Below are 96,478 nucleotides of genomic sequence, written 5' to 3' on the forward strand. Positions count from 1 at the left end.
GACTAGCTCTACAACGTGTCGAGCTGGCATTTGGGTGCGCTGACTCTCTACGGTTGTCAAGGTGTCACGATTCGTGCACGGGAGGGGAGCCGCGTGGTCGACGACTCGCTCCAGCGCGCCGTCCTGGCCAAGCTCACCGGCGCCTGGATCACCCAGGCCGTGGCCGCCATGGCCGAGCTCGGCGTGGCCGACCGGCTGCACGAGCGGCGGCTGACCTGCGAGGAGCTGGCGCCGCCGTGCTCTCCCGCGTCGAGGGCCTGCGCGGCACGTTGTTCGACGGCCAGGGGGCCGTGGAGCGCGCCCGTACGACGATGCGGGAGGCCGGCAGGTGCACGTTCGAGGCGGGCGACTTCTTCGAGTGGGTTCCCGCGGGCGGCGACGTCTACCTGCTGTCGCGGGTCCTGCACGACTGGGACGACGAGGCGGCCGCGCGGGTGCTGGCCAACTGCCGCGCCGCCGCCGCCGGCGACGACGGCCGCCTGCTGGTGATCGAGCGGCTCGTCCCCGACGCGCTGGCCGTCGCCTTCGACGTGCACATGCTGGTCGTCAACGGCGCGGGCAGGGAGCGCACGCGTGCGGAGTACGCGCGGTTGCTGGGGGAGGCCGGGTTCGAGCTGACGGACGTACGCGGCCTTGCGCTGGGCGTGAACATGCTCGTCGCGGACGCCCGCCCGCTGACACCCTCGTTGCCATGAACGTCACGCTGGTCCAGGGCGACATCACCGAGCAGGAGGTGGACGCCGTGGTCAACGCCGCCAACTCCTCGCTCATGGGCGGCGGAGGCGTCGACGGCGCCATCCACCGCCGCGGCGGGCCCGAGATCCTGGCGGAGTGCAGGCGACTGCGTGCCTCCCACTACGGCAAGGGCCTGCCGACCGGCCAGGCGGTGGCCACGACGGCCGGTCGGCTGCCCGCCCGCTGGGTCATCCACACGGTCGGGCCTGTCTACTCCAGGTCGGAGGATCGCTCCGAGTCGCTGGCCTCCTGCTATCGGGAGTCCCTGCGCGTGGCCGACACGCTGAAGGCCAGGTCGGTGGCCTTGCCCGCGATCTCGACCGGCATCTACGGCTGGCCCATGGACGACGCGGCCAGGATCGCCCTCGAGGCGGTGCGGCAGGCCGGCACCGCCGTCGAGGACGTCCGGTTCGTGCTGTTCGACGCTGCCGCGTACGCCGTGTTCGAGGCGCGGCTGCCGGGTTAGGGCGCCCAGGGCGGCGCGACGGCCCAGGTCACGTCCTGGTCATAACCGGCAGAGGCGTCGAAGGCGTGCGTGCCGCCTGGCGTGGCGATGTAGACGGCCTCGGCGTAGTGGCGGACGGCGTGGTTGGAGATGTTGTACGACGCCAGCGTGACCCCCGGGCCCCCGGACCTGGGCGGCTGGGCGCAGAACGTGGCGTCCTGGTCGAACAGCGCCGTCCCGTCACGCGCGTCCTTGCGCAGCCGGAAGTCGGCATGGCGCAGGTAGTGACCGGCGAAGTCGCGCGACTCGAAGGAGTAGCAGGTCCCGTCCGCCAGCCCCCGCCGCACGTAGAACGTGGCGTCCGCCTTGAGCACGGCGGCACTGGCCGCGGTCACCACGTCGGTGCGGGCGAGCGAGTCCTGGTGCCGCAGATACCGGTCGGTGAAGCCGGGCGTGGTCACGCGCAGCGACTGGGCCGCCCCCACGGTCAGGTCGGCGCCACTGCGCCACCACGGCGTCGCGGGCAGCCAGGTGACGTCGGCGGCGAACGACGTGGCGGTGTCCCAGGCGTTGGGTCCGCCGCTGCGGGCCACGTAGACGGCGTCGTTGTAGTGGCGCAGGAAGTGGCCGGACAGGTTGAGCGACTCCAGCGACACACCGGTGCCCGCCTGCGCGGCGCGGGCGCAGAACGTGGCGTCCTGGTCGAACAGGGCCGAGCCGTCGCGGGCGTCCTTGCGCACCCGGAAGTTCGAGTGGCGCAGGTACTGGCCGGGGTTGTTGCGGGACTCGAAGGAGAAGCAGGTGGTGTTGGCCAGGCCGGAGCGGACCCAGAACGTGGCGTCCAGCTTGAGGCCGTCCGCGCTGGAGGCGTTGACCACGTCGGTGCGGGCCAGGCTGTCCTGGTGGCGCAGGAATCGGTCGGTGTGTCCGGAGGTGGTGACGCGGAGCGAGGTGAGGCTGCCCGCCGCCAGGCCGGTGGCGGACTGGATCACGGAGCGGTTGACGGTTCGCACGCGGTCGGCGTTGACCTTGAGCACCCGGCGGTCATACGTCCATAGGCCGTTGACCTCGTTCTCGACGTCCGTGGGCTGGGTGTAGATGGAGGCGGACAGGCCGTTGTTCACGATCAGCGGCTTGAGCTGCTCGTTGATCGAGACGTAGCGGTTGGTCAGCGCCGTGGTGTCGGCGGTCATCTCGTACGCGAAGCCGTTGCCGGGCCACTGGTGCCCCGGGCTGAGCAGGCCGAGGCCGCCGAACTCGCCGAGCACGGCCACCCTGCTCGCGCTGGGCCGCTGCGGGGTGCCCGGGCCGACGTAGATGTGGTCGTCGGCCACGTCGCCGTTGCCGCCGTCGAAGCCGCAGCAGTTGGAGCCGGAGTTGTTGTTCACCAGGCGGCTCGGGTCCCAGCTCTTGACCAGGTCGGCGATGCGCGCGGGGTCGTACTCGCCCCATCCCTCGTTGAACGGGACCCACTGCACGATCGAGGTGATTCCGCGCAGGTGGTCCACCACGCGGCGCAACTCGCTCTCGAAGTTGGCGCGGTCGGCGGTGGAGGGGCTCGCGCCGGTGCGCATCGAGGGCATGTCCTGCCAGACCAGCAGGCCGAGGCGGTCGGCCCAGTAGTACCAGCGGGCGGGCTCGATCTTGACGTGCTTGCGCACGGTGTTGAAGCCGAGGGCCTTCTGCTGCTCCAGGTCGAAGCGCAGGGCCGCGTCGGTGGGGGCGGTGGAGATGCCGTCGGGCCAGTAGCCCTGGTCAAGGGTGCCGAGCTGGTAGAGGAACCGGCCGTTCAGCGTGGGCCGCAGCACGCCGCCGACGACGGCCTTCCCCACCGACCTCATCCCGAAATATCCGGATACGGCGTCGCCGCCGCCGGTGCCGGTCAGCGTGACCCTGAGGTCGTACAGGAAGGGGTCGTCAGGTGTCCACAACCGGGCGTTCGGCACCGGCACGCGCAGGTGCGCCCCGATCGCGCCGGTCGCCGTGCCGACCACGGTCCCGCCCGTCATGACCTCGGCCCGCACCTGCTGCCCTGAGGCCCCGGCCGCCTGCACGACGAGGTCGAGCTGCCCGGCGGCCACGTCGGGCGTGGTGTCCAGGCGGGTGACGCTCGCGGCGTTGACCGGCTCCATCCACACCGTCTGCCAGATGCCGGAGCTGGCGGTGTAGAAGATGCCGCCGGGGGAGCGGCGCTGCTTGCCGATGGGCGCTCCCGCGGCGTCCACGGGGGCGTACACGCCGACGATGAGCTCGTTCGAGCCGGAGCGCAGGGCTCCGGTGATGTCCAGGCTGAACGGGTCGTAGCCGCCGGTGTGGGTGCCGACCGAGGTGCCGTTCACCCACACCCGGGTCTCCCAACTGACCGCGCCGAAGTTGAGCCGCACCCGGCGGCCCGACCAGGTGCTCGGGACGGTGAAGGTCCTGCGGTACCACATGCGGTCCTCGTGCCGCTGGATCCGCGACAGTCCCGATTCGATCGGGTACGGCACCAGCACCTGCTCCGCGAGGTTCTGCCCCGTCGGCGGGGTGGTGATGGAACCGGTCCCGGCGAACTGCCACAGGCCGTTGAGGTTCTGCCATTCCGCGCGGACGAGCTGGGGCCGCGGATAGTCAGGCAACGCGTTGTCCGGCGTCACCTCGGCGGTCCATGGGGTGGTGAGCGGGGGCGCGGCCAGCGCCTCCTGCACGGGTAAGGCGACGACTGCTCCCGAGAGGACCAGCACCGCGGTGAGGCGGCTGGCCCAGCCTGAGAATCTGCTCATCTCGGCTCCTTGACGAGGACCGGTTCTGACTCCCCCCGACAGCTTGCGACCGAACTTGAACGAGTTAGATCGCACCGTGACCATATACCGGAGATCACGTGTGCGAAATAGACCATTTACCGCGGATCTACGGCCACCCACGGCAGCGTCAGCTCTCCGAGCCGCCACCGCGCGGGACCACCCAGCGGCGGCCGTCCCGGCACCGGCCAGGACCTGGACAGAGTGTCGACGGCGGCCAGCCACCGCTGCCGCCGCCCATGGGCCCCGTAGGGTGCGTTGACCGCCCAGGCGCGGTCAAAGTCGCTCAGAAACGCATGAATTCGCTCGCCCGGCACGTTCCGGTGGATGAGCGTCTTCGGCAACCGGTCGGCGAGGTCGGAAGGGCGCTCGAAGGCGTCGAAACGGGCCGAGAACGTGATCGTCTCGGGCCCGTCCGGCGAAAGCCCTGCCCAGATCGCTCGCCGCCCGTTCTCGGACGAGGTGCCCTCGACCAGGACACCGCCGGGCGCCAGCCTCTTCGCGAGCAGGTCCCAGTAGCGCCACGCGTCGTCCTCCCCGTACTGCCGTAGCACGTTGAAGGCCCGCACCAGCGTCGGCGGGCGCGGGACGGGCAGCTCGAAGCCGCCCAGCCGGAAGCTCAGCCCCTCCTGCTCGTACGGCTTCGCCACCGCCACCCTGGCCGGGTCGATCTCGATCCCCACCACCTCCACGTCAGGGGCCACCCGGCGCAACCGGGTGAACAACTCCAGCGTCGTGGTGTGGGAGGCGCCGTAGCCGAGGTCCACCACGAGCGGCCGAACGGCCGAGCGCAGCAGCGGGCCGTGCACGGCGGCGATCCAGCGGTCGCAGCGCCGCAGCCGGTTGTGCCCGGTCGTCCCCCGCGTGACCGCCCCGACCGGCTTAGCCACTGACGCTCCCGGCCGGCTCAGCCATGGACGCTCCAGGCCGGCTCAGTCACGCACGCTCCCGGCCGGCTCAGTCACGGACGCGGTGCACCTTGTGCTGGGCGGCCTGGGCGCGGGGGCGGATGACCATGCGGTCGACGTTCACGTGGGCGGGCCTGGTCACGCACCAGGCGATCGCGTCGGCCACGTCGTCGGAGGTCAGGGGGCCAGGCACGCCCTCGTACACGCGGGCCGCGGCCGCCTCGTCGCCCCCGAACCGGGTCAGCGCGAAGCCCTCGCTCTGCACCATGCCGGGCGCGATCTCCACGATCCGCACCGGCTGCCCGACCAGTTCGAGGCGCAGCGTCTCGGCCATCGAGCGCTGGGCGTGCTTGGCCGCCACATAGCCGCCACCACCCTCGTACGCGCCCAGACCGGCCGTCGAGGTGAGCATCACCAGCACACCGTCGCCCGACTCGACGAGTTTGGGGAGCAATGCCTGGGTCATCCGAAGAGAACCGAGCACATTCACGTCGTACATCCGCTGCCAGTCATCCAGCTGCCCGTCCGCCACCGAATCCAGACCGTACGCGCCTCCGGCGTTGTTGACCAGCACGTCGCAGCGCTCCAGTGAGGCGGCCAGCGCCCGCACCGACTCCTGTGAGGTCACATCCAACGTCGCCGGCCTGATCGAGGGCGTCTCCGCGGCCAGCTTGTCCAGCCGGTCCCTGCGTCGCGCGCCCGCCACGACCTCGTACCCCTCGGCGGCGAGCCGACGCGCGGTCGCCTCACCGATGCCACTGCTCGCACCCGTCACCACAGCCGTTTTCCGCATGGCCCCCATCCTAGAGACGCCGTCTTGTACCCCAGTTGTGACCGTCTGTCGGGAATGTCAAAAAATTCACGATGGTTGTAAACCGCTTGGAGGTGGTGTCGAGTGAGGCGACGACGGGTCAACCGGGTCGCGACCATCAGCATGCACACATCGCCACTGGACCAGCCCGGTACGGGCGACGCCGGCGGCATGAATGTGTACATCGTCGAGTCCGCCAAGCGGCTGGCCCAACTCGGTGTGGAAGTGGAGATCTTCACCCGGGCCACAGCCCGCGACCTGCCCCCCGTGACCGAACTCGCCCCGGGGGTCCTCGTCCGGCACCTCACCGCGGGTCCGTACGAGGAGCTGGACCGCGGCGACCTGCCCGGCCAGCTCTGCGCGTTCCTGTCCGAGGTGCTGCGCACGGAGGCCATGTACGACCCGGGCCGCTACGACGTCATCCACTCCCACTACTGGCTGTCCGGCCAGGTCGGCTGGCTGGCCAAGGAACGCTGGGGCGTGCCCCTCGTCCACACCATGCACACCATGGCCAAGGTCAAGAATCTGCTGCTCGCCCAGGGCGACAGGCCCGAGCCCAAGGCCCGCGTGCTCGGGGAGCAGCAGGTCGTCGAGATCGCCGACCGCCTCGTCGCCAACACGGCGGACGAGGCCCACGAGCTCATCGAGCTGTACGGCGCCGCCCGCCAACGCGTCGCCGTCGTGAATCCGGGTGTCAACCTCACCGTCTTCCAGCCCGCTTCACAGGGCGCCGCCCGCCGCCGCCTCGGTCTCCCGCAGGACGCCCACGTGCTGCTGTTCGTCGGCCGCATCCAGCCGCTCAAGGCCCCGGACGTGCTGCTGCGGGCCGCCTCCAGAATGCTCATCGACGACCCGTCCCTGCGCTCCCGCCTCGTGGTCGCCTGCGTGGGCGGCCCGTCGGGCAACGGCCTGGCCCGCCCTTCCCTGCTGACCGACCTGGCCGCCGAACTGGGCATCGCGGACGTCGTCCGCCTCGTGCCGCCCGCCCCCCAGGAGGAACTCGCCGACTGGTACCGCGCCGCCTCCGTCACCGTCGTCCCCTCCTACAGCGAGTCGTTCGGCCTGGTGGCGCTGGAGTCACAGGCCTGCGGCACCCCGGTGGCCGCCGCCGCGGTCGGGGGCCTGCGCACCGCCGTACGCGACGGGGTCTCGGGCCTCCTCGTCGACGGCCACGACCCCGCCGCGTGGGCACAGGCACTGCGCCGCTTCGTCACCGAACCCCACTGGCGCGACGAACTCTCGTCGGGCGCGCGGGCGCACGCCGCCGCGTTCGGCTGGCAGGCCACGGCCTCACACCTCCGGGAGGTGTACGCCGCCGCCCTCGCGAACCTCCACAAGGTCCCCGTACCGGTGAATTTCTGACCCGTACTTTGTTCTGGCGGGCCTTCTATGCTGGTCGGCATGCGCGATGTCGTCGAAGCAGCGCTCAAGGCCGCGGACGTCTCCTATGACGAGCCGCGGCCGGGGGCGTTCCTGGTCAAACTGCCCGGACAGCACAAGCTCGCCACCATGACCTGGCTGATCGTCGGGGAGCGGGTGCTGCACATCGAGGCGTTCTTCTGCCGCCAGCCCGACGAGAACCACACGGAGTTCTACCGCTGGCTGCTGGGCAAGAACGGCGCGATGTACGGGGTGCACTTCTCGCTCGACCCCGTCGGGGACGTCTATCTGGTGGGGCGGATGCCGCTGGCGGCGGTCACGGAACCGGAGATCGACCGGCTGCTGGGGTGCGTGCTGACGTACTCGGACGAATGGTTCGACCGGGCCCTGGAACTGGGCTTCGCCTCCTCCATCAGGCGCGAGTGGGAGTGGCGCGCGAAGCGCGGCGAATCCCTGGCCAACCTCCAGGCCTTCGCCCGCTTCGCCGACCCGGACCGGTGACCGCGTGGGCTTACGCGGGATCGCCGCCGCGGCTCTGACCCTGACATCTCTCACTTCCTCGTGCACCGTCGGGGACCCCAGCCCGCCGCCTCTCCCGGAGCGGCCCGACGTGCCCGAGTACGAGGATGCGACGGGCATCTGGCGCGAAGCCCTCATCAAGCTGCCCGTACGGCTCAAGGGCAGGCCGGCCATGGAGCCGGTGGCCATGGCGAGCACGAACGAGGCCGTGATGATCACTGATCGGCACGCGCGGCCCACCTTCCACTCCTACGACCTGCGCACCCGTCGATCACGCGCTCTCGGCACGGCGCCGAAGTGGGCGCAGTGCAATGACTGCTTCGAGATCAAGAGCGTGGCCGTGAGCCGGACCCGCATCGTGTGGACCGCGGCGATCTACCGCTCAGAACCGTGGAACGCGGGTCATCGGCACGTGGAGTTGTGGACCATGCCGCGCGCGGGCGGCGCGATGAGGCTCGTGACCTGGCTGACCGGGCACGGAGACGTCCCCTTCGAGGATGAGTTGTCCCTGTCCGGCGACGACGCCCTCTGGCGCGGACGTGAGCATGCCTATCGTGTGCCGCTGGGAGGAGGCCCCGCCCAGGCGCTCCCACAGGTCGCGCCGCCACCGGCGGCCCTGCGGGATCTGGACGGGACGCGGTGCGGGCGTGAATGGTGCGCCGGCCTGCTGCCGCCTCGTCTTCACGAGCTGACCAAGGTCGTCGTGGTACGCAGGGACGGGACGGGACGCAGGGAAGTCGTGGCGTCGGACGGATGGCCCCTGATGAACGATCGCTTCGGCCTGTTCGCGGCCCCGGACGTGAATGATCACAGCGAGAGGTCCTACACGGCGGCGCATCCTCTCCCACAACCCCTTCTGTACGACCGATGCACCGGCAAATCAGGGCGGGTCGGTGGGCTGCCGAAGGGAAGCGCCACTTACCAGGTGCTCAGGGGAGGTCAGAGCGCCACCAGCCCAGAGGAGCCGCTTCTGTACTGGAAGTCGCGCGACGGCAGATCCTGGACAGTCCTGGACCTGTCCCGCATTCCAGACTCGGCATGCACCTGACCGGGCCGGTCTTCGACTCCCACCCAAACCATAGGATTGCCGCATGGCGACTTTGGTGCTGCTAAGGCACGGCGAGAGTGACTGGAACGCGAAGGGCCTGTTCACCGGATGGGTGGACGTGAGCCTCTCGGCCAAGGGCGAGGACGAGGCCCGCCGCGGCGGCAAGCTCCTCCAGGAAACCGGACTGCGCCCCGACGTCGTCCACACCAGCCTTCTGACCAGGGCCATCCAGACGGCCCAGCTGGCGCTGGCCGAGGCGGACCTGCTCTGGCTCCCGGTGAAGCGCAGCTGGCGGCTCAACGAGCGCCACTACGGCGCCCTGCAGGGCAAGAACAAGGCCCAGACCAGGGACGAGTTCGGCGACGAGCAGTTCATGCTCTGGCGCCGCTCCTACGACGTCCCCCCGCCCCCCATCGCCGACGACGACGAATACTCCCAGGCCGGCGACCCCCGCTACGCCCTCCTCCCCTCGGAGCTCATGCCCCGCACGGAGTGCCTGAAGGACGTGGTCGACCGTATGCTCCCCTACTGGTACGACGAGATCGTCCCCGACCTCGCCGCCGGCCGCACGGTCCTGGTGGCCGCCCACGGCAACTCCCTGCGCGCCCTCGTCAAGCACCTCGACGGCGTCAGCGACGAGGAGATCGCCGGCCTGAACATCCCGACGGGCATCCCCCTGCTGTACGAACTCGACGCGGACTACAACCCCACGGTCCGCGGCGGCCGATACCTGGACCCGGACGCCGCCAAGTCCGCCATCGAAGCCGTCGCCAACCAGGGCCGCTGACGCGGCACGCCGGCCCCCACCTCAGTCCTGCGTCGCGGCAGGGGAGGTGGGGCGGCGTTTGCGGGGCGCGGCGGAGCGGGGTGGCTGGGCGCGCATGTGGTCGCGTACCCGGGTCATGATGTCGCCGAGATGGCGTACGTCGTCGTCGCTCAGGGGATCGAACAGCAGCCGCCGGGAGAGCTCGACGTGGCCGGGCAGGACGCGTTCGACCAGGGCCCGGCCCTTGCCGGTGATGGTGACCTGGGTGGCGCGCTCGTCCTCGGGAGTGGGGCCGCGGGCGATGAGACCGGCCTTCTCCAGCAGACCGGCCTGGTAGGTCAGGCCGCTGCGGCTGTAGACGACGCCGTCGGCCAGTTGCGTCATGGTCAGGGGGCCGGGCGCGTTCGTGAGGCTGGCGAGGAGCTGGAACTGCACGTAGCTGATGTCGCCGTCGGCGCGTAGCTGCTGTTCCACCTGATGTTCGAGCAGGCTGACGGCCTCTCTGAGCACGAAGTAAGCCCCGAGTTGCCGGGGATCGAGCGGCTGGACGCCGGCGTGCGTGTCGGTCACCTCTTCACCGTACCTGTTTCGAATTCTCACCATTGAGGTGTTGCTTTGAAGTTGAAGCAGGTTATAGTTCTCCCATGCTTCAACTTCGAAGCATTGAGTGGAGGAGAGAACCATGAAGGCAGTGCGTTACCACGCCTACGGTGACAGCGACGTCCTGGTCCACGAGGACGCCGACCGTCCGGTGGCGGGGGCGGGGCAGGTGGTGGTGAAGGTGGCCGGCACCTCGTTCAACCCGGTGGACGTCGCGATCCGCGCCGGGTTTCTGCGGCAGGTGTTCCCGCTGGCCTTCCCGCATGTGCCGAACTTCGACCTGGCCGGTGTCATCACCGAGGTCGGCGAGGGGGTGACCGGCTGGAAGAGCGGGGACGCGGTGGTGGCGTTCCTGCCGATGACCGCGCCCGGCGCGGCCGCCGAATACGTCGCCGCCCCCGCCGACACACTGGCCGCCGCCCCCCGCACCGGCGACCTGGCCGACTCCGCGCCCGGCACCGGCGACCTGACGAACGCCGCGCCCCGTATCGGCGACCTGGCCGATGCCGCGGCGCTGCCCGCGGCCGGACTGACGGCCTGGCAGTCGTTGTTCGACCACGCCGGGCTTCAGCCGGGCCAGACGATTCTGATCAACGGAGCGGGCGGCGCTGTCGGCGGCTACGCCGTCCAGCTCGCCAAGCAGGCCGGCGCCATCGTCACGGCCACCGCGGGCGCGCGCAGTGCCGACCGGATCCGCCGGTACGGAGCCGACCGGATCATCGACTACACCGCCACGTCCGTCACCCAGGCCGCGGGCGGGCGCTTCGACGTCGTGCTCAACCTGGTGACCACCTCACCGGAGGAGACCGCCTCCCTGGTCGGCCTGGTCACCGACGGTGGAGCCTTCGTCAGCACCACCACTCCGGGTCCTGAGGACGCGGGGCGCGGGGTGCGTACGGTCCGGGTGTTCCTCCGCAGCGACGCCACCCAGCTCGCCGAGCTCGTCACCCGCGTCGACTCCGGCGAACTGCGGATCGACGTCGCCGACCGCCGCCCCCTGGCAGACCTCCGCGCCATCCACGACCAGGCCGCCGCCGGACGGCTGGCCGGCAAGACCATCCTGATCCCCGCCTGAGCCCATCACCCCTACACCATCGACTCCCGAGGCCGTCGTACGAGCAGCACGCTCGCACCCACCAGCGCCGCTACCGAACAGGCCAGGATCGTACGGACCGCCGGCACGTACCAGACAGGCCCTTCAACGACCACCCGATGCACGAACTCGTCGGAGTCACCGATGGCGAAGGGCGTGTAAGAGACCGCGAACGCCATGAGGACGAGGTACAACAAGCCCCAGACGACCACCGCGGCCTGCGTCCCGGGCGTGCCGCCCTGGCTCCGCACCCTGCGTGCCAGCACGGTCATGACCACGACGGCGACGGCGAACAGCACGGCGTAGGCCCGAACGCCACCCGCCGCGGCGTCGAGGAAGGTATCGCCGACGAGCGGATCGCCGACGTTGTCGCCCCCCTTGAGCCGGGCTTCCTCGTACGCGATGCGCCGAGCGTCTCCGATGCCCACGACGCCGAGCAGGATGACGACCGGCCCGGCCCAGACCGAGGCGGTGACCAGCGCGGCAGGCGCCCGGCCGTCGGCGCGTACCGTTCCGGCCGGCTCGGCCACCAAGCGCACCAGTCCCACCAGCAGCGGCACCACGAAGAAAGGGCCGACGATGAGCGGCAGCAGCACCGAGTCCGTGACCACACCGGCCAAGACGATCACCGGCATGACGTAGGGAAGGACGACGACCAGCACGCCTTTCGACCCGCCCCGCCGTGCCGCCACCCTGGCGAGCGCCGCGAGTGCTGCGGCGACCACCGCCGCGAAGATCACCGCGATGAGGGACGGCTCCGGCACGTAGAAGTCCAACACATACTCCGCCACCAGGTACCACGCGTAGGACACCGCCTCGAGCACCGCGACACCGATGGCGCTCGTCCCGATGGCCCGCCGGGCGACGTCGCCGCGCCGAACAGTGAGAAGCCGATCAGCAAGCCGCCGAGCACGGTCGCCAGCAACGTGCCCAGCGGCTTGCCCCGACTGACCAGCACGGTGGCGGCCGCCATCAACGCCGCCGCGGCACCGCAGGACAGAGCGCCGACGAACACCAGCGCCGAGGACGGACCACCGGCCGTGAACAGCGCGGTCTTGAGAACCGGGATCACGGTGAACAAGCTCTTCAGCACCGCTGCCGGGGCCATCTCATCAAGGTCGTACCGGGTCGGCTGCGACAGTACGGCGAGATCGAGTCCGGCGATCAGGACGCAGCATATGGCTACAGACCCGAACAGGACGGTTGCCACCGCACGATTTCTCATGGCCGGTTAGACGCCGTCAGACGTTGCCCCGGTTCTGATGGCTTGTCGGCATTCGTATCGATTCAGACAACACGGCTCGGAGTCGGCCGCCAGCCGGTCTCGGCCGCCCAGCGTTCGGCCGCCGTCATCAGAACCACCGTGGCCGGGGCCTTGATCTGCCCGTAGTCGAGCAGATCCGGCACGCTGAGGGACAGGCGCTTCTTGAACGCCCCCCACGCCAGGCGAGCGTCTTCATCGGCGCGCAGGTAATCGCGGAACAGCAGGGCGAAGCGGACGTTCGGCCCGCCCACCTCCCGCAGATGGACGTTGCTCCGCCGAGCACCGGCCGGCGGTGCGAACACCAGCTTGCGGCACTCCTGCCCGCCCGAGACCTCAGCACGGTTCCAGGCTTCCGGCCGGCACCGGAACCCCATCGCGGCGAGCAGCGAGATGTGCCGGTCCTCGTCGATCGCGTCGACGAGAACCTGCATGTCCACACAGTCCTTGGCGGCCAGCCCCGGCACCGCCGTGGATCCGACGTGGTCGATCGCCCGGGCATGATCACCCATCGCGCTGCGCAGCTTCCCGGCCAACCGCTCGAAATCCACCGCCCACTGCGGCTGATAGTCCACCACGGCAACAGCGGCCAACTCATCGGGGAAAGGCATCCCCCCAGTCTGGGCCTTCGCGCATCACATGGATCACGACCGGACTGTGGGTCCCTGCGGAAGAGCTGCGCCTTATTTCGGCGGCTCATGATGGCCGGGGTAGGGGAGGCCGGTGTTGATCAGGGCGAGGAGGCGGTCGAGGAGGCCGGTGTCGGCGGGGGTCTGCTCGCTCGCCCAGGCGATGGCGTTGGTGAGCATGAGGAGGTCAGCTATGTCGAGCTGCGCGGGGGCGTTGCCGTGTTGCCGGGCGCGGCCGAGCAGGGCGGTTCCGGTGGCGTGGATCGCCTGGTGGCAGGCGGCCAGGGTGGTGCTGGTCTCCGGGGTGGGCTGGGCGATCATCTGGGTGGCGACCAGGCCCCGCATGGCGGTCGCGTGGCGGGCGACGGCGCCCAGCCAGGTGCGCAGTGCCTCGTCGGGAGACGGATGTTCCAGCAGGTCACGGCCTTGGGCGCAGAGGGCTTCGACGTCGCCGCCGATGATCGCGACCAGGAGGGCCTGGAGATTGGGGAAGTGGCGGTAGAGCGTGCCGGGTCCGACGCCCGCCCGTTGGGCGATCTGGTTGAGCGAGGCGTGGGGGCCTTGTTCGGTGAACACGGCCCGTGCGGTCTGGAGGAGCCGCTCACGGTTGTCGCGGGCGTCGGCGCGCTGTGGGCGGCGATCGTCTCCGGGACTGCTGTTCATGGGTGCCTCCGTGTTGCTAAGCGGAGAAGTTCTCCGTACTCTAGCCGAACCTAAGCGGAGAAGCTCTCCGCAGGTGAGGAGCGGCAGGATGAGAATCGGACTGGCAGTTGGCGATCTGCGGGGACCGGCGACGGCTGAGGAGCTCGCCCGGCAGGTTCGCAGTGCCGCCGAACGCGGGTTGAGCAGCGTGTGGGCATCTCAGGCGTTCGGCTGGGACGCCCTGACCGCCTTGGCGGTGGCTGGCGTCCAGGTGCCGCAGATCGAGCTGGGGACGGCGGTCGTGCCCGTTCCGCAGCGCCACCCCCTCGTCCTGGCCGGCCAGGCGCTGAGCGTCCAGGCGGCCACGGGCAACCGTCTCACCCTGGGCATCGGGGCGGGGATCTCGATGATGGTCACCGACATGTACGGCCTGCCCGCCGACCGCCCCGCCGCCCGGATGCGTGAATACCTGTCGATCCTGCGTCCGCTGCTGCGGGGCGAGGCGGTCTCCCACCAAGGCGAGACCCTGACGGCCGTGGGCCAGGTGGGCGTGGCGACTGCGACGCCGCCGCCGGTGCTGCTGGCCGCCCTGGCTCCCGCGATGCTGCGCCTGGCCGGAGAGCTCGCCGACGGGACCGTCACCTGGATGACCGGCCCCCGGACCCTGGCCGACCACATCGTGCCCTCGATCACCAAGGCCGCCGAGGCCGCGGGCCGCCCGTCGCCGCGCCTGGTCGCCGGGCTGCTGGTCAGCGTGACCGACGACGAACACGGTGTACGCGGACGGATCGCCGAACAGTTCGGCCTGGCCGGCCAGGTCCCTGAGTATCGGGCGGTCCTGGACCGGGAACGCGCCGCCGGCCCCCAGGATGTCGTCATCGCCGGGGACGAAACCCAGGTCGAACGCCAACTGCGACGGCTTCGGGACGCAGGCGTGACCGACTTCTTCGCCGCCCCCTTCGGCAGCCCGGCTGAGCAGGACCGCACTATCGAAGTGATCGCGGCCCTGGCGCGAACCACGCGGTCGCGTCACGGACGACGGGGGACGTATGGGGCACGCTGAGCCACCAGAGCGGACCGGCTCGGAGGCGGGCTTGAGCTGAGCGAAGGTCCCCCTCCGCCCAGCTCGTTAACCGGTCTGTCCGCAGTAGATGTTAGGCCACGACCAGAGCCCGCTCAGAGCTTCACCGAATCCAGAACCGCTATGCGCCCTTTTAATCCTTGGTTGGCGGCCAGCTTTCCCACTGGGGAGGCGTGTTGCCGGGATCCGCGAATCGCTTCGCCTTGTCCACACAATCCGGGCAGACCGGCTCATCGACGGATCTGGCCACGGCATCGGGCTTGGCCGGACGAAGAGACCCAAAGAAAGTGATCCCCGGCGGAAAGCCGGTTTCTGGATCGATCAGGAAGGTCATGACCTCTTTCGGGTCGAAGCTGAAGGTGCGCTTACACGCGAAACACCGGCCTGTCGTCGTGCCCTGCTCCTCTGGCATGAGCCCTCCCTGTCGGCACCATATAACCTGCGGGCTCGCAGAAGCGGCATACCCGTACCCACACCGCCATCCCGACATGGCCGGCCGCGACTCCTCTCACACACAACCCCAGAGCACTCCCGCGTCAGCCGAGGTCAGCCCGGCCTTCCATCCGCCGACTGGGATCGCCAGGATGATCAAGCACATGCGCATGCGATGCACTGGGGGGCCTAGCGATTGCGGTCCTCTCGGAGGCGCTGATCAGGAGCCAGTTGCGGCGCGGCTCGGTCCGTCACGGCCGAACCGAGCCCGCGATCCGGATCAGAGGCAGCGCTCGCGGCCCGCGGCCGGTACGGGGCGTTCTGCGACCGGCTCGGGCACGAAGTCCCGTGCGTAGGCCTGCCTTTTGATGTGCTTTCCTGCTGTCGCCCAGATCTCGGCCGCCCGGTAATCGGCCCACCTGATGACACCCGTCTTCAGATTGACGACGTAGAACTCCTCCCAGTCGCACGGTCCAGGCGGATAGCCGTGGTCGGGCCAGGTCCGGCTCCGCTCGGCGCGGAGCAGCACGCTGTCGCGGCCCAGGGGACGAACGGCATTGACGGTCTCCAGGTCGTACGGCAGCGCGAGATCGGTGAACGTCGCCCGGTGGCCGGGGGGCCGGAGATCCACTCTCTTCAGCTGGTAACGCAGGTTTTCCACATCACCCAGCCGGACAACGCTAACCGCCTCGTCGCCAAGCACCACGGGATGCGTGCCGTCCTCGGCATCACCTTCATGGTGGACCACCGCGAACGGAGACTTCCAATTCTCGCGGACCCGTAGTTCCTCGCCGCCCAACACGGTGACACGGCCACCGTCCGCGCGCGCCTCCAGAAGGTCACGGTCGAACTCGGCGTCGACCCGCAGACGCGCCTTCGACGACAGGTCGATCAGTTCGCTCCCGTGGCCGGCGTTCCACACGTGCAGCAGCTCGCCGTCCCCGTGGAAGGCGAGTTCGACGTTCCACGAGTCGTCGCCGGGCCGGTACACCCCGGTGGAGACCCGCGTGCTCTTCCCATCGGCGAGGTCTCTGACAACCAGGACACGGTCCGAACGCCGGAGATAGGCAAGGCGCCGCCTGCCGCAACGGCCGCCTCGAACACCTACGCGGCTCTGCGCTGGGCTTCCGTGACCTCGCCAACTCCATCGCAAGATCACTACTCGAGGCCGGCGGGTTCACACATTCAGATCGGATGAGCCCGGAAAGTTTTGAAAGAAGTCCGGGAGGCGTGTCGGATCGGGGCGGGGGTGTTCGTAGCAGGGGTGAGGCCGCCACAAGGCGCGCGACCAACGTCCCGCAAGGAGACACCATGACTGCCACCTACACCTTCGACATCTTCTCCACGCTCGACGGCTTCGCCAACCACGACGGCGACTGGGGCGGCTACTGGGGCAAGCAGGGCCCCGAATTCCTCGCCTATCGCGCCGCCGCCTACCGCGACCCGCTGCGCATGGTGCTCGGGGCCAAGACCTACTCCTCGAACGCGCCGTTCCTTGACGCGGGCTTCGACCGCAGCCTGTTCGACGGGTGGATCACGCGCATGTTCGACTCCCCGGTCACGGTGCTCTCCAGCCGGCTGACCGAGCCGCTCGCGTGGCCGGACACGACCATCGAGCCTGGCGATCCCGTCGAGGTGGTCACGCGCCTCAAGGCCGAATCCGATGTGCCGCTGCGCTCCCACGGCAGCCTGACGCTCAACCGGGCGCTGCTGAACGCCGGCCTGATCGACGCCATCGAGGTGACGGTCTTCCCAGTGATCTCCGGGACGACGGGCGTGGACCGGATCTTCGACGGTGCGGACGACTTCGACCTCGAACTGCTGGAGGCCCGGACCTTCGACGGCCACACGCAGGTGCTGACTTATCGGCCGACCCGACACAGCTGATCGACGACAGGGCGGCGTTGAGCCATGCCGGGATCGTCATCCTCGCCGGCGGACTCGGATCCCGGTTACACCCTCGATCATGAAGAGCCAGGAATGCGCATGCCTCAGAATGCGGCACGTACGACGCGTCAACGACGACCACGAGACGGTCCCGTCCTGCGGCGACATGGCCCGTTCAGCGCGATAAGTCTGGGCTGCCTCTGGAGCTTGACGTTGGTGGCTGATTACTGACTGATATTTCTGAGAGACAGCATGAGAAAGGGCTGGACCTCACATGCTTGAGACCGGGCAGCGCCTGTGGATAACGCCCTCGTCGCGGGCGTGCACGCCCATGGCAAGAACGCCGGCGGCGGGGATCGACGATTCTCCAGCAGGGAGCGCCGCTCGGACGGAGGCTTCGCGCGGTCCCACCTCGCGCGAGGTCGCCGCTTTCCGGACCACGGCCAGCCGCTTGGATACAGGCCGCCACCGCATCCCACAATCCGGTTAGGGCCGTGACATCGGCCTGCGCCCTACCAATCGTCGCAGGGGCTTACCCGCCTCCCTCACCTCGCGCTGAACCGCCCCACCGGCGTCCGCTCCCGCTCCGCCCACGCCGTCTCACAGTTCCACGCATGCCGGTCGATCTCGAACCGGCGCTCGGCAGCGACCGCGTGCAACAGAACATTGCCTGGCCGTATGGCAGATGTGCTTTGCAGATCAGCGGGCCGCTCGCGTCCGTCACGGTCTGGAAGAGGAGCTGATGGCCGTTCGGCGCGGCGGGCAGTGATCCGTTCTACTTCAGCCACGTAACTTCAGACAGGGTTGCCGTAAAAGTCGCGTTATTCCAAATATTTACGGCATGCGGCGCAACGGCGTTCAGATTGACAACTATATGGGCGTCCCTAAGCTGCCTCGTAAAGCTGCCTTCGCTGGAGGGCGGGCCGCACAAATCCGGTTTTGCCAGCTCCTCGATACACACGTCAACCAGGGAGGCGCCGCCTTCTGCTGTGTAAGAACTAAAGTAGACTTGGCGGACGGTGACGCGGTTGCCCCTTTGCAGATCTCTCACGATGGCTTCCGCTGAAATTATCTTATAGCCGGAAGGCAAGGTTCTTGGGAGTGCGAGTGGGACGCCTGGATTCTTTTGAAGCTCGGTGAGTAGTCCGGCCTTGGTAAAACGATTGTCGTCGTCGCTACTGCATCCTGAGGCCAGAAGTGCGGCGAGCAGAAACAGTGAACCGGTTGATCTGTAGGGCGCAATTCTGATTCCGCGAAGTCCTTCTCGTGCCTGCTTCTTCTTCGCGTCTTTGGAGCTTCTCTTATTTCGATGCACAGTCGAAGCCTCAGCTTATTTTCGCCCTTCGCAAACGCGTATCCACGCGCTGCGGAATCCCCGAGCTTTAACGTCTTACCTTCGCTCGAATGCGTGTATGAAGGACGGTAAACCATCGGCTAGGCCATCGCAAGACTAGCTCGATCTCAGCACTCGTACGACTTCACCTCGCCGTGCCCTGTATGGACCGACGCGATTCTCTTTCACGTGGAGAGATGGGCCGGGCGTACGACCGTCAGGCGTGTCACCGGCAGAAGATGAAGGCCCTCCGTGCTCTGGAGGGCCTGGGGGCTAGGTTGCGTGCGGATCAGAAGTCGAATTCGCCGTTCTTGGCGCCGGCCACAAAGGCGCGAAAGACACCACCCCGTATCACCCACGGGGTCAGGTCGGGGCGCTCGGTGTCCCGAATGCCGACGTGGTCCCCGCTCAGGGGCGCTACCTCGATGCAGTCTCCGCCGTTGGCGCCGCTGAAGGACGCTTTGCGCCAGGCCGCCGTCTCCAACTCGGTGACCAGGTCGGGAGGGAGCTCGTCATGAACCTTCATACATCACCATCTTCTCGCGTATCGCGTCTGCGGTCTCATTGACCGGTCGGGCATATGACCGGATGGCGTCGAATCTGAGACTAACCGTGCGTACGCGGTCCTCGCGATCGGTGACTTCGCCGTCCGCTGCCGAGTCCAGATAGACGGTGTCCGGTCCTTGCGGTTGCTGGGCGATCACGAAGCCGCCCAGTAGTCCAATCGTGGGTACGACGGCCATGGGCACGATCTGCAGCGTGATGCAGGGGTGGGCCAGCAGCTTGGAGAGGTGGCCGAGTTGTTCGCGCATCACTTCCGCTCCGCCGATGGGACGCTGCAGGACACCTTCATCGATGACGGCCGCGTACATCGGTGGCTCGGGCCGGTCGAAGACGACCTGCCGCGCGAGCCGGGCCTCGGCCGCTTCATCAACCCGTTCCTGGCTGATGCCCGGCTGTCCCCGCAGGATCGCGCGGGCGTAGTCGCGCGTCTGAAGCAGTCCGGGAACGACCAGCGGTTGCCATGTACGCAGGTTGTGCGCGACGGCCTCGATCTTGGGCCACTGCTGGAACCAGGTCGGTCCCGACTTGATCACCAGCGGCAGTAGACGCAGTAGCTCGCCGTTGAGACGGAGCAGCCTCTCCGCCTGTTCGGTGAAGTCCCACTGCGGGGTGCGCTTGGCGTTCTCAATCTGGCTGACCAGGCTCTTGCTGACATGGGTGTAGTCGGCGATCGCCTTTTGGGTAACGCCCCTTTCCTCTCTCAACCTGCGCAATTCGGCCCCGAAGAGAGCAAGTGGGCTCGTCGCTGGGTCGAGTTCACTTGTGGCCATCCACGCACCACCCTCGAGTTCACAAGTTCACACACACGGGTGAACAGGATCCGTGAAGTAAGTGTGTTACCGGTCAACTACTAAAAGTAGCGGGTGGCGTCCATTCTGGGGGAGTCCTCAGACGAGCAGGCGAGCTTGGAGTTCACAACAGATGCCGATCTTGTGGACTCGTGCGCCCGATCCCCTTAGACGGTGGTGATACTTGTGCCAACGGAAACCACGTCAGCGCCAGTGAAACCCGTGCAATTGCAGGAAACCCGCCCGCCGATCACGGCGCGGTTGATTTCGGCGGTCACGTTTCATCGCAACGCCAGGGCACCGTATCTGGGACGGCATGCTCTGGCGGAATGGATCGGGACAGATGACCCGCTGCTGCCAGATGTCCTGCAGGTGGCCAGCGAACTGCTCACCAACGCCTACGTGCATCCGGCCGACGGCCTGGGCCGTGAGTCGCTGCTGCTGCGCCTCAGCAGGGGCGAGACGTTCTTCTTGCTGGAGGTCATCGATCCCGGGACCCAGCCGCCCTGCGCGCTTCCGCAGCCTGAGCCGCAGAGCCCCTCCATGCGGGAGACTGGTCGAGGCCTGGGCATCGTGGCCGAGTGCACTGCCACCTGGGGCACCTACACCACCGAATCCGGACGTCGTAACGTGTGGGCTGTGCTGGGCGATGCTCCGGCCGATGGTGCTTGCTGAGCCTTCCGTACCAGGTCTTCGCCTCGGAACCGACGGTCACCATGCACCGCCATCGTGTCACCGTCGGCCTTGTGAGCTCTGGAAGCGCTGTCCGGCCTCGGCCGGTCGTAGGTCAATGGGTGGCGCCTTATGGCTCCGCCAAGGCCATTTCCGTTACGTGGCCCAGGGCCGGGGAGCGGGAGGGGCCGGCAGGCCCCTCGCCGGGGGTGTGGGGGGCTGTGCCCCCCACTGGGCGCTGCCTGAGCCCGTCGCGCGTAGCGCGCCTTATTGGGAAGTCCTTGCAGTTGAAGCCGGGGGTGTGGGGGGCTGTGCCCCCCACAGGGCGCTGTCTGGAGCCCCTGTCGCGCGTAGCGCGCCTCTGCGCGGAAGTCCGAGCAGTTCGCGCCGGCGCCCCACGGGCTTGTCAGCTTGGGCGAGCCCCGGTGACCAGGTAGACGACATCCTGCGCCACCCGTACCGCATGATCGGCGTATCGCTCGTAGTACCGCCCCACCAACGTGATGTCGATGGCCGGCTCCACCCCATGCTGCCAATCCTTGGCCAGGATGTTCCTGAACAGCCTCCGATGCAGCCGATCCATCGCATCGTCGTCCGCTTCGAGCTCCATCGCCGAGTCCACGTCCCGTGAAGCCACGCAACTCCCGGCCTTGGTGACCAGGTTCTCGGCGATCTGCCCCATCTCGAGGATCGTGGAGCGCAACGCGGGCGGGATGGCCGAGTCGGGGTGGCGGAGGCGGGCGACCTTGGCGACGTGGACGGCGAGGTCGCCCATACGCTCAAGGTCGGTGCCCATGCGCAGCGCCCCGATGACCATTCGCAGGTCCACCGCGACCGGCTGCTGCCTGGCCATCAGCTCGAAGATCGACGTCTCGATGTCGGCGAACGTCGCGTTCACTTCCTCGTCCCGGGAAATGACACTCTCGGCGAGCTGCAGGTCGGCGTCGAGGAGGGCAGTGGTGGCTCGGGAGATGGCCGAGCGGACAAGGCGGGTCATCTCAACCAGCTTGTCGGTCAGCGTATCTAGTTCTTCATGGAACGCGTCGCGCATGCCGTCACCGTACGTGCCTGTCGATGAACGAACCCCAACAGCAAGATGAACTTTCCAGGAAAGGGTCGTTCATCCCCTGATGAGAGGGTCTGTCCCTGCAGAAACGCCACCTACCATCGGAGGCATGAGTGAGATGGCCATGAGCTTCGCGGCCCTGGCCGGGTTCGTGGTGGGCGCCCTGGCGGTCCTGTTCTATCGGAACCAGATCGAGGCACCGCCCCGTACCGCCGCGACCGATGGCGTGGAGACCGGTGCGGCACTGCCACAGGGGGTCGCCTCCGTGCTGGCCGTGCTGCCTTCGTCCGCCGTGGTCCTTGACGCCCACGACCGCGTCCTGCGCGCCAGTTCGGCCGCACGGGCGTTCGGGCTGGTCAAGGGCGACCGCCTGATGGCCGCGGAACTGCTCGCCCTGGCGAGGCAGGTACGCCGCGACGGCGAGATCCGTGAGAGCGAGATCGACGTCGCCGGGCACAAGTTCGGCCAGGAGACCACGAACTTCGCCGTCCGCGTGGCGCCCCTCGGCTCCTACGGCCAGGTGCTCGTACTCGCGGAGGACCAGACCGAGCGGCGCCGGGTCGAGGCGGTACGCCGAGACTTCGTCGCCAACGTCAGCCACGAGCTGAAAACCCCGGTGGGCGCCATGAGCCTGCTGGCCGAGACCATCCAGGACGCCGCCGACGACCCCGAGGCGGTCAGCCGCTTCTCCGGGCGCATGCAGCACGAGGCGGCCCGGCTCAACTACCTCATCCAAGATCTGATCACGCTCAGCAGGATCCAGGGCGCCGAGCCCATTCCCACGCCTGGCCAGGTCTCGATCGACGAGTCCATCAACGACGCCATTGACCACTGCAACACCAGGGCCGTCGCCAAGGACATCACACTGGTGTCCGGCGGCACCGAGGGCCTGCGTATCTGGGGCGACGACGAACTGCTCGTCACCGCCCTGCGCAACCTGATCGACAACGCGGTCGCCTACAGCCCCGAGCACACGAGGGTCGTCGTCAGCGTGCGGCCCGCGGGCGACTCCGTCGAGATCAGCGTCAGCGACCAGGGCATCGGCATCCCAGAGGAGGCGCTGGAGCGCATCTTCGAGCGCTTCTTCCGCGTCGACGCGGCCCGATCGCGCGCCACCGGCGGCACCGGGCTCGGCCTCGCCATCGTCAAGCACGTCGCCGCCGCGCACGCGGGCGAGGTGTCCGTCTGGAGCAAGGAAGGGTCCGGCTCCACCTTCACGCTCCGCCTGCCCGCGTTCGGCGGGACGGCGGTGGCAGTACCACCCTCGACTCCCCTGGAGGCAGTTCGTGACTGAGCGAAGCGAAGCAACCATCGGATACAGCACCCTCAGGGGCATGAAGGAGAACTCATGACCCGGGTACTCGTGGTGGAGGACGAGGAGTCCTTCTCCGACGCCCTTTCCTACATGCTGCGCAAGGAAGGCTTCGAGGTGTCCGTCGCGGCGACCGGGCCCGAGGCGCTCGACACGTTCGACCGCAACGGTGCCGATCTGGTGCTGCTCGACCTGATGTTGCCGGGCCTGCCCGGTACGGAGGTGTGCCGCTCCCTCAGGCAGCGCTCCAAGGTGCCGGTCATCATGCTGACGGCCAAGGACAGCGAGATCGACAAGGTCGTGGGCCTCGAACTGGGCGCCGACGACTACGTCACCAAGCCGTTCTCCTCCCGCGAACTCGTCGCCCGCATCCGCGCGGTGCTGCGCCGCCAGGGCGACCTCATCGAGGAGCTGGAGACGGCCGTGCTGGCCGTAGGCCCGGTGCGCATGGACGTCGACCGCCACGTCGTCGCCGTGCGGGGCGAGGCGGTGCAGTTGCCGCTGAAGGAGTTCGAGCTGCTGGAGGTGCTGCTGCGCAACGCGGGGCGGGTCCTCACCAGGGGCCAGCTCATCGACCGCGTCTGGGGCGCCGACTACGTGGGCGACACCAAGACGCTGGACGTGCACGTCAAGCGCCTGCGCGCCAAGATCGAGGCCGACCCGTCCAACCCGCGCTGCATCCTCACGGTGCGCGGCCTGGGCTACAAGTTCGACGCCACGGAGGAATGAGAAGCCCCGGTACCGAATCGGTACCGGGGTCGCTCATGTCGTCAGTGAGCCTCTTCCGCGGGAGCGGACGGCGTCGGGGTGGGCGTGGGGGCCGCGGTGGCGTTGGGAGCCGGGGGGTATGCCTGGAACTCGCGGCTGCGCGTGACCACAGGGACGTTCATGGACACGATCCCGGCGTTGGCGAACTGGAGGTCCAGTTTGATGCTCTCGCCGCCCCTGAGGCTCTTGGGGATCGCCTCCAGGATGATCTGCGGCGTCGGCTTGCCGGTGCTGACGAGCTGGTTGCTCGGGAGCTGGATGGGGGCCGTGACCTTGACGGTGCCCATGTTGCCGGCGGAGACGGCCTGGAGGGTGTCGGGCGCGCCCGCGGTGTTGAGGATGTTCAGGTAGATCGGTACGGAGCCGCGCCAGGCGATCTGTGCTCCGGAGTCGGGGCCGAGGATGAACGCCTGCGGGATCTGAATGCCGCTGCTGTTCCCGTACTTACCGTTGAGGATCAGCGCCTGCGCCTCGTTCGGTGCGTACGGCTTGTTGGTGGTGGCGTCGAATCCTGCCCCGCAGCCCGCGAGCACGGGGGCTGCCAAGAACGCGGCGGCTACGACAATCCAGCGACGGCTGGTCACGGGCGGGTTCTCCTTGGTCTTGCGCAGGTGTCGCGCGTGCGTGATGGGCAGCGCCCACCATATCCACCCCAATGCAAGGTCATATCCGCACCCCCGCAGGTCATTCGCTATGTCCGGAAATGCGATTCATACAGTTGCGCGCTTGTCAAGCCCCAATATGCGGCCTTGACCTGCAGTTATGATGATTTCACTGTTCCGGGAGGCTGTGGATGCGTGGTACCCTGGAGTACAGCGGAAGGGGTACTTGTCACATGACTTTCCAGGTCGGCGACACTGTCGTCTACCCCCACCATGGGGCTGCTCGGATCGAAGCAATCACGAAGCGATCCATCAAGGGTGAGGAAAAGACCTACCTGGTGCTCAAGGTCGACAAGGGCGACCTTACCGTCCAGGTGCCAGCCGAAAACGCAGAACTCGTCGGTGTGCGCGATGTTGTCGGCCAGGAAGGCCTTGAACGGGTTTTCGATGTCCTTCGGATGCCGCACACGGAAGAGCCGACCAACTGGTCTCGTCGCTACAAGGCCAATCTGGAGAAGCTCGCCTCCGGCGATGTGAACAAGGTCGCCGAGGTGGTTCGCGACCTGTGGCGGAGGGACCGCGAGCGCGGCCTGTCCGCGGGCGAGAAGCGCATGCTCGCCAAGGCGCGCCAGATCCTGGTCAGTGAGTTGGCCCTGGCTGAGAAGACCAATGAGGACAAGGCTGAGGCCCTGCTCGACGAGGTTCTCAACTCCTGAACACGAATCTTCCACGGGTGGGCGTCGGAGTCGACGTCCACCCGTTCGCTTCTGCGGACTCGGGGCGCGACCTCAATCTCGCCGGCCTGCACTGGCCGGGCGAGATCGGGCTCGAAGGCCACTCCGACGGCGACGCCGTCGCGCACGCGGCCTGTGACGCGCTGCTGTCCGCCTCCGGCCTGGGCGATCTGGGCCTGCTGTTCGGCACCGCCGACCCGCGCTGGGCCGGCGCTTCCGGCACGGCCCTGCTTGAGGAGACCGCGCGCCAGGTGCGCGCCGCGGGCTTCGAGATCGGCAACGTGGCCGTACAGGTGGTGGGCAACCGGCCCAAGCTGGCGCCACGCCGTACAGAGGCCGAGAAGGCGCTCAGCGCGGCGCTCGGAGCGCCTGTGAGCGTCTCCGCCACCACCACCGACGGGCTCGGCCTGACCGGGCGTGGAGAGGGTCTGGCGGCCATCGCGACCGCGCTGGTGGTCAACCTTTCCTGACCGCCGGACGTCTTACGGAGGGATACGTGAGGGTGTCCCGGCGGGGCGTCGTCTGGCCCGCCGAAACCGGAGGCGGCGGTTCGTCACTGGCGCGGTACGGGCCGCCGCCTTCCCATGGGTAGTTTGCCTGTTCAGGGGGTATGTGTCCCGAAGACATGTGAACGTCTCGGGGGGAGCTACACATGATCGGCGCGATTGTTTCCGCGGTAGTCATCGGCGCGATCGTCGGTGCGCTGGCCCGGCTGCTGGTGCCCGGCAGGCAGAACATGTCCATCGGCCTGACCCTCATCGTCGGCATCGTGGCCGCCCTGATCGGCACGTTGATCGCGCAGGCGTTCGGCTGGGCCGACACGAGAGGCATCGACTGGATCGAGCACATACTCCAGCTCGTGCTCGCCGTCATCGGCGTGCTCCTTGTGACGCGGATGGGCATGGGGCGCGGTGGCCGATCCGGTAGAACCACGACCTGACCTGCCCGTACACCAAGACGGCGCATAATCGCCGTAGATCGGGTAGCCGACTCCTCGTGGGAGTGAACCGCTCGCCCCCACGAGGAGGTTTCATGTCATGACCATCGAATCCATCCTTGGCGCCATCGTGATTGGCGCCGTGATTGGCGCAATCGGTCGCCTGCTGCTTCCCGGTAGGCAGGCCATCGGGTGGATCCTCACCATCGTCGTCGGCATCGTGGCCGCTCTGCTGGGCACGCTGCTCGCTCAGGTCATGGGCGTGGAGACCACGTCCGGTATCGACTGGATCGAGCTGGTGATGCAGGTGGTGCTCGCGGTCGTCGGCGTGGGACTGGTCGCCGGGCTCCGGCGCGGGTCCAACGTCTGACGAAGGCGGATACAGGGGCCCGCCTGGGATTCTTCCCGGGCGGGCCCCTCCGTCTTGTCTGTCAGTCCTCCGGCGGGCGCGGGGTGCTGCGCAGACGTCCCGACGGGGCCGGGGTGTCGTCGCGGACGACCGGGTGCGGGGAGGTGTCCGCCATCTCCTCCCCCTGCTCCTCGGCGTCGGCCGCCTCCGGGCCGTGCTTCGGATCGGGTACGTCGTCGTCCTCCACCACGGGGTGCGGCTGCGTGTCGGCGTCCTCGTCCTCTTGGCGGGGGTGGACCAGGACGTCGCTCGGCTTGACCCGGTCACCCCAGCGGACGGGGTGCGTCACCGGCTCGGGCTCTGGTTCTGGCTCCGGTTCTGGCTTCTTGTCTTCCTGTACGGGCCACTCGGACACCTGGGTCGGCGCCGGCGTGGGCTCCGCCTGGGGCTGGGGACCGTGGAAGGGGACGATGTCCACCGCGCGTTCCTCGTCCCCGGCGCGGTCGGGGGCACGATGGGCGTGCACGTGCTTGATCAGCAGTAACCACAACCACAGCGCCAGGGCCAGCATCACCCAGGGCGCCAGGGCCACGCCGACGGCCGTCTCGCGTACGTCGAACACGAAGCGCACCGCCGTCGCCACGTTCACCGCCGCGGCCGCCACGATGAGCAGGACCAGCACGAACGCCGCCTGCACGCGTACGAGCATTCTGGCCGGGCGGAGCAGCAGCATGCCGATCAGCGCGATGAGCAGGAGCGCGTCGAAGGCCGCCGGATAGAGGAAGGCGAGGTCCTGCCTGGCCTCGCCGGCGAGGGCCAGCGCGCGCAGGTCGTCGAAGGAGAGCGCGCACGCGGCCGCGGTGAGGGCGGCGACCGCGAGCCCGGCGAGAGCGATGCCCACGCGTCGGAGCGTAGAGGGGGGAGTCACGTCCATGGCGGTTTCGAGCCTACAGAAGAATGAGGATCAAGACCGATCGAGGGAGACCTGTATGGCCGAGCTGTCCAAAGATGTCCGCCAACTCCTGGACGCGCCGAATTATGCGACGGTGACCAGCCTTAACCCCGATGGCGGTCCGCAGTCGTCGGTCGTGTGGGTGCGTACGGACGGTGACGACGTCCTGTTCTCGACCGTGAAGGGGCGCAGGAAGCCGCGCAACTTCGAGCGTGACCCGCGGCTGAGCCTGCTCGTCATCGACCCCGACAACCCCTACCGCTACGTGGAGGTACGCGGAAAGGTGAGCATGACTCCCGACCCCTCGGGAGCGCTCATCGAGGAGCTGTCGCAGAAGTACCGAGGGCTCCCATGGGAGGACAAGCCGGGCGTCGAGCGGCTCATCGTACGGATCGCGCCCGACAGCGTCTACTTGAGGAGCTGATTTATCGGCCTGATGACGGCTCTGAGGCGTTAGCCTTGCCTTCGTGAGCCTGCACATCTACGACACCAGTACGCGCGCCATCCGTGAATTCGTTCCGGTCGAAGCCGGCCGGGCGTCGATTTACCTGTGTGGGGCAACCGTGCAGGCTCCCCCGCATATCGGACATATCCGCTCAGGCGTGAATTTCGACGTGCTCAGGCGTTGGCTCGCACGTTCCGGATATGACGTGACGTTCTGCCGCAACGTCACCGACATCGACGACAAGATCATCAGGGTCTCCGCCGCGGAGAGCGTTCCCTGGTTCGTCGTGGCAGAGCGCAACCAGCGGGCCTTCACCTGGGCCTACGACACGCTGGGCTGCCTGCCGCCGACCGTCGAGCCGCGCGCCACGGGGCACGTACCCGAGATGATCACGCTGATGGAGCGGCTGATCTCGATCGGGCACGCCTACGCCTCCGGCGGCGACGTCTACTTCGACGTGCGCTCCTACGCCGACCGCTACGGCTCCCTGTCCAACCAGAAGCTGGACAACATGCGGGGCGCGGCCGACACCGACGACGAGTCGTGCAAGCGCGACCCCCGCGACTTCGCCCTGTGGAAGGGCGAGAAGCCGGGCGAGCCGACGTGGCCGACGCCGTGGGGTCCCGGCCGTCCCGGCTGGCACCTGGAGTGCTCGGCCATGGCGACGAAATACCTGGGCTCGACGTTCGACATCCACGGCGGCGGGATCGACCTGATCTTCCCGCACCACGAGAACGAGATCGCCCAGTCCCAGGCGGCCGGCGACGGGTTCGCGCGCTACTGGATGCACAACGGCATGCTCAAGATCGGCGCCGAGAAGATGAGCAAGTCGCTCGGCAACTCGCTGCTGATTCCCGAGATGGTGCAGAAAGTGCGCCCGGTGGAGCTGCGTTACTACCTGGCGGCGCCGCATTACCGCTCCTCCATCGACTACTCGGAAGAGGCGCTGCAGGAGGCCGCGGCGGCGTACCAGCGGATCGAGGGGTTCGTGACGCGGGCCGCCGAGGTCATCCACGACGTGGACGCCGACGCGCCGCTGCCCCAGGCGTTCGCCGACGCGCTCGACGACGACCTGGGCACGCCGCAGGCGCTGGCCGTCGTGCACGAGGTGGTGCGCGAGGGGAACGTGGCGCTCTCCCACGGCGACAAGGAAGCCGTGGCGCGACTGCTGGCCGAGACCCAGAACATGCTCGACGTGCTGGGCCTCGACCCGCGTTCGCCGCAGTGGCGCGGAGCCGGCTCCGACCTGACGCCGGTGGTGGACGCGCTGGTGGAGGTGGCCCTGGAGCAGCGCAAGGCGGCCAGGGAGCGCAAGGACTACGCGGCCGCGGACGCGATCAGGAACCAGCTCGCCGCCGCCGGGATCACGGTGGAGGACACCCCGCACGGGGCCCGCTGGGAGCTGTCCCGCTAGGTTCTTCGTCGAAGATCGCCGGGTGGGCTGAGGTGGCCGATGGCCCGAGTACCCTTGATGTCATGGCAGCAGGCGGTAGGGCATCGGGCAGGCCCGCGAAGAAGAAGGGCCCGGCCAAGGGCGCCGGAGGGCAAGGCCGCCGGTCGCTCGAGGGCCGGGGCGCGACCCCGCCTGCCGAGATGCGGCACTGGTACAAGGACAAGGCTCGCGGCGAGCGCGTCGCCCGGGAGGAGCGCGGAGGCGAGCGCCGTCCGGCTCCGTCCAGGCAGCGCCGCTCGGAAGACGCCCCCGAATACATCGGCGGCCGCAACCCGGTGCTGGAGGCCCTGCAGGCGGGCGTGCCGTCCAACGCCCTCTACGTCGCCCAGCGCGTCGACAACGACGACCGCGTGCGCGACTCCATCAGGGTCGCCACCGAGCGCGGCATCGCCCTGCTCGAAGTCAGCCGCGACAAACTCGACCGCCTGACGGAGGGCGCCGTCCACCAGGGCATAGCCCTGCAGATCCCGGCATACGACTACGCGCACCCGTCGGAGCTGGTGGAGCTCGCAGAAGACGCCGCCGAGGTGCCGCTGATCGTCGCCCTCGACTCCGTCACCGACCCACGCAACCTGGGCGCCATCGCCCGCTCCGCCACCGCGTTCGGCGCCCACGGCATGCTCATCCCCTCCCGCCGCTCAGCCGGCGTCACAGGCGGCGCCTGGAAGACCTCCGCGGGCACACTCGCGAACCTCCGCGTCGCCCGCGCCTCCAACCTCACGGCGGCGCTACGCGAATACCGGGAGGCCGGCCTCTTCGTGATCGGCCTCGACGGCGCCGGCGAAACCGACATCGGCGACGTCGACCTGCTGACCGAGCCACTGGTGGTCGTCGTGGGCTCAGAGGGCAAGGGGCTGTCGCGACTGGTGCGGGAGCATTGTGACGTGGTGACGCGCATCCCGATGCAGGCGGCGGCCGAGTCGCTGAACGCGGGGGTGGCGGCTGGGGTGGCGCTGTATGAAGTCGCTCGTCACAGGCGTCTCTAGCGTCTACACTGGTAGGCCGTGCCGACGTAGCTCAATCGGCAGAGCATCTGTCTTGTAAACAGAAGGTCAGGGGTTCGATTCCCCTCGTCGGCTCTACAACATGAAGCCCCTGAACTGGTGATTCCGGTTCAGGGGCTTCATGTTTGTCAGGACAAAGTTGAGATCTTGCTAACACGGTGGCTCCCGGGTGGCTCCCCGCGCCGACAGCTTTGGCGAAGATATCGGCCGCTGTGGCTGCCTGTTCGTGGATGACGTGGGCGTAGACGCGGAGCCTGATCGCCGGATCAGCATGGCCGAAGAGGGCCGCGACGACGTGTACGGAGACGCCCGCCACGTCCACCCGAGTGCCCAGGACGCCGCGCCTTTGAGCAGAGGCTCGTCGGCCAGCGCAGTGTCCGACACAGCATTGCATGCTGTGCGGAGCGGAGGACGACGTGGGGCTGCGGTGTGCCGGGGAGCGCCGAAGTTTGATTAGTTCAATTAGGTCTTAGGATGGCTTATCAAACTTCGGTTCTAGCGTCTACACAGGGGATTCAGTGGCAGGGAGAGGCCGCCCGAGTCGGGCTACAGTCTACGAACGACTCGACCGTGCGATCAAGGAACTCAACCAGCGCCTCGGTGGCCTACCCAGCCCTACCGAAGCCGAAGAGATCTGGTCCGATATATGGCACCTTGAGGCCCACCACTCCACCGCCCTTGAAGGTAACACCCTGGTACTCAAGGAAGTACAGGCACTGCTCGACCAAGGGCGAGCCGTGGGTGCCAAGCCCCTCCGCGAGTACAACGAAGTCAAAGGCTACGGCGACGCCGCCAAATGGGTCTACGGTCAAGCGCTGGAACCCGAGGTGTGGAATGACGGCCAACTCCTCAGCCTCAACGAGCTACGCCACATCCATCACACGGCCATGACCCCTGTCTGGGATGTCGACCCACACCCAGATGCCTCTGGCCGCGAAGGGCCGGGCAACTTTCGCGAACACGACATTCACCCCTTCGCGGAGGGGATGACGCCGCCTACCTGGACGCTCGTTGCCGGCGAAATTCAGGGATGGGTGGACGATGTCTGCATCCTAGGCAGGAAGCTAGAGGTCAAGGAGGACCTCGGCCACCCGCTATCAGAGGAACTCGCCAAGATCCACAACTCCTTTGAACGCATCCACCCCTTCATAGACGGCAACGGACGCACTGGTCGCCTCGTGCTCAACCTCATCCTGGTGCGTCTCGGCTATCCGCCGATCATTGTGCTCAAGAAGCAGCGCGAGAGCTACCTCACCGCCCTCCGCCGAGCTGATGCTGGCGACTACGGAGCATTGGGAGAACTCATCGCGCGTGCCATGGAAGACAACCTCAACCGTTTCATTGTCCCTAACGTGGCCGGCCCAGCCAGGCTTGTTCCGCTCGCTGCGTTGGTTGATGAGGAGTTCAGCATCCACGCTCTGCGCCAGGCAGCTCAGCGCGGCCGCCTCAACGCAGTACAGGGCACCGATGGCGTGTGGAGGTCCTCCCGCAAGTCGGTCGATGCATACCGAGCGTCGAAACATAAGCCGACCAAGCCGGCCAAGCCTAACCCCGCCGCGGACTCCTCGAGAGGGCCATCGCCCCTCTTTTAGCGGAGGTGGACGGGATGGCTTTCACCATCCGGTGCACCGAGCACGGCCGTAGCCTGCTGTTCTGCTTGCTCGCGATCTTGATACGAGGAAGCCACCTCTTTGGCGAAGATCTCGGCAGCTGTGGCGGCCTGCTCGCGGATGACGTGGGCATGGACGCGGAGGGTGATCGCCAGGTCGGCGTGGCCGAGTCGGGCCGCGACGACGTGGACGGGCACGCCGGCCAGGAGCAGCGTCGTCGCGTGGATGTGACGAAGGTCGTGCAGGCGAGCGTGGGGGAGTTGGGCTCGCGGATTCTGCTTGTTGTGGGTCTCGATGAGCTTGGGCATCAGGGAGCTGGGCGTATCCGGGAAGAGCGGGTCTCCCCAGCCGGTCGTGAAGACGTACGCGCCGCCGCCCTTCCAGGACTCGCCGAGCCTTAGGCGTTCCTCGTCCTGGCGGGCGCGGTGGGCCTTGAGGACCCGGACCGTGCTGGGGTCGAGAGACACGACGCGGGAGCGTCCGCTCTTGGTGGTGCCCTCGACTCGTTGGCGGTCGATCACGGCGGCGGTGCCGGTGATGTGGATCTGCGGCTTGTCCAGGTCCACGTCCGTCCAGCGGAGGTTGAGCAGTTCGCCGCGACGAGCGCCGGTGTAGGCGGCCAGGTGGAAGAAGGCGTACAGGCGGTGCTCCTGAGCTGTGGCGAGGAAGGCCCGGAGCTGGGCGGTTGCACCGAAGTCAGCGATGCTCATGACCTGAGCCAACCACTTTGGTGTGCTCGTGGCCTCTCAAGGCCCACCGACCCCGTACTGAGTGGATCAGGGTGGTAGTCGAAGTGAATCGCCCCGGGTTCGGTGGAGACTTGATCTCTTGAGAGGATCGAGCATGGCGGCAGAGTACGCGATGGATCTGTTGGAAGGGACCCGCTCGTCCAAGGCGTCATCGTCCAGCGTGAGGGTGGTCACCTTCTTTCCAGGCCAAGGGTCATGCTGAGGCCGTGACGATCGCTCACTTCGGTACTCACCGTTGGTGGCTGGGGCGATCGCTGCCGCGAACCGACTTCGTCGGTCCTTGCCACCGAGCTTGAGGGCTGAGGTCTGCTTTACAGCAACCAGTACAGCAACGACTCACTCAACCGAATGGCGGCCATCTACGCCTGCTGTTCAGAACGACCTGAAGGTGATCCACAAGCTGTCTGCCCTGCCCTTGTAAACAGAAGGTCAGGGGTTCGATTTCCTTCGTCGGCTCTGCAACCGGAAGGACCTTGAGCAGGCATTTCGCCGTCAGGGGCCTTCTGCTTTCCGATCGTCAACCGGTGTCTTCGGGAGCCACCGAGGGTTGTTTCCCCGGAGAGCGCTGGAGATGGCGTGCATTGCCGCGGCCCGGTCGCCTTCGAGTAGGTGTAACGGTGCCGTCGGATATCGGAACCGTCCAAACGTCTCAGCTGTTGATGACGATCGTCGGTCGGGACCGCTGGCTTCTTTCGCTGGCGCGAGGCGTGAGCGTTGTGTCAGCGCTTGGCGGGTCTGGGCTGATGCCTCATCCCTGGTCGGAGCCCATGAGAAGGCTGTGGAGATCCCAGCCCGTCGGAAGGGGCATGTCGACTGGATAGTCGATCACTTGGAGTGAGGCCTCGTCGTAGAGGCTGTACGTCGTTATGTCGTCGCCTTGGGCCACGATGAGAAGACGTGGCCCAAGCCGCCAGATCGCGTGTTGCCATCCCGAGTCGTCGTCCCAGCCCTCATCGATCGCGTTCGGTGGACCCAATCGTTCCGCGACAGTCCTGTGTCCGTCTTCCCAGACGCCTCTGAACCGGGCCCGATCGGCCGTGTGATCGATTTGCCAGACATCCGAAGGGATGTATTGCGGAAAATCGATCAGGTCGGGGTCTGGTTCGGGGGCCCAAATATCGTCAGGCTCGTACAAGAGCGCGAAGCCCACGGAGAATCCTCTTACGCGGGCGGTCTGGTCATTGGTGATGACTCCAACGCTCCACTCTCCCACGGGCACGATGGGCCACTCTTCGTCGTCGAGGATGAGCTTGGCGAGAGAGCCATCTTTCGGAAACGTCCATCCGGTTTGTTGCCAAGCTTGATCGAGCGCCTCGCGGTCCCATGGGCTCCTCGCGAGGCTGACGACAGCATCCACGAGGCCAAGATCGATGGGATTCCATGCCAATGCCATGACAGGTGTGACCTCCCGCAGATCGGTTCGACGGCTTGGGGCAAGCTATGGCCCATGTCGCCGGAGCTGCAAGCCCGATGGCCGAGTACGGAAGGACGAGCAGGTCAGTGGCAGCGCTCGTGGAAGGGGGGTATGCGACGGTTTCTCCGGCGTGAAGAAGGTGACCTGCAATACCGTGGCGGCGACGTACTACGACGTTGTCGGCAGGTTGGCGAGCTGATGCCGTGACAGTTCGGGTTCATGTACTGGCTTTCGAACTCGGGTGCGGTAAGGCCCGATCCCGCCGGCGGAACCCTTCGGCAGCGGTGAGCCGTTGTCAGGGCAAGGGGACGACGCGCAGGCACGGGGGTAGGGCGATTGGGCAGGAATGGAGGTCGCTCGAAGGCATCCGTGCGTGAGAAGCGGCGACACGAGGCGTCCCTGCGTAAGAGGCGGCCACAGGAGCGACGACGCCCGGCCGTATCAGGTGTGTCTGGTGTTGGGGATCGGTTGTCCGCGCGGAAGCGCTTCTTCTCCACGACCGGCCTTCTCGCGCTCCTTGCCCTGGTCGGGGCCGTCATCGTCGGGGACGCGGCGGTGCGGGACTATCAGGAGCTGCGCGTCATTCTGGAGCGCGGTGTGCCGGCGGAGGCCACCGTCATCGACGTGGACCGGCGGCGGCGTTCACTCGACGAGCCGAAGGTCAGGTTCGTCACCCGTGAGGGCGACTCGATCGAGGCATGGGTCGGCCTCCACAGATGGGACGGCGACGTGGAGATGGGCACCACCCGATCAGTGCTCTACGATCCGGCGGATCCGCAGGGCGGCGTTCTGGACCGGGAAGAGGGGTCCTTGTACTTGACCCATCAGTTCAGTGTTCTGGCCGTCTTTGTGCTCACGTTGTTCGCGGTGGGGTTGTGGTGGCCGGAAGCTTTCCAGACGGCGCGGGCCTGGATCGTCGCGCGGAACGAGAAGGTACGGGGCCGGCGTGGTGAAAAGGCAGCGCGTTGATGGCGAAGCCGACACTGATCTCGTTCCGAGGACCGCTGGCCGATGGTCAGGACGGGGACACGGGGTCCTGATGCCGCCTGGCCTGGAGGCTGCACAACTCGGCGTGGCGGCCGTTCAACGCCGTTGCTCGCGTACCCGTGCCGTGCCCTGACGGGAGGAAATTGGGGAGTCGGCGAGAAGGCGTTCAGCCGGCAGCGCTGGGTCTTCGCGAGCTGAGCGAGGTCGACGCGCGTTGCGAGCAGTGGTTCATCAGGCTTTCTGGGAGCCGCGCGGGCGGACGATCAAGAACTGGACGCTGAGTGTGGGCTCGATGGTGGTGCGCGCGGCTCCGCGTGTGAGGTGGCTCAAAGCTGCTGGTACATGATGTGCAGTCCGACGTAGCCGTGAACGGGATGGTGGAAACCTGCAGGAAGGGTGGTCATCACTTCGAAGCCGAGCGACTTCCACAGCGTCACTGCCCGGGTGTTCGTCTCCACAACGGCGTTGAACTGCATCGCTCGAAAGTTGTCCTTGCGTGCCTGCTCCAGGACATGTTCGCCGAGCGCCCGGCCAACTCCCCGGCCGGAGTGGCTCGGATCGACCATGAAGCTCGCGCTGGAGACATGTGCAGCGCCGCCACCGTGGTTGCGGACGCTGTTAGCTGTGCCCAGGACGGTCTCATCCGCGTCCACGGCGACGAAGGTGCGGCCCGGCGGCTTCGGGAACCACATCTGCCTGGCCTGGGATTCGGTGGTGCCCCGATCCCACGAGAACGTCTCACCGGCCCGCACGATGCCCTCCATGAACGCCCACATCCTGGGCCAGTCGTGCGGCATCGCCTCTCGAATCAGCATGGTCGCCAGCATGGGTCAACCAGATGGGGGCCGCAACTGAGTTTCGGACCATGAAGTGGCCAGGCCGAGCCCGAACTATCTGCTGCCTCGCGAATCGATCACGCGATCCACGGGACAGACCCTAAGACACACGTCATACGGCGGGATTCGCCGTCTTCCTGGCGAGCACATGGTCGGCGAAGCGCACGATGGCGAGTCGTCGCTCGTGGAGGGTGACGGTTTCCCAGATCCGGCGTTCGAGCCGAATGCTCTGCTCGTTCAGGCCGAGGTGCCGGGTCCATTGGCGGAGACGTTTGGGGAAGGGAAGGTAGTGCCCTTCGAGCGCGAACCATGCGATGTAGATCTGCTTGACCAGTCGTGCGGCAAGCGCTGGAATTTCAACTGGAACACCAACGGCTGCTCGGCGCCGAGCTTCACCCCCAAGGTCAGTACCTGGAACATTCTCTTCGCAGGACCCTGCGCCCGGCATGATTTCGGCTATCGCAATGTCAAGCCACTCTCCGGCAAGGACTGGAAGAAGAAGTACAAGAAGAGAACCGATCAGTCGTTCCTCAAGGACATGCAGAGGATATGCGACGGTTTGTCCGGCGTGAAGAAGGTGACCTGTAAGGCCGTGGCGGCGACGTATTTCACTGTTGTCGATGATTGGGCGAGTTGATGGGCGGGCAAGCGCGGAGCGCGAGCTGATCAGAGCTTGCCTTCGAGGAGTACGGTGCGGTGATCGGCCAGGTGGCGGGTGAATTCGGCGACGAATTCCGGGCGTAGCGGTGGCCAGTTCCAGAACATGAAGCCGAGATGGGCGAATACGAAGTAGTCATCGGCCCACTTCCAGAAGGTCGGCTCGACCGGCCGGCCGCAGGCTGGGCATGGAACGATGACGTCGCGCCCTTCGCCCCAGCCGTGTACGACCTCGCGGAAGGGCTCCCATGCCTCGTCGCTGAGTTCGAAGTCCTCGTCGAGGAGGTCGATCGTCGCCGAGCAGTGCGGGCACGTGACCGCCATGGGGTCGCCCTGTCCCGCGTCGAAGACGGTACGTCCGATGGTGATGTCGAGGCCGCCCTGCCACGGCACGCTCCAGCCGGACAGCCCCACCACCGCATCGGCGCCCGGGCCGGACGGGTATCCGAGATCGGCGCTCAGGACGCAGTCCGTGCGCTCGGCGGACACGACTCCTGAAGCGATCAGCCAGCTCCGAACGTCCGCCGCCAGAGTGCCCGCCTCCTGAGCTGACGCCTGAACATCCACGATCGCCTGAAACCGATCTCCCATGTTTTCTCCCTGTCCATCACCGCGGAATGATGTGGACCATACAGCCGTGAGCGCTCACGCCGGAGTCCGCCTGGCCAGCCGTACCGCCAGCAGGGTGAGGAAAACCCACCAGACGGTCACCGCGATCCGCTGGAAGAGCCCGCCGTAGGCGACCAGGGACGGATTCTGGGCGAACGCCATGTTGCACAGGACGAAGGCGGTCCCGAACGCCACCGCGCTGGCGGCCGAGTAGGCGGCCCACCCGAGCTCTCTCGTACGGGCGAACCGCACCGCGAACACCACGCAGGCGACGGGGATGGCGGCGAAGCCCACCAGCGAGATCAGGTCGTGCAACTCCGCGGGCAGGCCGCTGTACTCCTGCAGCAGGTCAGGGGTCCCCGGCGGATACCCACTCATCGGGTCGGTGGTGAAGATCCCCGCGCCGACCAGGTGGAGTCCCCAGACTCCCACCAGGGCCGGCCCCCAGAAACCCTTGAGCGCTCGCCGCAGCCCTACGGCGAGGGCGAGTGTCAGCAGGCCCGCCACGATGAAGGTGGCCGCCTGGATCCAGCCGTGTTCGCCCAGGGCGAGCGAGCTGACCGGGTGGCGCAGCGGGTCGTAGTGGGCGCGCACGGCGCCCTGGACGAGGAACGCGACGACGAACAGCGGTCCTGCGATCGCCCCGCACTGGAGTAACCGTTTCGTCGTCCGGTCATGGGGGTCCGCCATCGGGGCCCCGGGGGCGGGGCTGGGCGGTGTGATAGTGCGCATGCCTGTCAGGCTAGATTGACAGGCAATGCTTGTCAATCTAGCCTGACAGTGCGGATTCAGTGCGCGAGGCGGTCTCGAACCAGTCGCCGGCGCTCCGCGGACAGATGGCGGGCATCCATTGCCCTCTGCAAAAGGGCAGAGTCGAATCCATGCGTGCCCATGTGGTCGAGAAGAGGCTCATATCGATCAGGCCGATCTCGCAAAAGCTCTGTGGCCAGCCGAAGTTCCAGGCGAATCATAGGAACAAGATGAGAGCCACATGTGATCAGTACGTAGTGCTCCCACGGGCCACGGCCAACGTTTTCCATCGCGTCGGAGTCGACCTGCTCCTCGACGGTGCTGATCTCCACATCGACCCCGTTCACCTCGTACCTGGTGAAGTACTGCAGACTTTCGGGGATCCAGGATGCGGCGTAAAGGCAGGGAAATGATGAGAGCGCGGCAGCGAACGTGTCCACGTCTTCTCGTCGAGCTACCAAAAGGTCAATGTCCCCGGCAGGGAGATGGACACCTTGCAGAAGAGCGGCGCTTGTGCCGCCCAAGCGATATGTCATGTCGGCGCCCGCGGCTCTCAGGGCGGTGAGCACCGTGTCCAACGTCGTAGTTACGTCCAGCAGCCGCAGAGATGGTTCCCTGACACCCATAAGGATCAACGTATCAATCATGGAGGCGCGCACGGATAGACGTTTCGAGGTCTCGATTGAGCAACCGGTGCGCTTCCGCCGCTTGTCCCGTCTCTTCGCCTCAGCCGATTCTGCGGCCCGGTATTCGGCGTAGCGCGACCAGTTCGCCCTTGCCGACGTTGATGGTGGTGACGGTCAGACCTGGCTCCCGCCGGAGCAGGTTCTCCAGAGGGACGATCTCGTCGGGGTGGGAAAGGGCGTTGTCGGCCACGAGCACGCCTCCCTGGCGCAGAACCCGGTAGGGATGGGGCCACCAGGACGGGTACTCGGGGCGTTCGGCGTCGAGGAAGAGGAGGTCCACCGAGCCGTCCGGCATGTCCGCGAGCGCGGCGCCACCGTCGGCGACGCGGAACTCCACGTGATCGGCCAGGCCCGCCTCGGCCGTCGTGCGCCGGGCGTGCTCCTGAGCCTCGGCGTCGAGGTCGAGGCTGAGAACGTGCCCGCCGGCCGCGCGGGCCGCGTCGGCCAGCCACAGCGTGGACACGCCGCGGGAGGTGCCGATCTCCACGACGGTCCGCGCGCTGATGCTTTGGGCCAGGAACCACAGGAACTGTCCGGCGTCGGGCTCCAGAACCCGCCACCGGTCCAGTCTGTCCTGCTGGGCGGCGTCATGACGGGCCGCGGCCGCGTTCAGGGCTTCGATCGTCTTTCGTACCGTCGCGTCCACGGGTAGGAGTCTGCCCTACTGAGGACCTACACGTTCGGCTTCGACGGGGCCTGCACCGGAGTGTACGACCACGCGCACGCCTTCAGGCTCTGCGACGTCCTGTGTGCCGAGCGACGAGGGCCAGGGCCGTGACCTGCGGACTCAGCACTCGCTGTCCGCGAGCACCCAGTGGTTCGTACCGGTTTGCCGTAGGCCGTGGATGGTGTAGGTGTTCCACAGTCCCATCGGGTCGTTGGAGCCGTTGGCGTAGGTGTAGCCGCCGGACTGGTGGGCGCGGTTCGCGGTGGTGTGGGCGTAGTTGCTGGCCCGGACGCAGGTACCCGGTGCCGTGGGGGTCGGAGTCGGGGTGGGGGTGGGGGTCGGCGGGGCGCCGGCGTTCAGGCCGAAGAAGCCGGCGTCGTGGTACGCCGAGCAGATGGTGTCCAGGAAGTAGGCGGCCGTGGATCCGCACTGGTCGGGCCCGCTGCCCGGATCCACTGGCAGGCCGTGGCCCATTCCGGCGATCTCGTACAGCCGCACGTCGTCATTGCCGTAGACCGTCAGAGTGGTGCCGCCGGTGAGGGAGCGCGTGGCCGTCGGGGTCTGGGACACGCCGCGTACGTTGGTCCACTGGTCGCGGAGCTGCTTGCCGTTCGCGGGGACCACGGTGTAGTCCGACTGGCCCTGCCAGACCGCCACCCGCGGGTACGGGCCCGCGTAGCCGGGATGGGCGTCGCGTACCAGATCGCCCCACTGTTGCGGGGTTCGGTTGGTGGGACCGTACTGGCAGCTGGAAGCCTGTACCAGGCTGGTGGCGCATCGATAGGCCAGACCCGCGCCGATCGAACCGCCCGCGAAGACGTCCGGGTACGTGGCCAGCATGACGGCCGCCATGGCCCCGCCCGCCGAGAGCCCGCTGACGTAGATCCGCGCGGGATCGGAGCCGTAGGTGGCGACGGCGTGGGCGACCATGTTGCGGATCGAGGCCGCCTCGCCCTGGCCCCGCGTGGTGTCGCCGCTCTGGAACCAGTTGAAGCAGCCGGAGGAGTTGTTCGCACTGCCGGTCTGCGCCAGCACCAGGGCGAAGCCCCACAGGTCGGCGTACTTGCGCCAGCCGGAGTTGGTGAAGTAGCCGGTGGCGTTCTGGGTGCAGCCGTGCAGCAGGACGACCAGCGGACGGCCGCTCCCCAGTCCGTCGGGCTGGTAGGCGTACATGGTGAGATTGCCAGGATTGGTGCCGAACGAACCGACCTGGACCAGCGACGCCGCCCGCGCGGGCTGCTGAACCGACACGACCACCCACGGCAGGATGGCCAGCAGCAGGGCGGCGACGGTGCGTCTGAGGAGAGCGGCGGCCATAGAAGGGCTCCTTGCTTCTGGCACGACTCTTCTGAGCTGTTCAGCGCACGGTAGATGGCTGGAGACGCCCGGGACATGTCCACCCAGCACACTCTTCGCCGGAGGATTATGGATATCAGGTTGAGGCGATCAGCCCCCTCGGTAAGGTCCCAGAGGGTTTCCGTATGTCCGGCGAAGAGGCGGTAGTGGCGGCGATTCGGATGCTCACGTTCAGGGCGTGGCGTGAGCATCATCATTACTTGGGTCTCGAAGAGTTGCTCACGTCTCTCGAGCCCCTGATCGAGACCTACGAGTGGCGATTGACGATCGACTGGCTGATTCCTGCGATCGAGATGCCCGAGAACATATGGCTGTCGACGGACCAGGTCCTCCAATTGTTCGGGTCTCATCCACAGCTTGTGGATGGAGAGGCGGAGGGGCGCAGGGTCGGGTCATCGGCAACTGATGTTCGCCTTCGCGCCCTCGACAGTAGTTTGTGGGATGTCCAGACGGCGAGGCCGGACGTCGCGGTGCGGATCAGTGAGCTCTACCCGGACGCTGTTGAGCTCAAGGAGTGGTGAAGCGGCCTTGGACGCGGTCGAGGACGTTTTCCTGATTTTTTCCGCGGTGGTGTCGAATGGCATCGAGCGCGTTCGTAGCCAAGGTGAGAGACCTGCCGCCTGATCCTTTCCAAGGAGTTCGCCATGAAGCAGTACCTGCTCGCCGTACAGTTCGACGAAAGCGCGCCGTGGCCGTCCGAAGGGGAGCTGCAGGAGCAGCAGGCCCGGACGACCCAGGTCACCACCGAGATGCAGTCCGCCGGTTCGTGGGTGTTCGTCGGCGGCCTGCTGCCCTCGACCGCCACCACGGTCGTGCGCCCCGGCAACGGCACGACCACGATGACCGACGGCCCGTTCGCCGAGACGAAGGAGCAGCTCGGCGGGTTCTGGGTGGTCCGGTGCGACGACCTGGACCAGGCGCTGGCCTGGGCCGAGAAGTGCGCGCTGGCCTGCGGGTCCCCGATCGAGGTGCGCCCGTTCGTAGACGCGCAGGGGGGATGAGCGCGGATGGATCTGGACAGCGTCTACCGGGCGGAGTACGGCCGGTGCGTGGCCACGCTGACGCGCCTCCTCGGTGACATCGGGCTCGCCGAGGAGGCCGTGCAGGACGCGTTCGCGGTGGCCGTCCAGAAGTGGGACGAGCTGCCGCCCAACCCCGGCGCGTGGATCGTGACCACCGCCCGCAACCGGGCGATCGACCGCCTGCGCCGGGAGTCCACCCGCGAGGCCCGCCACGCGCAGGCGCTGCTGCTGTACCAACCCGACGAGCCGATGGAGGTGGGACCGGTGCGCGACGACCAGCTCCGCATGATCTTCACCTGCTGCCACCCGGCGCTGTCGCCGCTCGCGCAGACCGCGCTCACCCTGCGCCTGCTCGGCGGGCTGGAGGTGGCGGAGATCGCGCGGGCCTACCTGGTGCCGGAGGCGACCGTCTTCCAGCGGATCGTCCGGGCGAAGAAGAAGATCCGCGACGCCGGCATCCCCTACCGGGTGCCCGGCGACGCCGAGCTCCCCGATCGGCTGGCCTCGGTGCTCACCGTGCTCTACCTGGTCTTCAACGAGGGATACACCTCGACCTCCGGGGAGCTGCTGCGGACGGACCTGTGCCTGGAGGCGGTTCGCCTGGCCAGGGCACTGGCCGAGCTGATGCCCGACGAGCCGGAGGTGATCGGGCTGCTGGCGCTGCTCCTGCTCACCGAGGCCCGGCGGCCGGCGCGGGTGGGGCCTTCGGGTGAGCTGGTGGTGCTCGCCGAGCAGGACCGGTCGTTGTGGAACCGGGAGCTGATCGCCGAAGGACATGATCTGGTACGCCGGTGCCTGCGCCGTGCTCAGCCGGGGCCGTACCAGTTGCAGGCCGCGATCAACGCCGTGCACACAGACGGGCCGGCGACCGACTGGGCGCAGGTGCTGGCTCTACGACCAGCTGCTGCGGCACGCCCCGACCCCGATCGTGGCGCTCAACCGCGCGGTCGCCGTCGCCGAGGTGCACGGACCGGCACTGGCGCTGGCCGCCGTCGACGAGCTGGACCTGCCGGGCTACCACCTGCTGCCCGCCACCCGCGCGGACCTGCTCACCCGCCTCGGCCGTACCGCCGAGGCCGTCGCCGCCTACGACGAGGCGATCACCCTGGCCACGAACGACACCGAACGAGCCTTCCTGCGGACGCGCCGGGCGAGCCTGGGGAAGGAGTCCCGAGATGAGAGGACCAGGACCATGCACGCCGCGGACCAGGAGTCCCGAGATGAGAGGACGAGGAGCGTGCACGTCGTGGACCAGGAGAACGTGAGCGCCACTCTGACTGTCGCCGTGCCCGCCGCGAGGGTGTTCGCCGTGCTGGCGGACCCGACGGCCCATGCCGCGATCGATGGCACCGGCTGGGTCCAGGAATCGGTCAACCAGGCGCCGCTGACCGAGGTGGGGCAGCTTTTCCGGATGGACATGCATCACGCCAACCATCCGAACGGTGACTACCGGGTGGTCAACAGGGTCCAGGTGCTCGACCCGCCGCACGCCATCGCCTGGCTGACGGGGTATGAGAAGGACGACGGTCAGCTGGAGTTCGGGGGCTGGATCTGGCGTTACGACCTCGCGCCGCTCGGTCCGTCCGAGACCGAGGTCACGCTCACCTACGACTGGTCGGCGGTGCCGCAGGCCATCCGGGAGTACCTCCGGTTCCCGCCGTTCGGGCCCGAGCATCTCATCAACTCGCTGCACCACCTGGCCGAGCTCGTTTCCGGCGGATGACGTCTTTCCCTCGCATGGTGAATGTCGCGAATATCTGCACTCAACCTCCCCAAAATCCGAGGGACTTCAGGGCGGTACGCGAGGTCGAATAAGGGCGTGAGGTTCTTTGTCGCCCAGATGCTTCGCTTCGCGTGGGCCGAGACCAGGTCGTGTGCGTTCGCGGTCGCGATGTTCGCCGGACTGGCCGCTTCGTCGGTGCTGCCGTTGCCGATTCCGCGGTATGACGCGCTGCTGGTCTATGCCGTGGCCGTGACGGTGACCTTTCGCGCGCTGCGGTGGGAGAGCAGTCAGGAGATCGCCATCATCGCCGGGTTTCACCTGGTCGGGCTGGCCTTCGAGATGGTCAAGGTGCGGCTCGGGTCGTGGAGTTATCCGGAGGATGCCTACAGCAAGTTCGGTGGGGTGCCGTTGTACAGCGGGTTCCTCTACGCGGCGGTGGGGAGTTATGTCTGCGCGGCATGGCGGATCTTCTCGTTGCGTCTGGTGGCCTTTCGTACGGTGCCGGTGACGCTGGTGGCGCTGGCGATTTACGCGAACTTCGTCAGTCAGCATTGGTGGATCGATCTGCGGATTCCGCTGGCCCTCGTGCTCATCCTGGTCACCTGGGGAACGGTGGTGCACTTCACCGTGGGCGAGCATCGTTATCAGATGCCACTGGCGTTGTCGCTGACGCTTATCGGGTTCTTTCTGTGGGTGGCGGAGAATATCGCGACCTATCTCGGGGCCTGGCAGTACCCGTACCAGAGGGGGACCTGGCAGTTGGTTCATCCCGCCAAGTTCGGGGCCTGGGCGTTGCTGGTCAGCGTCACGTTCGTGATGGTCGCCGCCTGGCAGGCGCGCCGGGGGCGGTTGCACCTGCCGGCCGCCTCCAAGGCGTGCTCACGTGGCTGGGCGTTGCCGGTGCGCCGGGTTCCGGCTCAGATTCCGGGGGCATCTCCAATGGCGGAGTGACAGGACATAGGGTCCAGATCAGCATTTAGGTATCGGCCGCGCGTACGGCGGCCTGTGCGAGATGGAGCCTGCATGACCCTCACTCCCGCGGACCTGCGCACCCTCGCGAGCCGCGCCGAGGCGCTCACCGCCGAGGTCCGGGCGATCGTCGCCGGCGCCCAGGAACGCGATTCTCTCGCGGCGGCGGGGCATGCCGCGGACTGGCTGGCCCGGGGCGCCGAGGACCTGCTGCGTGCGGCGGCGGACCTGGCCAGGCTTCAGGCCCAGCCATGCGGCATGCCGTGGGCCGTCTGTCCAGAACACGGCAACACGCTCGCCTCCAGTGCCGGGGTCTCCACGTGCCGGGTGTGCCGCCGAACCTGGACTTACGGGCGGCCGGGCGAGCCGTGCCGGGAGCCGGTGGCCTGGAAGGTGATCGACCGGGCCGGGACCGAGACGAGGATGTGCGACGGGCACGTCCTCGGGGCCCGGGCGGCCACCGAGGGGGCGACTTTCGTCCGCCTCATCGCCGGTGAAGGCTGAGATGCCGCCGCGGCAGCGTTCGCGCGTGGTGGTGACGACGTCGTCATCGACGAGATGTTGCTGACGCCCGATCTGCTGGACGCACTGAAGGGGCTCGACGTGCTGCGAGTGGGGGGTCCCTTGGCGGTGGCCGAGGTGCGGTAGCCGGTCGCGGTCGTCAGTCGTCCGAAAGTACCGTCGCCAACCCTGCTTTCGACCCATCCCCCCGCCGGGTTCGGTCTCCAGGATGATGGTCATGTCACATCACCATCGGATCGCCGCGCTCGACGTCCTGCGCGGTGTCGCCCTGTGCGGGATCCTGCTGGCCAACGTCAAGCCGATCGCCAACGTGAACCCCGACGTCGTGCTGGCCACGGAAGAGGTGTCCTGGCCGGGGTTGTTCGTCGATCAGCGCTTCTTCCCGATCTTCTCCCTGCTGTTCGGCGTCGGGTTCTCGCTGCTGCTGGAGTCCGCGGCGACGCGTACCGCCAGGCCGCGGGTGGTGCTGGCGCGTCGCCTGCTGGTGCTGCTCGCCATCGGGCTGGTGCACATGATGGCGTTGTGGCGGGGCGACATCCTGACGATCTACGCCGCCGTGGGGCTGGTGGTGCTGCTGCCCTCCACCTGGTTGCCGCGGTGGGCGGTGGCGGTGCTCGCCGGGGTGCTGCTGGTGGCGCCACTGGCCATCGGCAGCAACGGATACCCGCTGGTGCCGGGGCTGTTCCTGCTGGGGTCGGCGCTGACCCGGTACGGGGTGACGCGGCGCATGGAGCAGGCCACGTGGGGGCCCGCGGTGCTGGGCCTGGTCTTCGCGGTGCTGGCCGGGCCCGCGGTGTGGGCGCAGGTTCAGCTGCCCGAGGTGGCGGCGGCGAGGGCCATGGCGGGGCTGCTCCTCGCCGGTGCGTACGTGTGCGGCCTGCTCCTCCTGCTCAGAACCCCCGCCGGCCCGGCGCTCCACTGGGCCTTCGCGCCCCTGGGGCGGATGGCGCTGACCAACTACCTGAGCGCCACGGTGATCGTCCTGGTGATGAGCCGGTTGTTCGGCGGGGTGCCCGAGAACGTGTTGCCGATGGCCGCGGGCATCCTGGTGGCGCAGCGGGTGTGGTCAGGCCTGTGGCTGCGACGTTACCGATTCGGCCCGCTCGAATGGCTCTGGCGCTGGGCCACCTGGTTGCGGCGTCCGGACCTGCGTCAGAGCTCGCCCAGCTCGCCGAGCGTCTTCGTCCAGTAGTCGCCCTGCCCGACCTCGTCGTGCGGCTTGGTGGCTATGTGCATGATGTCGTTGAAGGTCCTGAACGCCTTCTCGTCGCCGGGTCGCATCTCGCAGCAGTGAATGCGGTCGTACCAGTACTTCTGCTCCTCCTCGATCCTGGGGAGGAGCTGGGCGCGTGTAAGGGTGCGGGCTTCCTCTATCGTGAGCCGCCTGAAGCTCAGCATGGGCTCATTGTCTCGCGCGTCGCCGGTGACGTGAAGAGCGGCGGAGGAAGCCCGCCGGTCACCGCACGCCGCACAGCAGCCGGTTGTTCCCCCGCTGCCACAACGTGCCGACCTCCGCGAACCCGGCCTCCCGCAGCGCCCCCACGTGGTGCGACAGGAGGCGGGACTCCGAGCCGCTGTGGGCGGACCCGGCCGTGGTGCGCTCCGCGTTGAGCTCGGCGAAGGCGGGGTCCGCCTCGATCGCGTCCCACCAGGTCCGCCAGTCCTCAGGACGGTCGTTCGCGAAGGCCCGCTCGGTCTCGCGCTCGTGCAGCGCGTGCTCCAGCCGCGACAGGGCCGGCGTGGCCTCCTCGGTGTCCATGTGGTCGCCGTTGAGCAGCAGCCCGCCGGGCCGCAACACGGTCGCCAGCTCCGCGTACAGATCCTTCAGGTCCTGTACGGAGACCCAGTGCAGCGCCGTCGTGCTGACCGCCGCGTCAACGGGCCGCTCCAGCCCCAGCTCCCGCGTCCACCCGCTGGTACGCAGGTCCGCCGAGACGAACGTGAGCTCCGGGTACGCCGCCCGCCCCAGCCCGATCAGCAGTGGATCGGCGTCCACCGGGATCACCGTGGCCCCGGGCAGCCGCTCCAGCAGCCGGGCCGACAACGAGCCGGGCCCGCACCCCAGGTCGAGCACCAGCGGATCGGGCCGCCCCAGCGCCTCCACGGCGTCGATCAGTGCGGTGAAACGCTCCTCGCGGTCGGGCAGGTAACCGGCCTGCTGGCGGTCCCAGCGCGCGATCCATTCCGTTGCGGCATCGTGAGTGAGCACGTGCATCGCTCCTTGTAACTGTCGTTTAAACTTTGGGCAGTCACAACTTAGAACACGAAGGTGTAACCGGTCAATTGGACTACAACAGTCACACGGACACGGTGGTCAGGGTGGCGGTGGCACTCGTCAACGACCTGACCCCGGGCGAGCGCCGCGGGCGCGCGTTCCCCATGCCGGCGGACGCCGGCGCCGCCGCCACCATGGCCCTGCGTGCCGTCTACTCCGCCTACCGCGAGCTCGACGCGGCAGAGGGCGCCGAGCTGGCCGAGGTCGCCGCCCGGTTGCGGGCGGTCTTCGCCGCTGTCGCGGGCGACGACATCGACAGCGCGGCGACGCGGGTGAACGCGCTGCTGGAGGAGACCCACGCCAGGCCGACGCTCGAACGGCACGACGGCGAGCCCTGGCACCTGCACTTCCACGGCAGCGGCGGCACCACGGCCGGCGACTGGGCGGCCAGTTGCGCGACAGGGCTGGCGATCGTGCTGGGCAGCGAGTTCAGCGATCGCCTCGGAATCTGTACGGCGCCGCACTGCGACCGCGTCTACGTGGACGTCTCGCGCAACGGCACCCGCCGGTTCTGCTCCACGGCCTGCCAGAACAGGGTGAAGACGGCCGCGTTCCGGGCCCGGACGAAAACGGGATGACGTGCTTACCCCACGGAGGCTTTCCCCTTACCAGCCGAACCGGATTCCCCCCGGAGCCGTGGGAGGAGTGTCCTGAAGTCTGATGGGAGAGGAAACCATCCCATGCGCAGACAGCTGGCAGCCGCCACCCTGGCGACCGCTGCCACCCTCACCGTGATCGTCGCCCTGCCCGCCTCCGCCAACGCGACCACCTCTGACTCGCACCGCGTCAGGATGAACGGCCGGCAGGAGGTCCCCGGGCGCGGCGACCGCAACGGCTTCGGCACATTCGTCTACCAGGTGCGGCACGGAACGCTCTGCTACGTCATCACCGCCCGCAAGATCCAGCCCGCGATGATGGCGCACATCCACAGGGGCAAGAGGGGAGTGGCGGGCCCGATCGTCGTCACGCTGAAGGCCCCGACGAAGGGCGTCGCGCGCGGCTGCATCAAGGCGGTCAGGCACCAGAGCGCCAAGAACGCCGCCACCACGCTCACCAGGGGTGAGTTGCGCGCCATCGTGAGGTGGCCGCACCAGTACTACGCCAACGTCCACAACAAGAAGTTCCCGGCCGGCGCCATCAGAGGCCAGCTCGGATAGCGGATCCCCCTGCTCCAGCTCCCCGGGGCCGACCCGGGGAGCTGGAGCCCGTTCATTCGGCGGCGAGCCGCTCTGCCTCTTCGTGCAGCGCCTGGATCAGGACCAGCTCCAGATCGAGCCGCTCGAGATCGCACGCCGCGAGACCGTCCAGGACACGCATGGCGGGCCTCCCTGACCGTTGGACGTCTCAGGGGCCACAACGGTTCACGAGTCGTTTCTGAACCGTTCCCACGCGGACTGCCGCGTCATGCCGAGCGAGGCGCCGATGCGTTCCCAGCTGACCTCGCGGGTGCGCAGATGCCCCACCCAGTCACGAAGGTTGTCGTCCACCTGCGTCTGCACGGCGGCGATTTTCGGGAGATGGTCGAGTATTTGGTCTTCGGACATGGATTCCCACGCGGGAAGCCGGGGTTCCGTCGATTCGGCGAGTTTCTCCGCTTCGAGGATTTCGCCGCACAAGCCGATGCATTCGTTGCAAATGTGCACACCGGGCCCGGCAATCACCTTGCTCACATCCGTGCTCTTCTTGTGGCAGAACGAACAGCGGATCTTGTCCTTCCAGTCGTCAGGCATGCCCTGACGGTACTCGCGTCAGGCGACTCCTGACAACCCTGAGACGCGATCCCGTTCGATCTGGGTCCCCAGGATCTCCTGGCGCTCCTCGTTGATCGTGCGGCAGATCATCAGGTACGCGCTCAAGACCTGGCAGTACTTCCCACGCGCCTGTTCGAGGTGGTCGCGCAGCAGGTGGGCGCGCTCGGCGTCACCGTGCTGCTCGGCCTCGGCCAGCAACGCGCGCGCCTCGCCCACGATCTCTTCCGCCCTGACCCTCGTGCGCCGCAGCAGCGCGGAGCATTCGTACAGCTCCGCCAGTCGTGCCGACGAGACGATGAACTCCGCCGTCTGCACGGCCGATCCGTCGTGAAGATCTGATCCCATTTCACGCCACCTCCCGGTCAAGGTTGCCTAACTGTAGACGCGCGAACCTCGCGGGGGGATCACCCGCGGCGCGCGGTGGTGTCCGAATGCACCCCGCGGAGAAGTTTCTGCACCCGCGGAGGAAAACCTCATCCCCGAAGCTCGTTCGGTCCCGACTGAATGAGGTATTTGACGGGTGTGGAGCATCTTATTAGAGGAATGCCGTGATTCTCCGGTGTTAGCAAAAGGCAGCGGATGAAGACCTGCGATCGCCCCTCATGGGCACCCGTGCTCGTCACATACTGAAACGAGATGGCGACGATACGTGACTGTGGAGTGGTGGGATGCCGGGGACAGGCAGTGATGGCGACGCGATCGACGTCAGCGTGGTCATCCCCGTACACAACTGCCGGGCCTATCTCGACCGGTGTCTCACCTCGGCGCTCGTGCAGCGGGTGAAGAAGGAGATCGTCGTCGTCGACGACGGCTCCACGGACGGCAGCGGCGAACTCCTCGACCTGTACGCCGCCTATCACCCCGGCATCGTCAAGGTGATCCACATCGAGTGCAGCGGCGGCGCGGGACGGCCGCGCAACCTCGGCATCGAGCACGCCACCGGCCGGTACGTCTTCTTCTGCGACGCCGACGACTACCTCGGCCCCGAAGCGCTGGAGCGCATGGTCGCCATGGCCGACGCCAACGGCTCCGACATCGTGCTCGGCAAGATCGTGGGGCACGGCAGGCGGGCGCCGGTGTCGATGTTCGAGCAGAGCGTCGAGAGCGTGGAACTCGGCGACAGCAACGTCTACAACAGCCTGAGCTGTTTCAAGCTGTTCAGGCGTGAGCTGCTCGAACGTCACCGCATCAGGTTCGGCGAGGGCATGCTCGTCGGCGAGGACATCCTCTTCACCGTGCACGCCTACTGCCACGCCGGCCCGATCTCCGTGGTGGCCGACTACGACTGCTACCACCTGGTGTCCAGGCCCGACGGCAGCAGCATCATGCAGCAGTCCGGCAGCCGCGACCCGCTGGCCTGGCTCGCCATGATCAAGGGGCCGATCCGGCTCATGGCCGACCATGTCGAGCCGGGGCCGCTCCGCGACCACCTCCTGCGCAGGCACTTCAGGCTCGACGTGTTCACGCAGCTCGGGACCGTGTTCCTGGAGAGCGACGACGTACGGCGCAAGGAGATCGCGCGGGAGGTCGCGGCGCTGCGCGACGAGTGGTACACCGCCGGCGTGCACGAGCGGCTCAACACCATCGACCGGCAGCGGGCCGGCGCGCTCGACGACATCGACCGCCTGATCCGCCTGGCGCGCATCGAGAGCGCCACCGTCCGCCGCAGGCTGACCGGCCTGCGCTGGGAGGCCGGCCGCCTCGTGGTGACGGGCGCCGCCCGGCTCGACGGCATCACCAGGGACGACGGCCTGACCGTGGTGCTGCGCGCCCGGCACGATCCCGGCGTGGAGCTGGTCCTGCCGACCGAGCGCAAGGGCGGGGAGTTCACCGTGCGGGTGGACGTGGGCGCGCTCGACCCCGGGATCTGGGACGTCCGGGTGGCGGTGGAGATCGAGGGCGTGATCCGGCTCGGCCGGCTCGGGGCCGACCGCGACAGCGGCATCACCCGACCGCAGCCCCGGCTCGCCGGCGGCGTCGTGGCCCTGCCGTACTTCACCAGGGACAACGGCAACCTGAGCATCGACATGGGCGGGCACGTGGTCGCGGTGCCCGGCACGGCGCGGCTCATCAGGACCCGGTGGGCCCTGGGGCACCGGCTGCTCGTCGACGGCGAGGTCACCGTCGTGGGCACCACCCCTTCGACCTCGGCGGTCAGGCGGATCGTCTGGCGCGAGCGGCACACCGGCTGCGAACGGGCCGACCGGGTGGTCGCGCTGCCCGGGGGCGGCTTCGCGGGCCGACCGGCCGTGGGGCGGCTCGCGCCCGGCACCTGGGACGCCTACCTGGAGCTCGACCTGGGCGGGCCGCCGGCGCGGTTCAGGATCGAGGCCGACGCCGAGACGGTCGCGGCGCCGCGCAGGTGGTGGGGCAACGCGCTGTTCAGGAGCGTGCGGCCGTATGCGACGTCGGGTAAGGGGCGGCTCAGCGCGGTGGTGCGGCGGCTGACGGCGGAGAGCGTGATTAAGAAGATCTTCCGCTAATTGCCATCTATGTGCAGGTGCAAGACGATGTCCTAAAGTAGGACCGTTTGACCGTCCTCTTTGCTGGAGGCTGCCGTGCACGTACCTGATGGTTTCTTCAACGCAGCGACATCCGTCTCCGCCGGGGTCGTCGCGGCCGCCGGCGTCGCCGTGTGCCTGCGCGGCGCCCGGCGTGAGCTCGACGACCGGACCGCGCCCATGGCCGGGCTGGTCGCGGCGTTCATCTTCGCGGTGCAGATGCTCAACTTCCCCGTCGCCGCCGGGACCAGCGGTCACCTGCTGGGAGGCGCGCTGGCCGCGATACTCGTGGGGCCGTACACGGGAGTGTTGTGCATGGCGGTGGTCCTGCTGGTGCAGGGCGTCTTCTTCGCCGACGGCGGGCTGACCGCGCTCGGCGTCAACATCACCATCATGGGCATCGTGACCGTGCTGGTCGGCTGGGGCGTCTTCCGGCTCGTCACGGGGCTGACCAGGGGGAAGGTCGTGGTGGCGGCGTTCCTGGCCGCGTTGATCTCGGTGCCCTCCGCCGCGCTCGTGTTCACGGTGCTGTTCTGGATCGGCGGGACCGCGCCGATCGAGGTCGGGGCGGTGGCCGCCGCGATGGGCGGCGTCCACGTGCTGATCGGCATCGGCGAGGCCGTGATCACGGCCGTGACCGTCGGCGCGGTGCTGGCCGTGCGGCCCGACCTCGTGTACGGCGCCCGCGGCCTGGCCAAGCCGCTGGTCCTGCGCGGCGCCGAGGGCGCCACCCTCGTGGAGGAGGAGCGGCCGGTGGACGCCAAGGGCGCGCTCAAGCCGTTCCTGCTCGGTGGCGTCGGCGTGACGCTGGTGCTGGCCGGGATCGTGTCCTTCTACGCCTCCTCCGAGCCTGACGGGCTGGAGGCGGTGGGCAAGAATGAGGGCTTCATCAATCAGCAGGCCGACCACCTGTTCGGCTCATGGGCGATGGCCGACTACGGTGATGTGGGCGGAATCCCCGTCGGTGTGGCCGGGGTCGTCGGCGTCGGTCTCGTGCTGCTCATCGCGGGGGGCGTCGCCTACGCCGCGCGGAACCGTACCAAGACCAAGGTGTGACACGTGGGCGCTGGGCATCATCACCAGCTCTATCTGCCGGGCGACTCGGTCGTGCACCGGCTGCCGCCGCAGTGCAAGCTGCTGGCGGTCTTCGCCTTCGCCCTCGTGGTGGTGGCCACGCCCCGTGAGCGGTTCTGGGCCTTCGCCGCGTACGCCGTGCTGCTCGCCGGCGTCGCGGTGGCGGCCAGGGTGCCGATGACGTACGTGTTGCGGCGGATGGTGATCGAGTTGCCCTTCGTGTTGTTCGCCTTCCTCATCCCCGTGATCGGGCTGGGGGAGCGGACCACGGTGCTGGGGCTCTCGCTGAGCGTGCCCGGCCTCTGGGCGGCCTGGAACATCCTGGCCAAGGCCACGCTCGGGGTGATCGCCTCCATCCTGCTGGCGGCCACCACGGAGCCGCGGGTGATCCTCATCGGGGCGCAGCGGCTGCGGTTGCCGAGCCTGCTGGTGCAGATCGCCATGTTCATGCTCAGGTACATGGACGTGATCGTGGATGAGATGCGGCGGATGCGGGTGGCGAGGGAGTCTCGTGGGTTCGAGGCACGAAATTTCCGGCATATTCCGGTGATCGCGCGGTCGGCGGGGGCGCTGTTCATCCGGTCGTACGAGCGGGGCGAGCGGGTGCATCTCGCGATGTTGAGCCGAGGATATTCAGGACAAATGCCAACGATTCATGAAATATCGGCATCTGTGCGCCAATGGGGGACTGCCCTCGCCCTGCCCGCCGTCGCCCTCGCAGTATGGGGACTAACGTGGTGAACTCTCTCGAAGTCCGGCAGCTCGCCTACGCCTATCCGGATGGCACGCAGGCCCTGTTCGGCGTGGACCTGTCGATCGCACGCGGCGAGCGCGTGGCCCTGCTCGGCCCGAACGGCGCCGGCAAGACCACGCTCGTGATGCATCTCAACGGCATACTCACCGCGGGGCACGGGACTGTCACCGTGGCCGGCACCCCGGTGCGCAAGGACACGTTGAAGGAGGTCAGGCAGCGCGTCGGCCTGGTCTTCCAGGACCCCGACGACCAGCTCTTCATGCCGACCGTACGCGACGACGTGGCCTTCGGCCCGGCCAACGCGGGCGTGCGGGGCGAGGATCTGGACCGGGTGGTCAAGGACGCGCTGGACCGGGTGGGCATGCTGGAGGCCGCCGACCGGCCGCCGCACCACCTGTCGTTCGGGCAGCGGCGCAGGGTGGCGGTGGCGACGGTGCTGGCCATGACGCCGGAGATCCTGGTGCTCGACGAGCCCTCGTCCAACCTGGACCCGGCCGCCCGCAGGGAGCTGGCCGAGGTCCTGCGCTCCCTGGACGTGACGGTGCTCATGGTCACGCACGATCTTCCGTACGCGCTGGAGCTGTGCGAACGCGCCCTGATCCTCTCCGACGGCGTGATCGCCGCGGACGGGCCCACGCGCGAGTTGCTGGCCGACACGGACCTGCTGGCGCGCCATCGCCTGGAGCTCCCGTTCGGCTTCGCGATTCCCGCTGTGTGAGATGCCCTGCGGGCGGGTGAGATTGGGTAGAAACCTGGAGCATGGTTCTTGACCGGGTGTTTGGTGCGCCTTTAGAGCTGCCTTGTCCTCCTACATCCGACTTTTCGTAGTTTGTGCATGCCCGCTATCCGGGGATGTCGAAGTACAGTGGCTCATCGAGGAGGGGCCAAATGAAGCTGCGGCTTGCGCGACACGCCCTGGGTGACGCCGTGGTGGTGGCCGTCGAGGGAGAGCTTGATCTGTTCACCGCACCGTTCCTGCGCGACGAGGTGCGTGACGCCATCAAACAGGACGGCGCCAGGCTCGTGCTCGATCTGCAGCAGCTGTCGTTCATGGACTCCAGTGGCCTGTCCGTGCTGATCGAGGCGTGGCGGCTGGCGACGGGGGAGGGCGGCGGCGTGTCCCTGGCGGCGCCCCAGGCGCCCGTGGCGCGCATCCTCCGCACAACGGGGCTGGACCGGCGCATCAAGGTGTACGCCGACGTGGACACCGCCGTGGGTGAGATTTAACCGCCCCCGAGTAGAACTTCATTCGGTCAGCGGGTTAGGGTCCCGGATATGGACGTGAACGGATCTGCAGCAATCATCTCCGGCGGCGCCAGCGGCCTCGGTGAGGCCACCGCTCGTGAGCTGGCCCGCGCGGGCGCGACGGTGGTCGTCGCCGACCTCAACGAGGAGCGTGGCAAGGCCGTAGCCGACGAGATCGGCGGTGTCTTCGTCAAGACGGACGTCTCGGACGACGAGCAGGTGCAGGCCGCCGTGGACGCCGCCGTGGCCACCGGCAAGCCGCTGCGGGCGGTCGTCAACAGCGCCGGCATCGGCTGGGCGGAGCGCACGGTCAATCGCGACGGCAACCCGCATAACCCGGCCTCCTACCGCAAGGTCATCGAGATCAACCTGATCGGCACGTTCAACCTCATGCGCATCGCCGCGGCCGCGATCGCCAGGACCGAGCCGGTCGATTCCGACGGGCAGCGCGGCGTGGTGATCAACACGGCCTCCGTGGCGGCGCTGGAGGGGCAGACCGGGCAACTGGCGTACTCCGCCTCCAAGGGCGGCATCGTGGGCATGACGGTGCCCGCGGCGCGTGACCTGTCCGCCATCGGCGTACGCGTGAACACGATCTGCCCCGGCATCATCGACACCCCGATCTACGGCTTCTCGGCCAACGCCGACGACTTCAAGGCCAAGCTGATCGCGCCGGTGGTCTTCCCCAAGCGCATGGGCCGGGCCGACGAGTTCGCGCACCTGGTCAGGTCGCTGATCGAGAACGACTACGTCAACGCCGAGGTCGTCCGCTTCGACGGCGGCATCCGCTTCCAGCCCAAGTGAGGTCTCGTGTCTGACGAAGTACTCGTCGAAGAGTCGGGGAACGTGGCGGTTCTCACCATCAACCGCCCCAAGGCGCGCAACGCCATCAACGGAGCGGTCGCGCGAGGCATCGCCGAGGCGCTGGACACGTTCGACGCACGTCCCGACATTTCCGCCTACGTGCTGACCGGCGCCGGTGGCACCTTCTCCGCGGGAATGGACCTGAAGGGCTTCCTGTCCGGGGACTTCCCGGTGGTGGAGGGCCGCGGGTTCGGCGGGCTGACCGAGTCGCCGCCGAAGAAGCCGCTGGTGGCCGCCGTGGAGGGATACGCGCTGGCGGGCGGGTTCGAGCTGGCGCTGGCCTGTGACGTGATCGTGGCGTCCTCGGAGGCCAAGTTCGGGCTGCCCGAGCCCAAGCGGGGACTGGTGGCGGGCGCGGGCGGGATCATGCGGCTGCCGCGGCGGATCCCGTACCACGTGGCCATGGAGATCGCCCTGACCGGCGACCACTACCCGGCCGCCCGCCTGTACGAGCTCGGCCTCGTCAACCGCATCGCCGAGCCGGGCGCGGCGCTCGAAGGCGCGCTCGAACTCGCCCGCAAGATCGCCGCCAACGCCCCGCTCGCGCTCGTCGCCACCAAGAGGGTGGTCGTCGAGTCGCAGGACTGGTCGCTGGAGGAGATGTTCAAGAAGCAGAGCACGATCGTCAACCCGGTCTTCGGCTCCAAGGACGCCATGGAGGGCGCCGCCGCCTTCGCGGAGAAGCGCGCGCCCCAGTGGAAAGGCGAGTGATCGTTCCCCTCCCGGCTTCCCCACGAAACGGGAGGGGACTCTTTTAGCGCGCGCATAGCTCTTCCTGGTTACGGTAAAGAAAGAGGAGACGACCTACCGGGAGAGCGCATGAGCGACTATTCGGGTTCCAGGTTCGAGTCCGCCAAGCGCGGTGCCGGGGCCCTGTTCTCCGGTGCCCTGAGCGCTCTCATCATCGTGGTCGGCATGCTCGCCGTGATGTGGGCCGTGGAGGGCGTCGACTTCTTCCTCGACGGCGCGCTCGACCGTCGGTTCGGCATCGTCGGCCTGGAGCCGGACGGCCTGGTCGGCATCATCTTCGCGCCGTTCCTGCACGGTGGCTTCGGCCACCTCATGGCCAACTCGCTGCCGCTGCTGGTCCTGGGCTTCTTCGCCGGGCTGCGTGACGTCGGCAAGTTCCTCTGGGCCACCGTGCTGATCATCTTCATCGGCGGCCTCGGCACCTGGGTGACCAGCCCCAACGTCTACACGGTCGGGGCCAGCGGGCTGGTGTTCGGCTACTTCGGCTACATCCTGGCCCGCGGCCTGTTCGACCACCACCTCCTCGACATCGCCATCGGGATCGGCGTGGGCGTGGCCTACTGGGGGATCCTGGCGGGGCTGCTGCCGAACCAGCCGGGCATCTCGTGGCAGGGACACCTGTTCGGGCTCATCGGCGGCGTGGTGGCCGCCTGGGTGTTGCGTCGCAGGCGTGAGCTGGCCCACCCCGGCCCTTACTCCCTCTAGAGGCCGCTTGGCCGCTTGGCGCCATTCAGTTCCGTCAACGTATGTCCTTTTTACTCCTTCTATCGGATCCTTCGTCCGATTTAGGGGCATGCGTCAGTGGGAGCTGAAGGACGGGAGCGCTGACCATGTCGAAAAAGCTGAGCATCGGCTTTGCCCTGCTCGCCGGGTACTACCTCGGGCGGCGGCGCAAGCTCCGCATGGCCGCGGCCCTGGCGCTGGCGGGGCTGGCCGGTCGCGGCGCGCGCGGGGGTGGGGGCGGCATGCTGGCGCAGGGACTCAAGACCCTGACCTCCTCGGAGGAGCTCAAGCCGGTCACCGACCGCCTGCGGGGCGACCTCATGGAGGTCGGCAAGGCGGCGGCGCTGGCCGCGGCCGGCAAGCAGATCGACTCCCTCAGCGACAAGCTGCATGATCGCGCCGAGTCCCTGCGGGCGCCGGGAGAGAAGACCGCCCCGGCCGCCGAGGACGAGGCTGAGGACGACGCAGAGGACGCAGAGGACGAGGCTGAGGACGACGCCGAGGACGAGGAACCGGAAGAGGACGAAGAGGACACCGAGGACGAGGAACCGGAAGAGGAAGCCGAGGAGCCCGAAGAATCCAAGAGGGCCGGACAGCGCCCCCACGCTCTGCGGCGGACCGGCCGGTCCCGGAGGTGAGTACGGATGGCTGAGACAGGAGCGAGACGAGTCAGGAAGACCGTCCAGGGGGTCGGCCGGAGCGCGAAAGGCACGCCGGGGAAGGCCGCCGGCGCGGCGAAGGGGGCCGCCAAAAAGCCGGTCGGCGCGGCGAAAGAGGCCGCTGAGAAGCCGGTCAGTGCGGCGAAGGGGGCTGCTGAGGAGCCGGTAGGTGCGGTGAAGGGCGCCACGCAAGGGGTGGCCGGCGCGGCCAAGAAGGCCGGCCAGGGACTCCTGCACGCCCTGCCCACGGACCGGCTCGTACAGGAGGCGAAGAACCTGCTGCACGCCGCCACCGGGCGGGCGCTGTCGTCCGCGGAGGACAAGGTCGAGGGGTTGACGGGCCGGTTGAGCGATTACGCGGAGAACAAGGGATCCAGCCTCCTCGGCGCGGTGACGGGCGCGGTGGGCGGCTCGGGCGATTCGGGCGGCGGCAGTGTGCTGGGCGGAGCCATCAAGGGTGGCTTGAAGGGCATGGTGCAGAAGATCACCGGAAAGGGGGGCGGCAAGGGCGGCCACGAGAAGATCACGAACATCGTCGAGGCGATCGACATCGGCGCTCCCCGCCGCCTGGTGTACGACCAGTGGACCCAGTTCCAGGACTTCCCGACGTTCATGAAGAAGGTGGAGAACGTCAAGCAGGAGTCCGACGAGGAGCTCATGTGGAAGGCCCAGGTCTTCTGGTCCCACCGGAACTGGAAGTCGCACATCATCGAGCAGGTCCCGGACCAGCGCATCATCTGGCGCTCTGAAGGTCCCAAGGGCTACGTCGACGGGGCCGTGACGTTCCACGCGCTCACCGAGGACCTCACCCGGGTCCTGATGGTGCTGGAGTACCACCCGCAGGGGCTGTTCGAGCGTACCGGCAACCTGTGGCGCGCCCAGGGACGACGGGTACGGCTTGAGTTCAAGCACTTCAGACGGCATGTGATGGCGCACCTGCTCCTGAACCCCGACGACGTCGGCGAGGGCTGGCGCGGCGAGATCCGCGACGGCGAGGTGGTCAAGGACCACGAGACGGCGATGGAGGAGGAGCGCGCCGAGCAGGACGAGGAAGAGCCCGAAGAGGACGAAGAGGACTACGAAGACGAAGAGGACTACGAGGAGGAGCCCGAAGACGAAGAAGACCACGAGGAAGAAGACGAAGAGCCGGAGGAGGAAGAAGAAGAGGAGGAGCCGGCTCCTGCGGGTCGCTCCCGCCGGCGCTAGACCTGCTCCAGATGCGAGCGCGTGTGCTCGGCCGGTGAGCCGGACAGCAGGCGGTCGATGTAGGCGAGCCCGATGGCCGACACCACGAACGCCAGATGGATGATCGTCTGCCACATGATCTTGTCGTTGGGCGTCGTCTGCACGCGGATGAACGTCTGCAACAGGTGCACCGACGAGATCCCGATGATGGCCGTGGCCAGCTTGACCTTCAGCACGTTCGCGTTGACGTGCGACAGCCACTCCGGCTCGTCGGGATGGTCGTTGAGGTTGATCCGCGAGACGAACGTCTCGTATCCACCGATGATCACCATGATCAACAGGTTGGAGATCATCACCACGTCGATGAGCGCCAGCACCGTCAGCATGACGACCACCTCGGGCGACGCCCCGTCCGGCACGACGCCCCCGTGCAGGAACACCGTCTCGATGAGGTGCCACAACTCCAGGACGAACTGCCAGACGTACACGGCTTGCGCGACGATCAGGCCCAGATAGAGGGGCACCTGAAGCCATCGGCTGGCGAACATCACATAACCGAGGCTCTTCGGCCGTGCGGTCCCGTGGCCGAATCGGGGGTTATCGGGCAAGAATGTTTCCTACTCGTCGAGCCGGAGGGATGTGAGTTGGCGAACCTGGGATCCCTGGAACACGCGATCATGAACGTTTTGTGGGATGCCGGCAAGCCGATGCGCGTCAGAGAGCTCCTCGTCAGGCTGAACGAGGAGCGCATGCTCGCCTACACCACGGTCCAGACCGTGGCCGAGCGGCTGGTGAAGAAGGGCCTGCTCATGCGCACTCCGTATCGCAACGCCTTCCGTTACGCCGCGGCCCGGTCGAGGGCCGAGCACGTCACCGCGCTCATGCTGGAGGCGCTGTCGGCCAGCACCGACAGGTTACCGGTGCTGGCCAAGTTCGCGCAGAGCGTCGAGGAGGAGGACGCGCACGCGCTCCTCGACGAGCTGGCCCGCAGGACGGGAAGGAGGGCCGATTAGAGGCGCTCGACCACGTAGTCGACGCAGACCGTCAGCGCCTCGATGTCGGCCGGGTCGACGGCCGGGAACATCGCGATGCGCAGCTGGTTGCGGCCCAGCTTGCGGTAGGGCTCGGTGTCGACGATGTCGTTGGCGCGCAGCACCTTGGCCACGGCGGCGGCGTCGACCTCGTCGGCGAAGTCGATCGTGCCGACCACCTGCGAGCGGAACTCGGGCGCGGCGAACGGCGTGGTGTAGGAGGTCTTCTCCGCCCACGTGTAGAGCCGGGTGCTGGAGTCGGCCGTGCGGGCGGTGGTCCAGGCCAGGCCGCCGTTGCCGTTCATCCAGTCGAGCTGGTCGGCCAGCAGGAACAGCGTGGCGACGGCGGGGGTGTTGTAGGTCTGGTCCTTGCCGGAGTTGTCGATCGCGACGGGCAGGCTGAAGAACTCCGGCACGTAGCGGCCGGTCGCGGCGATCTCCTCGACCCTGGCCAGGGCGCGCGGCGACATGATCGCGATCCACAGGCCGCCGTCGGAGGCGAAGCTCTTCTGCGGCGCGAAGTAGTAGACGTCGGTCTCGGCGAGGTCGACGGGCAGGCCGCCGGCGCCGGAGGTGGCGTCCACGAGCACGAGCGCGTCGTCGCCGCCCACGCGGGTGATCGGCATGGCCACGCCGGTCGAGGTCTCGTTGTGGGTGAGCGCGTAGGCGTCCACGCCGTCCTCGGCCACGGCGGCCGGGTGGGTGCCGACCTCGGACTTGATGACGCTCGGCTCGGCCAGCCAGGGCGCCTTCTTGGCGACGGCGGCGAACTTCGAGGAGAACTCGCCGAACGACAGGTGCTGGGACTTCTCGCGGATCAGCCCGAAGGCGGCGATGTCCCAGAACGCGGTGGTGCCGCCGTTGCCCAGCACCACCTGGTATCCCTCAGGCAGCGAGAACAGGTCGGCGAGACCGGAGCGCACGCGGCCGACCAGGTTCTTGACCGGCTTCTGGCGGTGCGAGGTGCCCATGAGGCTCGCGCCGGAGGCGGCGAGCGCAGCCAGTTGCTCGGTGCGAACCTTCGAGGGCCCACAGCCGAACCGGCCGTCAGCGGGCTTGATGTCAGCGGGAATCACGATGTCAGCCACGTAACGGAGCCTACCGACCGGCGTGGAATGGCTTGAACCGGGTCCGGATTCTGAGACCCGTGAAAGTTTCACATTCAGCGGCAGGTCAGCGCCCCATGACGAGTCCCGGGGCTTGACTAACCGCTCAGGGGATCACACGTTCCTGACAAGTCGCATGAGGCGTGATGGCCATGGAAGACGCTGAGGTCCTCACCGTCAGGGAGCTGGAGATCCTCTCCCTCACCGGTTCAGGCCACAGCGCCCAGGAGATCGCCGACCTGCTGCGCGGTGGAGAACCATCGGCGGCGCATCTACCGCAAGCTCGGCGTGGCCGGGCAGGGACAGGCGGTCTTCCGCGGGCTCGGCCTGCTCAGGCCGCCGCCCGGCGAGCCTCCCGCCGAGTGCGCGCGGGGGCGGGAGCTGGTGATCGTGCACGCCAGGTGCCTGGTGGCGGCCGAGGTGGTGACGCGGGCGCTGCTCGGGTGCGGGCGGGCGCTGGTGGCCGTACGGGACACGGTGCCGCACGAGGAGGAGACGCGGGGAACCGGGCCGAGGCGCTCACCGACGCCTACCGCGCCGGCCTGGTCATTGGCCCCGGCTCGCCGGATCCACCCGGGCGAACGTGAGCAGGTCCACCATCCGGAAGTCGCCGGGGCCCGCGCCGTAGACGGTGTCGAGGTCGAGGGCGGGCGTCCTGACGCCTTTCCCCTAGTGCGTTTCGGCACAGAAAACGGCCACCGCGGGCCGCGCGGTGGCCGTTTCGGTGACCCTCAGACCCGGCCGGTCACCTCGGCGGCGCCCGGGACGTCGTTGAGCGGGCGCGAGGTGGGACCGGTGTAGATGGCGCTCGGGCGGACGAGCCGCCCCGTGAGCTTCTGCTCCAGGATGTGCGCGGCCCAGCCGGCCGTGCGGGCGCAGGTGAACATCGAGGTGAACATGTGCGGGGGCACCTCGGCGAAGTCGAGCACCACGGCCGCCCAGTATTCGACGTTCGTGGCCAGCACCCGGTCGGGCTTGCGCGCGTGCAGCTCTTCCAGCGCGGCCTTCTCCAGAGCCGCCGCGACCTCGTAACGGGGCGCGTCGAGCTCCTTGGCGGTCCGCCGCAGCACGCGGGCGCGCGGGTCCTCGGCACGGTAGACGCGGTGCCCGAAGCCCATGAGCCTGGAGCCCTTGTCGAGCTCGCTCTGGACGTACTTCTTGGCGTCGCCGAGCTGCTCGACACCCTCGATCATGTGCAGCACACGGGCGGGGGCGCCGCCGTGCAGCGGGCCCGACATGGCGCCGACGGCGCCGGAGAGCGCGGCGGCCACGTCGGCGCCGGTGGAGGCGATGACGCGGGCGGTGAACGTCGAGGCGTTCATGCCGTGCTCGGCCGCGGAGGTCCAGTAGGCGTCGATGGCCTTGACGTGCTTGGGATCAGGCTCACCGCGCCAGCGGATCATGAAGCGTTCGACGATGGTCTTGGCCTCGTCGACCCGGCTCTGCGGCACCATGGGCAGACCGAGGCCGCGCGCGGACTGCGCGACGAAGGAAAGGGCCATGACGGAGGCGCGGGCGAGCTGGTCGCGGGCCTCCTCGTCGCTGATGTCGAGCAGGGGCTTGAAGCCGTAGGCCGGAGCGAGCATGGCCAGCGCGCTCTGTACGTCTACGCGGATGTCACCGGAATGGACAGGAATGGGGTACGGCTCCGCCGGGGGTAGACCCGGCTGGAACTTGTTGTCGACCAGCAGGCCCCACACGGCCCCGAACGGGACGCGGCCGACCAACTCTTCGATGTCGACGCCCCGGTATCGAAGGGCGCCCCCTTCTTTGTCCGGTTCCGCGATCTCGGTTTCGAAAGCTACGACGCCTTCGAGCCCGGGTTTGAAGTCGGACATACTCGGCCGCCTCCCCTTCTCTTGCCATGTTTGGGCAATGCCTTGATGTCGAGATACCGGCGGGTCAATTTAACCCCCTCGCAGCTCATGGTCGGTCTCGGGACCCGCCGTAAGGCCAAACCCGCTGGTCGGGAGCGGTGCATGGGATCTACCACACGAGCGCGCAAGAATACCGTCTCGTGGATGCCACCCCGCGCCCGCCCATGCTGGCGGGGCTTCGCCGTACGTATGAGGGCGAGCCGCTGCTCGAAACCGACATCGCGTCCGACCCGATCGCGCAGTTCACCTCCTGGTTCCAGGACGCGCTCGACGCCGGCCTGCCCGAACCCAACGCCATGGTCCTGGCCACCGCCTCCGCAGGCGGGCGACCGAGCGCCAGGACGGTCCTGCTGAAGGGCTACGACGAACGCGGATTCGTCTTCTACACCAACTACGAGTCCCGCAAGGGCCGCGACCTGGCCGAGAACCCCCGAGCGTCCCTGATGTTCCCCTGGCACCCGATCCGCCGCCAGATACGCGTCGAGGGCACCGTGACGCGTATCTCCCACGAGGAGTCGGCCGAATACTTCGCCTCGCGCCCGTACGGCTCCCGCATCGGCGCCTGGGCCTCCCGGCAGTCGGCGGTGGTGCGCTCGCGGGAGGAGCTGGACGCCCGTTATGAGGAGCTGGCGGCGCGCTGGCCGGAGGATCCGCCGGTGCCCGACTTCTGGGGCGGTTACCGGGTCGCCCCGGTTGAGCTGGAGTTCTGGCAGGGGCAGCTCGATCGGATGCATGACAGGCTGCGCTATCGGCGTACGAGACCCGGTTGGGTTCTGGAGAGGCTGGCCCCTTAATGTTCCTTAAGTGGCATTAGGGGAGCTGGTAAGGCGTCATCTGGTAGACACCCGGCCTTTGGGGGTTGCCGCATACCGGCGTATCTGGGCCGGACAGACCGTGTCGAGCGTCGGTGTCGGCGTCACCCTGGTGGCCGTCGGGCAGCAGGTCTTCGAGCTGACCCACTCCTCGTTCTACGTCGGGCTGCTCGGCATGGCCAGCCTGATTCCGCTGATCGTCTTCGGGTTGTGGGGCGGGGCGGTCGCCGACGCCGTGGACCGGCGCAAGCTGCTCATCGTGGGCTCGCTGGTCGCCTGGGCGGCCACCCTGTTCATCCTTCTCCAGGCACTGCTCGGCCTGGAGAACGTCTATCTGATCTTCGCCGCGGTCGCCCTGAACTCCACCGGCTTCGCCATCACCGGCCCCACCAGGGGCGCGATCATCCCCAGGCTTCTGGAGCCGGAGATGGTGCCCGCCGCCAACGCGCTCAACTCGCTCGTCTACAGCCTCGGCGCGGTGGCGGGGCCGATGGTGGGCGCGGTCATGCTCGGCAACGGCGGGTTCGCGGCGGCGTACGCGGTGGACGCCCTGTTGTTCACCGGCAGCCTCTACGCGGCGCTCAGACTGCCCTCACTGCCCCCGCTGGGCAAGGTGAGCCGCCCTGGGGCACGGGCCGTGCTCGAGGGGCTGAGCTTCGTCGTCAGGAGCCCCGTGCTGCTGATGTCGTTCGTCGTGGACATCATCGCGATGGTGTTCGCCATGCCGCGCGCGCTCTTCCCCGAACTGACGGCCGTGCGGTTCGGCGGCTCCATGGACGCGCTCGGCTGGATGACCTCCGCCCTGGCCATCGGCTCGGTCGCCGGCGCGCTGTTCTCCGGCTGGGTCGGCCGGGTCAGGCGGCAGGGGATGGCGCTGTCGATCGTCATCGCCGTCTGGGGCCTGGCCGTGGCCGCCGCTGGGCTCGCGCACGATCTCTGGCTCGTGGTGGCGTTCATGGCCGTCGGAGGGGTCGCGGACGTCATCTCCTCGGTGTGGCGGCAGTCGATCCTGCAGTTGTACGCGCCTGACGAGATGCGGGGGCGGCTGCAGGGCGCGTTCATGGTGGTCGTGGCCGGTGGGCCGCGCCTGGGCGACCTGCGGGCCGGGGCCACCGCGACCATGTTCGGGCTGACGGGGGCGTGGGTGGGCGGCGGCATCGCGTGCGCCGTCATCGTGCTCATCGTCGGGCTGTCGGTGCCCGGGTTCAGGAACTACCGGGGTCGTTAGCGGCCGCCCGGAGGCCGGCCAGGAAGCCCTCATAGGCCGTCGGCTACTGATGAATGCGTCTTTTGCCCCGAGGAGTGAAAGAGAAGAGTTTGACCGCGTTCGTGAGATAGACATCCGTCCGTGCGATTCCGGCCCCTTCCAGACCCCTGTCCGAAATGCGGCCTGCGGGCCCGGCGAACGGGTGCCCCCGGCGGTCCTCCTGGTCCCCAGGTTGCTCACCGACGAGCATGAATCCGGCCCGCCGCGGACCCTCGCAGAACACCGTCCGAGTGGCGTTCCCGTACAGGTCACAGCCCTCGCAGCGGGCCGCCGCGGTACGCGGGGAGTCAAGATCGAACCGGTCGGGAAGGAACTCGGCCGCTCCGTTGTTGCCGTCCTTAACCATCGTCGGTCGTTCTCCCAATAGGGTTCCAGTGACTCCAGTGCCCGCAGCGGACGGGCTCGGTCCCCGCCACGACCGGCGTACCATTCAGTTGGGAGGAGCCTTGACCGCACACGGCCTGATTGACACGACGGAGATGTATCTCCGCACTATTTACGAGCTCGAAGAGGAGGGGATCGTCCCTCTTCGCGCCCGCATCGCCGAGCGCCTTCAGCAGAGCGGCCCTACCGTCAGCCAGACCGTGGCCCGCATGGAGCGCGACGGGCTCGTCCGCGTCGAGGGTGACCGCCACCTGTCGATGACCGAGCTCGGCCGCACGCTGGCCACGCGCGTGATGCGCAAGCACCGGCTGGCCGAATGTCTGCTCACGCAGGTCATCGGGCTTCCCTGGGAAGAGGTGCACATCGAGGCGTGCCGCTGGGAGCACGTCATGTCGGAGTCCGTCGAGTCGCGACTGGTGACGCTCCTCGACAACCCGACCGTCTGCCCGCACGGCAACCCGATCCCGGGTCTCGCCGAGCTGGGCGCGAGGGAGCCCGCGGAGAGCGGTTCCGACGTATTGACGACGATGTGCGACCTCGCCGGCACACGCGACACAGCAGTTGTCGTGCGTCGAATTAGCGAACAAGTGCAAAGCGATCCTGCTGTGATGCTTAAACTCAAGCAAGTTGGGATACAACCCGGACGCGAGGTGACGCTCGCGGCGAGCGACGACGGTGTACGGGTGACAGGTGACGGTGACGCGAAAGAGACGCCCGCGGAACTTCCGCGCGATGTCGCGGCGCACGTTTTTGTCTCCAAGCGCTGACGCGCCCGCGGCTACTTGGTTGAATCCCTTCTGGGAGGCCCTCCACTCTCCCCTGCTGCCCAAGACCGTTGCAGGAGCGCCCGTGGTCCGCTTTGCACACACGCCACCCCGAGGAGTGGTCTCCGGATGAAGCGATGGGGGGATCTGTCACCAGAGGCGGCTGATCACCTGGCCGCCGGATCCGTGCTCGACCACGCCGAAATGGCCGTGGTCGTCACCGATCGTTTCAGCAATCTCCTCTACTGGAACCCCTTCGCCGAGAAGCTCTTCGGCCATCAGGGCAAGTCGCCTTCGCGTGACGCGTCCCTCCTGTCCCTCGGGATCATGGAGAAGGACCACCCGATGGCGATCGAGCTGGCCAAGCATGTGCTCAAGGGCGGTGTGTGGGAGGGCACGTTCGACGTCAGGCGCGGCGACGGCGCCATCGTCTACGTCCGCGCGCAGGCCGTGCCGCTGCGCCACCCGAGTGGCTCCGTCACGGGGATCGTCATCCTGGCCCGCGAGGCGCTGCGCAGCAACGAGCGGGAGAAGGACCGCTTCGGGCTGCTGGAGCGCATCGGCGAGCGGCTGGCGGGCTCGCTCTACGTCGAGGAGACGCTCAAGCGGGTCGCCGAGATGCTCGTCCCGCAGTTCGCCGACCACTGCTTCATCGAGTTGATGGAGGGCGACCGGCTCGTCCGCAGGGTCTCGCAGCACGTGCAGGGGTGGACGCCACCGTCGGGAACATGGAAGCCGGTGGGCGCCGAGATCCGCTACCCCTCCGGCCACTACGCCGACACCGCACTGCGCCGCCAGGAGACGATCCTGGTGGAAGACTTCTCCACCAGCCGCTTCCCCTCACCCCACGAGAACAGCGCGCGCCTGTGCGGCGAGATCGGCATGACCTCCGCCATCGTGGCCCCGCTGCTGGTGCGCGGGGAGACGCTCGGGCTGATGTACCTCGGCCTGTCCAACCTCACCGACCGCCGCAGCCCCCACTACGACGCCTTCGACCGCGACTTCGTGGGCGCCATCGCCACCCGGGTGGCGCTGGCCATCGACAACGCGCTGCTGTTCGAGGAGGAGCGGCACACGGCCGAGTCGTTCCAGAAGCACCTGCTGCCGCGCGCGCTGCCGCAGCTCGACGGGCTGCAGATCGCCGTACGCTACTACCCGGCGGCCCCCCTCGCCTCCCACGGTCAGGGCATCCAGACCCAGGTCGGCGGCGACTGGTACGACGTCATCCCGCTGTCCGCCGGCCGCGTCGGCATCGTGATCGGCGACGTCGAGGGCAGGGGCGCCAAGGCCGCGGCCATCATGGGCCAGCTCAGGGCGGCGCTGCGGGCCTTCGCCCAGGACGACAAGTCCCCGGCCGACATCCTGGCCAGGCTCGACGAGTGGACCCGCATCATCGCCACCCCCGAGCAGGACGACAACGGCACAGAAGTCAGCATCCCGCCCATCGTGACCTGCCAATACCTGGTCTACGACGCCTGGTCCCGCCAGCTCTCCTTCGCCAACGCCGGGCACGCCCCGCCGCTGCTGCTGGTGGACGGGCAGTGCCGCGAGCTGGACATCGAAGAGGTCGGCCAGCCGCTCGGGGTGCGCGCCAAGGGCCTGCACGCCGACCTGGTCTACAAGGAGGAGACGCGCACGCTCCCGCCGGGTGCGGCGCTGCTCCTCTACACCGACGGCCTCATCGACCGCCGCCCCGCCCGCGACGGCCGGATGCCGACCGAGGAAGAAACGCTCGGCGTGCTCTGCGGGAAGCTGGCCACGATGGCCGACGCCGAGGTCGAGCGCATCGCCGACGCCGCCACGGTGGCGGTGCCCGGCGAGATCGACGACGACATGGCGATCCTCGTGGTCCGCTCCAGCGACGTGGACCTTGACGTCGAGGCCCGCACGTTCCCCGCTCAACCGATCATGGTGGGCGAGGCCCGGCGCATGGCCGCGGAGGCGTTCTCGAGCTGGAACGTGCCCGAGGAACGCGCCGAGCTGGCCTGCCTGCTCGTCTCCGAGGTCGTGACCAACGTGGTGCTGCACGCCGCCACCGCCGGGGTGCCGCGCAGGGAGCTGGTCGTGGAGGGGCCGCCGCTGCCGTTCGAGGAGTCCTGGGACACACCGGGCTTCGAGGACGAAGTGGTCGGCGACAAGGAGTTCACGCTCCGGCTGCGCAGGGGCGAGGAGGCGGTCTGGGTCGAGGTGTTCGACCAGGACCTGCGCCTGCCCCGCATCCGCAGCGCCGGGGAGAACGACGAGGGCGGGCGCGGCCTCTACCTGGTCGACCAGCTCGCCAGGCGTTGGGGCTCGCGACCCACCAGGGAAGGCAAAGCGGTCTGGTTCGAGATTCCCACCCGCGGCAGGTGATGGTTCACTGGCGCCTATGGAGCTGGCCTTTGAACGACGGGGCACCGGGGATCCGCTGATCCTCATCCACGGCATCGGTCACCATTGGCAGGGGTGGCTGCCTGTGCTCGACCGGCTGGCCGCCGAGCGCACGGTGATCGCGGTGGATCTGCCCGGCTTCGGGGTCTCTCCGGGGCTGCCCGACGGCATCCCGTACACCGCGGAGTCGCTGGCCGACGCGGTCGAGTCGTTCTGCGCGCTGCTCGGCATCCGCGAGCCGCACGTGGCGGGCAACTCGCTGGGCGGTTACATAGCGCTTGAGCTGGCCTCTCGTGGTGTCGTACGGACGGCGACCGCGCTGTCCCCGGCCGGCTTCTGGACACGCCCTGAGCTGCTCTACTGCCAGGCGGTGCTGCGTGCCCTGCGCGCCTCGGCACGTTCCATGACGCCTTCGCAACTCGCCATGACGGCCGAGAACCCCTATCTGCGCGCCGTGTCCTCCGGGCTCCTGGTCGCCCACCCCAGCAGGCTCGACCCGGTCGCCCTGCTCGCCGCCACGCAGGCCCTCGGCCAGGCCACCGGGTTCGAGGAGACGCTGGAGTCGTTCGGCGGGCTCATGCCGCCCGCGCCACCGAAGTCGCCGATCACGATCGCGTGGGGCGAACATGATCGGCTGCTGCCGCGCCGCCAGGCGGTGCGCGCGGCGCGGTGGTCGGGTCAGCGGGTCAAGCTGCTGAAGGGGTGCGGGCACCTGCCGATGAGCGACGATCCCGCGCTGGTGGCCCGGGTCATCCTGTCGTCGTGAGGTTGGCGGCCATGCGGCGCAGCACGTCCACGGTGGCCTGATACTCCTGCGCCGTCACCCCTTCCATGGCCTGCCGGCGGAATCGGGCCACGCGCCCGGACAACTCCGCGTGCGCGGCCCTGCCCTCGTCCGTGAGCCGCCCTCCCGCCAGCCACCCTCTCTCCGTCAGCCGATCCACGGCCTCCTGGACACCGTCGAACGGGTCCAGGTCCAGGTCATGTGTCACGGCGTTGAGCACCTGCCACTCGCGCCGCGAGACGATCAGCGCGCCGTCCATGGAGCGCTCCAGCAACGTGTCCAGGTGCTTCAACCAGTAGCCAATGGGCTTATCCATGCATGTACAATAACAACTATATGTATGGAGACAAGCAAATTGCCGACATCGAGCGCGCGATGGTCGCCATCAGGTGGCGGCAGAGCAGGCGGGTGCTCGCGCGTACACAGGGGGCTTCGGGCCCGGAGTTCGACGTGCTCGACGTGATCGAGGGGGCAGGCGGGGCTCACGTCACGGTGTCCACGGTCGCCGAGGCGCTGAGCGTCGATCAGCCCAGGGCCAGCAGGCTGGTGGCGGCGGCCGTGACAGTCGGCCTGGTGAGGCGCGAGGCCGATCAGGCCGATGGGCGGCGGGCGTGGCTGGTGCTGACATCCTCGGGCGCGGCGGCGCTGGAGCAGGCCCACCGCGCTCGGCGGACGGCGTTCGCGGCGGCCACGGAGGACTGGACAGAGGCGGAGCGCACGGAGTTCGCCCGGCTCCTGACCCGCTTCGTGGACGCCATGCCTCAGATGCCACCCATGTCCAAATAATGGGACTGGATGGCGCTGGTGGAGATGGGGCTGACTGATACCGAGGTGAGCGTCGTGGTGACGTTGGACCGTCAGGCGGTCACGCGTTTTGAGTGCGACCTCGTACTGGACCCGCCGGTGAACGAGGCCCAATACGAACGGGTGAGGCAGTCTCCGGTGCGCCGAACGTTGAGCAAATCATTGGAGTTCGAGACGCTGGCTCCGGCGGCTCGCCCATAGGCTCAGTCAGTGATGTACGTCTTCGACGTCGGAGAAACCATCCTCCGCGATGACCGCTATTGGGCGTCGTGGGCTGACTGGCTCGACGTCCCCCGCCATACCCTCTCCGCCCTCGTCGGCGCCGTCGTCGCCCAAGGAAGGGACAACGCCGACGCACTCCGTTTGTTGCGCCCCGGCATCGACCTGGACGCTGAGTACGCCGCTCGGGAGGCGGCCGGTCGCGGTGAGCGTATCGAGGAGGAGGACCTCTACCCCGACGTCCGGCAGGCGTTGACCGCGCTGAGGGCGGCCGGCCATCAGGTGCTGATCGCCGGGAATCAGACGGCTCGCGTCGCCGAGTTGCTGCGTGCGCTCGATCTGCCGGCGGATGGGATCGCGACATCGGGCGAGTGGGGTGTCGCCAAGCCGGATCCGGCGTTCTTCGCCCGCCTGATCGAGTTCGCCGGCGCCCCGCCGGACCAGATCGTGTACGTGGGCGACCACCCGTCCAACGACGTCACCCGGGCCAAGGCCGCCGGTCTGCGGGCCGCTCATGTGCGGAGAGGTCCGTGGGGGCACTTGTGGGCTGACGGGCGGGAAGCCGCAGCGGCCGACTGGCGTGTCAACAGCTTGACCGAACTGGTCGGCATCGCAGACTAGCGCCAACCGCTGGAGCTCATCAGTCCCGTCGGGCGCCGTCGGGCCAAATCACCCGGACCGGCACTTCCCGCCGCCGGGCCTCGCCCACCACGTCAGCGGTCCCGCCGTAGCCTCGGGCGGGCTGCCCGTCCCAGACGGCGAACAGCACGTCAGCGTCGCTGATCATGCGTGTGCTGGCCGTCATGTGCGATTCCGAGGTGGACGCGACGAAGTCCAGCCGATGGGTACGGACCGCTCGACTCGACAGCTCGTCATACGCCGCATGGCATTCGCTGGGTAGCCCGTCCCGGTACTCCTTGGCGGGAACCACGACCTCCAGCTCGCCACCGAGATCCAGCACCGCCTGGGCGAAGATCTGATCAGCTCCGTCGGCCAGGCAGGACAACCCGCTGATGGCCGGAAGGTAATCCGTGAGCGCCTCTCGTATCGCCTGATCGACCAGCGCGACGCTCTGGGGCGGCAAGCCGCGATGGCCTGAGACGGCGATCCGGGTCATGATCCTCCTGGAAGCGTGACGTTGAGACGAACGATCGCACTGTGGGTCAATCGACGTGCGGATGCCTTCCCTCCAAGTAGTCGTTGAGCTGCCGCCACTGCGTGGGGTGGATGTCCAGCGTGCGAAGTTCGCCCGGCTCGACCCAGCGCACGTCGCTCGCCTCGTCGTTGGCTTCCGGCTGGCCGCTGACGGGGCGGGCGATCAGCATGACCTCATACTCCTGCCGGACCTCGCCGTCGGTGTAGGCGACGATGTGTCCAGGGTCGGAGTAGATCCCGAGAATGCCCACCGGCTCGACACGGATGCCGGTCTCCTCCTCGGTCTCCCGCACGGCACATTGTGAGGGCGTCTCGCCGATCTCCATCTTGCCCATGGGCAACGCCCACTGGCCGGTGTCACGCCGGCACTGCATGAGGATGCGCCCCGTCTCGTCCACGGTGACCGTCCCGCAGGCCGGTACCAGGCTGTTCGCCTTCGGGGCGTTCGGATCGTTCCAGTACTCAACTCGTCCCATGAGTGGCCTTTCAGATCTCCGCGCCGGACCACGGAACGGCTCCGGTCCAGACGCGCTCGAACGATGACATGTAATGCTCGGCCATCGTCCCGCCGTCGAGGCGGCGGAAGTGGAAAGTCGGGTTCTCCGTACGCGTGCGGATTGACCAGGATGTCGTCGTCGTAGCGGAACAGTGAGGCGTACAGCGTGGTGGAGTGCAGCCGCATTTCACAGCCGTCCAGGTCGGGCAGCGTCCTGTAGTACGTCAAGGATGATCGGATTTTGGCGCCCAGCGTTCCACCGAGCCCCTCTTCACGATCGCGCGTCTCGACGGACTGAGCGCTGGGATCACCGAAGCACAGCCTGATCGCGACACCGCGCCCCGCTGTCTCGGCCAGCAACCGTGCGATCTTGGGCTGCGTCTGGGCGAAGAACGTACGCCGAGATGCGCGCGTCCCACCCGCACTCGGCCCTGATCGCCGGAGCGCAGCCGTGCCGGTGACCTTGGGCGATGTGCTCAGAGCCTTCCCCGGGTGGCGGATCTCCGAACTGGCCGGGGGCTGGGCGGCGATTCGTACGAACCTGGTGCCGAAAAGCAGCGGTCTGTCCAATGTGCGCTGTGGAGAGACCTTGGAGGAGCTGGTCAAGCATATGGAGGCTGAGGTCGATGCGACATCCAGGCGCGAGGCTAGATCTTGGTCTGGCCCCAGAGGAGCAGCATGACGATGGCGAAGACGATCACTACGCCGACGTAGCCGATGGGTCCCAGGCGGATCGCCCGGCGCACGCGGTTGAGGCCCCAGGCGAACAGCAACGCCAGGAAGATCAGGAGGATCAGGCCGGGGTCCATGTTGTCCAGTATGCGGCGCGAACGGAGTCGGCGGGTGGCTTCTGGGCAGCCGTCTCAGCCTGTCATCTACGTTTACGATCTTCGCCTGGTCAATGCTTGTAGCCGTAGAGGAAGGTGTGCACTCCTGCGGCGACCATCGCCCTGACCGCGTCCTCGTCATGCAGGGCGGCTCGATCGGTCAGGTTGTCGGCGGAGATGAGCAGCATCAGGTGCCCGGCCGCGCGTGCGGGGTCGTCGATGGCGAGGTCGCCGTGCTCGGCGATGCGGCGTAGCCGTTCGGCGAGTTCGCGCCGGGTCCGGTCGGGGCCGGTTTCCTGCCACAGTGTCAGCGCGGCCGGCGGGATGTGCTCCATCTCGGCGTTGATCTGGCGGATCAGCGCGAAGTGCGGCGCCAGGTCGGAGGTCAGCACTCCGATCCAGACCAGCCCGAAGTCGACCAGATCCGCTTCGAGGTCGACGATCTTGCCCAGGTGGCGGTCGATGATGTCGACCATCGTGTCGGCGACGCGTTGTGTGCTCTCCTGGATCACCGTCTGGAACAGCTCGGTCTTGTCGGTGAAGTGGTTGTAGATGGTGCGATTGGAGACGCCCGCCTCGGCGGCGATCGCGTCCAGGCCGGCGCGGGTGTAGCCGTCGCGGGCGAACAGCGTCAGCGCCCCAGCCACGATCGCCCGGCGCTTGTCGGGCTGGCCGACCGGCTTCTTTGTGTCCGTCACGCCTGCTGAGGTTACTCGATTACACCCCTGGTTGCACTTGTTGCACCGATCTATGTAGTGTTTGCACCGATCGGTGCAACGCCATCGAGTTGAGGAGATGTCATGACCAAGATCGGGATCATCGTCGGCAGCACACGCCCCGGCCGCCGTGGCCGAGCCGTCGCCGAATGGGTCGCCTCGGTGGCTGCTCAGGAGCGCCCGACGGACGACTTCGACATCATCGACCTGGCCGACTTCGCGCTACCCCTGCTGGATGAGACACACCCGGCGGCCTCCGGCCTGTACGGCAACGCGCACACCACCCGCTGGGCCGAGGCGATCGCCCGCTATGACGGGTTCGTCTTCGTCACGCCGGAGTACAACCACTCCATCCCCGGCGCGCTGAAGAACGCCCTGGACTTCATCTACGCCGAATGGAACAACAAGGCGGCCGGCATCGTCGGCTATGGCCTGCACGGCGCCACCCGTGCCGCCGAACACCTCCGGCTGATCCTGGCCGAGCTGAAGGTCCCCGCTGTACGCACCCAGGTGGCGCTGTCCCTGCATCACGACTTCACCTTCACCGCGCCCACCGAGCCGGGCGACGTCACGCCCGGCCCGCACCAGCATCAGACCCTCACCGCCCTGCTCGACGACGTCATCATCTGGTCGCGGGCTCTGCAGCCGGTTCGCGAAGGAGTTCTGGCATGACCGCCACCAGCAGCCCCCTGCCGGCCACCACGTTCGACGACCTGGCAGACGCGATCGCCACCGGCGCCACGGTCGCCGGGCTCGGCGAGTCCACCAGGTTCGCCCACGAGACCTTCGACGTGCGCGACCAGCTCTTTCGCCGGTTGGTTCGCGACCACGGCTTCCGTGCGCTGGCCCTGCAGGACAACGCCTCCGTCGGCGAGACGCTAGACGCGTACGTCACCGGCGGCGCGGAGACGGCCACATCCGCGCTGCAGAACGCCTGGCGTCCCTGGCGCACCGCCGAGATGGCCGCGGCGCTGGAGTGGATCCGCACCTTCAACCAGGACCACCCAGACGACCCCGTCCACATCTTCGGGGTCAAGCCCGCCCAGGCGCGGCCCGCCGACTATGACGCCGTGCTCGACCACGCCCGCCGGGCGGCCCCGCACCGGCTGGCCGAGCTGGCCGCGCACCTGGAGCCGATCCGTACCGCACACGAGACCGACGAGCACGTGCAGCGCGCGCGGGGCCTGCATCCGGGCCGGCCCTTCGCCGAACACGCGCGCGACGCACTCGCCATCGTCGAGCAACTGCCCGACGACGCCGTTCTGGCCCGGATGCGCCTGATCGTGAACTTCCACGAACACAGCGTCGCCGGACGGGACAACTACGCGGGCGACGCCCAGGTGTGGGCTCAGACGATCACGGACCACCAGCACCGCACCGGCCACCTCGTGGCCTACTGGGACGGCATCGCGCACACGGGCGCGGCGCCGGCCACCCTGGGCCTGGCCCCTCAACGCGGCCCCCAGCCCACGGTCGGCAGCGTGCTGCGCCACCAGCACGGCGCTGGGTACGTCTCTGTGGCGATCGGGTTCCACCACGGCGACCTCGGCGTCGCCGCCGTCCCGGCGCCGGCCCCGGACTGGCTCGACGCCCGGCTCGGCGCGGTGGACCGGCCCGCTCACTGGCTGGACCTACGCGTCGGCGACCTGCGCCGGCAATGGGACGGGCCCGCCAAGGCGCGTGTCATCAGCGGCGTCTACGACCCCTCCCGAGACTCCGCCGAGCACCTCGCCGTCGCCTCCCTGCCCGAGGCGTTCGACGTGCTCGTCCACCTGCGCCGCGTGTCCCCAGTGCGATGGTTGCCCGCGTAGGCCCGTTTCCGCACATCACCGCGCCACAGGCGCCCACGTGGTCGTGTCCGTCAGCAGACCTTGATCTGTATGGTCGTGGAGCGACGCGTGCCCGGCCTGAGAAGCCAGAAGGTGGCCTTGTGGGTGCCGGATTCGGAGAAACCTTCCCGGGTGACGGTTTCGAATGGCCCCTTGGGGCTGAAGCTGGTGGTCACGCCGCTCTCTTGGCCGTCGAGCACCCAGCGGTGGCCTATCGGTTCGGCGTCGTCGACGATCGTCCCTCGGAACCGGACGCGGACGCCGCTCTCGTAGCAGGATCCGTTCTTGCTGCCCTGCGCGGTCAGGCTACGGAACACCAGTGCCTCCGGCTCCGAATCGGTCGGGGGCGGCGTGGACTCGGTGGGGGAACTCGTGGGAGGCCCCTTGGGAGACCTTGTGGGGGAGCTCGTGGGAGACCTCTTGGGGGAGCTCGTGGAAGGCCTCGTGGAGGAACTCTCCTGGGACTCGGAGGCTTTGGCGAGCGGTGAGTTCGTGGCCCCGTCCGCGAGAGGATTCGTGGCTTCTCCAGCCGGAGGGCGGAGCAGCAGGGTCACGCTGAGGGTGACGGAGGTGACGACGACGGCGGTGCCGGCGACGAGTAAGCCGGTGCGCAGGCGCGTGGAACTGACGGTGGGTCTGGTGTCAGTGGCCAGGTCGGAGGGGGCGATCGGCCGTACGCGCTGCTGCCCCAGCAGTTGGAGCAGCACGTCCTGCATGGTAGGGCGGCGGGACGGTTCCTTCGCCAGGCAGCTGGTGACGATGGAGCGCAGCGGTTCGGCCATGTCACCGAGGTCGGGGGCCGAGTGCAGGATGCGGGCGATGACGGCGGGCAGATGGTCGACGCCGAAGGGCGGGCGGCCGGTGGCGGCGTAGACCATCACCGAACCCCAGGCGAACACGTCGGCGGCGGGCCCGATGTAGTGGCCACCGAGTTGTTCCGGCGCCATGTAGGAGGGGGTGCCGACGATGCTGCTGGTGACGGTGAGTGAGGCCTCGGTGTCGCGGGCGATGCCGAAGTCGATGACGCGGGGCCCGTCCTTGGCGAGCAGCACGTTCGCCGGTTTGAAGTCGCGGTGCACGATTCCGGCCCGGTGGACGGCGGCGAGCGCCGTCGCGGTGGACACCGCCACCCGGTGGAGCGCGGGGCCGTGGTGCACGCCGGCCTGCTGCAGCGAGAGCCCTTCGACGTACTCGGTGACGATGTACGGTCGCCGGCCCTGGAAGGAGGCGTCGAGCACCTGGGCGACGCAGAACGGCTCGACCCGCTGGGCGGCGGCCAGCTCCTTGGCGAACCGCTCGAGTACCTGGTCGGAGACCGCGCCGTGCAGCACCTTGACCGCCACGTACCGCCCGTCCCTGGCCTGACCCAGGTAGACGACGCCCTGCCCGCCTACTCCCAGGCGGCCCATCAGCCGGTATGGGCCGATCGCCGGCGGATCATCCGGATGAAGGTGCTCGGGCATGATTCAGGACCTTATTACAGGCTTTGTCAGGCCGAAGGTCGTTCAAGATGTTGAGGAGGCTGCTCGGCAGATGGCGCTCAGAAGCCGAAGGACCTGCCGATGATCTCCTTCATGATCTCGGTGGTGCCGCCGTAGATCGTCTGGACCCGGCTGTCCAGCCACGCCCTGGCCACCGGGTACTCCATCATGTAGCCGTACCCGCCGTGGAGCTGGAGGCAGCGGTCGATGACCTTGGTCTGGAGTTCGGTGGTCCACCACTTGGCCTTGGCGGCGTCCACCACGGTGAGCTGCTTGGCGTTGAGGGCGAGGATGCACTTGTCGATGTAGTGGCGGGCGATCTCGGTCTCGGTGGCCAGCTCCGCCAGCACGAACCGGGTGTTCTGGAACGAACCGATGTTGCGTCCGAAGGCCTGGCGGGTCTTGCAGTAGTCGATGGTCTGCTCCAGTACGGCCTCCGCCGCGGCCACCGCCGCCACGGCGATCGACAGGCGTTCCTGGGGCAGGTTGTTCATGAGCTGCACGAAGCCCGCGCCGTCGGCAGGGCCGAGGCGATTGGCGACGGGGACGCGTACGTTCTCGAAGAAGAGCTCGGCCGTGTCCTGGGCCTTCATGCCGACCTTCTCCAGATTCCGCCCGCGGCCGAACCCGTCCATGCCCCGCTCCACCACGATCAGCGTGATGCCCCTGGAGCCCGCCTCGGGGTCGGTCTTGGCCACGACGACGACCAGGTCGGCGTTGATGCCGTTCGTGATGAAGGTCTTCTGTCCGTTGAGGACGTAGTGGTCGCCCTCGCGTAGGGCGGTGGTCCTGATTCCCTGCAGGTCGCTGCCGGCCCCTGGCTCGCTCATGGCGATGGCCGTGATCAGCTCACCGCTCACGAAGCCGGGCAGCCAGCGCCGCTTCTGCTCGTCGTTGCTCAGATCCACCATGTACGGGGCCATGACGTCGTTGTGCAGCGTGAACCCCAGCCCGCTGGCACCGTGCCGCATGATCTCCTCGACGATCACCGCGTTGTACCGGAAGTCCGTGACGCCCGCCCCGCCATGTTCCTCGGGCACCGAGAACCCGAACATGCCCAGCTCCCCGGCCTTCTTCCAGACCTCGCGCGGCACGATGCCGTCCTTCTCCCACTGAGGGTGATGCGGCACGACCTCGCGGGCCATGAACTCACGCACGGTCTCGCGGAACAGCAGGTGCTCTTCGTCGAAGAGGTCTCGCCGCATCAGTCGCCTCCGTCGGCAGAATGACGTTCTGTTAGCGCCAGGTATACCCGCTTTTGCTGGGCGGGAGGTGGCCGTGGACACGGGTTCATCACAAGTGCCGGATGAAGCGGGATTCAGCATGTGTTGAGGGTGTTTCGATCCTAAGATCTACCTTCGGTCTATTTGTGGGTGATCGGAGTCTCCGTGAGTCGGTGGCGCAAGGCGTTGATCGCCGGATCATTAGGCATGGCGGCATCCGCCGCGTTCGTCGCGACGTCGTCGGTCCCAGGTCAGGCCGAATCTTCGCTGGTAGCCAACTACCACTGCACGGGCGGCATCGCGGGCACCGGGGTGGACCTGGAAGCGCGCATGACGCCGCAGGTCGAGGCGGGCCAGATGGACGTCCGCTGGGACATCTCGTACGAGAGTGTGCAGAAGTTCGGCTCGCCGGGGTTCTTCCCCGAAGGCTCCTCCCTGCATCTTGAGGGGCTCGTGGACATCAGCGGCGCCTGGAACGGCCAGCTCAGGCCACGAGGCGACAAGAGCCAGGCCGAGTTGGTGCCCGGAGACTACCTCGAACTTCCCGAGGGGCTGTCGGACGGCGCGCGGCTCACACGTACCGGCACCATCCGCTTCAAGCCCGCTGCGTTGACCATCAAGTTCACGCCTGCCGAGGGCGAGGTGATGGTCAACAACAGCGAGACGTCGAAGATCAACTACGGCGGCAACTGGAATACCATCTACACCGCCCCGACGTATGACGACTACCTCAGCGACGTGGGGAAGGCCACCGACGTCAACGCCAGCGCCACGCTGGAGTTCATCGGCACGAAGGTCGCCTACATCAGCAGGCGGGAGCAGGACCTCACTCCGATCAAGGTGCTCCTCGACGGGGAAGAGGTCACCTCGGGCCTGGTCTACCCCGGCCAGGACGGCAGCGGGGGCGACATGACGGGCACCGAGACCCAGCAGGAGCTCTGGGAGTCGCCGCAGCTCACCTACGGCCCGCACACGGTTCAGATCATGAACACGGCGAACGGGACCGCCTACCTGGACGCCTTCCGGGTGCTCACCGGCGACGTGCCCGAGCCGCCGGAGCACGAAAAGGCGATCTGCGCGCTGCAGGGCAACCCCGGCGCCATCGACGTGACCGTCCCCGGGACCACCCAGTCGCCGACGGTTGACCCCACGGACGACGACCCCACGGACGACCCGAACGACCCCGACCCGGACGACGACTCGTCGCCCACGGCCACGACCACGACGACCGACAGTCTGGGCAACATAGTCGTGGTCGTTCCCCAGGGGTCCAGTTCGAGCTCGTCCACCCCGAAGAGCACCGGCCCGACCGCGACCAAGTACTACCGGGCCCAGGTGGCCAAGACGCCCAGTGGCGGGGTGGAGACCGGTGTGGCGCCCGATGACGACAGGCACCCGTACGGGCTCATGGTCGGTGGGATGGCAGTGGTGATGGGAAGCGCCGGCAGCGGCCTGGTGCTGCGCCGGCGCAGGGCCGCGCACGCGGGAGGTGTGCACTGATGGCCGAGGAGACCGCGCCGGCGGAGACGACGCCCCCGGTGAAGACGGCCCCCGTGAAGACGCCGATGCAGAGGGCGCTGCCCGGGCTGCTGATCGCCGGGTCGCTCGGCGGCGTCGGCCTGGTCATGGTCAGCCTGCTCTCCCTGGCGCCGCCCCCGGTGGACGACGGCTCGCTGCCGCGCGAAGTGGCGGCGAAGGCTCAGGACGCTCCGACGGTGGATGTGCAGAACGCGGGCGCGTTCGTCCTGGCGGCGACGGTCGGGCCCGGTGGCAAGAACGTGCCCCTGACCCCGGCCCGCCTGGAGGCTCCGCCTCCGCTGGCGGCCGCTCCGGTCGTACCGGCCATCCCCAGAGCCAAGACCAAGGCCACCAAGGCCAGGCCGATCCGCATCAAGATCCCCAAGATCAAGGTGAACTCCGCGATCGGCTCGGTCACGATGGACGCCAAGAACGCGCTCGGCACGCCCCCACTGACCAAGCCGAACCAGACGGGCTGGTTCAGGGGCTCACCGGTGCCGGGTGAGGCGGGCCCGTCGATCATCAACGGCCACGTGAGCACCCGCACCGGCCCCGCCGTCTTCGACCGTCTCCGGGAACTGGCCAAGGGCGACCAGATCTACGTTTATCGGTCGGACAAGAAGGTCACCCGGTTCACGGTGAGTGGGATCGAGCAGGCCAGCAAGACCTCGTTCCCGACCAAGCGGGTGTACGAGAACACGAGCAACGCTCAGCTCAGGCTCATCACCTGCGGTGGGGTCTACAACAAGACGACGCATCACTACACAGACAACATCGTCGTGTACGCAACGTTGTCGAAGAAAAAGGGCTGATGTGGGAAAGTTGTGGCGTGTTTGGCGGTTTACGGGAAGTTGACAGGGACAGTTCGTAAGATCTCAACCTAACCGTGACCCACGGCTGGAAGTCTGGCACGACTGTTGATACTGCGCTGAATTGGAGCTGGAAGTGCTGACGTCAAAGGCGCGGCGCCGCGTCGCCCTCAAGACATCTGCTATGGCCGTCCTAGGCGCAGGTATCTTCGGTTCGATCCCCGTGGTGGCGGCTATGGCCGCAGCGCCGGTTGAGGCCGTGTACACCTGTACGGGAGGATCGACGACGCAGACTGTCCCGTTCCGCATGGAGCTGAGGACTCCTGCCGCCGCTATAACGCCAAACGCCCTCGTGACTGTCACGTGGGACGTGCTCCCAGCGACGACGTCGGCCAACGGGACCCCGACCCCGTTGCTGGCGATTTCGAGCATTACAGCGAACAGCACGGTCGCGGCATCGGCGACAATCACTCCAAGCGGGACGCCGGCCTCGACCCCGGTGACCGCGTCTGGTGCCGCAGCCGCACCGTCTGTCTCAGTCAGCGGCACCATGCCGGTGCCAACGGCGATGACCATGGTTGTCAAGCCGACGGCGACGGGAACGGTCGGGCTGAAGGGCGGCGACTTCGCCCTCTACGTGAACAGCTCGCCGTGGTACACGTGTGATCTGACTTCGGGCGGGGCCTCTACGATCCTGACTGTCACGACCCCCGGGACGACCTCGACGAGCCCGACCTCCACGAGCACGGACACGACCACCCCCACCCCCACGACCACCAGCCCTCGCCCCACCACGACCCACACCAAGACGGAGACGGTCACCCCTACCGGCAGCACCACCAGGAAGTCCCAGACCCCCAAGGCGGGTGCGGATACCGGTGCAGGTGGGACGATGGGGCCTGATGGGCGGTTGTTCATTCTGACGGGCACCGTGTTGGTCGGAGCAGCTGCCGTCGGTGGGCTGATCATGCGACGTCGTTCGATCAAGGGCTGACCGGTGTCGGGCTACTATCCCTACGGCGGCGGCGAGGCACCCGCGCCGCCCCCGCCGCCAGAGGACAAAGGCGGCACCGCGCTCAAGACCGTGCTCATCGGGGCGGCCATAGCCGGTGTCGTGACGGTCGTGGCGGGCATGCTGATCGTGTTCAATTCCCCGGCGGAGTACGGCCTGGCCGGCAACGACAGGGACACCCTGGCTCTGGAGACGCAGCCGAAGACGGGGCAGCCCGAGCAGGCGCTGTTCCAGGCCCCGGCCAACGTGCCGCCGCCGCTGCCGCAGATCACCCCGGCGCCCCCGATGTTGCCCTCCACGCCGGTCAAAATCGTGATCAAGAGGCTGGGGATCAACGCGCCGATCAAGTCGGTCGGGCTGGCCAAGGACGGCAGCATCGAGGTGCCGCCCTCGAACAACGCGAACCTCGCCGGCTGGTACCGGAACATGTCCACCCCGGGCGAGGTCGGCCCGGCCGTGATCCTCGGGCACAAGGACACCGCGACGCGCGCCGCCGTGTTCGCCCGGTTGCCGGAGATCAAGAACGGCGACACCATCGAGGTCAAGCGCCAGGACAAGACGACCGCGGTGTTCACCGTCGGCGGCGTGGAGCAGGCGAGCAAGAAGACCTTCCCCACCCAGCGCGTCTACGGGGCCCAGGACAACGCCCAGCTGCACCTCATCACCTGCGGTGGTACCTACAATCGGTCCACCGGGCACTACACCGACAACGTCATCGTCTACGCGACGATGACGAGCTCTTATCGAAGCTGAGCACGGAGGCGGGCATGGGCTGGATGGCGAAGCGCAGACTGCGTACAGGCCCCACGGCGGCCCTGCCCGCCAAACCGGACCCCGACGAGTTGCTGCGCATCATCCAGCTCGCCGATCCCGGCGCGAAGCGGGACGGCGACGACATCGTGGCGGCCGACGTGCGCGTGTACGCGCCGGTCGAGGTCGAGGGCGAGCTGACGGGCGGCGAGCTGGAGAAGGCGTGGGCCGTGCGGGTGGCCGCCGAGGGCCCGCTGCCGGTTGACTTCTTCGACCGCTACCTCGCCGAGGGGCTGGCCTTCCGGCTCGGGGGGCTCGCGGTGTGCCGGGGCGAGGTGAGCGACCCCGCCGACGACAGCGAGAGCGGTCCCGCGGTGATCGTGCCGGTGCGACCGACGGTGGAGGAGCTGGCACCCCTACTGGAGCAGGAAGAGGAGGGGCCCGCGTTCACGGCCGGCGACATCAGGGCCATGCTGGTGCCGGAGAAGGGGCAGCCCCCGTCCGTACAGGAGCTGCTGCCCTTCGCCACCGAGCTGACCGCGATCGAGCTGCGCGGTGAGGAGCCCGTCAAGCTCGGCGCGTTCGCGCTGGAGCTGTCGGACGCGTTGAACGGGCTGGCCGTGGACCGGTGGCGGTTCCGGATCGAGGCGGCGGAGGAGCTCGTAGCCCCCGCGCAACCTGCGCCCGAATGACGTTCTGTTGTACTCTGCACCTAGTAACCGAATAATGCTCGGTTTCCAGGAGGCACTGTGGCAGAGGCGTACATCGTCGGGGCGGTTCGCACCCCGGTCGGCAAGAAGAAGGGCGGCCTTTCCACCGTCCACCCCACTGACCTGGCCGCTCACACGCTGAAGGCACTGATCGAGCGCACCGGCGTCGACCCCGCGGCGGTCGAGGACGTCATCATGGGATGCGTCATGCAGTTCGGCCCCCAGAGCATGGACATCGCGAGAAATGCCTGGTTGTCGGCCGGACTGCCCGAGACCACCGCCGGTGTCACGATCGACCGGCAGTGCGGCTCCTCCCAGCAGTCGATCCACTTCGCCGCCCAGGGCGTCCTGTCCGGCACCCAGGACCTGGTGGTGGCAGCCGGCGTCGAGTCGATGAGCGTCGTGCCCATGGGCTCGTCGATCACGGCCGCGCTGGAGAAGGGCATGCCGTTCCCGTTCGGCGAGAAATGGGTCGAGCGGTACGGCAAGCAGGAGATCTCCCAGTTCCGCGGCGCGGAGCTGATGTGCGAGAAGTGGGGCTACACGCGGGAGGCGCTGGAGCAGTACGCGTTCGAGTCGCACCAGCGGGCCGCCAAGGCCATCGCCAACGGCCACTTCAAGGACCAGATCGCGCCCATCAACGGCGTCGAGGACGACGAGGGCCCCAGGGCCGACACGACGCTGGAGAAGATGGCCGGGCTGAAGACGCTGAAGGAGGGCGGGCAGATCACCGCCGCCACCTCCTCGCAGATCTCCGACGGCTCCGGCGCCGTGCTCATCGCCTCCGAGCAGGCCGTACGCGAGCACGGGCTCACCCCGCGCGCCCGCGTCCACCAGCTCGCGCTCATGGGCGACGACCCCGTCTACATGCTGACCGCGCCGATCCCCGCCACGCAGCGGGCGCTGAAGAAGGCCGGCATGTCGATGGACGAGATCGACGTGGTCGAGATCAACGAAGCGTTCGCGCCGGTGCCGCTGGCCTGGATGAAGGAGCTCGGCGCCGACCCCGCCAGGGTCAACCCCAACGGCGGCGCCATCGCGCTCGGCCACCCGCTCGGCGGCACGGGCGCGATCCTGATGACCAAGCTCCTGCACGAGCTGGAGCGCACCGGCGGCCGCTACGGGCTGCAGACGATGTGCGAGGGCGGTGGCCAGGCCAACGTCACCATCATCGAACGGTTGTGAAAGGTCGGAGCGCCGCCTCCAGGCGTATGGGGAGGCGGCGCTCCGGTTTAACTACCCATCCAGGTAGTTGTCCTAGCGGCCCTTCGGCGGGATGCGCCGCGGGGGCGCGATCGGCCGTTGCGGCATCTTGGGCATCGGCCGGACGACGGGCAGATGGGGATGGCTCTTCTTGTTGCTCGCGCGAACGCGCATAAGGAAGCTCCTTTACGTAACTCTCACGACGCGGCTCAGGAAGGCCGGTCGGCAATGCTCGGTTGCCGCGTCTCATGGCTGGACGGGTGGACGGAGCGGAATCACAGGTAAAGGCGCATGTCCAAGAGGCTATGGAAACGGCCGGAGCCTGTGCAACCGAATTAACCGCGGCGGGCCGGTCCGATCGGTACGGTGACGTACATGGCCTACGCAGCCGCTCCATCACGTGCACAGGCGGTTCCTGAGGATGGGGGTTGGTCGATCTTCATCCCTGGACTGCCCATCGCGGCAGACGGCCGGACCTTCGATGAGGCGGTCACGGAGATGGTGGGCGCGCTGCGTGAGTACGCCGAGGACTGGCAGGATCACCTGCTCGACGCGCCGAACCATCGCGAGAACAGTGGACTGGTGCGGTTGATCAGCCTGAGCGACGACGATCGGTTGCGTGAATGGCTGGAGCCGCTACAAGCGGCTCGCTGAGATCACCAGGTCCAGGGCCTGTCTGGACTCGTCGAGGTCGCGCATCGCGCGCTCGATCCGGTCTCGTTCCGCGCGGAGCCGGCCCACCACGTCCGGGCAGGTCGGGGCGAGGCGTTCGCCGTCGGTTTCCAGGCAGGGCAGGACGGTCGCGATGCGATCAGCTACGCGGCCATCCCACGCCGTGAGCCCGCGATGGCGGGCTAGACCAGTTGGTGCTCGAACCCCGTCACCATGGCGAGCAGGCCCGAGTCGAACCACTGGTCGTAGAAGGCGAGGGCCGCCTCGTCATGCGCCTCGCCCACCTGGGCCAGGGCGTGGCCGAGGACGTACACGCCGACCGACTGGACGGCGGTGAGCGCGTCCCGGGAGGCGATGCCGGCCGCCTCGAAGCGCGACAGCAGGCCCGTGAGCAGCTCCACGTCCACAGGGCCGGCGGCGATCAGCGGCACGGCCCGCGGGTGAGCGAGCAACATCCGCCGGTAGGCCACCCCGAACCCGGCCAGCGCCTCCGGCCAGGCCGTCTCCGGCGCGTAGTCGGCCACCGCCTCGGCGAACAGCCCGCTGACCACCTTGGCCAGCAGCGTGTCCCGGTCTGGGAAGTGGCGGTGGAGCGACATCGCCGCGACGCCGAGCCGCGTGCCGACGCGGCGCATCGTCAGCGCCTCCAGCCCTTCGGCGTCCAGGACCTCGACGGCGGCGGCGACGATGCGTTCGGTGGTGAGCACGGCAGGCCGCCCTCTCGCGACTCCGGCCGGAGTCATGCGTTCAGGGTAGCGGCGAGCTCAGAGCCGGTACGGGTCCAGCGGCAGCGTCCTACGGCCGCCGGGCGGACGGGGGCGGCGCTACCCCTCGAACCTCCTGAGCTGCCACTGCGCGAACGAACTGATCTCCTCGTCGCGCACCCTGGCGGCGTGGCGCAGCAGCGCCGGGTCGTCCTCGGCCATGCGCGCCGCGATCGCCGCGGCGAACAGCCGGGCCACCGGGTCGTCGCCCTCCAGCCCGGCGACGACCTCGCCCGGGTCGGGGTCCTCGGTGTCCGAGGCGACCAGCCCGGCCGTGAGCCGCCTGACCTCGGGGTCGGTCAGCCGCGACAGACCGGCCATGAGCTGCTCGGTCGAGGCCATCGCCAGAAAGTGCAGGACCTTCCACCGGATGGCGGTATCGGAATCCCGGCTCAGGGTGAGGGCCTGGGCGATGATGTCGGCGTGCGGCTCGTCCGCGGCGAGCAGCACGAACTCGACGGCGAAGAACCGCACCTGGTGCCTCGGGTGGGCCAGCAGGCCGGGGACCTCGTCCAGCAGCGGCGCGGCCTGCTCGCCCAGCTCCGACAGCAGCCAGGCCCCGGTCTGCACCGCGTCGTCGTCGCCGCTGTGCAGCAGGGTGCGGAGGTTCTCGACGGGGTAGCCGCCGAACAGCTCGTTGAGCAGGTCGTTGGCCGCCTGGCCGAGGGCCTCGTCGTCGGCGGGGCGGGCGAGGATGCGCGCCATCAGGCCGTCGCCTGTCTGTGTCTGCATCTCGCGTTATTTCCCCTCGTTGGCCTTGCGCTCAAGCTCTTCCAGGAGCTCCTGCTCCTGCTTCAGCCGCGCCGCGTGTCCGGAGTCCTTACCGAGACGGGCCTCGTTCATCTTCCGCGTGAGGATGCTGTCCTTGACCTCCGCCGCCGCCTTTCTCGCCTCCTCCGCTGACATCTTGTTCACATCGCCGCTGTTGGGCAGCCTGCCGTGCATCCGCTGCGCGGCGGCGTCATAGCTCGCCGAGGAGCCCGGATTGTAGCCGCGGCCGCCGCCTTTTTTCTTCTTGCCCATCAGCAGGATGCCGGGATTGCTCTCGAAGCCCTTGCCGCCGATCGGGACGCGCCCGCCGGGGAGCCGCCCGCCCGCGCCCGCCAGCGCCGGGCTGCCGGGCCCGCCCGGCCGCCGGAGCTTCTCCATGATCTCACGCAACGGGTAGGTGACCCGCTTGGCCAGCGTGGGAGCCATCTGCCGCCCGGTGCCCTCGGCCGCCTGGCGGAAGACCTTCGCGCCCGCCCGTCTGATGGCCAGCAGTGTGGCGCTCGTGGTGAGCCCGGCGGCCGGCCCGCCGGCCAGCGCGGCGTAGAGCAGGCGAACGGTGCCGACGGCCGCGACCGTGCCGACCGCGATCTTGGTGCCCGTCACCACATAGCCCAGGCCGTCGAGGGCCACGGGCGCGACCTTCACCGCGGCCGTGGCCTTTGCCAGGTGGCCGGAGGAGTTGTCGTTGGCGTCCCAGGAGCCCTGGAGCGCGGTGGCGGACTCGCCCCGGTAGATGGCCGTGGAGCCGCGTACGGTGGCGTCGGACTCGGCGCCCGCCAGCGACGTGCCGGCCTGAACGACCCGGGCGGCGTGCGCGTCGGCGTGGATCTCGTCCTCGTTGACGTTGGGGAACCAGAGACCGGCCAGCTCCAGCGTCGTGTCCAGCTCGCGGGGGAGCATTATTGCCATGCGCTGGGCTCCTGCATGGCGCTGGCGTCCTCACCCGCGTCGATGTTCCTCGGGACGGCGAGCATGCCGTCGCCCACCCCGTTGACCGTGCCGCCGATGCCGGGCACGGCCTCGATCACGGTCTGCCGGCAGTCGACCCAGGCCGCCTCGATCTCGGCGAAGAGCCCGTCGTCGCCCCATCGGCCGCCACGCTCACGCAGTCTCTCTACCGCCGCTGTGTAGTCGTCCCCGTTCGTGTGCAGGCGGGAGGCCTGCATGCGGAGGGCGTCTTTGCCGACTTCCACCCCAGAATGCATAAAGAGACCCTAGCGCCTCATACGTGACGTGCGGCGGGCATATGAGTCACCCGCACTGTCAGTCGAGGAGGCGGCCGAGGTGCCGTTGCAACTCGGCGGGGTCCAAGGTCAGGCCGGGGACGGCCTGCTGGAGTTGCTCGCGCAGCAGGGCGTCCACCTGGCTCTGGGCGTCGCTCTGGGCATCGCCCACGGCCGCGAGGATCGCCTCGCGGAGCGCGTCGGCACCCTTGCGCACCGCCTGCTGCCCGACGGTGACCTCCAGGATCCGGCCTTCGGCGTTCACGGTGGCGCTCACGTGGCCGCCGTTCGTCCCGCCCGTTCCGGTGATCTCCGCCAGGAGCCCGTCCACGTCGGCGAGAGCCTCCTCGGCCTGACGGGCCTGCTCGGTCGCGCGGTCGACGTCCTGGGGGCGGATGTTCCTGGGGTCGATCTCGTAGCCGAACATCACAGGCCTCCCGAATGCATGTCCCGCATCGCGGCCTCGACGCGGTGCTGGACGAACGTCTCGTCGAGCGGCTCCGGCAGGGCGCCGACGTAGGGAGCGACGCCGTCCACGATCTCCTTGGCCCGCCGCGCGGAATCGTCCTGCGCGGCCTGGATGGCCTTGGTCACCTCGCGGCCGATGACCGCGGGGGCGAGGCGGAGCACGCGGGGGTTGAGGTCGATGCGGCGCAGAGCGCCGCCCGCGTCGGTCGTCACCTGGATCAACCCGTCGGCGGCCTCGCCGGTGCCTTCGATCTGACCGATCAGGTGCTTGGCCGTACGGAGGTGGCGCATCGCGTCCCTCGTCTGCTGCAGGACCTGGTCGAAGTAGAGACTGTCTTGGTCAGGCGCCGGCCATGACACCAGTGGCCTCCCTTGTCACCTTAAATCGGGAAAGCTCCTGGATATCACAATGTTTTCAGGGTGTGGGCAGTTGCGCCGGGACGGCCTTCTGTACCTGCTGGAACACCACCGACGTGCGGAACCCGACGATCTCCTTGCGCTTGCTCAGCCGGTCGAGCAGGAACGCGTGCAGGTGGTCGAGGTCGGGCACGCCCACGTGCAGGAGGAAGTCGTCCCCTCCGGCCAGCACGAACACGCTCATCACCTCCGGCATCGCGGCGGCCGACTCCTTGAAGGTGTTGATCACGGCCCGGCTGAGCGGCCGCACCTGGATCGACACCATGGCCTGCACGCCGCGGTTGAGCGCGACGGGGTCGATGTCGGCGTGGTAGCCGCGGATCACGCCCCGGCGGGTGAGCGCCCTGACCCGTTCCAGGCAGGTCGAGGGGGCGATGCCGAGCTGTCTGGCCAGCTCCCGGTTGGACTGCCGCGCATCCGTTTGCAGCAACCCTATGATCGCCGAATCAAGTTCATCCATACCCCCAGCTTCACATGTCATTTCGACCGAACGTTCGCCAGGACGGGGGTCACTCCGAATGGATGGATTAGTTTCGGCCGCTATGAGTGGACAAATGGGAGCCGCGCATGGCACGGCGTTGCTCGTGGGTGCGGTCTTGGGGCCGGGCATGCTGGTGCTGCCGCACCTGGCCGCCGACGCCGCCGGGCCCGCCTCCGTGCTCGCCTGGGCGGGCATGCTCGCGCTGAGCGTCCCCGTCGCGCTGACCTTCGCCGCGCTCGGCGCGCGCTACCCCGGCGGCGGGGGAGTGGCCGCCGTCGTCGGCCTCGCGTTCGGGCGGCACGCCTCCGCCGTGGCCGGGTGGTGGTTCTACGGCGCCGTCCCCATCGGCACCGTCGCGGGCGCGCTCGTCGGCGGCCAGTACGTCGAAGCCTGCCTCGGCGTGAACGCCACCCTCGCCGCCTGCCTGATCCTGGCCGCCGCGTTCGCGGCCAACGCCGCCGGGCTCCGGACGTCGGGACGACTGCAGATCGGCCTCGTCGCCCTCCTCGTCACACTGCTCGCCACCGCGGTGATCACCGCCGCCCCGCACGCCGACGCCGCCAACTTCACCCCTTTCGCCCCGTACGGCGCCGCGGGCGTGGCGGGCGCGGCCGGGGTGCTCATGTTCGCCTTCGTCGGCTGGGAGGCCGCCAGCCATCTGTCGGCCGAGTTCGCCGACCACAGGAAGGGCCTGCTCAGAGCCACCGTGGTGACCCTCGTCGTGATCGGCCTGCTGTACGCGGGCGTCTCCGTCACCTCGGTCGCCGTGCTCGGCCCTGACATGACCGGCGTGCCGCTCACCGCGATGCTGGAGACGGGCCTCGGCCCGGCGGCCCGGCCGGTGACCGGGGTGGTGGCGGTGCTGCTGACGTTCGGGGCGGTCAACACCTACATCGCGGGGGCGGCCAGGCTCGGCGCGGCCCTGGCGGTGGACGGGGCGCTGCCCGGCTGGTTCGCCAGGGGCGGAGGGCAGGGGGAGACGCCGTACCGGAGCCTTGGGCTGGTGCTCGTGCTCAGTGTGCCCGTACTGGTCTGGGCGGTGGATCTGGACGTGCTCATGCGCGCGACCTCCGCCTGCCTGGCGGCGGTCACGTCGGCGGGTGTGGCGGCGGCGGTGCGGATGTTGCCCGCGGGCAGGCTCCGGAGCACGGCCGTGGTGGGGACGGTGATGTCGCTGCTGGGGCTGGCGTTCTGCGGTGCCTACCTCGTGGTACCCGCCGTGCTGGCGGTGGCGGCGCTCGGTGCGCTGAGGGTCAATGCTCGCCGTTCATACAAAATCGGGCTATAAACGGCGACAGGGCGCCGTCATGGCGGGCAGTACTCATGGGCACATGACGGCGCAACGTCGGGAGGTGCCATGACCGAGCACACCAAGTACGCGGAGTCACGGGAGGTCGGCGAGCAGGCGCGCGAGAAGGAGTGGGCGCGTCCGAGCTTCGCCAAGCAGCTCTTCCTCGGCGACTTCCGCCTCGACCTGGTGTATCCGGCGCCGAGGCTGCCCGACGAGGCGACCAAGAAGGGCGAGGACTTCGTCCGGGCGGTACGCCGCTACCTCGACGCCCACGTGGATCCCGCCCTCATCGAGCGGACCGCCCGGGTGCCCGACGAGGTGGTCAAGGGGCTGGCGGGGCTCGGCGCGTTCGGGATCACGATCAAGGAGGAGTACGGGGGCCTCGGGCTGCCGTACCTGTACTACTGCCGTGCTCTCACGCTCGTCGGCTCCTACTGCCCGGCGCTGGCCACGCTGCTGTCGGCGCACCAGTCGATCGGCGTGCCCCAGCCGCTCAAGCTGTTCGGCACCGAGGAACAGAAACGAGAATTCCTGCCGAGGTGCGCGGCGGGCGAAATTTCCGCGTTCCTGCTGACCGAGCCCGACGTCGGCTCCGACCCCGCCCGGCTGGCCACCACCGCCGTCCGCGACGGCGACGACTACGTGCTCGACGGCGTCAAGCTCTGGACCACGAACGGCGTCATCGCCGACCTGCTGGTCGTCATGGCCAGGACCGGCAAGAAGATCAGCGCGTTCGTGGTCGAGGCCGACTCGCAGGGCATCACGGTCAAGCGCCGCAACGAGTTCATGGGCCTGCGCGGCATCGAGAACGGTGTCACCGAGTTCTCCCAGGTCAGGGTGCCCGCCAAGAACCTCATCGGCAAGGAGGGCGACGGGCTGAAGATCGCGCTCACCACGCTCAACACCGGCCGCCTGTCATTGCCCGCCACCTGCGCGGGCAACGCCAAGTGGGCCGTCAAGATCGCCCGCGAGTGGGGCAACGAACGGGTGCAGTGGGGGCGCAAGGTCGGTCAGCACGAGGCCGTGGCCACGAAGATCGCCTTCATCGCCGCCACCGCCTACGCCGTCGAAGCCGTCTGCGAGCTCACCGGCCGCCTGGCCGACGACCGCCGCAACGACATCAGGATCGAGGCGGCGCTGGCCAAGCTGTTCGCCTCCGAGCTGTCGTACCAGGTGCTGGACGAGCTGGTCCAGATGCGCGGCGGGCGCGGCTACGAGACGGCCGCCTCGCTGGTGGCCAGGGGCGAGCGCGGGGTGCCGGCCGAGCAGATGTTGCGCGACTCCCGCATCAACCGCATCTTCGAGGGCTCCTCCGAGATCATGCGCCTGGCGATCACCAGGGAGGCGGTGGACGCGCATCTGTCGGCCGCCGGCGAGCTGATCAACCCCGACGCCGGTCGCCAGGAACGCGCTCAGGCCCTGCGCCGGGCCAGCCGCTTCTACGCCAAGTGGCTGCCGACGCTGGTCGCCGGCACGGGCAACCTGCCCACCGCGTACGCCGACTTCGGCCCGCTGGCCGCCCATCTGCGCTTCGTGGAGCGGACCAGCAGGAAGCTGGCCAGGTCCACCTTCTACGGCATGTCCCGCTGGCAGGGCAGGCTGGAGCACAAGCAGTCCTTCCTCGGCAGGATCGTGGACATCGGCGCCGAACTGTTCGCCATGACGGCCGTCTGCCTCAAGGCGCAGGAGGACTCCCGGGACCTGGGGCGCAGGCCGTACGAGCTGGCGGACACCTTCTGCCACCAGGCACGACGCCGCGTGGACACGCTGTTCGACCGGCTCTGGGACAACAGCGACAACCAGGATGTACGGCTGGCGAACTACGTCCTGGAGGGCCGCTACACCTTCGTCGAAGAGGGCATTCTCGACCCGTCGGTCGAGGGGCCGTGGATCGGCACGCCGGAGGGCGGGGAGAACGTGCGGAGAAAAATCCTCTGACGCCCGGTCTAGACCGGATGTGAGGATTTATCAGCCCGAGTGTTGCCAAAACGAGACGAGCCGGTATAGACCGGCTACTTAAATCGGGCTTACGCTGGCGCAAACGCGGGTGAGCTACGGCGTTCCCGCGCCTCATCCCCCTGGGCGGGGTCCGTTGGCTGGTACGGACCAGCGCACCCGTCCGACGAGAAGGCGGTATCTCCAGTGAACATGAAGCTTGTGGGCGGCGCCGCTCTCGGCCTTGCCACGATGCTGGTCCTGTCCAGCTGCGGCTCGGGCGGCTCCACCGGCGGTGGGGGCGACACCCAGGCGTCCGGCGGCGGTCAGGTCACGCTGAAGATGGTCGCCGCCGACTACGGCGACGGCCCCGGCAAGCCGAACTCGGGTGAGACGTTCTGGAAGGGCGTCGTGGACGAGTTCCAGGCGGCCAACCCGAACATCAAGGTCGACGTCCAGGTCATCAACTGGAACGACATCGACAAGCAGGTCGCCACCATGGTCCAGAACGGCCAGGTGCCCGACATCCTGCAGACCGGCGACTACTCGGGGTTCGTCAAGGACCAGCTCCTCTACAAGGTAGACGAGGTCCTGTCCCCGACCGTCTCCGGCGACATGCTGCAGAAGTTCGCCGACTTCGGGAAGGTGGACGGCGCCGCGTACGGCATCCCGTTCGTCTCCTCCGCCCGCGCCCTGTTCTACAACAAGGACCTGTTCGAGAAGGCCGGCATCGCCGAGCCGCCGAAGACGTGGGACGAGATCAAGGCCGCAGCCGAGAAGCTCAAGAAGGCCGGCGTGACCCAGCCGTTCGGCCTGCCGCTCGGCCAGGAGGAGGCCCAGGCCGAGTCGTACCTGTGGATGCTCGGCAACGGCGGCGGCTACAAGGACGCCTCCGGTAAGTGGGCGATCAACTCGCCGCAGAACGTCGAGACGTTCACGTACATGAAGGGCCTGGTAGACGCCGGCCTGACCACCCCGAACCCCGGCACCAAGGACCGCAAGACGGTCTGGGAGGACTTCGGCGCCGGCAAGGTCGGCATGGTCAACGGCGGCCCGATGTCGATTCCGATCTTCGACGCGGCCGGCCTGAAGAACTACGGCGTCGTGCCCATCCCCGGCAAGGCCGGCCCGCTCGACACCACGCTCGGCGTCATGGACTGGATCATGGCGTTCAACAAGAACGGCCACGCCGCCGAGATCAAGAAGTTCTTCGACTTCTTCTACACCGGCTCCGCCGCCCAGAAGATCTCCGACACCTACAAGCTGCTGCCCGTCACCAACGGCGGCATCCAGAAGTTGTCAAGCGACGAGAAGCTCAAGCCGTTCCTCGACGCCCTGCCCAACGCCAGCTTCTACCCCTTCCAGGACCCCAAGTGGGCCGACCTGAACCCGGCGATCAAGCAGACCATCGGCGGGGCCGTCAAGGACGACCCGGCCAAGATCCTCGGTGACCTGCAGAAGACCGCCGAAGCGGCCGGCTGATCCAGCGGGACGCGGGTACGGCCGGCACCCGCCGGCCGTACCTTTCCTGGAAAGGTGTCTGATGAGAAGGTTGCGCGCCCTCGAACCCCTCGCCTGGGTCGGGCCCGCCATCGTGCTGATCGCTCTGGTCGTGCTCTGGCCCGTGATCGAGATGATCAGGTCCTCGTTCCTCGAGATCAGCCGGCTGGGCGTGGAGCGCGGGTACAACGGATTCGCGAACTACGACAAGCTCTTCGCCGAGAAGGACTTCGCCGACATCATGGTCCGCAGCGTGATCTGGGTGGTCGCGGTCGTCGTGCTCACCGTGCTGATCTCGCTGGCCCTCGCCCAGCTCTTCAACCAGCGTTTCCCGCTGCGCAAGCTGGCCAGGTGGGCGCTCATCGCGCCGTGGGCCGCGTCGGTGCTGATGACGGCGATCATCTTCAAGTGGATGCTCGACCCCGAGGTCGGCGTGATCAACCAGATCCGGCTGAAACTCGGGCTGATCGACGCGATGGGCGGGGCCTCGGCCGACCAGCTCGGTGACGCCGCCAGCGCCATGCCGTGGCTGATCTTCGTCGCGGTGTTCGTGTCGGTGCCGTTCACCACGTACGCGCTGCTGGCCGGACTCGCCACGATCCCCGCCGACGTGTACGAGGCCGCCACGATGGACGGAGCCGGACGCCTACGGACGTACTGGTCGATCACGCTGCCCCTGCTGCGCCCCGCGCTCACCGTGGCGGCCCTGATCAACGTCATGAACGTCTTCAACAGCTTCCCCATCATCTGGGCCATGACCCACGGCCAGCCCGGCTACTCCACGTCCACCTCCACGATCCTCATGTACATCCTCAAGGGCTCCGACATCGGTGAATCGGCCGCCATGTCCGTCGTCAACTTCGCCATGGTGATCGTGCTGACCGTGATCTTCCTCAGGGTGTCGCGGTGGAACAAGGAGGTGGCGTGATGGCCGTCAAGACCATGCCGCCGCAGGCCCAGCCGCACCACCACGCCCGCCCGCGACGGGGCGGCTCCTCACGTGTGATGCCCAGGCTGAAGACCACCCTCGTCGCCGCCGCCGCGTACGTCATCGCGCTGCTCTTCCTGTTCCCGTACGTGGTCATGTTGCTGACCTCGCTGCGCTCCCAGGAGTCGCTGCGCGACGTGACGTTCTGGCCGCAGGAGTGGGTGTGGTCGAACCTCGCCGACTTCTGGGGCAGCGGCCTGGCCGGCAACCTGTGGGTGACGATCAAGGTGGCCGGGGGCTCGACCATCCTCGTGCTGCTGGTCGCGCTGCCCGCCGCGTACTACTCGGCCCGGCACAACTTCAGGGGCCGCACCGCGTTCCTGATCCTCGTGCTGATCACCCAGATGTTCCAGCCCACGGCCATGGTGGTCGGCATCTACCGCGAGTTCTTCCAGTTCGGGCTGGTGGACTCGATCTGGGCGCTGATCCTGGTCAACGGCGGGTTCAACCTGGCGTTCGCGGTGTGGATCCTGAACGCCTACTTCTCCTCGATCCCGCGCGAACTCGAGGAGGCCGCCTTCATCGACGGGAACGGGCGCTTCGGCGCGTTGTTCCGGATCACGCTGCCGCTGGCCATGCCCGGCGTGATCACCGCCCTGATCTTCACGTTCATCGCCGCGTGGAACGAGTTCGTGGTCGCGCTCACCCTGACCACGACCACGGCCAACCAGCCGCTTCCCGTGGCGCTCAACTCGTTCATCGGGCAGTACCAGGTGGACTGGCAGAACCTGTTCGCCGGTTCGGTGATCGCCACCATCCCGGTGATCATCCTGTTCGCCCTGATCGAGCGGAAGGTGGTCGGCGGCTTGACCGCCGGCTCCATCAAGTAGCCCGCCCGGCCGCCCCCGCAACCCATGGGGCGCGGCCGGGTGTGTTACCGCTACTTCGGCGTGGGCACCCGGGCCACGCAGAACACCGTCTGACCGAACGGCGGCCGGACGAACCGCTCGATGAACCGCGTCAGCGGCACCACCGTGCGGTCGTAGATCTTGACCAGCCGCGGGTTCGGGTAGCCCACCCCGCCCCGGCGCACGGCCGCCCACCAGGCGATGCCGCCCAGGAAGTTGATCGGCTTGAGCACCTCGACGTCGAGCCCGGCCTTGGCGACCGCGGCGCCGAGCGTCTTCGGCGTGTAACGCTGGACGTGACCCACCTTGCGGTCGAAGTCCCCATAAAGCTGCATGTAGCCGGGCACCCAGATGATGATCCGCCCGCCCGGCAGCGTGACCCGCGCCAGCGAGCGCAGCGCCCCTGCGTCGTCCTCGATGTGCTCCAGGACGTTCATCATGACGACCGTGTCGACCTTGTCCTCAAGCGGGATGTCCGTCGGCAGCCCGAACTGCAGGACGCTGATGTCGTCGTTGTCGGCGAAGCGCTTCTCGAGCTGCTCCACGCAATAGGGGTCGAAGTCGCTCACGACGAGCCTGTCGAGACGCGGCATGAACTGCTCGGCGAAGTGACCCAGCCCCGAACCGATCTCCAGCATCGAACGGCCGACATGCGGGGCGACCATATCGAGCTCGTACTGCCGGTAGTTCTTGGCCTCGTCCCCACCCAGGTGGTTCTCCAGGGCCTCGTCACCGGCCGCCGGTTGCACTACACGGTCATACCCAGAAGACATAATCCCGTTCCTTCGAGGGGCTCATGGATTTGCCCGAGTCTAATGCCCCGGCCAGTGATGAGCATGACACGATCAGCGAAACACCCTTCCCGTGTGGCGCGCGATGCGGTGGAATCTGACTCGCCATGAACGACGACGAGGCGATCGCCCGTTCGCTCGACGGCGACCTAGCGGCCTACGAGGTGCTGGTCGCCCGCTACAGCACGCTCGCCCACCGCACCGCCGCCATGCTGGGAGCCGGTGACGAGGCCGAGGACGTGGTGCAGGAGGCTTTCGTCAAGGCGTTCCGCCATCTGGCCACCTTCCGGCGCGAGGCACCCTTCCGTCCGTGGCTGCTGCGCATCGTCGCCAACGAGACCCACAACCTGACCCGCTCCCGAGGCCGCCGCGGCGACCTGGTGCTGCGGCTCAGCGCCACCGCCGACCCGCTCGCCCCCGACGACCCCGAGGGCGCCGCCGTCGCCACCGACCGGCGCTCGCGCCTGCTCTCAGCGGTACGCGGGCTGCCGGAACGGGAACGCCAGGCCGTCGTGTGCCGGTACTTCTTACAACTGAGCGAAGCGGAGACTGCACAGGTGCTCGACTGGCCCGTCGGCACCGTCAAGTCCAGCACCCATCGGGGGCTGGCGCGGCTCAGGGAGGAGGTGGGCAATGAACTCGCGTGAGCCTTTCGACGACCTGGAGGCCGAACTCCTGGCACTCGGCGACCTCATCGACACCCCGGCCCCACCCCCCGCCGACGTCGCCGCCACCATCGGCGCCCGCCTCACCACCCCGACCCCCGACGTCACCCCGACCCCCGACGTCACCCCGACCCCCGACGTCACCCCGACCCCCGACGTCACCCCGACCCCCGACGTCACCCC

Annotated in this window: 115 protein-coding genes and 1 tRNA gene; 68 read left to right on the forward strand and 48 right to left on the reverse strand. The window is 68.2% G+C overall.

Annotated features, from left to right (window positions below; all coding sequences use genetic code 11):
• Positions 1 to 236 precede the first annotated feature (236 nt).
• Positions 237 to 695: a methyltransferase gene (locus ACFPZ3_RS02145; RefSeq protein ID WP_379512198.1), complete on the forward strand. Its 459-nt coding sequence runs from the start codon at positions 237 to 239 to the stop codon at positions 693 to 695.
• On the forward strand, positions 692 to 1,201 hold the full coding sequence (locus tag ACFPZ3_RS02150; RefSeq protein WP_379512199.1) for an O-acetyl-ADP-ribose deacetylase: 510 nt from the start codon (positions 692 to 694) through the stop codon (positions 1,199 to 1,201). Before ACFPZ3_RS02145 ends, ACFPZ3_RS02150 begins: the two co-directional genes overlap by 4 nt.
• Here the strand turns inward: ACFPZ3_RS02150 and ACFPZ3_RS02155 are convergent.
• From ACFPZ3_RS02155 to ACFPZ3_RS02165, 3 genes are all read right to left on the reverse strand, one after another.
• Entirely contained in the window at positions 1,198 to 3,942 is a 2,745-nt protein-coding gene (locus ACFPZ3_RS02155) for an AbfB domain-containing protein (RefSeq protein WP_379512200.1), read from the reverse strand. The two genes, ACFPZ3_RS02150 and ACFPZ3_RS02155, sit on opposite strands and share 4 nt — an antisense overlap.
• Positions 3,943 to 4,058: 116 nt before the next feature.
• Positions 4,059 to 4,850, reverse strand: a complete 792-nt coding sequence (locus tag ACFPZ3_RS02160; protein WP_379512201.1) for a class I SAM-dependent methyltransferase — start codon at positions 4,848 to 4,850, stop codon at positions 4,059 to 4,061.
• Positions 4,851 to 4,917: 67 nt separating this feature from the next.
• Positions 4,918 to 5,661, reverse strand: coding sequence for an SDR family NAD(P)-dependent oxidoreductase (locus ACFPZ3_RS02165; RefSeq protein WP_379512202.1), 744 nt, complete (start codon positions 5,659 to 5,661; stop codon positions 4,918 to 4,920).
• Positions 5,662 to 5,763: 102 nt separating this feature from the next.
• On the opposite strand from ACFPZ3_RS02165, the gene mshA reads away from it, so the two are divergent.
• The 4 genes from mshA to ACFPZ3_RS02185 all read left to right on the forward strand — a co-directional run bounded on the left by mshA (position 5,764) and on the right by ACFPZ3_RS02185 (position 9,413).
• Complete coding sequence (mshA, locus tag ACFPZ3_RS02170) at positions 5,764 to 7,041, forward strand: D-inositol-3-phosphate glycosyltransferase (protein WP_417629152.1); 1,278 nt, start codon at positions 5,764 to 5,766, stop codon at positions 7,039 to 7,041.
• A gap of 39 nt (positions 7,042 to 7,080) precedes the next feature.
• Entirely contained in the window at positions 7,081 to 7,560 is a 480-nt protein-coding gene (locus ACFPZ3_RS02175) for a type III secretion system chaperone family protein (protein WP_379512203.1), read from the forward strand.
• A gap of 109 nt (positions 7,561 to 7,669) precedes the next feature.
• Positions 7,670 to 8,626 (forward strand): hypothetical protein, encoded by a 957-nt coding sequence (locus ACFPZ3_RS02180; RefSeq protein WP_379512204.1) that lies wholly within the window; start codon positions 7,670 to 7,672, stop codon positions 8,624 to 8,626.
• A 43-nt stretch (positions 8,627 to 8,669) separates the two neighbouring features.
• Complete coding sequence (locus ACFPZ3_RS02185; RefSeq protein ID WP_379512205.1) at positions 8,670 to 9,413, forward strand: phosphoglyceromutase; 744 nt, start codon at positions 8,670 to 8,672, stop codon at positions 9,411 to 9,413.
• A 21-nt stretch (positions 9,414 to 9,434) separates the two neighbouring features.
• Here the strand turns inward: ACFPZ3_RS02185 and ACFPZ3_RS02190 are convergent, their stop codons facing one another.
• Positions 9,435 to 9,962, reverse strand: a complete 528-nt coding sequence (locus tag ACFPZ3_RS02190; RefSeq protein WP_379512206.1) for a MarR family winged helix-turn-helix transcriptional regulator — start codon at positions 9,960 to 9,962, stop codon at positions 9,435 to 9,437.
• Positions 9,963 to 10,074: 112 nt separating this feature from the next.
• Between ACFPZ3_RS02190 and ACFPZ3_RS02195 the strand changes: the two genes are divergently transcribed.
• Entirely contained in the window at positions 10,075 to 11,067 is a 993-nt protein-coding gene (locus ACFPZ3_RS02195) for an NADP-dependent oxidoreductase (protein ID WP_379512207.1), read from the forward strand.
• An 11-nt stretch (positions 11,068 to 11,078) separates the two neighbouring features.
• On the opposite strand, the gene ACFPZ3_RS02200 is transcribed toward ACFPZ3_RS02195, so the two are convergent.
• The 3 genes from ACFPZ3_RS02200 to ACFPZ3_RS02210 all read right to left on the reverse strand — a co-directional run bounded on the left by ACFPZ3_RS02200 (position 11,079) and on the right by ACFPZ3_RS02210 (position 13,638).
• Positions 11,079 to 11,909, reverse strand: coding sequence for a hypothetical protein (locus tag ACFPZ3_RS02200; RefSeq protein WP_379512208.1), 831 nt, complete (start codon positions 11,907 to 11,909; stop codon positions 11,079 to 11,081).
• Between the two features lie 463 nt (positions 11,910 to 12,372).
• The gene (locus tag ACFPZ3_RS02205; RefSeq protein WP_379512209.1) at positions 12,373 to 12,957 is read right to left on the reverse strand and encodes a GrpB family protein; all 585 of its coding nucleotides are present in this window, start codon (positions 12,955 to 12,957) and stop codon (positions 12,373 to 12,375) included.
• A gap of 72 nt (positions 12,958 to 13,029) precedes the next feature.
• Entirely contained in the window at positions 13,030 to 13,638 is a 609-nt protein-coding gene (locus ACFPZ3_RS02210) for a TetR/AcrR family transcriptional regulator (protein ID WP_379512210.1), read from the reverse strand.
• Positions 13,639 to 13,726: 88 nt separating this feature from the next.
• Here ACFPZ3_RS02210 and ACFPZ3_RS02215 point away from each other — a divergent pair, with 88 nt between their 5' ends.
• Positions 13,727 to 14,680, forward strand: a complete 954-nt coding sequence (locus ACFPZ3_RS02215) for a TIGR03564 family F420-dependent LLM class oxidoreductase (RefSeq protein WP_379512211.1) — start codon at positions 13,727 to 13,729, stop codon at positions 14,678 to 14,680.
• A gap of 151 nt (positions 14,681 to 14,831) precedes the next feature.
• On the opposite strand, the gene ACFPZ3_RS02220 is transcribed toward ACFPZ3_RS02215, so the two are convergent.
• Together ACFPZ3_RS02220 and ACFPZ3_RS02225 are read right to left on the reverse strand one after the other, a co-directional pair.
• Positions 14,832 to 15,110, reverse strand: coding sequence for a hypothetical protein (locus ACFPZ3_RS02220; RefSeq protein ID WP_379512212.1), 279 nt, complete (start codon positions 15,108 to 15,110; stop codon positions 14,832 to 14,834).
• 300 nt (positions 15,111 to 15,410) lie between these two features.
• Positions 15,411 to 16,121: a hypothetical protein gene (locus ACFPZ3_RS02225; protein WP_379512213.1), complete on the reverse strand. Its 711-nt coding sequence runs from the start codon at positions 16,119 to 16,121 to the stop codon at positions 15,411 to 15,413.
• 320 nt (positions 16,122 to 16,441) lie between these two features.
• Between ACFPZ3_RS02225 and ACFPZ3_RS02230 the strand changes: the two genes are divergently transcribed.
• Positions 16,442 to 17,017, forward strand: coding sequence for a dihydrofolate reductase family protein (locus tag ACFPZ3_RS02230; RefSeq protein ID WP_379512214.1), 576 nt, complete (start codon positions 16,442 to 16,444; stop codon positions 17,015 to 17,017).
• Between the two features lie 614 nt (positions 17,018 to 17,631).
• On the forward strand, positions 17,632 to 17,760 hold the full coding sequence (locus ACFPZ3_RS02235) for a hypothetical protein (RefSeq protein ID WP_379512215.1): 129 nt from the start codon (positions 17,632 to 17,634) through the stop codon (positions 17,758 to 17,760).
• A gap of 32 nt (positions 17,761 to 17,792) precedes the next feature.
• Here the strand turns inward: ACFPZ3_RS02235 and ACFPZ3_RS02240 are convergent, their stop codons facing one another.
• From ACFPZ3_RS02240 to ACFPZ3_RS02250, 3 genes are all read right to left on the reverse strand, one after another.
• Positions 17,793 to 18,332, reverse strand: coding sequence for a hypothetical protein (locus tag ACFPZ3_RS02240; protein WP_379512216.1), 540 nt, complete (start codon positions 18,330 to 18,332; stop codon positions 17,793 to 17,795).
• A gap of 307 nt (positions 18,333 to 18,639) precedes the next feature.
• A complete protein-coding gene (locus tag ACFPZ3_RS02245; protein WP_379512217.1) occupies positions 18,640 to 18,876 on the reverse strand; it encodes a DUF397 domain-containing protein in 237 nt (78 codons plus the stop codon).
• On the reverse strand, positions 18,863 to 19,684 hold the full coding sequence (locus ACFPZ3_RS02250) for a helix-turn-helix domain-containing protein (protein WP_379512218.1): 822 nt from the start codon (positions 19,682 to 19,684) through the stop codon (positions 18,863 to 18,865). Before ACFPZ3_RS02250 ends, ACFPZ3_RS02245 begins: the two co-directional genes overlap by 14 nt.
• 240 nt (positions 19,685 to 19,924) lie before the next feature.
• Here ACFPZ3_RS02250 and ACFPZ3_RS02255 point away from each other — a divergent pair, with 240 nt between their 5' ends.
• Positions 19,925 to 20,377 carry an ATP-binding protein gene (locus ACFPZ3_RS02255; RefSeq protein WP_379512219.1) on the forward strand — a complete coding sequence of 151 codons (453 nt, stop codon included), beginning with the start codon at positions 19,925 to 19,927 and terminating at the stop codon, positions 20,375 to 20,377.
• A 403-nt stretch (positions 20,378 to 20,780) separates the two neighbouring features.
• Here ACFPZ3_RS02255 and phoU read toward each other — a convergent pair whose 3' ends face one another.
• Positions 20,781 to 21,425 (reverse strand): phosphate signaling complex protein PhoU, encoded by a 645-nt coding sequence (phoU, locus tag ACFPZ3_RS02260; RefSeq protein WP_379512220.1) that lies wholly within the window; start codon positions 21,423 to 21,425, stop codon positions 20,781 to 20,783.
• A 133-nt stretch (positions 21,426 to 21,558) separates the two neighbouring features.
• Between phoU and ACFPZ3_RS02265 the strand changes: the two genes are divergently transcribed.
• Complete coding sequence (locus ACFPZ3_RS02265) at positions 21,559 to 22,734, forward strand: sensor histidine kinase (protein ID WP_379512309.1); 1,176 nt, start codon at positions 21,559 to 21,561, stop codon at positions 22,732 to 22,734.
• Between the two features lie 54 nt (positions 22,735 to 22,788).
• Entirely contained in the window at positions 22,789 to 23,481 is a 693-nt protein-coding gene (locus ACFPZ3_RS02270; protein WP_379512221.1) for a response regulator, read from the forward strand.
• Between the two features lie 41 nt (positions 23,482 to 23,522).
• Here the strand turns inward: ACFPZ3_RS02270 and ACFPZ3_RS02275 are convergent, their stop codons facing one another.
• Positions 23,523 to 24,176: a copper chaperone PCu(A)C gene (locus ACFPZ3_RS02275; RefSeq protein WP_379512222.1), complete on the reverse strand. Its 654-nt coding sequence runs from the start codon at positions 24,174 to 24,176 to the stop codon at positions 23,523 to 23,525.
• A 179-nt stretch (positions 24,177 to 24,355) separates the two neighbouring features.
• On the opposite strand from ACFPZ3_RS02275, the gene ACFPZ3_RS02280 reads away from it, so the two are divergent.
• From ACFPZ3_RS02280 to ACFPZ3_RS02295, 4 genes are all read left to right on the forward strand, one after another.
• The gene (locus tag ACFPZ3_RS02280) at positions 24,356 to 24,838 is read left to right on the forward strand and encodes a CarD family transcriptional regulator (RefSeq protein ID WP_043624891.1); all 483 of its coding nucleotides are present in this window, start codon (positions 24,356 to 24,358) and stop codon (positions 24,836 to 24,838) included.
• Positions 24,839 to 24,855: 17 nt separating this feature from the next.
• The gene (gene ispF, locus ACFPZ3_RS02285; protein WP_379512223.1) at positions 24,856 to 25,326 is read left to right on the forward strand and encodes a 2-C-methyl-D-erythritol 2,4-cyclodiphosphate synthase; all 471 of its coding nucleotides are present in this window, start codon (positions 24,856 to 24,858) and stop codon (positions 25,324 to 25,326) included.
• A 182-nt stretch (positions 25,327 to 25,508) separates the two neighbouring features.
• Positions 25,509 to 25,796, forward strand: a complete 288-nt coding sequence (locus ACFPZ3_RS02290; RefSeq protein ID WP_379512224.1) for a GlsB/YeaQ/YmgE family stress response membrane protein — start codon at positions 25,509 to 25,511, stop codon at positions 25,794 to 25,796.
• 97 nt (positions 25,797 to 25,893) lie between these two features.
• Positions 25,894 to 26,163, forward strand: coding sequence for a GlsB/YeaQ/YmgE family stress response membrane protein (locus ACFPZ3_RS02295; protein ID WP_379512225.1), 270 nt, complete (start codon positions 25,894 to 25,896; stop codon positions 26,161 to 26,163).
• A 61-nt stretch (positions 26,164 to 26,224) separates the two neighbouring features.
• On the opposite strand, the gene ACFPZ3_RS02300 is transcribed toward ACFPZ3_RS02295, so the two are convergent.
• Positions 26,225 to 27,043: a hypothetical protein gene (locus tag ACFPZ3_RS02300; RefSeq protein WP_379512226.1), complete on the reverse strand. Its 819-nt coding sequence runs from the start codon at positions 27,041 to 27,043 to the stop codon at positions 26,225 to 26,227.
• 88 nt (positions 27,044 to 27,131) lie between these two features.
• Between ACFPZ3_RS02300 and ACFPZ3_RS02305 the strand changes: the two genes are divergently transcribed.
• The 5 genes from ACFPZ3_RS02305 to ACFPZ3_RS02325 all read left to right on the forward strand — a co-directional run bounded on the left by ACFPZ3_RS02305 (position 27,132) and on the right by ACFPZ3_RS02325 (position 31,588).
• Positions 27,132 to 27,518, forward strand: coding sequence for a PPOX class F420-dependent oxidoreductase (locus ACFPZ3_RS02305; RefSeq protein WP_379512227.1), 387 nt, complete (start codon positions 27,132 to 27,134; stop codon positions 27,516 to 27,518).
• A gap of 43 nt (positions 27,519 to 27,561) precedes the next feature.
• Positions 27,562 to 28,953 carry a cysteine--tRNA ligase gene (gene cysS, locus ACFPZ3_RS02310; RefSeq protein WP_379512228.1) on the forward strand — a complete coding sequence of 464 codons (1,392 nt, stop codon included), beginning with the start codon at positions 27,562 to 27,564 and terminating at the stop codon, positions 28,951 to 28,953.
• Between the two features lie 62 nt (positions 28,954 to 29,015).
• Entirely contained in the window at positions 29,016 to 29,978 is a 963-nt protein-coding gene (gene rlmB, locus ACFPZ3_RS02315; protein WP_379512229.1) for a 23S rRNA (guanosine(2251)-2'-O)-methyltransferase RlmB, read from the forward strand.
• 20 nt (positions 29,979 to 29,998) lie between these two features.
• Positions 29,999 to 30,071: transfer RNA gene (locus ACFPZ3_RS02320), tRNA-Thr, on the forward strand.
• 443 nt (positions 30,072 to 30,514) lie between these two features.
• Positions 30,515 to 31,588 (forward strand): Fic family protein, encoded by a 1,074-nt coding sequence (locus tag ACFPZ3_RS02325; protein ID WP_379512230.1) that lies wholly within the window; start codon positions 30,515 to 30,517, stop codon positions 31,586 to 31,588.
• Here ACFPZ3_RS02325 and ACFPZ3_RS02330 read toward each other — a convergent pair.
• Both ACFPZ3_RS02330 and ACFPZ3_RS02335 read right to left on the reverse strand, forming a co-directional pair.
• Positions 31,585 to 32,316 carry a site-specific integrase gene (locus ACFPZ3_RS02330; protein WP_379512231.1) on the reverse strand — a complete coding sequence of 244 codons (732 nt, stop codon included), beginning with the start codon at positions 32,314 to 32,316 and terminating at the stop codon, positions 31,585 to 31,587. The genes ACFPZ3_RS02325 and ACFPZ3_RS02330 overlap by 4 nt on opposite strands.
• A gap of 787 nt (positions 32,317 to 33,103) precedes the next feature.
• A complete protein-coding gene (locus ACFPZ3_RS02335) occupies positions 33,104 to 33,748 on the reverse strand; it encodes a hypothetical protein (protein WP_379512232.1) in 645 nt (214 codons plus the stop codon).
• Between the two features lie 489 nt (positions 33,749 to 34,237).
• Here ACFPZ3_RS02335 and ACFPZ3_RS02340 point away from each other — a divergent pair, with 489 nt between their 5' ends.
• Positions 34,238 to 34,738, forward strand: a complete 501-nt coding sequence (locus tag ACFPZ3_RS02340; protein WP_379512233.1) for a DUF3592 domain-containing protein — start codon at positions 34,238 to 34,240, stop codon at positions 34,736 to 34,738.
• A 344-nt stretch (positions 34,739 to 35,082) separates the two neighbouring features.
• On the opposite strand, the gene ACFPZ3_RS02345 is transcribed toward ACFPZ3_RS02340, so the two are convergent.
• Positions 35,083 to 35,583 carry a GNAT family N-acetyltransferase gene (locus ACFPZ3_RS02345; RefSeq protein WP_379512234.1) on the reverse strand — a complete coding sequence of 167 codons (501 nt, stop codon included), beginning with the start codon at positions 35,581 to 35,583 and terminating at the stop codon, positions 35,083 to 35,085.
• Between the two features lie 157 nt (positions 35,584 to 35,740).
• Here ACFPZ3_RS02345 and ACFPZ3_RS02350 point away from each other — a divergent pair, with 157 nt between their 5' ends.
• On the forward strand, positions 35,741 to 36,229 hold the full coding sequence (locus ACFPZ3_RS02350) for a phospholipase A2 (protein WP_379512235.1): 489 nt from the start codon (positions 35,741 to 35,743) through the stop codon (positions 36,227 to 36,229).
• Positions 36,230 to 36,258: 29 nt separating this feature from the next.
• Here ACFPZ3_RS02350 and ACFPZ3_RS02355 read toward each other — a convergent pair whose 3' ends face one another.
• The 5 genes from ACFPZ3_RS02355 to ACFPZ3_RS02375 all read right to left on the reverse strand — a co-directional run bounded on the left by ACFPZ3_RS02355 (position 36,259) and on the right by ACFPZ3_RS02375 (position 40,278).
• The gene (locus tag ACFPZ3_RS02355; RefSeq protein ID WP_379512236.1) at positions 36,259 to 36,840 is read right to left on the reverse strand and encodes a hypothetical protein; all 582 of its coding nucleotides are present in this window, start codon (positions 36,838 to 36,840) and stop codon (positions 36,259 to 36,261) included.
• A gap of 54 nt (positions 36,841 to 36,894) precedes the next feature.
• A complete protein-coding gene (locus ACFPZ3_RS02360) occupies positions 36,895 to 37,590 on the reverse strand; it encodes a DUF998 domain-containing protein (RefSeq protein WP_379512237.1) in 696 nt (231 codons plus the stop codon).
• Between the two features lie 56 nt (positions 37,591 to 37,646).
• Positions 37,647 to 38,234: a hypothetical protein gene (locus ACFPZ3_RS02365; RefSeq protein WP_379512238.1), complete on the reverse strand. Its 588-nt coding sequence runs from the start codon at positions 38,232 to 38,234 to the stop codon at positions 37,647 to 37,649.
• Between the two features lie 100 nt (positions 38,235 to 38,334).
• Positions 38,335 to 38,940, reverse strand: coding sequence for an O-methyltransferase (locus ACFPZ3_RS02370; RefSeq protein WP_379512239.1), 606 nt, complete (start codon positions 38,938 to 38,940; stop codon positions 38,335 to 38,337).
• Between the two features lie 141 nt (positions 38,941 to 39,081).
• Positions 39,082 to 40,278: an extracellular catalytic domain type 1 short-chain-length polyhydroxyalkanoate depolymerase gene (locus tag ACFPZ3_RS02375; RefSeq protein WP_379512240.1), complete on the reverse strand. Its 1,197-nt coding sequence runs from the start codon at positions 40,276 to 40,278 to the stop codon at positions 39,082 to 39,084.
• 164 nt (positions 40,279 to 40,442) lie between these two features.
• Here ACFPZ3_RS02375 and ACFPZ3_RS02380 point away from each other — a divergent pair, with 164 nt between their 5' ends.
• From ACFPZ3_RS02380 to ACFPZ3_RS02410, 7 genes are all read left to right on the forward strand, one after another.
• On the forward strand, positions 40,443 to 40,838 hold the full coding sequence (locus ACFPZ3_RS02380) for a hypothetical protein (RefSeq protein WP_379512241.1): 396 nt from the start codon (positions 40,443 to 40,445) through the stop codon (positions 40,836 to 40,838).
• Between the two features lie 123 nt (positions 40,839 to 40,961).
• Positions 40,962 to 41,318, forward strand: a complete 357-nt coding sequence (locus ACFPZ3_RS02385; RefSeq protein WP_379512242.1) for a YciI family protein — start codon at positions 40,962 to 40,964, stop codon at positions 41,316 to 41,318.
• A 6-nt stretch (positions 41,319 to 41,324) separates the two neighbouring features.
• Entirely contained in the window at positions 41,325 to 42,518 is a 1,194-nt protein-coding gene (locus ACFPZ3_RS02390; RefSeq protein ID WP_379512243.1) for an RNA polymerase sigma factor, read from the forward strand.
• Between the two features lie 13 nt (positions 42,519 to 42,531).
• Positions 42,532 to 43,062, forward strand: a complete 531-nt coding sequence (locus tag ACFPZ3_RS02395; RefSeq protein ID WP_379512244.1) for an SRPBCC domain-containing protein — start codon at positions 42,532 to 42,534, stop codon at positions 43,060 to 43,062.
• Between the two features lie 96 nt (positions 43,063 to 43,158).
• Positions 43,159 to 44,013, forward strand: coding sequence for a DUF817 domain-containing protein (locus ACFPZ3_RS02400; RefSeq protein WP_379512245.1), 855 nt, complete (start codon positions 43,159 to 43,161; stop codon positions 44,011 to 44,013).
• A 72-nt stretch (positions 44,014 to 44,085) separates the two neighbouring features.
• On the forward strand, positions 44,086 to 44,535 hold the full coding sequence (locus ACFPZ3_RS02405; RefSeq protein ID WP_379512246.1) for a hypothetical protein: 450 nt from the start codon (positions 44,086 to 44,088) through the stop codon (positions 44,533 to 44,535).
• A gap of 235 nt (positions 44,536 to 44,770) precedes the next feature.
• Positions 44,771 to 45,745, forward strand: coding sequence for a DUF418 domain-containing protein (locus ACFPZ3_RS02410; protein ID WP_379512247.1), 975 nt, complete (start codon positions 44,771 to 44,773; stop codon positions 45,743 to 45,745).
• Here the strand turns inward: ACFPZ3_RS02410 and ACFPZ3_RS02415 are convergent.
• Complete coding sequence (locus ACFPZ3_RS02415) at positions 45,706 to 45,951, reverse strand: hypothetical protein (protein WP_379512248.1); 246 nt, start codon at positions 45,949 to 45,951, stop codon at positions 45,706 to 45,708. The genes ACFPZ3_RS02410 and ACFPZ3_RS02415 overlap by 40 nt on opposite strands.
• 58 nt (positions 45,952 to 46,009) lie before the next feature.
• Entirely contained in the window at positions 46,010 to 46,768 is a 759-nt protein-coding gene (locus ACFPZ3_RS02420) for a class I SAM-dependent methyltransferase (RefSeq protein ID WP_379512249.1), read from the reverse strand.
• 68 nt (positions 46,769 to 46,836) lie between these two features.
• Between ACFPZ3_RS02420 and ACFPZ3_RS02425 the strand changes: the two genes are divergently transcribed.
• Positions 46,837 to 47,406, forward strand: coding sequence for a CGNR zinc finger domain-containing protein (locus ACFPZ3_RS02425; protein WP_379512250.1), 570 nt, complete (start codon positions 46,837 to 46,839; stop codon positions 47,404 to 47,406).
• Positions 47,407 to 47,508: 102 nt separating this feature from the next.
• Positions 47,509 to 47,985, forward strand: a complete 477-nt coding sequence (locus ACFPZ3_RS02430) for a CHRD domain-containing protein (RefSeq protein ID WP_379512251.1) — start codon at positions 47,509 to 47,511, stop codon at positions 47,983 to 47,985.
• A gap of 204 nt (positions 47,986 to 48,189) precedes the next feature.
• Here the strand turns inward: ACFPZ3_RS02430 and ACFPZ3_RS02435 are convergent, their stop codons facing one another.
• Entirely contained in the window at positions 48,190 to 48,558 is a 369-nt protein-coding gene (locus tag ACFPZ3_RS02435; RefSeq protein ID WP_379512252.1) for a ClpX C4-type zinc finger protein, read from the reverse strand.
• An 18-nt stretch (positions 48,559 to 48,576) separates the two neighbouring features.
• Positions 48,577 to 48,924, reverse strand: a complete 348-nt coding sequence (locus ACFPZ3_RS02440) for a hypothetical protein (protein ID WP_379512253.1) — start codon at positions 48,922 to 48,924, stop codon at positions 48,577 to 48,579.
• Positions 48,925 to 49,247: 323 nt separating this feature from the next.
• Here ACFPZ3_RS02440 and ACFPZ3_RS02445 point away from each other — a divergent pair, with 323 nt between their 5' ends.
• The 10 genes from ACFPZ3_RS02445 to ACFPZ3_RS02490 all read left to right on the forward strand — a co-directional run bounded on the left by ACFPZ3_RS02445 (position 49,248) and on the right by ACFPZ3_RS02490 (position 58,355).
• Positions 49,248 to 51,062, forward strand: coding sequence for a glycosyltransferase family 2 protein (locus ACFPZ3_RS02445; RefSeq protein ID WP_379512254.1), 1,815 nt, complete (start codon positions 49,248 to 49,250; stop codon positions 51,060 to 51,062).
• 75 nt (positions 51,063 to 51,137) lie between these two features.
• On the forward strand, positions 51,138 to 52,136 hold the full coding sequence (locus ACFPZ3_RS02450) for an energy-coupling factor ABC transporter permease (protein WP_379512255.1): 999 nt from the start codon (positions 51,138 to 51,140) through the stop codon (positions 52,134 to 52,136).
• A gap of 3 nt (positions 52,137 to 52,139) precedes the next feature.
• Complete coding sequence (cbiQ, locus tag ACFPZ3_RS02455) at positions 52,140 to 52,895, forward strand: cobalt ECF transporter T component CbiQ (RefSeq protein ID WP_379512256.1); 756 nt, start codon at positions 52,140 to 52,142, stop codon at positions 52,893 to 52,895.
• The gene (locus ACFPZ3_RS02460) at positions 52,889 to 53,626 is read left to right on the forward strand and encodes an energy-coupling factor ABC transporter ATP-binding protein (RefSeq protein WP_379512257.1); all 738 of its coding nucleotides are present in this window, start codon (positions 52,889 to 52,891) and stop codon (positions 53,624 to 53,626) included. The genes cbiQ and ACFPZ3_RS02460 overlap by 7 nt, the downstream gene beginning before the upstream one ends.
• Positions 53,627 to 53,796: 170 nt before the next feature.
• Positions 53,797 to 54,135, forward strand: a complete 339-nt coding sequence (locus ACFPZ3_RS02465) for an STAS domain-containing protein (protein ID WP_090768483.1) — start codon at positions 53,797 to 53,799, stop codon at positions 54,133 to 54,135.
• A gap of 48 nt (positions 54,136 to 54,183) precedes the next feature.
• Positions 54,184 to 54,957 carry an SDR family NAD(P)-dependent oxidoreductase gene (locus ACFPZ3_RS02470; protein WP_379512258.1) on the forward strand — a complete coding sequence of 258 codons (774 nt, stop codon included), beginning with the start codon at positions 54,184 to 54,186 and terminating at the stop codon, positions 54,955 to 54,957.
• Positions 54,958 to 54,963: 6 nt separating this feature from the next.
• Complete coding sequence (locus tag ACFPZ3_RS02475) at positions 54,964 to 55,728, forward strand: crotonase/enoyl-CoA hydratase family protein (RefSeq protein WP_379512259.1); 765 nt, start codon at positions 54,964 to 54,966, stop codon at positions 55,726 to 55,728.
• Positions 55,729 to 55,836: 108 nt separating this feature from the next.
• Entirely contained in the window at positions 55,837 to 56,472 is a 636-nt protein-coding gene (locus ACFPZ3_RS02480) for a rhomboid family intramembrane serine protease (RefSeq protein WP_379512260.1), read from the forward strand.
• Positions 56,473 to 56,597: 125 nt separating this feature from the next.
• Positions 56,598 to 57,128, forward strand: a complete 531-nt coding sequence (locus tag ACFPZ3_RS02485) for a hypothetical protein (protein ID WP_379512261.1) — start codon at positions 56,598 to 56,600, stop codon at positions 57,126 to 57,128.
• Positions 57,129 to 57,134: 6 nt separating this feature from the next.
• Complete coding sequence (locus ACFPZ3_RS02490; RefSeq protein WP_379512262.1) at positions 57,135 to 58,355, forward strand: SRPBCC family protein; 1,221 nt, start codon at positions 57,135 to 57,137, stop codon at positions 58,353 to 58,355.
• Here ACFPZ3_RS02490 and ACFPZ3_RS02495 read toward each other — a convergent pair.
• Positions 58,352 to 58,882: a TIGR00645 family protein gene (locus ACFPZ3_RS02495; protein ID WP_379512310.1), complete on the reverse strand. Its 531-nt coding sequence runs from the start codon at positions 58,880 to 58,882 to the stop codon at positions 58,352 to 58,354. The genes ACFPZ3_RS02490 and ACFPZ3_RS02495 overlap by 4 nt on opposite strands.
• A 33-nt stretch (positions 58,883 to 58,915) precedes the next feature.
• Here ACFPZ3_RS02495 and ACFPZ3_RS02500 point away from each other — a divergent pair, with 33 nt between their 5' ends.
• The gene (locus ACFPZ3_RS02500; protein WP_379512263.1) at positions 58,916 to 59,347 is read left to right on the forward strand and encodes a BlaI/MecI/CopY family transcriptional regulator; all 432 of its coding nucleotides are present in this window, start codon (positions 58,916 to 58,918) and stop codon (positions 59,345 to 59,347) included.
• Here ACFPZ3_RS02500 and serC read toward each other — a convergent pair.
• Entirely contained in the window at positions 59,344 to 60,453 is a 1,110-nt protein-coding gene (gene serC, locus ACFPZ3_RS02505; protein WP_379512264.1) for a phosphoserine transaminase, read from the reverse strand. The two genes, ACFPZ3_RS02500 and serC, sit on opposite strands and share 4 nt — an antisense overlap.
• A 267-nt stretch (positions 60,454 to 60,720) precedes the next feature.
• Between serC and ACFPZ3_RS02510 the strand changes: the two genes are divergently transcribed.
• Positions 60,721 to 61,272, forward strand: coding sequence for a hypothetical protein (locus ACFPZ3_RS02510; protein ID WP_379512265.1), 552 nt, complete (start codon positions 60,721 to 60,723; stop codon positions 61,270 to 61,272).
• Here the strand turns inward: ACFPZ3_RS02510 and ACFPZ3_RS02515 are convergent.
• Positions 61,203 to 62,309, reverse strand: coding sequence for a citrate synthase 2 (locus tag ACFPZ3_RS02515; protein ID WP_379512266.1), 1,107 nt, complete (start codon positions 62,307 to 62,309; stop codon positions 61,203 to 61,205). The genes ACFPZ3_RS02510 and ACFPZ3_RS02515 overlap by 70 nt on opposite strands.
• 179 nt (positions 62,310 to 62,488) lie before the next feature.
• Between ACFPZ3_RS02515 and pdxH the strand changes: the two genes are divergently transcribed.
• Both pdxH and ACFPZ3_RS02525 read left to right on the forward strand, forming a co-directional pair.
• On the forward strand, positions 62,489 to 63,142 hold the full coding sequence (pdxH, locus tag ACFPZ3_RS02520; RefSeq protein WP_379512267.1) for a pyridoxamine 5'-phosphate oxidase: 654 nt from the start codon (positions 62,489 to 62,491) through the stop codon (positions 63,140 to 63,142).
• Positions 63,143 to 63,152: 10 nt separating this feature from the next.
• Entirely contained in the window at positions 63,153 to 64,388 is a 1,236-nt protein-coding gene (locus ACFPZ3_RS02525; RefSeq protein ID WP_379512268.1) for an MFS transporter, read from the forward strand.
• A 43-nt stretch (positions 64,389 to 64,431) separates the two neighbouring features.
• Here ACFPZ3_RS02525 and ACFPZ3_RS02530 read toward each other — a convergent pair whose 3' ends face one another.
• Positions 64,432 to 64,857, reverse strand: a complete 426-nt coding sequence (locus ACFPZ3_RS02530; protein WP_379512269.1) for a uracil-DNA glycosylase family protein — start codon at positions 64,855 to 64,857, stop codon at positions 64,432 to 64,434.
• A 16-nt stretch (positions 64,858 to 64,873) separates the two neighbouring features.
• Between ACFPZ3_RS02530 and ACFPZ3_RS02535 the strand changes: the two genes are divergently transcribed.
• The 3 genes from ACFPZ3_RS02535 (at position 64,874) to ACFPZ3_RS02545 (ending at position 68,711) form a co-directional block, all read left to right on the forward strand.
• Positions 64,874 to 65,578, forward strand: coding sequence for a metal-dependent transcriptional regulator (locus ACFPZ3_RS02535; protein ID WP_379512270.1), 705 nt, complete (start codon positions 64,874 to 64,876; stop codon positions 65,576 to 65,578).
• A 126-nt stretch (positions 65,579 to 65,704) separates the two neighbouring features.
• The gene (locus ACFPZ3_RS02540) at positions 65,705 to 67,927 is read left to right on the forward strand and encodes an ATP-binding SpoIIE family protein phosphatase (protein WP_379512271.1); all 2,223 of its coding nucleotides are present in this window, start codon (positions 65,705 to 65,707) and stop codon (positions 67,925 to 67,927) included.
• Positions 67,928 to 67,943: 16 nt separating this feature from the next.
• A complete protein-coding gene (locus ACFPZ3_RS02545; protein WP_379512272.1) occupies positions 67,944 to 68,711 on the forward strand; it encodes an alpha/beta fold hydrolase in 768 nt (255 codons plus the stop codon).
• Here ACFPZ3_RS02545 and ACFPZ3_RS02550 read toward each other — a convergent pair.
• The gene (locus ACFPZ3_RS02550) at positions 68,695 to 69,045 is read right to left on the reverse strand and encodes a helix-turn-helix domain-containing protein (RefSeq protein WP_379512273.1); all 351 of its coding nucleotides are present in this window, start codon (positions 69,043 to 69,045) and stop codon (positions 68,695 to 68,697) included. The genes ACFPZ3_RS02545 and ACFPZ3_RS02550 overlap by 17 nt on opposite strands.
• Before the next feature lie 20 nt (positions 69,046 to 69,065).
• Here ACFPZ3_RS02550 and ACFPZ3_RS02555 point away from each other — a divergent pair, with 20 nt between their 5' ends.
• The 3 genes from ACFPZ3_RS02555 to ACFPZ3_RS02565 are packed head-to-tail and all read left to right on the forward strand — an operon-like array spanning position 69,066 to position 70,373.
• Positions 69,066 to 69,515, forward strand: coding sequence for a MarR family winged helix-turn-helix transcriptional regulator (locus ACFPZ3_RS02555; RefSeq protein ID WP_379512274.1), 450 nt, complete (start codon positions 69,066 to 69,068; stop codon positions 69,513 to 69,515).
• 9 nt (positions 69,516 to 69,524) lie between these two features.
• Complete coding sequence (locus ACFPZ3_RS02560; protein WP_379512275.1) at positions 69,525 to 69,734, forward strand: OsmC family protein; 210 nt, start codon at positions 69,525 to 69,527, stop codon at positions 69,732 to 69,734.
• Between the two features lie 12 nt (positions 69,735 to 69,746).
• On the forward strand, positions 69,747 to 70,373 hold the full coding sequence (locus ACFPZ3_RS02565) for an HAD family hydrolase (RefSeq protein WP_379512311.1): 627 nt from the start codon (positions 69,747 to 69,749) through the stop codon (positions 70,371 to 70,373).
• Between the two features lie 19 nt (positions 70,374 to 70,392).
• On the opposite strand, the gene ACFPZ3_RS02570 is transcribed toward ACFPZ3_RS02565, so the two are convergent.
• The 4 genes from ACFPZ3_RS02570 to ACFPZ3_RS02585 all read right to left on the reverse strand — a co-directional run bounded on the left by ACFPZ3_RS02570 (position 70,393) and on the right by ACFPZ3_RS02585 (position 72,928).
• Positions 70,393 to 70,869 carry a hypothetical protein gene (locus ACFPZ3_RS02570; protein ID WP_379512276.1) on the reverse strand — a complete coding sequence of 159 codons (477 nt, stop codon included), beginning with the start codon at positions 70,867 to 70,869 and terminating at the stop codon, positions 70,393 to 70,395.
• A 46-nt stretch (positions 70,870 to 70,915) separates the two neighbouring features.
• The gene (locus ACFPZ3_RS02575; RefSeq protein ID WP_379512277.1) at positions 70,916 to 71,383 is read right to left on the reverse strand and encodes an NUDIX hydrolase; all 468 of its coding nucleotides are present in this window, start codon (positions 71,381 to 71,383) and stop codon (positions 70,916 to 70,918) included.
• Between the two features lie 667 nt (positions 71,384 to 72,050).
• The gene (locus ACFPZ3_RS02580; protein ID WP_379512278.1) at positions 72,051 to 72,212 is read right to left on the reverse strand and encodes a hypothetical protein; all 162 of its coding nucleotides are present in this window, start codon (positions 72,210 to 72,212) and stop codon (positions 72,051 to 72,053) included.
• 89 nt (positions 72,213 to 72,301) lie between these two features.
• A complete protein-coding gene (locus ACFPZ3_RS02585) occupies positions 72,302 to 72,928 on the reverse strand; it encodes a TetR/AcrR family transcriptional regulator (protein ID WP_379512279.1) in 627 nt (208 codons plus the stop codon).
• A 102-nt stretch (positions 72,929 to 73,030) separates the two neighbouring features.
• On the opposite strand from ACFPZ3_RS02585, the gene ACFPZ3_RS02590 reads away from it, so the two are divergent.
• Both ACFPZ3_RS02590 and ACFPZ3_RS02595 read left to right on the forward strand, forming a co-directional pair.
• Complete coding sequence (locus tag ACFPZ3_RS02590) at positions 73,031 to 73,618, forward strand: NADPH-dependent FMN reductase (protein ID WP_379512280.1); 588 nt, start codon at positions 73,031 to 73,033, stop codon at positions 73,616 to 73,618.
• The gene (locus ACFPZ3_RS02595; protein ID WP_379512281.1) at positions 73,615 to 74,757 is read left to right on the forward strand and encodes an erythromycin esterase family protein; all 1,143 of its coding nucleotides are present in this window, start codon (positions 73,615 to 73,617) and stop codon (positions 74,755 to 74,757) included. Before ACFPZ3_RS02590 ends, ACFPZ3_RS02595 begins: the two co-directional genes overlap by 4 nt.
• A gap of 50 nt (positions 74,758 to 74,807) precedes the next feature.
• Here the strand turns inward: ACFPZ3_RS02595 and ACFPZ3_RS02600 are convergent, their stop codons facing one another.
• Together ACFPZ3_RS02600 and ACFPZ3_RS02605 are read right to left on the reverse strand one after the other, a co-directional pair.
• Positions 74,808 to 76,238 (reverse strand): serine/threonine-protein kinase, encoded by a 1,431-nt coding sequence (locus tag ACFPZ3_RS02600; protein WP_379512282.1) that lies wholly within the window; start codon positions 76,236 to 76,238, stop codon positions 74,808 to 74,810.
• Positions 76,239 to 76,315: 77 nt separating this feature from the next.
• A complete protein-coding gene (locus ACFPZ3_RS02605; RefSeq protein WP_379512283.1) occupies positions 76,316 to 77,461 on the reverse strand; it encodes an acyl-CoA dehydrogenase family protein in 1,146 nt (381 codons plus the stop codon).
• Positions 77,462 to 77,686: 225 nt separating this feature from the next.
• On the opposite strand from ACFPZ3_RS02605, the gene ACFPZ3_RS02610 reads away from it, so the two are divergent.
• Both ACFPZ3_RS02610 and ACFPZ3_RS02615 read left to right on the forward strand, forming a co-directional pair.
• Positions 77,687 to 78,979, forward strand: coding sequence for a hypothetical protein (locus ACFPZ3_RS02610; RefSeq protein WP_379512284.1), 1,293 nt, complete (start codon positions 77,687 to 77,689; stop codon positions 78,977 to 78,979).
• The gene (locus tag ACFPZ3_RS02615; protein WP_379512285.1) at positions 78,979 to 79,809 is read left to right on the forward strand and encodes a class F sortase; all 831 of its coding nucleotides are present in this window, start codon (positions 78,979 to 78,981) and stop codon (positions 79,807 to 79,809) included. Before ACFPZ3_RS02610 ends, ACFPZ3_RS02615 begins: the two co-directional genes overlap by 1 nt.
• Positions 79,810 to 79,872: 63 nt before the next feature.
• Here ACFPZ3_RS02615 and ACFPZ3_RS02620 read toward each other — a convergent pair whose 3' ends face one another.
• Together ACFPZ3_RS02620 and ACFPZ3_RS02625 are read right to left on the reverse strand one after the other, a co-directional pair.
• Positions 79,873 to 80,382, reverse strand: coding sequence for a hypothetical protein (locus tag ACFPZ3_RS02620; RefSeq protein ID WP_379512286.1), 510 nt, complete (start codon positions 80,380 to 80,382; stop codon positions 79,873 to 79,875).
• 57 nt (positions 80,383 to 80,439) lie between these two features.
• Positions 80,440 to 80,667, reverse strand: coding sequence for a hypothetical protein (locus tag ACFPZ3_RS02625; protein WP_379512287.1), 228 nt, complete (start codon positions 80,665 to 80,667; stop codon positions 80,440 to 80,442).
• A 136-nt stretch (positions 80,668 to 80,803) separates the two neighbouring features.
• On the opposite strand from ACFPZ3_RS02625, the gene ACFPZ3_RS02630 reads away from it, so the two are divergent.
• The 4 genes from ACFPZ3_RS02630 to ACFPZ3_RS02645 all read left to right on the forward strand — a co-directional run bounded on the left by ACFPZ3_RS02630 (position 80,804) and on the right by ACFPZ3_RS02645 (position 84,135).
• A complete protein-coding gene (locus ACFPZ3_RS02630; RefSeq protein WP_379512288.1) occupies positions 80,804 to 81,571 on the forward strand; it encodes a class F sortase in 768 nt (255 codons plus the stop codon).
• Between the two features lie 14 nt (positions 81,572 to 81,585).
• Complete coding sequence (locus ACFPZ3_RS02635) at positions 81,586 to 82,260, forward strand: hypothetical protein (RefSeq protein WP_379512289.1); 675 nt, start codon at positions 81,586 to 81,588, stop codon at positions 82,258 to 82,260.
• Positions 82,261 to 82,317: 57 nt separating this feature from the next.
• Positions 82,318 to 83,463 carry an acetyl-CoA C-acetyltransferase gene (locus ACFPZ3_RS02640; RefSeq protein WP_379512290.1) on the forward strand — a complete coding sequence of 382 codons (1,146 nt, stop codon included), beginning with the start codon at positions 82,318 to 82,320 and terminating at the stop codon, positions 83,461 to 83,463.
• 393 nt (positions 83,464 to 83,856) lie between these two features.
• Positions 83,857 to 84,135: a hypothetical protein gene (locus ACFPZ3_RS02645; RefSeq protein WP_379512291.1), complete on the forward strand. Its 279-nt coding sequence runs from the start codon at positions 83,857 to 83,859 to the stop codon at positions 84,133 to 84,135.
• Positions 84,136 to 84,335: 200 nt separating this feature from the next.
• Here the strand turns inward: ACFPZ3_RS02645 and ACFPZ3_RS02650 are convergent, their stop codons facing one another.
• From ACFPZ3_RS02650 to ACFPZ3_RS02680, 7 genes are all read right to left on the reverse strand, one after another.
• Positions 84,336 to 84,896 carry a TetR/AcrR family transcriptional regulator gene (locus ACFPZ3_RS02650; protein WP_379512292.1) on the reverse strand — a complete coding sequence of 187 codons (561 nt, stop codon included), beginning with the start codon at positions 84,894 to 84,896 and terminating at the stop codon, positions 84,336 to 84,338.
• 81 nt (positions 84,897 to 84,977) lie between these two features.
• Positions 84,978 to 85,649 carry a hypothetical protein gene (locus ACFPZ3_RS02655; RefSeq protein ID WP_379512293.1) on the reverse strand — a complete coding sequence of 224 codons (672 nt, stop codon included), beginning with the start codon at positions 85,647 to 85,649 and terminating at the stop codon, positions 84,978 to 84,980.
• A gap of 6 nt (positions 85,650 to 85,655) precedes the next feature.
• On the reverse strand, positions 85,656 to 86,597 hold the full coding sequence (locus ACFPZ3_RS02660; RefSeq protein WP_379512294.1) for a hypothetical protein: 942 nt from the start codon (positions 86,595 to 86,597) through the stop codon (positions 85,656 to 85,658).
• Entirely contained in the window at positions 86,588 to 86,881 is a 294-nt protein-coding gene (locus ACFPZ3_RS02665; RefSeq protein ID WP_379512295.1) for a hypothetical protein, read from the reverse strand. The genes ACFPZ3_RS02660 and ACFPZ3_RS02665 overlap by 10 nt, the downstream gene beginning before the upstream one ends.
• A gap of 70 nt (positions 86,882 to 86,951) precedes the next feature.
• A complete protein-coding gene (locus ACFPZ3_RS02670; protein WP_379512296.1) occupies positions 86,952 to 87,338 on the reverse strand; it encodes a YbaB/EbfC family nucleoid-associated protein in 387 nt (128 codons plus the stop codon).
• A complete protein-coding gene (locus tag ACFPZ3_RS02675; RefSeq protein ID WP_379512297.1) occupies positions 87,338 to 87,739 on the reverse strand; it encodes a YbaB/EbfC family nucleoid-associated protein in 402 nt (133 codons plus the stop codon). Before ACFPZ3_RS02675 ends, ACFPZ3_RS02670 begins: the two co-directional genes overlap by 1 nt.
• 55 nt (positions 87,740 to 87,794) lie before the next feature.
• Positions 87,795 to 88,256 (reverse strand): Lrp/AsnC family transcriptional regulator, encoded by a 462-nt coding sequence (locus tag ACFPZ3_RS02680; RefSeq protein ID WP_379512298.1) that lies wholly within the window; start codon positions 88,254 to 88,256, stop codon positions 87,795 to 87,797.
• Positions 88,257 to 88,350: 94 nt separating this feature from the next.
• Between ACFPZ3_RS02680 and ACFPZ3_RS02685 the strand changes: the two genes are divergently transcribed.
• From ACFPZ3_RS02685 to ACFPZ3_RS02705, 5 genes are all read left to right on the forward strand, one after another.
• A complete protein-coding gene (locus ACFPZ3_RS02685; RefSeq protein ID WP_379512299.1) occupies positions 88,351 to 89,565 on the forward strand; it encodes an APC family permease in 1,215 nt (404 codons plus the stop codon).
• Positions 89,566 to 89,634: 69 nt separating this feature from the next.
• Positions 89,635 to 91,506 carry an acyl-CoA dehydrogenase family protein gene (locus ACFPZ3_RS02690; protein ID WP_379512300.1) on the forward strand — a complete coding sequence of 624 codons (1,872 nt, stop codon included), beginning with the start codon at positions 89,635 to 89,637 and terminating at the stop codon, positions 91,504 to 91,506.
• Positions 91,507 to 91,716: 210 nt separating this feature from the next.
• Positions 91,717 to 92,985, forward strand: coding sequence for an extracellular solute-binding protein (locus ACFPZ3_RS02695; RefSeq protein WP_379512312.1), 1,269 nt, complete (start codon positions 91,717 to 91,719; stop codon positions 92,983 to 92,985).
• Positions 92,986 to 93,046: 61 nt separating this feature from the next.
• Positions 93,047 to 93,931 (forward strand): carbohydrate ABC transporter permease, encoded by an 885-nt coding sequence (locus ACFPZ3_RS02700; protein ID WP_379512301.1) that lies wholly within the window; start codon positions 93,047 to 93,049, stop codon positions 93,929 to 93,931.
• The gene (locus tag ACFPZ3_RS02705; RefSeq protein ID WP_379512302.1) at positions 93,931 to 94,821 is read left to right on the forward strand and encodes a carbohydrate ABC transporter permease; all 891 of its coding nucleotides are present in this window, start codon (positions 93,931 to 93,933) and stop codon (positions 94,819 to 94,821) included. The genes ACFPZ3_RS02700 and ACFPZ3_RS02705 overlap by 1 nt, the downstream gene beginning before the upstream one ends.
• Before the next feature lie 50 nt (positions 94,822 to 94,871).
• Here the strand turns inward: ACFPZ3_RS02705 and ACFPZ3_RS02710 are convergent, their stop codons facing one another.
• Entirely contained in the window at positions 94,872 to 95,612 is a 741-nt protein-coding gene (locus ACFPZ3_RS02710; RefSeq protein ID WP_379512303.1) for a class I SAM-dependent methyltransferase, read from the reverse strand.
• A 125-nt stretch (positions 95,613 to 95,737) separates the two neighbouring features.
• On the opposite strand from ACFPZ3_RS02710, the gene ACFPZ3_RS02715 reads away from it, so the two are divergent.
• Both ACFPZ3_RS02715 and ACFPZ3_RS02720 read left to right on the forward strand, forming a co-directional pair.
• Positions 95,738 to 96,277 (forward strand): RNA polymerase sigma factor, encoded by a 540-nt coding sequence (locus tag ACFPZ3_RS02715; protein ID WP_379512304.1) that lies wholly within the window; start codon positions 95,738 to 95,740, stop codon positions 96,275 to 96,277.
• Positions 96,264 to 96,478: hypothetical protein (locus tag ACFPZ3_RS02720; RefSeq protein WP_379512305.1), on the forward strand; the 215-nt coding region annotated here is incomplete at its 3' end. The genes ACFPZ3_RS02715 and ACFPZ3_RS02720, both read left to right, overlap by 14 nt.

The sequence above is a fragment of the Nonomuraea insulae genome (assembly GCF_042656245.1).

Bases quoted from the DNA above. Each gene is read 5' to 3' on its own strand.
- ACFPZ3_RS02710 (WP_379512303.1), bottom strand. From the start codon at position 95,612: ATGTCTTCTGGGTATGACCGTGTAGTGCAACCGGCGGCCGGTGACGAG.
- ACFPZ3_RS02705 (WP_379512302.1), top strand. From the start codon at position 93,931: ATGGCCGTCAAGACCATGCCGCCGCAGGCCCAGCCGCACCACCACGCC.
- ACFPZ3_RS02265 (WP_379512309.1), top strand. From the start codon at position 21,559: ATGGCCATGAGCTTCGCGGCCCTGGCCGGGTTCGTGGTGGGCGCCCTG.
- ACFPZ3_RS02615 (WP_379512285.1), top strand. From the start codon at position 78,979: ATGGCCGAGGAGACCGCGCCGGCGGAGACGACGCCCCCGGTGAAGACG.
- ACFPZ3_RS02155 (WP_379512200.1), bottom strand. From the start codon at position 3,942: ATGAGCAGATTCTCAGGCTGGGCCAGCCGCCTCACCGCGGTGCTGGTC.
- ACFPZ3_RS02635 (WP_379512289.1), top strand. From the start codon at position 81,586: ATGGGCTGGATGGCGAAGCGCAGACTGCGTACAGGCCCCACGGCGGCC.
- ACFPZ3_RS02395 (WP_379512244.1), top strand. From the start codon at position 42,532: ATGCACGCCGCGGACCAGGAGTCCCGAGATGAGAGGACGAGGAGCGTG.
- ACFPZ3_RS02185 (WP_379512205.1), top strand. From the start codon at position 8,670: ATGGCGACTTTGGTGCTGCTAAGGCACGGCGAGAGTGACTGGAACGCG.
- ACFPZ3_RS02590 (WP_379512280.1), top strand. From the start codon at position 73,031: ATGACCAAGATCGGGATCATCGTCGGCAGCACACGCCCCGGCCGCCGT.
- ACFPZ3_RS02210 (WP_379512210.1), bottom strand. From the start codon at position 13,638: ATGAACAGCAGTCCCGGAGACGATCGCCGCCCACAGCGCGCCGACGCC.
- ACFPZ3_RS02175 (WP_379512203.1), top strand. From the start codon at position 7,081: ATGCGCGATGTCGTCGAAGCAGCGCTCAAGGCCGCGGACGTCTCCTAT.
- ACFPZ3_RS02235 (WP_379512215.1), top strand. From the start codon at position 17,632: ATGCCGGTCGATCTCGAACCGGCGCTCGGCAGCGACCGCGTGCAACAG.
- ACFPZ3_RS02490 (WP_379512262.1), top strand. From the start codon at position 57,135: ATGGCTGAGACAGGAGCGAGACGAGTCAGGAAGACCGTCCAGGGGGTC.
- ACFPZ3_RS02650 (WP_379512292.1), bottom strand. From the start codon at position 84,896: ATGACTCCGGCCGGAGTCGCGAGAGGGCGGCCTGCCGTGCTCACCACC.
- ACFPZ3_RS02380 (WP_379512241.1), top strand. From the start codon at position 40,443: ATGTCCGGCGAAGAGGCGGTAGTGGCGGCGATTCGGATGCTCACGTTC.
- ACFPZ3_RS02390 (WP_379512243.1), top strand. From the start codon at position 41,325: ATGGATCTGGACAGCGTCTACCGGGCGGAGTACGGCCGGTGCGTGGCC.
- ACFPZ3_RS02670 (WP_379512296.1), bottom strand. From the start codon at position 87,338: ATGTTCGGCTACGAGATCGACCCCAGGAACATCCGCCCCCAGGACGTC.
- ACFPZ3_RS02250 (WP_379512218.1), bottom strand. From the start codon at position 19,684: ATGGCCACAAGTGAACTCGACCCAGCGACGAGCCCACTTGCTCTCTTC.
- ACFPZ3_RS02715 (WP_379512304.1), top strand. From the start codon at position 95,738: ATGAACGACGACGAGGCGATCGCCCGTTCGCTCGACGGCGACCTAGCG.
- ACFPZ3_RS02295 (WP_379512225.1), top strand. From the start codon at position 25,894: ATGACCATCGAATCCATCCTTGGCGCCATCGTGATTGGCGCCGTGATT.
- ACFPZ3_RS02420 (WP_379512249.1), bottom strand. From the start codon at position 46,768: ATGCACGTGCTCACTCACGATGCCGCAACGGAATGGATCGCGCGCTGG.
- ACFPZ3_RS02660 (WP_379512294.1), bottom strand. From the start codon at position 86,597: ATGGCAATAATGCTCCCCCGCGAGCTGGACACGACGCTGGAGCTGGCC.
- ACFPZ3_RS02345 (WP_379512234.1), bottom strand. From the start codon at position 35,583: ATGCTGGCGACCATGCTGATTCGAGAGGCGATGCCGCACGACTGGCCC.
- ACFPZ3_RS02485 (WP_379512261.1), top strand. From the start codon at position 56,598: ATGTCGAAAAAGCTGAGCATCGGCTTTGCCCTGCTCGCCGGGTACTAC.
- ACFPZ3_RS02620 (WP_379512286.1), bottom strand. From the start codon at position 80,382: ATGGTCATCGCCGTTGGCACCGGCATGGTGCCGCTGACTGAGACAGAC.
- ACFPZ3_RS02480 (WP_379512260.1), top strand. From the start codon at position 55,837: ATGAGCGACTATTCGGGTTCCAGGTTCGAGTCCGCCAAGCGCGGTGCC.
- ACFPZ3_RS02610 (WP_379512284.1), top strand. From the start codon at position 77,687: ATGGCGGCATCCGCCGCGTTCGTCGCGACGTCGTCGGTCCCAGGTCAG.
- ACFPZ3_RS02415 (WP_379512248.1), bottom strand. From the start codon at position 45,951: ATGCTGAGCTTCAGGCGGCTCACGATAGAGGAAGCCCGCACCCTTACA.
- ACFPZ3_RS02410 (WP_379512247.1), top strand. From the start codon at position 44,771: ATGTCACATCACCATCGGATCGCCGCGCTCGACGTCCTGCGCGGTGTC.
- ACFPZ3_RS02165 (WP_379512202.1), bottom strand. From the start codon at position 5,661: ATGCGGAAAACGGCTGTGGTGACGGGTGCGAGCAGTGGCATCGGTGAG.
- ACFPZ3_RS02195 (WP_379512207.1), top strand. From the start codon at position 10,075: ATGAAGGCAGTGCGTTACCACGCCTACGGTGACAGCGACGTCCTGGTC.
- ACFPZ3_RS02595 (WP_379512281.1), top strand. From the start codon at position 73,615: ATGACCGCCACCAGCAGCCCCCTGCCGGCCACCACGTTCGACGACCTG.
- ACFPZ3_RS02515 (WP_379512266.1), bottom strand. From the start codon at position 62,309: ATGTCCGACTTCAAACCCGGGCTCGAAGGCGTCGTAGCTTTCGAAACC.
- ACFPZ3_RS02685 (WP_379512299.1), top strand. From the start codon at position 88,351: ATGGGAGCCGCGCATGGCACGGCGTTGCTCGTGGGTGCGGTCTTGGGG.
- ACFPZ3_RS02565 (WP_379512311.1), top strand. From the start codon at position 69,747: ATGTACGTCTTCGACGTCGGAGAAACCATCCTCCGCGATGACCGCTAT.
- ACFPZ3_RS02540 (WP_379512271.1), top strand. From the start codon at position 65,705: ATGAAGCGATGGGGGGATCTGTCACCAGAGGCGGCTGATCACCTGGCC.
- ACFPZ3_RS02405 (WP_379512246.1), top strand. From the start codon at position 44,086: ATGACCCTCACTCCCGCGGACCTGCGCACCCTCGCGAGCCGCGCCGAG.
- ACFPZ3_RS02465 (WP_090768483.1), top strand. From the start codon at position 53,797: ATGAAGCTGCGGCTTGCGCGACACGCCCTGGGTGACGCCGTGGTGGTG.
- ACFPZ3_RS02445 (WP_379512254.1), top strand. From the start codon at position 49,248: ATGCCGGGGACAGGCAGTGATGGCGACGCGATCGACGTCAGCGTGGTC.
- ACFPZ3_RS02150 (WP_379512199.1), top strand. From the start codon at position 692: ATGAACGTCACGCTGGTCCAGGGCGACATCACCGAGCAGGAGGTGGAC.
- ACFPZ3_RS02555 (WP_379512274.1), top strand. From the start codon at position 69,066: ATGTATGGAGACAAGCAAATTGCCGACATCGAGCGCGCGATGGTCGCC.
- ACFPZ3_RS02305 (WP_379512227.1), top strand. From the start codon at position 27,132: ATGGCCGAGCTGTCCAAAGATGTCCGCCAACTCCTGGACGCGCCGAAT.
- ACFPZ3_RS02335 (WP_379512232.1), bottom strand. From the start codon at position 33,748: ATGGCATTGGCATGGAATCCCATCGATCTTGGCCTCGTGGATGCTGTC.
- ACFPZ3_RS02330 (WP_379512231.1), bottom strand. From the start codon at position 32,316: ATGAGCATCGCTGACTTCGGTGCAACCGCCCAGCTCCGGGCCTTCCTC.
- ACFPZ3_RS02205 (WP_379512209.1), bottom strand. From the start codon at position 12,957: ATGCCTTTCCCCGATGAGTTGGCCGCTGTTGCCGTGGTGGACTATCAG.
- ACFPZ3_RS02215 (WP_379512211.1), top strand. From the start codon at position 13,727: ATGAGAATCGGACTGGCAGTTGGCGATCTGCGGGGACCGGCGACGGCT.
- ACFPZ3_RS02375 (WP_379512240.1), bottom strand. From the start codon at position 40,278: ATGGCCGCCGCTCTCCTCAGACGCACCGTCGCCGCCCTGCTGCTGGCC.
- ACFPZ3_RS02690 (WP_379512300.1), top strand. From the start codon at position 89,635: ATGACCGAGCACACCAAGTACGCGGAGTCACGGGAGGTCGGCGAGCAG.
- ACFPZ3_RS02355 (WP_379512236.1), bottom strand. From the start codon at position 36,840: ATGGGAGATCGGTTTCAGGCGATCGTGGATGTTCAGGCGTCAGCTCAG.
- ACFPZ3_RS02290 (WP_379512224.1), top strand. From the start codon at position 25,509: ATGATCGGCGCGATTGTTTCCGCGGTAGTCATCGGCGCGATCGTCGGT.
- ACFPZ3_RS02350 (WP_379512235.1), top strand. From the start codon at position 35,741: ATGGTCGGCGAAGCGCACGATGGCGAGTCGTCGCTCGTGGAGGGTGAC.
- ACFPZ3_RS02545 (WP_379512272.1), top strand. From the start codon at position 67,944: ATGGAGCTGGCCTTTGAACGACGGGGCACCGGGGATCCGCTGATCCTC.
- ACFPZ3_RS02360 (WP_379512237.1), bottom strand. From the start codon at position 37,590: ATGCGCACTATCACACCGCCCAGCCCCGCCCCCGGGGCCCCGATGGCG.
- ACFPZ3_RS02645 (WP_379512291.1), top strand. From the start codon at position 83,857: ATGGCCTACGCAGCCGCTCCATCACGTGCACAGGCGGTTCCTGAGGAT.
- ACFPZ3_RS02550 (WP_379512273.1), bottom strand. From the start codon at position 69,045: ATGGATAAGCCCATTGGCTACTGGTTGAAGCACCTGGACACGTTGCTG.
- rlmB (WP_379512229.1), top strand. From the start codon at position 29,016: ATGGCAGCAGGCGGTAGGGCATCGGGCAGGCCCGCGAAGAAGAAGGGC.
- ACFPZ3_RS02700 (WP_379512301.1), top strand. From the start codon at position 93,047: ATGAGAAGGTTGCGCGCCCTCGAACCCCTCGCCTGGGTCGGGCCCGCC.
- ACFPZ3_RS02495 (WP_379512310.1), bottom strand. From the start codon at position 58,882: ATGTTCGCCAGCCGATGGCTTCAGGTGCCCCTCTATCTGGGCCTGATC.
- ACFPZ3_RS02680 (WP_379512298.1), bottom strand. From the start codon at position 88,256: ATGGATGAACTTGATTCGGCGATCATAGGGTTGCTGCAAACGGATGCG.
- ACFPZ3_RS02580 (WP_379512278.1), bottom strand. From the start codon at position 72,212: ATGGACCCCGGCCTGATCCTCCTGATCTTCCTGGCGTTGCTGTTCGCC.
- ACFPZ3_RS02575 (WP_379512277.1), bottom strand. From the start codon at position 71,383: ATGGGACGAGTTGAGTACTGGAACGATCCGAACGCCCCGAAGGCGAAC.
- ACFPZ3_RS02570 (WP_379512276.1), bottom strand. From the start codon at position 70,869: ATGACCCGGATCGCCGTCTCAGGCCATCGCGGCTTGCCGCCCCAGAGC.
- ACFPZ3_RS02530 (WP_379512269.1), bottom strand. From the start codon at position 64,857: ATGGTACGCCGGTCGTGGCGGGGACCGAGCCCGTCCGCTGCGGGCACT.
- ACFPZ3_RS02655 (WP_379512293.1), bottom strand. From the start codon at position 85,649: ATGCAGACACAGACAGGCGACGGCCTGATGGCGCGCATCCTCGCCCGC.
- ACFPZ3_RS02230 (WP_379512214.1), top strand. From the start codon at position 16,442: ATGACTGCCACCTACACCTTCGACATCTTCTCCACGCTCGACGGCTTC.
- ACFPZ3_RS02560 (WP_379512275.1), top strand. From the start codon at position 69,525: ATGGCGCTGGTGGAGATGGGGCTGACTGATACCGAGGTGAGCGTCGTG.
- ACFPZ3_RS02280 (WP_043624891.1), top strand. From the start codon at position 24,356: ATGACTTTCCAGGTCGGCGACACTGTCGTCTACCCCCACCATGGGGCT.
- ACFPZ3_RS02440 (WP_379512253.1), bottom strand. From the start codon at position 48,924: ATGGGATCAGATCTTCACGACGGATCGGCCGTGCAGACGGCGGAGTTC.
- ACFPZ3_RS02600 (WP_379512282.1), bottom strand. From the start codon at position 76,238: ATGCCCGAGCACCTTCATCCGGATGATCCGCCGGCGATCGGCCCATAC.
- ACFPZ3_RS02385 (WP_379512242.1), top strand. From the start codon at position 40,962: ATGAAGCAGTACCTGCTCGCCGTACAGTTCGACGAAAGCGCGCCGTGG.
- phoU (WP_379512220.1), bottom strand. From the start codon at position 21,425: ATGCGCGACGCGTTCCATGAAGAACTAGATACGCTGACCGACAAGCTG.
- ACFPZ3_RS02435 (WP_379512252.1), bottom strand. From the start codon at position 48,558: ATGCCTGACGACTGGAAGGACAAGATCCGCTGTTCGTTCTGCCACAAG.
- ACFPZ3_RS02245 (WP_379512217.1), bottom strand. From the start codon at position 18,876: ATGAAGGTTCATGACGAGCTCCCTCCCGACCTGGTCACCGAGTTGGAG.
- ACFPZ3_RS02220 (WP_379512212.1), bottom strand. From the start codon at position 15,110: ATGCCAGAGGAGCAGGGCACGACGACAGGCCGGTGTTTCGCGTGTAAG.
- ACFPZ3_RS02695 (WP_379512312.1), top strand. From the start codon at position 91,717: ATGAAGCTTGTGGGCGGCGCCGCTCTCGGCCTTGCCACGATGCTGGTC.
- ACFPZ3_RS02270 (WP_379512221.1), top strand. From the start codon at position 22,789: ATGACCCGGGTACTCGTGGTGGAGGACGAGGAGTCCTTCTCCGACGCC.
- ACFPZ3_RS02430 (WP_379512251.1), top strand. From the start codon at position 47,509: ATGCGCAGACAGCTGGCAGCCGCCACCCTGGCGACCGCTGCCACCCTC.
- ACFPZ3_RS02365 (WP_379512238.1), bottom strand. From the start codon at position 38,234: ATGGGTGTCAGGGAACCATCTCTGCGGCTGCTGGACGTAACTACGACG.
- ACFPZ3_RS02605 (WP_379512283.1), bottom strand. From the start codon at position 77,461: ATGCGGCGAGACCTCTTCGACGAAGAGCACCTGCTGTTCCGCGAGACC.
- ACFPZ3_RS02470 (WP_379512258.1), top strand. From the start codon at position 54,184: ATGGACGTGAACGGATCTGCAGCAATCATCTCCGGCGGCGCCAGCGGC.